General features: G+C 55.2%; 83 protein-coding genes. 39 read left to right on the plus strand and 44 right to left on the minus strand.

The window, feature by feature from the left end:
- Window positions 1-546: CoA transferase (locus Poly41_RS03265; RefSeq protein WP_231615359.1), on the plus strand; the 546-nt coding region annotated here is incomplete at its 5' end.
- Between the two features lie 225 nt (window positions 547-771).
- Here Poly41_RS03265 and Poly41_RS03275 read toward each other — a convergent pair.
- The 3 genes from Poly41_RS03275 to eda form a co-directional block, all read right to left on the minus strand.
- Window positions 772-3,153 carry a hypothetical protein gene (locus Poly41_RS03275; RefSeq protein WP_146524461.1) on the minus strand — a complete coding sequence of 794 codons (2,382 nt, stop codon included), beginning with the start codon at window positions 3,151-3,153 and terminating at the stop codon, window positions 772-774.
- 48 nt (window positions 3,154-3,201) lie between these two features.
- Window positions 3,202-4,620 carry a LamG-like jellyroll fold domain-containing protein gene (locus tag Poly41_RS03280; protein WP_146524462.1) on the minus strand — a complete coding sequence of 473 codons (1,419 nt, stop codon included), beginning with the start codon at window positions 4,618-4,620 and terminating at the stop codon, window positions 3,202-3,204.
- A gap of 302 nt (window positions 4,621-4,922) precedes the next feature.
- On the minus strand, window positions 4,923-5,558 hold the full coding sequence (gene eda, locus Poly41_RS03285; protein WP_146524463.1) for a bifunctional 4-hydroxy-2-oxoglutarate aldolase/2-dehydro-3-deoxy-phosphogluconate aldolase: 636 nt from the start codon (window positions 5,556-5,558) through the stop codon (window positions 4,923-4,925).
- 2,005 nt (window positions 5,559-7,563) lie between these two features.
- On the opposite strand from eda, the gene Poly41_RS03290 reads away from it, so the two are divergent.
- The 3 genes from Poly41_RS03290 to Poly41_RS03300 all read left to right on the plus strand — a co-directional run bounded on the left by Poly41_RS03290 (window position 7,564) and on the right by Poly41_RS03300 (window position 10,987).
- A complete protein-coding gene (locus tag Poly41_RS03290) occupies window positions 7,564-7,992 on the plus strand; it encodes a hypothetical protein (RefSeq protein ID WP_146524464.1) in 429 nt (142 codons plus the stop codon).
- Window positions 7,993-8,407: 415 nt separating this feature from the next.
- Entirely contained in the window at window positions 8,408-10,549 is a 2,142-nt protein-coding gene (locus Poly41_RS03295; RefSeq protein WP_146524465.1) for an alpha-amylase family protein, read from the plus strand.
- 3 nt (window positions 10,550-10,552) lie between these two features.
- Complete coding sequence (locus Poly41_RS03300; RefSeq protein WP_197231035.1) at window positions 10,553-10,987, plus strand: hypothetical protein; 435 nt, start codon at window positions 10,553-10,555, stop codon at window positions 10,985-10,987.
- On the opposite strand, the gene xylA is transcribed toward Poly41_RS03300, so the two are convergent.
- The 5 genes from xylA to Poly41_RS03325 all read right to left on the minus strand — a co-directional run bounded on the left by xylA (window position 10,988) and on the right by Poly41_RS03325 (window position 17,107).
- Window positions 10,988-12,304, minus strand: a complete 1,317-nt coding sequence (gene xylA, locus Poly41_RS03305) for a xylose isomerase (protein ID WP_146524467.1) — start codon at window positions 12,302-12,304, stop codon at window positions 10,988-10,990.
- Between the two features lie 133 nt (window positions 12,305-12,437).
- Window positions 12,438-13,721, minus strand: a complete 1,284-nt coding sequence (locus Poly41_RS03310) for a protein kinase domain-containing protein (protein WP_146524468.1) — start codon at window positions 13,719-13,721, stop codon at window positions 12,438-12,440.
- A 45-nt stretch (window positions 13,722-13,766) separates the two neighbouring features.
- Window positions 13,767-15,944, minus strand: a complete 2,178-nt coding sequence (locus tag Poly41_RS03315; RefSeq protein ID WP_231615435.1) for a response regulator — start codon at window positions 15,942-15,944, stop codon at window positions 13,767-13,769.
- 12 nt (window positions 15,945-15,956) lie between these two features.
- A complete protein-coding gene (locus tag Poly41_RS03320; RefSeq protein ID WP_146524470.1) occupies window positions 15,957-16,451 on the minus strand; it encodes a hypothetical protein in 495 nt (164 codons plus the stop codon).
- 68 nt (window positions 16,452-16,519) lie between these two features.
- Window positions 16,520-17,107: a glycosyltransferase family 2 protein gene (locus Poly41_RS03325; protein ID WP_146524471.1), complete on the minus strand. Its 588-nt coding sequence runs from the start codon at window positions 17,105-17,107 to the stop codon at window positions 16,520-16,522.
- A gap of 210 nt (window positions 17,108-17,317) precedes the next feature.
- On the opposite strand from Poly41_RS03325, the gene Poly41_RS03330 reads away from it, so the two are divergent.
- On the plus strand, window positions 17,318-17,785 hold the full coding sequence (locus tag Poly41_RS03330; protein WP_146524472.1) for a RidA family protein: 468 nt from the start codon (window positions 17,318-17,320) through the stop codon (window positions 17,783-17,785).
- On the opposite strand, the gene Poly41_RS03335 is transcribed toward Poly41_RS03330, so the two are convergent.
- The 3 genes from Poly41_RS03335 to Poly41_RS03345 form a co-directional block, all read right to left on the minus strand.
- Window positions 17,782-18,423: a class I SAM-dependent methyltransferase gene (locus Poly41_RS03335; protein WP_146524473.1), complete on the minus strand. Its 642-nt coding sequence runs from the start codon at window positions 18,421-18,423 to the stop codon at window positions 17,782-17,784. The genes Poly41_RS03330 and Poly41_RS03335 overlap by 4 nt on opposite strands.
- Window positions 18,424-18,426: 3 nt before the next feature.
- Entirely contained in the window at window positions 18,427-18,789 is a 363-nt protein-coding gene (locus Poly41_RS03340) for a hypothetical protein (RefSeq protein WP_146524474.1), read from the minus strand.
- 168 nt (window positions 18,790-18,957) lie between these two features.
- Window positions 18,958-19,824 (minus strand): hypothetical protein, encoded by an 867-nt coding sequence (locus Poly41_RS03345; protein ID WP_231615360.1) that lies wholly within the window; start codon window positions 19,822-19,824, stop codon window positions 18,958-18,960.
- Window positions 19,825-20,029: 205 nt separating this feature from the next.
- On the opposite strand from Poly41_RS03345, the gene Poly41_RS03350 reads away from it, so the two are divergent.
- On the plus strand, window positions 20,030-20,344 hold the full coding sequence (locus tag Poly41_RS03350; protein WP_146524475.1) for a hypothetical protein: 315 nt from the start codon (window positions 20,030-20,032) through the stop codon (window positions 20,342-20,344).
- Window positions 20,345-20,353: 9 nt separating this feature from the next.
- Here Poly41_RS03350 and Poly41_RS03355 read toward each other — a convergent pair whose 3' ends face one another.
- Complete coding sequence (locus Poly41_RS03355; RefSeq protein WP_146524476.1) at window positions 20,354-21,418, minus strand: M42 family metallopeptidase; 1,065 nt, start codon at window positions 21,416-21,418, stop codon at window positions 20,354-20,356.
- A gap of 1,097 nt (window positions 21,419-22,515) precedes the next feature.
- Between Poly41_RS03355 and Poly41_RS03360 the strand changes: the two genes are divergently transcribed.
- The 6 genes from Poly41_RS03360 (at window position 22,516) to Poly41_RS03390 (ending at window position 27,899) form a co-directional block, all read left to right on the plus strand.
- Window positions 22,516-23,088 (plus strand): helix-turn-helix domain-containing protein, encoded by a 573-nt coding sequence (locus Poly41_RS03360; RefSeq protein WP_040770725.1) that lies wholly within the window; start codon window positions 22,516-22,518, stop codon window positions 23,086-23,088.
- A gap of 361 nt (window positions 23,089-23,449) precedes the next feature.
- Window positions 23,450-23,944, plus strand: a complete 495-nt coding sequence (gene moaC, locus Poly41_RS03370; RefSeq protein WP_146524478.1) for a cyclic pyranopterin monophosphate synthase MoaC — start codon at window positions 23,450-23,452, stop codon at window positions 23,942-23,944.
- A gap of 184 nt (window positions 23,945-24,128) precedes the next feature.
- Window positions 24,129-25,214, plus strand: a complete 1,086-nt coding sequence (locus tag Poly41_RS03375) for a polyprenyl synthetase family protein (protein WP_231615361.1) — start codon at window positions 24,129-24,131, stop codon at window positions 25,212-25,214.
- Window positions 25,215-25,227: 13 nt separating this feature from the next.
- The gene (locus Poly41_RS03380) at window positions 25,228-26,655 is read left to right on the plus strand and encodes a sensor histidine kinase (protein ID WP_146524479.1); all 1,428 of its coding nucleotides are present in this window, start codon (window positions 25,228-25,230) and stop codon (window positions 26,653-26,655) included.
- A gap of 164 nt (window positions 26,656-26,819) precedes the next feature.
- Complete coding sequence (locus Poly41_RS03385; RefSeq protein ID WP_146524480.1) at window positions 26,820-27,506, plus strand: response regulator transcription factor; 687 nt, start codon at window positions 26,820-26,822, stop codon at window positions 27,504-27,506.
- Between the two features lie 147 nt (window positions 27,507-27,653).
- On the plus strand, window positions 27,654-27,899 hold the full coding sequence (locus Poly41_RS03390) for a WYL domain-containing protein (RefSeq protein ID WP_231615362.1): 246 nt from the start codon (window positions 27,654-27,656) through the stop codon (window positions 27,897-27,899).
- Window positions 27,900-27,928: 29 nt separating this feature from the next.
- Here the strand turns inward: Poly41_RS03390 and Poly41_RS03395 are convergent, their stop codons facing one another.
- Window positions 27,929-29,887 carry a hypothetical protein gene (locus tag Poly41_RS03395; RefSeq protein ID WP_146524481.1) on the minus strand — a complete coding sequence of 653 codons (1,959 nt, stop codon included), beginning with the start codon at window positions 29,885-29,887 and terminating at the stop codon, window positions 27,929-27,931.
- Window positions 29,888-30,280: 393 nt separating this feature from the next.
- On the opposite strand from Poly41_RS03395, the gene Poly41_RS03400 reads away from it, so the two are divergent.
- A complete protein-coding gene (locus Poly41_RS03400) occupies window positions 30,281-33,295 on the plus strand; it encodes a dockerin type I domain-containing protein (RefSeq protein ID WP_146524482.1) in 3,015 nt (1,004 codons plus the stop codon).
- A gap of 14 nt (window positions 33,296-33,309) precedes the next feature.
- Here the strand turns inward: Poly41_RS03400 and Poly41_RS03405 are convergent, their stop codons facing one another.
- Complete coding sequence (locus Poly41_RS03405; protein WP_146524959.1) at window positions 33,310-34,062, minus strand: TerC family protein; 753 nt, start codon at window positions 34,060-34,062, stop codon at window positions 33,310-33,312.
- 333 nt (window positions 34,063-34,395) lie between these two features.
- Between Poly41_RS03405 and Poly41_RS03410 the strand changes: the two genes are divergently transcribed.
- Both Poly41_RS03410 and mutS read left to right on the plus strand, forming a co-directional pair.
- Window positions 34,396-35,139, plus strand: a complete 744-nt coding sequence (locus tag Poly41_RS03410) for an NIPSNAP family protein (RefSeq protein ID WP_231615364.1) — start codon at window positions 34,396-34,398, stop codon at window positions 35,137-35,139.
- Between the two features lie 165 nt (window positions 35,140-35,304).
- Window positions 35,305-37,932 (plus strand): DNA mismatch repair protein MutS, encoded by a 2,628-nt coding sequence (gene mutS / locus Poly41_RS03415; RefSeq protein WP_146524483.1) that lies wholly within the window; start codon window positions 35,305-35,307, stop codon window positions 37,930-37,932.
- A 21-nt stretch (window positions 37,933-37,953) separates the two neighbouring features.
- Here the strand turns inward: mutS and Poly41_RS03420 are convergent, their stop codons facing one another.
- Window positions 37,954-38,904 (minus strand): sugar ABC transporter substrate-binding protein, encoded by a 951-nt coding sequence (locus Poly41_RS03420; RefSeq protein WP_231615365.1) that lies wholly within the window; start codon window positions 38,902-38,904, stop codon window positions 37,954-37,956.
- 387 nt (window positions 38,905-39,291) lie between these two features.
- Between Poly41_RS03420 and Poly41_RS03425 the strand changes: the two genes are divergently transcribed.
- From Poly41_RS03425 to Poly41_RS03435, 3 genes are all read left to right on the plus strand, one after another.
- A complete protein-coding gene (locus tag Poly41_RS03425; protein ID WP_146524485.1) occupies window positions 39,292-40,770 on the plus strand; it encodes a sulfatase in 1,479 nt (492 codons plus the stop codon).
- Between the two features lie 121 nt (window positions 40,771-40,891).
- Entirely contained in the window at window positions 40,892-41,485 is a 594-nt protein-coding gene (locus Poly41_RS03430) for a peroxiredoxin (protein ID WP_146524486.1), read from the plus strand.
- A gap of 60 nt (window positions 41,486-41,545) precedes the next feature.
- Window positions 41,546-42,214 (plus strand): hypothetical protein, encoded by a 669-nt coding sequence (locus Poly41_RS03435; protein ID WP_146524487.1) that lies wholly within the window; start codon window positions 41,546-41,548, stop codon window positions 42,212-42,214.
- Window positions 42,215-42,255: 41 nt separating this feature from the next.
- Here the strand turns inward: Poly41_RS03435 and Poly41_RS03440 are convergent, their stop codons facing one another.
- The 7 genes from Poly41_RS03440 to Poly41_RS03470 form a co-directional block, all read right to left on the minus strand.
- Window positions 42,256-43,860, minus strand: coding sequence for an FAD-dependent oxidoreductase (locus Poly41_RS03440; RefSeq protein ID WP_146524488.1), 1,605 nt, complete (start codon window positions 43,858-43,860; stop codon window positions 42,256-42,258).
- A 3-nt stretch (window positions 43,861-43,863) separates the two neighbouring features.
- Window positions 43,864-46,212: an NAD(P)H-dependent oxidoreductase subunit E gene (locus tag Poly41_RS03445; RefSeq protein WP_146524489.1), complete on the minus strand. Its 2,349-nt coding sequence runs from the start codon at window positions 46,210-46,212 to the stop codon at window positions 43,864-43,866.
- The gene (locus tag Poly41_RS03450; protein WP_146524490.1) at window positions 46,209-48,017 is read right to left on the minus strand and encodes an outer membrane protein assembly factor BamB family protein; all 1,809 of its coding nucleotides are present in this window, start codon (window positions 48,015-48,017) and stop codon (window positions 46,209-46,211) included. Before Poly41_RS03450 ends, Poly41_RS03445 begins: the two co-directional genes overlap by 4 nt.
- The gene (locus Poly41_RS03455; RefSeq protein WP_197231036.1) at window positions 48,014-49,435 is read right to left on the minus strand and encodes a 4Fe-4S binding protein; all 1,422 of its coding nucleotides are present in this window, start codon (window positions 49,433-49,435) and stop codon (window positions 48,014-48,016) included. Before Poly41_RS03455 ends, Poly41_RS03450 begins: the two co-directional genes overlap by 4 nt.
- Window positions 49,428-50,162 carry a 4Fe-4S binding protein gene (locus tag Poly41_RS03460; protein ID WP_146524492.1) on the minus strand — a complete coding sequence of 245 codons (735 nt, stop codon included), beginning with the start codon at window positions 50,160-50,162 and terminating at the stop codon, window positions 49,428-49,430. The genes Poly41_RS03455 and Poly41_RS03460 overlap by 8 nt, the downstream gene beginning before the upstream one ends.
- 216 nt (window positions 50,163-50,378) lie before the next feature.
- The gene (locus tag Poly41_RS03465; RefSeq protein ID WP_146524493.1) at window positions 50,379-51,479 is read right to left on the minus strand and encodes an NHL repeat-containing protein; all 1,101 of its coding nucleotides are present in this window, start codon (window positions 51,477-51,479) and stop codon (window positions 50,379-50,381) included.
- Window positions 51,480-51,583: 104 nt separating this feature from the next.
- Window positions 51,584-53,017, minus strand: coding sequence for an outer membrane protein assembly factor BamB family protein (locus Poly41_RS03470; RefSeq protein WP_146524494.1), 1,434 nt, complete (start codon window positions 53,015-53,017; stop codon window positions 51,584-51,586).
- A 237-nt stretch (window positions 53,018-53,254) separates the two neighbouring features.
- Here Poly41_RS03470 and Poly41_RS03475 point away from each other — a divergent pair, with 237 nt between their 5' ends.
- The 4 genes from Poly41_RS03475 (at window position 53,255) to Poly41_RS03490 (ending at window position 58,747) form a co-directional block, all read left to right on the plus strand.
- Window positions 53,255-54,700, plus strand: coding sequence for a DUF3108 domain-containing protein (locus Poly41_RS03475; protein ID WP_146524495.1), 1,446 nt, complete (start codon window positions 53,255-53,257; stop codon window positions 54,698-54,700).
- A gap of 14 nt (window positions 54,701-54,714) precedes the next feature.
- The gene (locus Poly41_RS03480) at window positions 54,715-56,649 is read left to right on the plus strand and encodes a sensor histidine kinase (protein ID WP_146524496.1); all 1,935 of its coding nucleotides are present in this window, start codon (window positions 54,715-54,717) and stop codon (window positions 56,647-56,649) included.
- Window positions 56,646-57,350, plus strand: coding sequence for a response regulator transcription factor (locus Poly41_RS03485; RefSeq protein WP_146524497.1), 705 nt, complete (start codon window positions 56,646-56,648; stop codon window positions 57,348-57,350). Before Poly41_RS03480 ends, Poly41_RS03485 begins: the two co-directional genes overlap by 4 nt.
- A 188-nt stretch (window positions 57,351-57,538) precedes the next feature.
- A complete protein-coding gene (locus Poly41_RS03490; RefSeq protein ID WP_146524498.1) occupies window positions 57,539-58,747 on the plus strand; it encodes a vWA domain-containing protein in 1,209 nt (402 codons plus the stop codon).
- On the opposite strand, the gene Poly41_RS03495 is transcribed toward Poly41_RS03490, so the two are convergent.
- The 3 genes from Poly41_RS03495 to Poly41_RS03505 all read right to left on the minus strand — a co-directional run bounded on the left by Poly41_RS03495 (window position 58,734) and on the right by Poly41_RS03505 (window position 62,503).
- Complete coding sequence (locus Poly41_RS03495; protein ID WP_146524499.1) at window positions 58,734-60,122, minus strand: alpha-L-fucosidase; 1,389 nt, start codon at window positions 60,120-60,122, stop codon at window positions 58,734-58,736. The two genes, Poly41_RS03490 and Poly41_RS03495, sit on opposite strands and share 14 nt — an antisense overlap.
- A gap of 188 nt (window positions 60,123-60,310) precedes the next feature.
- The gene (locus Poly41_RS03500) at window positions 60,311-61,765 is read right to left on the minus strand and encodes a DUF1080 domain-containing protein (protein ID WP_146524500.1); all 1,455 of its coding nucleotides are present in this window, start codon (window positions 61,763-61,765) and stop codon (window positions 60,311-60,313) included.
- Window positions 61,766-61,822: 57 nt separating this feature from the next.
- Window positions 61,823-62,503, minus strand: a complete 681-nt coding sequence (locus tag Poly41_RS03505; protein ID WP_146524501.1) for a 3-keto-disaccharide hydrolase — start codon at window positions 62,501-62,503, stop codon at window positions 61,823-61,825.
- A 438-nt stretch (window positions 62,504-62,941) separates the two neighbouring features.
- Here Poly41_RS03505 and Poly41_RS03510 point away from each other — a divergent pair, with 438 nt between their 5' ends.
- The 7 genes from Poly41_RS03510 (at window position 62,942) to Poly41_RS03540 (ending at window position 72,066) form a co-directional block, all read left to right on the plus strand.
- On the plus strand, window positions 62,942-64,105 hold the full coding sequence (locus Poly41_RS03510) for a transposase (protein WP_146524502.1): 1,164 nt from the start codon (window positions 62,942-62,944) through the stop codon (window positions 64,103-64,105).
- A 341-nt stretch (window positions 64,106-64,446) separates the two neighbouring features.
- Window positions 64,447-65,160, plus strand: a complete 714-nt coding sequence (locus Poly41_RS03515) for a HEAT repeat domain-containing protein (protein WP_146524503.1) — start codon at window positions 64,447-64,449, stop codon at window positions 65,158-65,160.
- Window positions 65,161-65,200: 40 nt separating this feature from the next.
- Window positions 65,201-66,769 carry an SHD1 domain-containing protein gene (locus Poly41_RS03520; RefSeq protein WP_146524504.1) on the plus strand — a complete coding sequence of 523 codons (1,569 nt, stop codon included), beginning with the start codon at window positions 65,201-65,203 and terminating at the stop codon, window positions 66,767-66,769.
- A gap of 141 nt (window positions 66,770-66,910) precedes the next feature.
- On the plus strand, window positions 66,911-67,786 hold the full coding sequence (locus Poly41_RS03525; protein ID WP_146524505.1) for a kinase/pyrophosphorylase: 876 nt from the start codon (window positions 66,911-66,913) through the stop codon (window positions 67,784-67,786).
- The gene (locus Poly41_RS03530; protein ID WP_231615366.1) at window positions 67,783-69,696 is read left to right on the plus strand and encodes a sulfatase-like hydrolase/transferase; all 1,914 of its coding nucleotides are present in this window, start codon (window positions 67,783-67,785) and stop codon (window positions 69,694-69,696) included. The genes Poly41_RS03525 and Poly41_RS03530 overlap by 4 nt, the downstream gene beginning before the upstream one ends.
- 52 nt (window positions 69,697-69,748) lie before the next feature.
- Entirely contained in the window at window positions 69,749-70,867 is a 1,119-nt protein-coding gene (locus Poly41_RS03535; protein ID WP_146524506.1) for a GTP-binding protein, read from the plus strand.
- A 14-nt stretch (window positions 70,868-70,881) separates the two neighbouring features.
- Window positions 70,882-72,066 carry a cytochrome-c peroxidase gene (locus Poly41_RS03540; protein ID WP_146524507.1) on the plus strand — a complete coding sequence of 395 codons (1,185 nt, stop codon included), beginning with the start codon at window positions 70,882-70,884 and terminating at the stop codon, window positions 72,064-72,066.
- A gap of 611 nt (window positions 72,067-72,677) precedes the next feature.
- Here Poly41_RS03540 and Poly41_RS03545 read toward each other — a convergent pair.
- From Poly41_RS03545 to Poly41_RS03570, 6 genes are all read right to left on the minus strand, one after another.
- Window positions 72,678-74,048 (minus strand): MFS transporter, encoded by a 1,371-nt coding sequence (locus Poly41_RS03545; protein WP_197231039.1) that lies wholly within the window; start codon window positions 74,046-74,048, stop codon window positions 72,678-72,680.
- The gene (locus Poly41_RS03550) at window positions 74,035-74,835 is read right to left on the minus strand and encodes a class I SAM-dependent methyltransferase (RefSeq protein WP_231615367.1); all 801 of its coding nucleotides are present in this window, start codon (window positions 74,833-74,835) and stop codon (window positions 74,035-74,037) included. The genes Poly41_RS03545 and Poly41_RS03550 overlap by 14 nt, the downstream gene beginning before the upstream one ends.
- 28 nt (window positions 74,836-74,863) lie before the next feature.
- A complete protein-coding gene (locus Poly41_RS03555; RefSeq protein WP_146524509.1) occupies window positions 74,864-75,295 on the minus strand; it encodes a Minf_1886 family protein in 432 nt (143 codons plus the stop codon).
- Between the two features lie 436 nt (window positions 75,296-75,731).
- Window positions 75,732-77,588 carry a heavy metal translocating P-type ATPase gene (locus Poly41_RS03560; protein ID WP_146524510.1) on the minus strand — a complete coding sequence of 619 codons (1,857 nt, stop codon included), beginning with the start codon at window positions 77,586-77,588 and terminating at the stop codon, window positions 75,732-75,734.
- Window positions 77,589-77,591: 3 nt separating this feature from the next.
- Window positions 77,592-78,236, minus strand: coding sequence for a response regulator transcription factor (locus tag Poly41_RS03565; protein ID WP_146524511.1), 645 nt, complete (start codon window positions 78,234-78,236; stop codon window positions 77,592-77,594).
- On the minus strand, window positions 78,229-80,013 hold the full coding sequence (locus Poly41_RS03570) for a PAS domain-containing sensor histidine kinase (protein ID WP_146524512.1): 1,785 nt from the start codon (window positions 80,011-80,013) through the stop codon (window positions 78,229-78,231). The genes Poly41_RS03565 and Poly41_RS03570 overlap by 8 nt, the downstream gene beginning before the upstream one ends.
- Before the next feature lie 251 nt (window positions 80,014-80,264).
- On the opposite strand from Poly41_RS03570, the gene Poly41_RS03575 reads away from it, so the two are divergent.
- Window positions 80,265-81,047: a sensor histidine kinase gene (locus Poly41_RS03575; RefSeq protein ID WP_197231040.1), complete on the plus strand. Its 783-nt coding sequence runs from the start codon at window positions 80,265-80,267 to the stop codon at window positions 81,045-81,047.
- 153 nt (window positions 81,048-81,200) lie between these two features.
- Here the strand turns inward: Poly41_RS03575 and Poly41_RS03580 are convergent, their stop codons facing one another.
- Window positions 81,201-85,475, minus strand: a complete 4,275-nt coding sequence (locus tag Poly41_RS03580) for a serine/threonine-protein kinase (RefSeq protein ID WP_146524514.1) — start codon at window positions 85,473-85,475, stop codon at window positions 81,201-81,203.
- A gap of 910 nt (window positions 85,476-86,385) precedes the next feature.
- Here Poly41_RS03580 and Poly41_RS03585 point away from each other — a divergent pair.
- Entirely contained in the window at window positions 86,386-87,699 is a 1,314-nt protein-coding gene (locus Poly41_RS03585; protein ID WP_146524515.1) for a tetratricopeptide repeat protein, read from the plus strand.
- Between the two features lie 468 nt (window positions 87,700-88,167).
- Here the strand turns inward: Poly41_RS03585 and Poly41_RS03590 are convergent, their stop codons facing one another.
- The 6 genes from Poly41_RS03590 to Poly41_RS03615 all read right to left on the minus strand — a co-directional run bounded on the left by Poly41_RS03590 (window position 88,168) and on the right by Poly41_RS03615 (window position 97,722).
- The gene (locus Poly41_RS03590) at window positions 88,168-88,860 is read right to left on the minus strand and encodes an orotidine 5'-phosphate decarboxylase / HUMPS family protein (RefSeq protein ID WP_146524516.1); all 693 of its coding nucleotides are present in this window, start codon (window positions 88,858-88,860) and stop codon (window positions 88,168-88,170) included.
- A gap of 84 nt (window positions 88,861-88,944) precedes the next feature.
- Window positions 88,945-91,398: a YfbK domain-containing protein gene (locus tag Poly41_RS03595; RefSeq protein WP_146524517.1), complete on the minus strand. Its 2,454-nt coding sequence runs from the start codon at window positions 91,396-91,398 to the stop codon at window positions 88,945-88,947.
- 68 nt (window positions 91,399-91,466) lie between these two features.
- Complete coding sequence (locus Poly41_RS03600; RefSeq protein ID WP_146524518.1) at window positions 91,467-91,982, minus strand: RNA polymerase sigma factor; 516 nt, start codon at window positions 91,980-91,982, stop codon at window positions 91,467-91,469.
- Between the two features lie 95 nt (window positions 91,983-92,077).
- The gene (locus tag Poly41_RS03605; RefSeq protein ID WP_231615368.1) at window positions 92,078-95,449 is read right to left on the minus strand and encodes a hypothetical protein; all 3,372 of its coding nucleotides are present in this window, start codon (window positions 95,447-95,449) and stop codon (window positions 92,078-92,080) included.
- 156 nt (window positions 95,450-95,605) lie between these two features.
- Complete coding sequence (locus Poly41_RS03610; RefSeq protein ID WP_146524520.1) at window positions 95,606-97,327, minus strand: M56 family metallopeptidase; 1,722 nt, start codon at window positions 97,325-97,327, stop codon at window positions 95,606-95,608.
- On the minus strand, window positions 97,324-97,722 hold the full coding sequence (locus Poly41_RS03615; protein ID WP_146524521.1) for a BlaI/MecI/CopY family transcriptional regulator: 399 nt from the start codon (window positions 97,720-97,722) through the stop codon (window positions 97,324-97,326). The genes Poly41_RS03610 and Poly41_RS03615 overlap by 4 nt, the downstream gene beginning before the upstream one ends.
- A gap of 457 nt (window positions 97,723-98,179) precedes the next feature.
- Here Poly41_RS03615 and Poly41_RS03620 point away from each other — a divergent pair, with 457 nt between their 5' ends.
- Window positions 98,180-98,902 carry a DNA alkylation repair protein gene (locus Poly41_RS03620; RefSeq protein WP_231615369.1) on the plus strand — a complete coding sequence of 241 codons (723 nt, stop codon included), beginning with the start codon at window positions 98,180-98,182 and terminating at the stop codon, window positions 98,900-98,902.
- Window positions 98,903-98,947: 45 nt separating this feature from the next.
- Here the strand turns inward: Poly41_RS03620 and rsgA are convergent, their stop codons facing one another.
- A complete protein-coding gene (gene rsgA / locus Poly41_RS03625) occupies window positions 98,948-99,988 on the minus strand; it encodes a ribosome small subunit-dependent GTPase A (RefSeq protein ID WP_146524522.1) in 1,041 nt (346 codons plus the stop codon).
- A 295-nt stretch (window positions 99,989-100,283) separates the two neighbouring features.
- On the opposite strand from rsgA, the gene Poly41_RS03630 reads away from it, so the two are divergent.
- From Poly41_RS03630 to Poly41_RS03645, 4 genes are read left to right on the plus strand one after another with little or no spacing between them, the layout of a single operon-like run.
- The gene (locus Poly41_RS03630; protein WP_146524523.1) at window positions 100,284-101,309 is read left to right on the plus strand and encodes a zinc-binding dehydrogenase; all 1,026 of its coding nucleotides are present in this window, start codon (window positions 100,284-100,286) and stop codon (window positions 101,307-101,309) included.
- Between the two features lie 27 nt (window positions 101,310-101,336).
- Window positions 101,337-102,221: a sugar phosphate isomerase/epimerase family protein gene (locus Poly41_RS03635; RefSeq protein WP_146524524.1), complete on the plus strand. Its 885-nt coding sequence runs from the start codon at window positions 101,337-101,339 to the stop codon at window positions 102,219-102,221.
- Between the two features lie 36 nt (window positions 102,222-102,257).
- Window positions 102,258-103,067: a lysophospholipid acyltransferase family protein gene (locus tag Poly41_RS03640; protein ID WP_231615370.1), complete on the plus strand. Its 810-nt coding sequence runs from the start codon at window positions 102,258-102,260 to the stop codon at window positions 103,065-103,067.
- Window positions 103,064-104,203: a glycosyltransferase family 2 protein gene (locus Poly41_RS03645; protein WP_231615371.1), complete on the plus strand. Its 1,140-nt coding sequence runs from the start codon at window positions 103,064-103,066 to the stop codon at window positions 104,201-104,203. Before Poly41_RS03640 ends, Poly41_RS03645 begins: the two co-directional genes overlap by 4 nt.
- A 547-nt stretch (window positions 104,204-104,750) precedes the next feature.
- Here the strand turns inward: Poly41_RS03645 and Poly41_RS03650 are convergent.
- The 4 genes from Poly41_RS03650 to Poly41_RS03665 all read right to left on the minus strand — a co-directional run bounded on the left by Poly41_RS03650 (window position 104,751) and on the right by Poly41_RS03665 (window position 109,633).
- On the minus strand, window positions 104,751-104,954 hold the full coding sequence (locus Poly41_RS03650; RefSeq protein WP_146524525.1) for a hypothetical protein: 204 nt from the start codon (window positions 104,952-104,954) through the stop codon (window positions 104,751-104,753).
- Window positions 104,951-105,928: a sugar phosphate isomerase/epimerase family protein gene (locus Poly41_RS03655; RefSeq protein WP_197231042.1), complete on the minus strand. Its 978-nt coding sequence runs from the start codon at window positions 105,926-105,928 to the stop codon at window positions 104,951-104,953. Before Poly41_RS03655 ends, Poly41_RS03650 begins: the two co-directional genes overlap by 4 nt.
- Window positions 105,921-108,554, minus strand: coding sequence for a hypothetical protein (locus Poly41_RS03660; protein ID WP_146524526.1), 2,634 nt, complete (start codon window positions 108,552-108,554; stop codon window positions 105,921-105,923). The genes Poly41_RS03655 and Poly41_RS03660 overlap by 8 nt, the downstream gene beginning before the upstream one ends.
- A gap of 164 nt (window positions 108,555-108,718) precedes the next feature.
- Complete coding sequence (locus Poly41_RS03665; RefSeq protein ID WP_146524527.1) at window positions 108,719-109,633, minus strand: SHD1 domain-containing protein; 915 nt, start codon at window positions 109,631-109,633, stop codon at window positions 108,719-108,721.
- Between the two features lie 388 nt (window positions 109,634-110,021).
- On the opposite strand from Poly41_RS03665, the gene Poly41_RS03670 reads away from it, so the two are divergent.
- From Poly41_RS03670 to Poly41_RS03680, 3 genes are read left to right on the plus strand one after another with little or no spacing between them, the layout of a single operon-like run.
- Window positions 110,022-110,660 (plus strand): TetR/AcrR family transcriptional regulator, encoded by a 639-nt coding sequence (locus tag Poly41_RS03670; RefSeq protein ID WP_197231043.1) that lies wholly within the window; start codon window positions 110,022-110,024, stop codon window positions 110,658-110,660.
- Window positions 110,661-110,664: 4 nt separating this feature from the next.
- Entirely contained in the window at window positions 110,665-111,924 is a 1,260-nt protein-coding gene (locus Poly41_RS03675; RefSeq protein ID WP_146524529.1) for an efflux RND transporter periplasmic adaptor subunit, read from the plus strand.
- A complete protein-coding gene (locus Poly41_RS03680) occupies window positions 111,921-115,022 on the plus strand; it encodes an efflux RND transporter permease subunit (protein WP_146524530.1) in 3,102 nt (1,033 codons plus the stop codon). The genes Poly41_RS03675 and Poly41_RS03680 overlap by 4 nt, the downstream gene beginning before the upstream one ends.
- Here the strand turns inward: Poly41_RS03680 and Poly41_RS03685 are convergent.
- The gene (locus Poly41_RS03685) at window positions 114,969-115,313 is read right to left on the minus strand and encodes a hypothetical protein (RefSeq protein WP_146524531.1); all 345 of its coding nucleotides are present in this window, start codon (window positions 115,311-115,313) and stop codon (window positions 114,969-114,971) included. The genes Poly41_RS03680 and Poly41_RS03685 overlap by 54 nt on opposite strands.
- Window positions 115,314-115,343 lie beyond the last annotated feature (30 nt).

Consider the following 115,343-nt stretch of genomic DNA (forward strand, 5'->3'; position numbering starts at 1 on the left):
TCGTGGCGGCCTCCTTGCCTTTGTGAAACGGATAGTGAGATACCCGAATCATGGCAGGTTGGCCGCTTTTTGTTTACATCAATCCCATCTGCCGCTCGAACGAACCGGCGGACCGCCGGTTACGCCCAGGGCAAAGCCTTAATCCTCAAATTGGTCGAGAAGGCAGATATCCTTGTCCAAAACTTTCGCAAAGGAGTCATGGACAAGCTTGGCTTTGGCTACGACGAGTTGAAGGCGATCAACCCAGCTCTCATCTATGCGACATCAAGCGGATGGGGCGATACAGGACCGTATGCGGATCGCGGACGCGCCGGACATGACATGATGGCCCGAGCCGAAGCGATCGAAGGAATCGACTCGTACGTGGTCTTTGAAGACGACACCGGTTTCGTCGAAGACTTCGCGGAACGATTGCAACAATACGCCGACGAGCTGCCAGCCGACTGGGGACTGGCTTACCTCGGTGGCCAACACCTGTTCCTGCCACCGCTTGGTCGAGTCGCTGTGCAAACACATCGCCGAGCCCAACATCGTCGTCGTCGATGATGGACAGCCCGAACGCCGATTCCTTCCCGCGTATCCACATACAACCTCGAATCTGGTGGTCGGCAACTCTTGGAGATCGCTCCCTACGCTGAGGTCAAGGGCGACAGGGCAACCGCGAATTGGCTGATGGACGAGGAGTTTGCAAAAGTATGGCAGGCGTATGCTCGCACGGATTATCTTCAAAAGAGGTGAGCTCGCAGGGTGCAGAGCAAGGTCCAACTAGATTCAATTGAGCAGACTTTCAATATTGGATGCAGTTTTACTACCCAAAGTTTCGTACCCCTCGGGAGTGAAGTGTACATTGGCCGGCTGTTGACGTTCGGGATTGTTTTTTGATTCTGTATAGAGATCGTTTACCGCAATCGCTGGATAGTCTTGAAGCACCTCCAGCGCACCGTGATTGAAGATTATTTCATCACCTGGAACTCTTCCTTTTGCACCTTTGGGAATGATGGTTGTATTGGTCCACAACAGTTTGGCACCTGATTTCACCAAGAGTTCGATTTCCTTCTTTAGATTCGCTTTGTATTCTGTTACAGACCTTACCTGCGTGCCACTGTTGTCTATTTTTCCATCGAGAGTGTATTTAAGATCGTGCAAACCGCTGTTAAACGAAATGACATCCCATGAATGCCCGGCCAGCCACTTATGCATTCTGTTTAACGCCTTCAGAGTATCACCCCCGTTTTCTGGAATTCTGTATACATTTGCAATGCCCTGTAGATTTCTCCGGACAGCGTTCGTGTAGCCAACTGAAATCGAATCTCCGATTATGAGGACATCAGGTAACGAGGGATCTCTCGCTACAAAATCATACGTCTTTTTACCAGTAGCCTCTATCCAAGTGGCCTTATCGAAATACATCTTTGATGCATCGACATCCACAATTTGATATGAAGCAGAGGCGTTCGCAATGGCACCTTGCGCATCAGTTACGATCGCTTCAAAGACGTATTGCCCAGGGCCAGCATCTGTAAAGACCGCCCAATTACCATGAGATGTGATGGTTCCCTTGCCCTCAATCATCTTAAATTGAACTTCGTAATTTTCATCTTGGGGAATATCGACTTCAAGAACTATTTGCTCAACGCCCGCTTCGCCTTGCATTCTCTCCTCAACGACAAACGACTTAATGGTACGGGTATTGGAGTAAGCCAATTTTCCTCGAATGGCTTTGCGAACGTCTTCCATGATCGCCATGCAGTCCGGATTAAAAATCGGGTGGTCAGCGACAACGTCGGCGGTGATGGCCAGGTTGATCGTCACTGGAATTTTTGCCGTCTCCATTTGTTTGAAATAACTCACATAGTCCTTCGCAGTAAACCTGGGGCCCTTGCCGATTTTCCCGTTCATCGGCCCTTCGACAATCCAACTGTCCATTGCACACCACCACGCGGGTGTCACATCGCCTAACTGCCGACCGGGGCCAATGGCCGTCGGTTCGGGTTGCGAGAGTTGGCGACCTCCGTCGGTCACGGCGAGTTCACTAAACGGGCTGACCGTTGGGCCACGGTTGGAACTGATTCCCACGACCGCATCAGGGTTGCCAGCCTTGATGGCGCGCGCCCATCGTTCCCACGGCGGGTCGAGCGGGTAGATTTTCTTCATCCCGCCATCAATGTAACCGACACCAGCGAGCTTCTTCCCGTAGCGCAGACTGGCATCGCGCAGAACGGCTTCGACGTCGTCGCCATATTGAGTCGTGTCACCGACCGCGATGATCCCTGATTTCGCCGGATCTGGTTTCCTGGCAAATTCGGCGTTCATATAGAGAAGGGTGCGAATGCCACGCTGCTCCAGCTCCGTAATGATTTCGCCGATGAGATCGCGTTTCGTGGTGCTTCCCGGTCGAATCTTTTCCAAAGCCTCGTTGGGTCCCGCCCAATCCGTCCCAGCGTGGATTGCGGTGAAGACCACCCACGCCGCCCCCGTTCGCTCCACAGCATCGGCAAACACCTTCACGTCGAACAGATTGACCGCTTTTTCGTGCCATTTGCTGCGCGGTTGATTTCCGTTCAAGGCATAGCCCGCCGACGACCAATGCACAAAAAGTCCGTATTTCCCTGCGATCATCCACGAGGCGTCACCGCGAATCTCTTTCGCCCGTTCAAGTTGCGCTAAGCGGGCGGCGGGCGTGCCCAGTTCGATGGACCAGAGGACAAATCCCTCAGCCGGTTTGTCTGACTCAAGCTCCGGCAGTCGGAACTGGATTTGATTCTCTCCCTTTCTCAGGTGCAGCACTCCCGGCAGTTCCTGCCGCATGAACAACGGCTTCTCCGGCCACGTCCGAACCAGAGCAGGAGCCGTGACAGTCGACGACCCGCAACGAACTTCAACCATCTGCTTCGGTGGATCCATATAAATCACGCTGACGGCATAGTCGTCCGCCTGCGGTGCACCTACGGTCCAAGTGACAGTGTCTGACGACGACGTAAACCTTGTCGCCTTGCCTGAGCTTCCTAGATTGCGAGTGGCCCGCCCGGCGACCATCGTCGTCACATCATTGGGACGCAAGGGGATGACTTCGGCTCCCAGTGCGGAAACTGCCATAGCCAACAACAGCAACAGCGGAGATGAAGTTGAGATCGTGTGTTTCGTCATTTTCATATTCATTTCCCTGGATTGAGTGCCTGAATTTCTCTATAGCCCAAGTCATCAGCGAATACGAAGATAACATTGGGCTTGGGCTGCTTGCTCAAGTTGGCCGTCAACGTAGAGCAAGATCGTTGGAGCATCCTCCCCGGCCATCGCAACCGCAGCGACGTGATGCCATCTTCCGTCTCGCAGATTGGTTGTCCCCATCGTCCGATTGCCTGCGACCAATCGCAAGCGACTGTAGTGTCCTGGATGCTCAGGTCGAGACTGTGCCGACTCAAGAAAACACGCTTTTTCTAGGCCCCGATTTCTTTTCCCCATGCCCCACCCAATCATGGTTGAAACCGTCGTATGACTTTCGTCGGGCAGTTTGACCCAACAGGCAATGGTTCGGTCTTGATCTCCGGAAATACCAGGATGACGCGTGTTGACCCAACCGCTTTTTCCATCGAAAGCAAGGGCTTGCCCCACAACTCCGGAAATCCACGTTGGTTTGCCCCCGTCCCCAGCCGCGGACATCAGGGTGCCCGTCGCAAGCTCAAGATTCGGATCACGCCCCGTAGCTTTCACCGTGTCCCCTGTCCCTTCATCGAACGACCAATAAATCAGCGGCTGTTTTTTTAGCTCTGATCGAGGGACCCGCGGAACGAATCGCGACGAGTCCGCGGACAAACGAGAAAGGACTCCGGATTCCCCAACGGCAAGGCCCTGACCTTCGGTTAGTCGTGTTATGTCGGTGCCATCGGAAACCTCGACAGTGCCGTCAAAGACATGAACCTCCATGTCTTTGGAGGATGAAACTTCGACTGCGAATTTCGTCCCAAGATCAAACACATCTCGCGAAGGCGTTTCAATCCGCAAACCGGACATTCCCTTCTTCAATTCTGCAAAGCAGCGTCCTTCATCCAAGCGAACATGAAGCCGCGAAACGACGGTGAACGACGCGGGCGCTTCGATCACAACGCGCGCCTTGTCGTCCAAAACGATTTCTAGAATACCGCGGCGCAACTGAACCGGCTTGCCTTGCTGGAGTGCTTCTGTATCGAGTGTCCCTACACCTTCGGCCGCGATGACGCGAATCCCGGGGCGTTGGTTGTTGCGGTTGCGAATGCTGGAATCGAAAACCGAGAACATCGAGAAAGCCAACATGGCGGCTGTCGCCAATCCCACGCTGCCCCAAACAAGACGCCGTTGCTTTCGTCGCGCCACTTGCAAGTTGGAGATCACAGCGCTGGTAAAAGTCTCGGATGAATCGGCGCGAAGTGATTCAAGGACCTCCTCAGTGAATCCGCCGGACGGTATCTGCTTCTGGCCCAAAAAGCGTCGCACAAGCAATCCCCGGGAGGCTGACCTCCGGAACTCGGGATCGTTTTTCAAGTCACTCAGAAACTCAGCGCACTCCGGCTCCGAAGGCCCGTCCCCCGCAAAACTGCCTTCCAGCCAATCGGCGAGAAACTGATCGCGCCGCAATTTATCCATGGCTTGCCTCCTTTCCCAATTGACTTTCGATGCAGGTTCGCAACTGTTCGCGCAGACGATGCAATTTCATCGTGATGGCCGAGTGTTTTCCGCCGAGTACAGATCGAATTTCCACCAAGTCCATTCCCTCTTCGTACCGCAACCTCAGTAACTCACGAGCGCGATCTCCCAATCTGGTGAGGCACCGATCGAGCGCCTCGAAGACGGCTCCATCGTCCCAGTCGGAGTTACCAGACTCAATTTCCGCCTCCATTAAGTTGCCCGTCTGTACTATAGGCGATCGCCGTACGCTTTGTTCTGTCTCAGACCGCCAATTCCGGCAGGCAATCGATGTCGCCCGGCTTCAGTTGACTGGCCGCGGTAAGTCCACGATCGGGACATCCAACGGCTCCGCAAGCAATCACCGAGGGAAGGTCCAAGTAGGTTTTTAAATTTGCCGCGCTGATCCCACCCGTCGGGATAAAGCGGATGTTGCCATAGGGCCCTTGCAATGCCTGGATCATCTTGACGCCGCCGAGCTGTTCTGCGGGAAAAAACTTTACGACTTCAAGCCCGAATTCCAGTGCCGTTTCCAGGTCGGTCGGGAAAGAGACTCCCGGGTAGATCGGCATCTGATGGTCCAAGCACCACTGAACGGTTCTTGGATTGAATCCGGGAGAGACCACAAACTTAGCGCCGGCATCGGCGACCATTTTCGCTTGCTCGACACTGTGAATGGTTCCTGCACCGACGACGAACTCATTGCGCGTCGATAATTTTGCGATTGCTTCGAGTCCCGCATCGGTACGAAGGGTGATCTCGGCGATCGGGAGACCGCCCCTATCGAGTGCGTCGGCAAGCGGCGAAACATCATCGACACGCTCAATCGCGATGACAGGAAGAATTCTGAGCCTTTGAATGGTGGCTTGCGTGGCGAGTGCAATTTCCGAGTGATTCATGATGAAAGGACGCCAAATTCAGATGTAAAACTTCAAGTAAGGTTGGTCATTTGCAAGCCGGTCAACAAGCAATACAGCTTCCCTCGCGTGATAGTCGCCCCACATGCTTGATTCTCCGCTGGGGATTCGCTGCCCGCTGTCAGTCGCGAGTGACCGAGCGAAGCAGCTGTAGGTCGACTGAGTCGCCCTAAAACTGGAATACAATCCAGCAGGATCTGCGGCACCGACGCTTGGTGGAGTCTGGGAAGGAAATGCGTCGACCGTACGTTAACAGCACGCGTAATTGGGGCGGCACGCTCGGATGGGTGGCCGGTACTCGCGCGAACGGCCAATTGTTGGGCAGTGACGCGATCGCCGACCTATTTGCTCTCTCTCGTCACGCTGATCACCATAAAAGTTCAGATTCACTTTGTCGGTTAGCCGCGTTCGTCCAAACAGCCCATTCGTCGAGCGACTTCCGAATGTGGCAACCGCTACTTTACTCGCAAGGATCTTGGCCAATGAACATGACAATCAACGATTCCGCGTTTTCGGCCTACCTGGACTGCCCGTATAGAGCGTTTCTTACGCTACAACGGCAGGTGGGCACACAGCGGCATTTTGAAACACTGCGGTCAAGACTCCACAAGAAACTCATACCGCGTGTCGAAGCAGCGATCCTTCGCGCAGTCTCGCCACAAACACACTCGAGAAAATGCCGCACCACCGTTTCGGATCTCAGACGAGGATCGCCCCTCATTCTCAACACCGTGCTAGCTAGTCCTCGCTATTCTTGTCGAGTTGCCGCGCTCCAGCGCGTAGATGGTCCATCGTCACTCGGCGATTTCTATTACACGCCAATCGTTTTCCACGAAGACGCCGCAACTTCGTCCTCCCAAAAACTACTTCTTGCTTTTGCTGCGAAAGTACTGGGCCGCGTCCAGGGAAACGAACCAACGGTGGGACATGTTATCGTCGGAACGGCTTGTACACTAAAGAGAGTTCTCCTGAAGCCGTTTTTCCAGCAGGCTGAGGACATTATCTCCGAACGGAAACGCTATTCATCCGAGATTTCACGACCTCGTCAGCTTCTGAACTCGCATTGTCGTGTCTGCCCCTACCATGACGGTTGCGAGTCCGAGGCAACAAGTGTCGATCACCTGAGCAGACTCGAGAGCATCAGTGCGACGGAGATCGACAAGTTGAACGCCAGAGGAATTTTCACTGTTCACCAGCTCTCGTACACGTTTCGGCCGCGGAAGCGTCCGAAACGGCAAGGCGAGCGAGAGTACATACCTTACCACCACTCGCTATGGACCACCCAATGATCGGTGGATCATCTGGGAGAGACGCTGAGCAATCTTCGGATCACAGCCCAAGGCGTTGCCAAACTTCAAAAAGCCCTTCCCGAATGCAAGATTGAATGGCATGGAGAGGCCACTGACGAACCGGCACAGAAGGAATGGCACGACCTAGGATGCCGCCTGATCCGTTTGCCGAAGGGAATGACCATCACTGAGATTGCAGAAGAGTATGGGGAAACCTGGCAAACCACATTAGTCCGACCCCAACGAACCAGCCTAATTTTGACGAGCGATGGAAGGTATTGTTGGGAGTGTCATGGCGGTTCCTTGAAATGATTGATTGGTCATTCAAAGGAACCGGTCAGTGGAGCGGAGGGTGAACCCTGGTAAGCTCATTCGGGCACGATTAGAATCAGGATCTAGACGAAACAGGCCGGGGCAATTTTGCGGCAATTCCTGCTGCAATTTGGAAATGGCCTTGGGTCGCAAATGTCGATATTTGCTAGAAAAAACGAGATTTTTTGGCTGTGAGATGAGAATCCCACCCCATCCGCTTCTCTCTGCGATTTCTGACGCAAATTTCGGCATGCATGCCTGCAAGCCCCCCCGTTGCCGTCCACTACCGTTGTGCTGCATCGATGAGGAGCTTCGAGAGCTGAGACCGATGAATTGAAGTTCGCAGAGTTGTTCCCGGCGCTCGCCAAAGAATCAGGAGACGGAAAGTGAACCGATCTGAACGTGCCATCGTGATCACGATGCGTCTCATCGCCGGCTGCGGTCTGTTCGCGATCCCCGCCATTTTTTTTCCGTACTCTTGGATGAACGCCATCCATGAATTCATGGGACTCGGTGTGTTGCCGGATGTTCCCATCGTCAGCTATCTGGCTCGTTCCCTGTCCGCCTTTTATGCCATCGTTTCGACGATCACGCTGTTCATCTCATCGGACATACGACGATACCGCTCCTTGGTGAAGCTGATGGCGATCATCGTCATCGCGATGGGCTGTGTGTTGCTCGGGATTGATCTGATCGCTGGAATGCCGACGAGCTGGACCCTCAGCGAAGGCCCACCAACGATTGCCATCGGACTTGTGGTGCTGTGGTTGCAGAGAAACATTAGCGCGGAGTCCCACGGCGACCACTCATCGTAGATGAACTTCCCGACTGGTCGCTCCGTTCGAAAAGAATACCCCCAGCCGGGTAATGCTTATTCACCCTCGCCGTTGGCGGAACCTTCAGTAGCGGCTTCGGCTTCTTTCCTTAACTGCTGTTGTTCTTTCTCCAACGACTCGATTTTCTGTTGGGCCTCGGTGACCAACTTGTCTTTGTCCGCAACCAGCTTTTTGATCGAGGTGGTTTATCACACGCATGTAAACATCCACAGGAATTGGGTGCAGCAATCAACACGACTTGAAAACGAGAGTGCGTCAATGGACATGACGTTCGATTGGTGCAGCGTCTTTGCAAACGGAGTAGAATGTGCCGTGAGTTTGTTGAGACACGACTCCCCCACCCACATCCGTGTACGTACCATTCCAACAAAAAAGTTCCCCAGGAGCGTTTCCGATGCCATCTGAGCCCGACCGTCGTGAGTTCATCAAAGCAGGCCTTGCCATTGGCGGTACCGCGGCGCTGCACGGCTCGCTGCTTTCCTCATCGGCCGCTGCCCAATCCGATTGGGCAGCCGAGGCGTTTGAGCAACCGTTCCGTCAAGTTCACCTCGATTTCCATACCAGCCGGTTCATCGAAGGGGTGGGCAACCAGTTTGATGCCGACCAATTTGCCGACACGCTTGTCAAGGCTCATGTCAACTCCATCAACTGCTTCGGCCGCTGCCATCACGGATTCATCTATTGGGATACGAAGGCCTTCCAAGAACGAAAACACCCTCATCTGAGCCGCCCGATCCTCAACGAGCAGATCGAAGCGTGTCACCTGCGCGGCATCCGTGTGCCGATCTATTTCACCGTTCAATGGGATTACTACACGACGCGAAATCATCCTGAGTGGCTGGCCCGAAATGCCGATGGATCGGTTTCGGGAATGCCGGTGGAAGGGACCGGTTTTTACCAGAACCTTTGCGTGAACACGCCGTATCGAGATTTCTTGATGGAGATGGTGACCGATTTGTTCGACACCACTCCGGTCGATGGGCTCTGGCCCGACATCGTCAAGACACTTGATTGTTCTTGTGAGTCGTGCAAGAAAGAGATGACCGACAAGGGATTCGACGTGGGGAGCCAACAGGACCGGATGAAGTTTGCTGCTGAAATGATGAAGGACTTTAAGCAACAAATGACTCAGCACATTCGCTCCAAGAGCGAAAAGGCGACGGTGTTTTACAATGCGGGGCACATTGGTCCCGACATCCGTCCGTTTCTTGATACGTACAGCCATTTGGAAATGGAATCGCTTCCGAGCGGCAGCTGGGGATACCTGCACTTGCCGTTGACGGCCCGTTTCGTTCGCACGCTTGGTAAGGACTACCTCGGGATGACCGGAAAGTTCCATACCTCTTGGGGCGATTTCCATTCCTTCAAGAATCAAGCTGCATTGGAGTTTGAGTGCTTTACGATGCTTTCCCTTGGAGCGAAATGCTGCGTCGGCGACCAATTGCACCCCAATGGCCAAATTGACCCTGTCACATACGACTTGATCGGATCGGTTTACGAGCGAGTGGAAAAAAAAGAACCGTGGTGTTCGAAGGTCAAGCCGATCACAGACATTGGTGTGTTGACGCCTGAAGCGTTTGTAGAGGGGCGGACGCCACCACCCGCGATGGGCGTCGTGCGAATGCTGCAGGAAGGACGCCATTTGTTCAACATGGTCGATTCACAAAGCGATTGGAGCGGCTACAAGGTGATGATCTTGCCGGATGTGATCACGGTCGATGACTCACTCAAGCAGAAGCTCCAACAGTTCTTGGCGGATGGAGGATCGATCCTTGCCACGTTCGAATCGGGACTGGATCCCGACAAGAAATTCTTTGCCCTCGATGCATTGGGGGTCACCAAGACAGGCGAGGGACCGCGTGAAGAAAACGGGTGGGCGGTTCGTGGGCGCAGTTTTGACCGTAACCAGTATGCGGAATATGTGGTTCTGAGCGGCGATCTTGGCAAGGGATTACCGGAAACCGAACACGTGATGTATCGCAGCGGGCTGCCCGTGAAAGCAATCGGCGGCGCGACCGTGTTGGCGGAGTGCACCAAGAGCTACTTTGACCGCCAAGGTGATCATTTCAGTTCACATCGCCAAACGCCCTCTTCCGGAAGCACCGACGGAGCAGCCGTCGTCAAGCAGGGCCATTGTATCTATTTCAGTCATCCGCTCTTCACTCAGTATCAAACCAATGCACCAAAATGGTGCAAGGTGATGTTCCTCAATGCGCTGAAGATGCTGCTCCCCTCTGCGGCGATCGAGGTCGAGGGGCCGAGTGCGTTGACGTGCACCCTGAACGAACAAACCGCGATGAGTCGGCAAATTGTTCACCTGTTGCACTATGTTCCAGAGCGTCGCGGAAACGATTTTGATACAATCGAAGACATCGTGCCCTTGTTTGACCTGGCGGTTTCGGTCCGTGCGGATCGGCCGATCACGCAGGCGCGGTTGGTGCCAGAGGAAACGGTCATCGATCTCCGTTTTGAAAACGGTCGCTACCACTTTGTCGTTCCGAAGGTCCAGGGACACCAAATGATCGAGCTTTGCTAAATCATGTTTACGCTTGATGTTTTATCACGGATTGTCCATGTTGGAACTGCGATCACTTTGGTCGGCGGTTCGGCATTCATGTTGTTTGTGTTGATGCCCGCTGCCAAGCAGATCAACGATGGAGAGCATCAGCGATTGTCGAGGCTTGTGATCGGCCGCTGGAAGCGATTTGTTCATGTTGGGATTTTGTTGTTTCTGCTGAGCGGCATCTACAACTACTGCCGCGCGTTTTCCAAGCACGAGGGTGACGGGATCTATCATGGATTGATCGGAGTCAAGATTCTGGTCGCGTTGGCAATTTTCTTTCTCGCCTCCGCGCTGGTGGGCAGCAGCACGAAGCTGGAGGGGATACGAAAAAACCGAGCCAAGTGGCTCGGTTTGATGGTGTTGTTGGCCGCAATCGTGGTTGCGATTTCCGGATTCCTGAAAGTCCGTTGATTAGACGCGGTCGAGATACCGGTTGATCACGTTTTCAAGCATTTCCTGGCGACCACTGCTGTTGGCGGCTGCTTCGCCCTTGTCCAACATGTAGGTTTCAAGGTCCTTGAAGTTGACCGTTCCCTTTTCGATTTTCTCGCCGATTCCTGAGTCGAAGCTGCTGTAACGATCTGCGACAAAGCGATCGAGAGCCTTGTCTGCTCGGATCAAGGCGGCGATCTTCAACCCCTTGGCGAACGTATCCATGCCACCAATGTGCGCGTGGAACAAATCGATCGGTTCAAAACTCTCGCGACGTAATTTTGCGTCGAAATTCACACCGCCCGGAGCCAACCCGTACTTCAAAATCACTAACATGATTTGAGTGGTTAAATAGTAGTCGGTAGGGAACTGGTCGGTGTCCCATCCGAGCAGCAGGTCGCCGGTGTTTGCGTCGATTGACCCCAAGGCGTCTTGCATGCCAGCATATTCCAGTTCATGCATCATCGTATGACCTGCCAAAGTGGCGTGGTTCGTTTCGATGTTGAGCTTGAAGTGGTCCATCAAGTCATAAGCACGCAAAAAGTTGATGCAAGCTGCTGCGTCGGAATCGTATTGATGCTTGGTGGGTTCCTTGGGCTTGGGCTCGATCAGGAACTGTCCCTTGAAGCCGATTTCCTTTGCATAATCGACCGCCATGTGGAAGAACTTGGCCAAATGATCCAGTTCTCGTTTCATGTCGGTGTTGTAGAGGTTTTGGTAGCCTTCGCGTCCCCCCCAAAAAACGTAGTTCTCACCACCGAGTCGGTGTGTGACTTCGAGCGCCTTTTTGACTTGGGCTGCCGCGTATGCAAACACGTCGGCGTTACAGGTGGTCGCTGCACCGTGCATGAAGCGAGGGTTGCTGAACATGTTCGCGGTGCCCCAAAGCAATTTCACGCCTGTCCGCTTTTGCTCCGCTTCGAACACATCCGCGACTTGATCTAAGTTAGCGTTGGATTCCGAAAGGGTCGCGCCCTCGGGGGCGATGTCGCGATCGTGAAACGCGTAGTAGGGAACCCCAAGTTTTTCAAAGAACTCGAATGCCACCGAGGCGCGTTTGCACGCGTTATCAACCGATTCGCTTCCGTCGTCCCAAGGCCGCTGCATCGTCGCACCACCGAACGGGTCGCTGCCGGCGCCACGAAAACTGTGCCAGTAGCACACCGTAAAACGAAGCAAGTCCTTCATCGTCTGGCCTTCGACGACTTCATCGGGGTTGTACCAACGAAACGCCAGTGGGTTGTCCGATTGAGGGCCTTCGTAGCTGATTTTCTTGATGTCAGGGAATCCGGTCATGGATGTCGATGCCTTAGCAGGAAAGTGGCAGGAATATGGGGAGATCTAAGACCACCTATGGTAGAGATTTTGTGGGGTTTCAAAAGACGGCGCAGCGAGGAAATCGTTGAGAAAGAGCGAGAAAACTTGACGATTAGGTCGGTTTTCCGGAATCCCTGCTCTCGCCATTGGCCGGCTTCCCCCCCCGTTTTGTCCTGCGCTGAATAAAATCGTACAAATCCGTGGCAAATGCGTCGGCTCGTTGGTACCGATGCTCGAGCGACGGGTGCAAGGCCTTCAGCACGATCTTTTCTAGCTCGGGGTTGAAATTCTGTTTGACCTCGCTCGGCGGACAGACCGGCCCGGATGCAATCGCATGAATCGTCTGCTGGCGGTCTTGAGGCGAGATGTCATGAGGGTGTTTTTTGAGCAGCAGCAGGTACAAAATGATCGCGGTTGAATAAATGTCACTGCGCTGGTCAATCCGATGGACCTCGCCTCGAGCTTGTTCGGGGGACATGAACAGCGGTGTGCCGATCACGGACCCGTCGAGCGTTTGGTTGGGATCCTCTTGCGGCGCGACAAACATCGACTTGCCCAAACCAAAATCGACCACCTTCGGCACCCCCTCTTCGGTGACCATCACGTTGGACAACTTCATGTCTCGATGAACGATGCCGCGGTCGTGAGCGTGCTGCAGTCCTTCACAGACCTGTGCGACCATGCGGATGATCTCGACGGCCGATGATTGGTGTTCGCGAATGTACTGGTATAGCGTTCCACCGCGAATCAGATCCATCGAGTAATAACCGATGGTGTTGTCGATGCGGCTATCGTAGATTTTTGCGAGGTAGGGATGATCAAGCTCCTTCATCACCTCGATCTCTCGAGCAAACCTCTCAAACACCTTCTCCGTTGCGAGGTCGACTCGCAAAATCTTCAAGGCTCGGGGCAGCCCCGAGGCAACGTGCACCGCTTCCCAGACGGTCGCAAACGCGCCTCGGCCGAGTACCTGTTTGACCTCGTACCCATCGACTCGCGGACGCGACCATCCCTTCGGAGGAATCGCCTCGACGATCCGGCGTGCTGCGTTCAGCCGCAGTTTCAAGACGTCCAAATCAACGGGTTTGGTCAAGTAGTCGTCCGCTCCCGCATCCAAGCCCGCGACGATGTCTTCCTTGGAATCACGACACGTTAACAGCACCACGTAGGTGTAAGGTCGATCCGCATCCCCTTTAATCCGCCGACAAACCTCAACACCATCGGTCTCTGGCATCTGCCAATCGAGCACGGCGATCCGCGGTGCGTCCTGACTTCCCATTTCTTCAATCGCCTCTTGCCCATCGGTCGCCAGCACTGGCTGGAAACCCCAGGCAGTGGTGTTGGTTTCCAAAACCTTCAACCACATCGGATTGTCTTCGGCAAGCAGAATTTTCATGATGTCATTGTACCGAAATTGGGGATTCACCGTGGCGGCTGTAAATCATTGGAAACCGCAGAGTGCCTCTCGTAGCTGCTCCGTCAAGCTTTGCACGGAATGCCAGGCGGGTTCGATTTCGGTTAAGTCACCTTGCTTACTGATTCCCTCCAGCTTCCGTACCGCATCCATACAGGGGTCCGCACCAAAAATGGCGACGGATCCCTTCAACGTGTGTGCAGCGGACTGGATCGCTGCTGCATCTCGCTGCTCGACTGCCGATTGAATCTCCTGCAACTGGAGGATCGATTCCGTCTGAAACATTTCAATCAACTGTTTTGCAAATGCGACATCGCCACCGGTATTGCGCAACATCGCCTCAGGATCGAAAACATCGTGATTCGTAGTGGTTGCCGGTACGAGCCCCTCGGTTTCTTTAGTGATGGAGGGATCGCGATCGGAAGCGTTTGGATCCGATCGAGCGTGGTGTTCTACCACGCGAAAAAGCTCCTCGGGACAAAACGGTTTTGCAACGTACCCATCCATCCCCGCGTCCAAACAACGTTCCTTGTCGCCTTTCATTGCATGGGCGGTCATTGCAATGATGGGGGTGCGGTGCCGGGCGTCGCGATTCTGTTCGCGTTCCAAGTCGCGGATGGCTGCGGTTGCCGCAAGCCCGTCCATGAGTGGCATCTGCACGTCCATCAAGACCACGTCAAAACCACCGTCTCGAAACCGTTCGACAGCCTCCTGTCCGTTGCAGACCAGCGTGACATGATGTCCCCGTTTTTTAAGCATGGTAACGGCCACCTTCTGATTGACGATTGCATCTTCGGCCAGCAGGATTTGTCGTGGGGTATCGACCCTTTCAAAAGGCATCCTCGGAGAAAGCGAAGGTCGCGGAGCACCCACCAAGCTTTCGAGCACGTCGCGAAGATCTCGGCGGGCAACCGGTTTCAGCAGGAAATGCTGAATGACCGCATAGGCAGGGTCACTTCGCCGCGCGCCTGCATCCATCGACGACAGCATGACCACAGGGATACGACGAAGGAGTTCGTCTTGTGTCATCTGGCGTGCAACCTCAAATCCGTCCATCTGTGGCATCATGCCGTCAAGCAAGACAACGTCATACGGTTTGTTTGTGTCACAGGCCTGACGCATCTTTACCAATGCCTCCTCCCCGCTGCTTGCGTCGGTCGCGGACGCTTGCCAAGACTTTAACATTTCACAGCACAGCATTCGATTGGTGGCGTTGTCGTCCACCACGAGCCCACGCAATCCTCGCAGCGAAATCGGTGAGGAAGGAGGCGAAGCGGCATGCTTGGCATCATGCACTTCGAGCGGGATCGTGAAGTGGAACTGGCTGCCAACTCCCAACTCGCTATCGACCCTCATCTCTCCTCCCATCATCTGAACGAGCGAAGCGCAGATCGTCAGCCCCAATCCCGTCCCCCCGTACTGCCGCGTGGTGGACGCATCGGCTTGGCTGAAGGATTCAAAGATCTTCACTCGATGGTCCGTCGCGATTCCAATGCCGGTGTCACTCACGGTGAAACGAATCGGCTTGATGACTTGTGATGCGGTCTCGGTTTGGAAAGGCGGGGCCGGATCACGTGAGTCAACTTGGACACGAAGCTCAACCTCGCCGATTTGCGTGAACTTCAGCGCATTGCCGACCAAGTTGACGATCACTTGCCTTAAGCGTGTCGGATCGCCCCAAACGTGATCGGGGACGGGATCGTCGATGCGCAGGATCAGCTCCAACCCTTTCTCGTCGGCACGATGCCCCATCAGGTGCATGGTTTGAGTCAGCAGCTCGCGGAGCGCAATCGGGACTCGATCCAAATCCAACTTCCCGGCTTCGATTTTGGAAAGGTCAAGGATGTCGTTCAGCAGGTCGAGCAGGGTCTGCGCCGACGAGAGTACCAAGGATTGGTATTGGCGCTGCTCGTCCGTGAGTGCCGTCTGGAGCAGCAGTTCGGTCATTCCGATCACGCCATTGAGCGGCGTGCGAATTTCATGGCTCATGTTTGCAAGAAATTGGCTTTTCGATTCCGCTGCCTGTCGAGCTTCCTGCGTCGCTTGATGGGCGGCTTGACGAGCGAGGTCCAATTCGCGAGCGAGCTGCTTTCGCTCGCCTATCGTCGTTCGCAAAATCGCGATCCCTGCGACACCGATCACGACAGCCAAACCGATCAACGAAAACAGAAGGCCATCAAGTTTCGGGACTGGGATCGCGAGCATTTCCACGGAGATCTACTCCTCGTTATGATTCGCTTGATCAGCATACAGCCGCAGCTGCTGGATCATGACCGCAAGCTCTCGAGCCGCTTGCGGAAGAATCGTTTCGCAATGTTCACGCACATCCGAAAGTGGCCCAAGCAAATCATCGCAGGCCTTTGAGACTTCGACTGCCACCGATTTCAGCACACGCCTCTTTTCCTCGCAGAACCGCATCCGAAGTTCCGCTTTTTTGACGCGTGCCACGGCTTCGGTCGCTGCGGGCCGATCTCCTGGGCGAATCGCCGCCCGTTTTTGAGCGAGGTTGTCTTTCGCTTCGGTTAATTCACGCTCAGCCAATTGGCTTTGGTGTCGCCAATATCCAGGTTGAACCGTCGAGAAGTATTCCTGAGCACGAAAAACGAAGGTGCGAATCTCTTGCACCGTCTGATCGGCGTCGGATGAAAACCGAAGCAATGCGGCGTGAAACGCGGCGAGTGAATCGATGCTCCGAACGTTGCTGCTCGACACGATGGACTGCTGTAGGGAGGAGGTGCGATGGGTGGATGCTTCCAACACACCACTTTACCATGCGTCGCTCAAGAAATCGACGTTGACCGCATCGTTTCGCTTTCCAAGCGTATTTTCTTACCCGCGTTTCCGGTCAGACGTTGCAGATGGGGGCGGCGCACCATTTGCAAACAGGAGGGTGCGGTCGTTGGTTGCTCTGGCTGCGGGTTCGGCTCGCTCGCAGTCGCTCCCCATGCTCGCAATCGCCGCAGCAATTGGGGCGACAACGGCTGGGGACGGCTCTCGGCTCGAGCCGCAACGACGCTTCGGTCTTCGCTCATCTTCAACAGCCGCTGCAGGTCCTCGATACGAACATCGCTATCGGATTCTTGGATGAAAACCAATTCACCCGTCGCGCGTTCGAGTCCCGTTTGCCCAGCCGCTTCCATGCCCCGTGGTCGAGAATGGCGTGCCACACGAACTTGTGGGTATCGCGAGCGGATTTCTTCCATTACCTCAGGCGTCGCGTCGCGACTTCCGTCATCGACCACGACCACTTCGGCAATCTCGCGAGTCAAGCCTGCAATCGCTTCAAGAACGTGTTGAACGCGTGCTGTGATCCGGTTTTCACCGTCCCGCACCGGCAGCACAACCGATATCTTTGTCGAGCGTTTCATCAGAGCTCACGACCCTTTCCTTGTTGTGGAACCAGGTGCATCGATTAGGTAAACCGAAACACCTCGGTAGTCTTTTCGGCATTCGGTTCGTTTTGAAAACACGCGCCGGCATTATGTTCCCAATTTGACCATCGTTCCGCTCGTGACGAATCCTCCTATAATCCCCTTTTCCCTCTCCCCGCCTCCGTTCACGCCCCATCGAGACCCAAGATGAATGCCGAATCCAAACTCAACGAACTCGGGATCAAACTGCAACCAGCTCCCAAACCGCTTGGGCTCTACAAACCGATCATCGTGGTCGGTCCCTTGGCCTATCTGTCGGGACATGGCCCCCTGAAAGCGAACAACCAATGGGTCACCGGACGACTCGGCTTGGACATGGATGTGTCCGCAGGGTACGACGCGTCGCGATTGACCGGTTTGGCAATGCTGTCAACGCTTCGCGCCCACCTTGGGACCTTGGATCGAGTCAAGCGGGTCGTCAAATTAGTCGGCTTGGTTCGTTGCACCAATGGGTTTGACAAGCAAGCGGCCGTGATCAACGGGTGCAGTGAGTTGTTTCGAGATGTCTTCGGAGACGACGCAGGGGTAGGAGCACGCAGCGCCATCGGTGCCAAGTCGCTGCCGGGAAACATGGCCGTCGAGATTGAGGCGATTTTTGAAGTGGAGACAGACTAACCCAGTGGCCGTCGTCGGGGAGGAGATGCGGATTTGCGAAAAACTCGGACGTCGTTTGGGCCGCAGAATTGCATCAGCAAGGCTCCTGTGGCGGCAAAGGACTCGAAGACACGCTCGTGAAAATCATCTTCACCCGGCCACGGATACGAGTAGACGATCGCAAAGTCGTCAAGGTCCAGCCCAATCGTCGGATAAACGGATTCGACTTCGTGACCGAGACTTGGCAGCGTCGGGTCGTCGGCAAGACGCTCGGCGCCGGGGGGCAAAAAGTTACCGTGAACCAATTCGACCTTCGCATTCCAGTCGGCAATCACGCGTCTCGCTTGCTCAAGCAGCACCGATTCGGCTTCGACGCCGATCACGTCCAAATCCAACGTGGACGCTAATGCACTGACCACCGCGAACCCGCACCCCCATTCTAAGAACCGGCGGCCGATCAGCATTTGGGATTCCAGCGTCCAACAAATCGATTGATAGACCAATTCGTAATCCGCGGCGACAAATTGCTCCATTTGGGGGCGGTCCCAGCGGTCTTGAAACGCTTCGATACGGTTTCTCGCGTCATTGATCCAAAGCCGTATCGGGCCGGAGAGCTGAATGCGGTCCACCGTCGATGGAATTGCAATGCGTTCAAGCACGATTTAGACAATGCCTTCGTCGGGGGAGGAGTCCAGATCGAGGAACGATTCGGTTTGGACATCCAAGTCGTGATTGACGAAGCGGGACCACGCGAGCAGTTCAAGATCATCCGCGTCGGCCCAGCGACTTTGAGCACCCCATAACGGCTCGTTACAAATTGGACATCGCGCATCGCAAGCGTCAGGATATTGGTGTGGCGCGGAGACATCCGGTTCCAGCCAAATCGCTTCGCATTCGTCACAGACGATCAATCCATGGCCGCCCGACGCCATTTGATTGTCTTGGCGGCGAAGTCCGCAAATGCGGACTCCACATAGCCCACCGCCGCAAATCGGACAGAAGTCAATGGAATGTTTCGGACTCACGGCAAACCACTCTCGGGTGAAAGGATGGGACTCGCAAAGACGATTGCGGGGCGTTTAGGATAGTTGGGGAACCAAGGAATGTTGTTTTTTTGTCTTGGGGCGATTCGGTTTGATGTCCTAGCAGCCAGCCAGTTCTCAAAGAGCCCAGCCAGATCCCGAAGACCAACGCTACATCGGATAGGCCGTGATCACACGGTTGCCTTCAAGCACCAAACGAACCCGCCGCGCCATCGGTTTTCGTTTGCGGTTTCCATCGCGACCGCCAACATAGCCAACACGGCTCCCCATATCGACCGTATAGATTGTACGGCCTTGATCCGTCGTCTTGGTCGTGCGCTGGCCGCTTTTCGCTCGCTGGTACGCTTTTTCGATCGTCTTAAGTGCACCCTCCATCTCACCATCGAACACGCCATGGCTACCCTGCCGCGACGGGTCGTCCTCGGTATGTCTTCGCAAATGTTCAAGCCGATGCCCTTCGGCGCTGCCGGGAGTGTATTGCAAACCGGAGGGTGACAGGTAGTTCCGGGGCGATACTTCCCGCAGCAGTCCGTAGAGCAGCTCGTCTACGCTCGCATCAGGTTCACTTTTTGCTGTCGATACCGTTGACGAGCTTTTCGTGGGGCTCATCCGGTCGGCAAGCGGTCCCAGGGCACGTTCGGATTCACCGGGTTTCGCCGACTCGTCTTTCGACGAATCCTTCTTAATCGCGGTCGGCTGCGAGGGTTTTGGTGAGCTAGACTTTTCCGTGGAGATGCTGGTCGTCGACGGTCTTGATTGATTCTGCGGCGCCGTGTCGATGTCCGTGGTCGAATTCACCGAGACGCGCGCGGAATCGTTCGTCCGTAACTCTGGCAAATCCCAACCGAATCGTTCATTCAGTCTTGGCTGAGCAAAGGAATAAAACCCGAGAAGCACGACCATTGCGATCGCGCCGGCAGAAGACTTTCCGGCGATCGACCGTTTTGCCGCTGAGCTTTTCCGCGATCCAATTCGCGACAGATCCGCGTCGGTCCGGGCGCTGTCGGATTTCTTCATTTCAGATTCCTGTAGGGAACTTGCAATTGGGGACGGTTTCAGACATCGTATCGTGCGGTCGACGAGGATCGCATGGGTGGATCGTTTAGCGAATGCTGCGAACTTGACTCGGCCAGAGCACCTTGAACTGCACAATTGTATTCTATCGAATTAGCCGGTTTTACCCGGTCAACAACATTCTAGCGGAACGTTAGGGAGAAATAGAGTGAGGAATTACCTTTTGACGGCGTTGACGATCACGCTTTTTTCGATCACGTGTTACGACTCGTCGCAAGCGGCTGAACCTGGTTGGTCACCCGTCGTCGTCGCAACGGGTTCGTACCGTCAACAAATCCAATCAACGCCAATTGAGTACCGCCCCTATCGGCCCTTGCATTTTTATGGGAACGCCGTTCGCCGACGCTATTATCGCGGAACGGTAATGCCCCGCCCCGCTGAATTCGCCACTCCGATCACGATCCTTCCCAATGCGATGGGGGCTCGTGCGGTGGGAACCAATGGAGCGTGGCGAGGTTATTGAGGAACGAAGTCAGGGAATGAAGTCGTCGTCCAGTGTCAAGGACTCCGCGAATCGAGCTAACAACTCGGCGATGTGGTCGATGTCCGCAAGGGAGATGACTTCGACCGCCGAATGCATGTAGCGGTTCGGGATCGCCACCAAACCGGTTGCAACTCCCTGCCCGTGAACTTGAAGCACATTGGCATCATTGGGAGTCGCCCGGCCCACGGCGGCCAATTGGTAGGGAATCGAGTTCGACTCGGCCAATTGAATCAAACGCCCCGCGACCTTGGGGTTGATATTGGGGCCACGAAAGATCACCGGGCCGCCCCCCAGGCGAATATCGCCTTGTTGTTTCTTGTCGATGGTGGGGCAATCGGACGCGTGGGTGACATCGACGGCGATCGCGACATCCGGATGGATGCTGCCGGCGGCCGTCTTGGCGCCGCGCAATCCGATCTCTTCTTGGACCGTCGCGACGCTGTGCAAATGACATCGGAGCGGAGGGGTCGCGGAGGACGCGCGGCGAAGTGCTTCCATGACCGTCCACATCCCCGCCTTGTTGTCCATTCCCGGTCCACTGACCAAATCGCCAAGAAGGGGGCGATAACAAAGTTGGAGTGTGACGGGATCGCCAATTCGCACCCTCGACTCGGCGGCAGCCTGGTCCGTCGCACCGATGTCGAGCCACAGGTCTCGCAACTGCACCACTTCTTCACGTTCCTTGTTCGACAGCAGATGAATGGGTTTGCGGCTGATCACCGCAGCGAGAGGTCCGGACGCGGTCCAAATGGTCATCGCCTGACCAATCAATTGCTGCGGGTCCCATCCGCCAATCGTTTGGGCGTAGAGGAATCCCTGTTCGTCAATGTGGGAGATCAGCATTCCAATTTGGTCGCAGTGCCCCGCGTACATGAGCCGAGGGCCAGCCACGTCCCCCGTGCTGGCAATCACGTTGCCGTGGACATCCGTCCGAATGTCGTCGGCAAAGGGTTTGATGTAGCCACGAAGGAGTGCTTGGATGGGTTCTTCGTAGCCCGATGGACTCGGGGTCTCGATGGCGATGCGAAAGAACTCGAGCGCAGCGTCTTGCATGGTAGGTGGGTCCCTCATCAGTGTCGGAAAACAGATCCCACGAATCGCTGGTATCGATTCGGCGAGAAAAAAACGATGCCCGGTATTCGAGCGTTGTCGTTAGAATGTAGCCGATGGTTGCGCCGACTCACAGAAACTTGAGGAAAGCTTGTCTCTGTCACGCATTTTATCCGTCTTGATTGCCGGGGATTTGCGGAAATCATCCGTGATTCGCGGTACGGCATCTTCGATTCCAGAAAAACTTTCTCCGATTTTGGCCACGTTTCGTGGCGACGTTCGATCACTTTGGCGCGTCAAAATATGAAGAATTGCGAGAGAATTCGGGAACCGTCGGTAGGAGTGGACGTTGTCGTCAAAACGCTCTTGACACGAGAAACCGTTGATACTGCTTCTTCGCGATCAAACGCACTAAAGAGTTACCCCGGTTTTGCTCGACATTAAACCTTGGATCGAGGTGTTTTCGCCCACACCAGTTTTCTGTCGCGTTTGTTTGGCTTGTCACGCAAATGCGAGAAACCAGAAGAGCCCGTGTGAGCGATGACACACAAAAAACTCGATTCACCCCAGGGGGGAATCTGGGAAACGCTTCGGCTGAGGGCCGTCTCGTGCGAGGGTGACGTTTCACGCTCGTCTCGTTGATGACAATCAGTTAGCAGCACATTTTTGCAACAGGAATCGAGCGTCACAGGAATTCGGGTTTCGGAAAAGCGTCAAAGCGTGCGTGTGAACTTCGGCACAATCGCAAACATTCGCTTCGAGAAACGTTGGTTCGACGCCGCCGAACGATTGCATTAAATCTGCACGCAGCTTCTGCCCCCTGGAAAACGGACACACCTCGGTGTGGTCGCGCTAACTTTTACAACCAAACCGCGAGGAATCCCGTTCGGTAAGTGTCGCAGGACGCGAGCCGGCTGGCCGGACCCAGCGTTAGAAAATCACTGTTACGGTGTTTGCGTTTACCCACATTCGCAAGCACGACGACCGATTCAGGACCGGGCGATGCAGAGATTGGAACGACGAACAAGGCCGCTAGATCAATGGTTACCGACGCACCATTGATCGAGGGAAAATTAACGAGGCGTTATGGAGAACCTAGTATGAAGGTCTTCACAACTGGACAGGTCGCCAAGATCTGTAAAGTAGCTCCACGAACTGTGTCAAAATGGTTCGATTCGGGGCGTTTAAAGGGCTATCGCATTCCTGGATCTCAGGACCGACGCATTCCGCGGGAGTACCTGATCAAATTCCTAAAGGAACACGGCATGCCCCTGGGAGACTTGGAAGACGAAGCGATGGCGAAATGCCTGATCGTCGCCCAAGACCAGGTGCTGATCGAGAACCTCAAGCGAGAATTGCCGCCCGAGAAAGCGTTCAAAGTGGCTGTGGCCGCGAGCGGTTTCGAGGCTGGCATTCAAGCCGAAAGCTTCAATCCCGACTGTATCATCGTCGACTTCTCGATCGGTAAGATCGAGGCAGTGCAGATTTGTCAAAACCTGCGAAAGAACATCGACTTTACCGATATCGTCCTGATTGCGTTGCTCCCCGACGACGGGCAACCGATGAGCTTCGACCGAAGCAGCATCAACGAGACGTTCAAAAAGCCGTTCGACGCGCACCTGCTCGCCGAACGCCTGCGAACGCTTGTCGGAAGCAAGAAAGAATTGGTCTAGCGTCCGTCGCTCGTGGGCAAAGCGAAAGCCAAGCCAACCGGCGGATCGAGATTCCAGAATGCCTCGTCAAATAAAGACGTCGTACGCCATCCCGCGGTGTACGGCGTTTTTTTTGATTCATCCTCAGAATCTGTGAGGTCTCGGCACTCGAACATCGAATGACTTACCCGCAAAGGTTGTGGATGCGGCTTTTTTTTGACGCCAGCACAAACCAATGTCAGACCCCAGATCAGCGATGCACCTCGAATGACTTGACGAGTCGCTCAAACCCACGATACTGCCCGGCTGACATCTGACATCTGACATCTGACATCTGACATCTGACATCTGACATCTGACATCTGACATCTGACATCTCCCCTTGTCTCACTTTACACCTTCGGGCGACGCCCAAATGGTCGATGTGTCGACCAAAGCGATTACGGTTCGCCAAGCGGTAGCTACCGCGGAAATCGTGATGAATTCCGCTACCGCCGGCGTGATCCGTCATCAATCTGCGGCCAAAGGAGATGTGCTTGGTGTCGCTCGCTTGGCGGGCATCCAGGCGACAAAGCTGACGGCGCAGCTCATTCCATTGTGCCATTCCATCCCGATCGAATCGGTTACCATCGATTTTCAATGGGTGGTCGAAGGTCCCGAGCAACGACCGGAGGGCGAGAAACAAACGCTGCTCTGCGTCGCCACCGTTCGCACCTCAGCAAAAACGGGCGTCGAAATGGAAGCGATGACCGCCGCGTCGATCGCAGCCTTGACCGTTTATGACATGGTCAAATCGATCGACAAGGCGATTTCCATCGGTCCGATCGTGTTGCAGCATAAATCGGGTGGCAAGTCGGGCGATTTTCATCGCAATTAGCCTCGGTCTGCCCTCTCCCCAAAGTGCTGCCAATCCGTAATGCTTACGCCACCCCAGCATGGGGATGCCCACGAGAATCCTGAGAATCCGCAGTGACGCCTTGGCGGTTAACCCTCTTCGCTGATTGCGGTTTCTCCCTCAGCGGCACTCACCCCATGGCTCTCATATAATCGGTTTCGCCGAAATGGACTCGACCTCAACCCTTCGCAGCGTTCCTTTGTCGCACTCTTTTAACTGTGAAAATGCCGACGTTTCGGATCTCGAGCCCACATCGGCTTCGGAGCTGACCGACGCGTCGAAACAACAAATCGCTAGGATGTACAGTGCGATTTCTGACGAAATGGAGCAGATTGAGCAGCGGTTTCAGCTCGAATTGCAAACCCCTTACGAATCGTTGGTCCCAATCCTACGCCACGGAACCCAATTGGGGGGGAAGCGACTGCGGCCCGCAATGTTGCTGCTTTCGGCTGCTGCCTGCGGGAAACTTAGCGCGGATCATGTCGCTTTAGGGACGGTGATCGAGATGGTTCACACCGCGACCTTGATTCATGACGACGTCTTGGACGCAGCCGACACACGGCGGCATGTGCCAACGGTCAATGCGATGTGGAATAACCACACCAGCATCTTGTTGGGCGATTACCTGTTTGCTCAGGCGTTTCGTTTGGCTGCGACGTTAGGTTCGATCGAGGTATGCCAGTGGCTTGGCGAAGCTTCGAGATTGATCTGCGAAGGGGAGATGCGACAGGTTCTAACGCGTGATGTGATTGATTTGGATGAGCCGACCTACTTGGAGATGATTCAAGGCAAGACGGCGGAGCTTTGCCGTGTCGGTTGCAGATTGGGCGCCAGATTCGCAGGTGGATCGCCTGCGGCAATTGAGGCGCTTTCGAGCTACGGAAACTCGCTCGGCATCGCCTTTCAAATCGCGGATGACTACCTCGATCTTTGGGGCAGCGACCAACGCGCCGGCAAGACCTTGGGAACCGATTTAGAACAAGGCAAAATGACGTTGCCACTGATTCGCTTGCTGTGCACGGCATCGGAGGGAGATCGAAAACAGATTCGTCGCTTGCTGTCAGGGCCGAGCCATGATCGAGCCGAGCGGCTAGCTCCTTGGATCGATCAAAGCGACGCGAAGCTTTACACGCAGCAAGTGGCGGACAACTATCGGCAATCGGCGATCGATTCGCTGGAATTGCTCGATCAGAGTGAAGCGAAGGAATCGCTGATCGCGATCGCCAACTTCGCCGTGCATCGACGTTTCTGACACAGTCAATCCTATGAGCACTCGAACGGACGACGAAGCCGAAGCCCATCCGCTTCGAGATCGACGCCCCCCCTTTGACGATAGGACTTGGACCTCGGTCGCCGGGATTGCGATCGTTGCACTGTCATCGCTCTTGCTCATCATCAGCGATGTTTCGCCAGCGGTGACGTTCGCCATCATCCTGGCCATCGCGGTTGCCGTGGGGTTTGCGCACCTGCGGATCGAACGCTCGCGGGATCGGGCGGTGAGCAAGCAATTGCGGCGATCCGCTGCAAGGGCGCAGCAATCGGACCGTGAGCTTCAGACGTTGAAAATGTCGGCGGAACAAGCGACTTTGGCGCTGACGAAGATGCGTGACGGAGTGATCATGTTGTCACCACTTCACGAAATCTTGGTCATCAATCCGTGGGCTCGACGTTTGTTGGTCTTGTCATCCGAAGGAGATTTACGTGGCCGGCGGTTCCGCGAAGTCGTGCGGATTCCCGAACTGGTCCAGGCCGTTGATGCAGCGTTCGGAGGAACGACCCCCCAGAAACTAATGCTGGAGATCGTCGACGGGGTGGACACGCGGCCGGTGAAAGTTCGTGTTGACCGCGTCACGCCCGACGACGAGACCAACTTGCTGATGACGCTACGCGACGAGACCGAGTCCCAACAAATCGAGAGTATCCGACGCGAGTTTATCGCCAATTTGTCGCACGAGATCAAAACACCTCTTTCGGCAATCAAAGGCTATGCCGAAACCGTTGAGTTGGCGATTGCCGATGATCCCGAAGCGGCCATTCATTTTATGAGTCAGATCCGCGGCCAATGTGTCCGATTGGAGCGTCTGGTTGCCGACATGATGCAGTTGGCACGAGCCCAATCGGGACGCAGCAATCTCAATCTGACCACGGTCTCACTCGCAAACGTGGTTGCCGAGTCACTTCGATCGTACCGCCCCGTGGCCGAAGCCCATTCGATCGAGATTTGCGTTGATGAACATTTGGGTAGACCAGCTGATGGCGATCCTGTCGAAAAGGAAATGGGTTCAGATAGGCATCCCTTCCAATCGATGGACGATGTCCATGTGATGGCAGACCACGAAGCGGTGTTGACGATCGTCAACAACTTGGTTGGCAACGCGGTGCGCTACACACCTCAGGGTGGGCGGGTCCGTTTGAGCTGTCGACGAGCGGAGGATCGTTGGATCCTGAGCGTTTCCGATACGGGAGTGGGGATTGCCGCAGACGAACAAAAGCGGATCTTTGAAAGGTTCTATCGTGGCGAGAGGGGCCGAGAATCGTCCACCCAAGGCACCGGCATTGGTCTGTCGATCGTCAAGAACCTGACGGCCGCCTTGGGGGGAGAGGTGCGGTTGGAAAGCTCCCCAGGCAAGGGGGCGACCTTTGACGTTTCGCTTCCTGCAGCCACCGTGGAGCCGCCGCACGCCAAATCTTAACGAAAGTTTTACCTGATGTTGGCCAATGCGAGGGTGCCCAGGATCGACACAATGGTTCACCATATTGGCATCGTGAGCGAGATCGTCGTCGCACCCTAAACCCGTGTTCTCCTCGAGTGATTATGTTGCTCCAGCAAACCGAATCCACTGCGAAGCCCCTAAGCATGTCCACAATCAAGGTACTCGTTGTCGAAGATTACCGCCCGCTCGCCGAGACGTTGGAGTACCAACTTCGCCGGGCGGGATACGAGGTGTTCCGGGCGGCCGACGGACGCGACGCAGTGAATCAAGCGAAATTGATCCTGCCAGATGTGGTTTTCTTGGACGTTGATTTGCCGGTGCTAAATGGAGTCGAAGTCTGCAAGCAATTGAGAGCGGACCCAGCGACCAAGGAAACCATGATTCTCATGCTCAGCGCCCTCGGTGAAGAATCGGATCAAGTCGTCGGGTTTGCGGTCGGGGCTGACGATTATGTGGTCAAACCGGTCGAAAGCTACAAGGTGCTGTTGCAACGCCTCAAGGCACTGCTTCGCCGCCGTGAACAAACCTTCGACGAAGCGGACTCCGTTTCGCGTCACGGCGTCACGGTCGACCGTCGCCGATTCGTCGTCACCGTCGATAGCCAACGGCTGAAATTGACGAAAAGCGAATTCCGGCTTCTCGAAACACTGATCCGCCAACCCGGTCGGGCGTTTGGTCGAAACGAGCTCGTCGATGCAGCTCTGGGTGAAGACACCATGGTGCTTGACCGAACGATCGACGTGCATGTTCGCGCCCTCAGGAAGAAGATGGGCGAAGCCGCGGACTTGATTGAAACCGTGCGTGGGATTGGATACCGGTTTCGCGAATAGGCGAAATCGAGAGTCCGTCAAGAAAACCAGAAAAAAAATCTGCCTGTGACCAGACTTGTCACACCACCGCCGGATACTTCTTGTGTGCTGACAACGAGTCGGCCCTTTTGGTTTTGAGTTTGTACCTTTCCGCCGGGGGATTTTATCGTGAACACTGCACTTCGCCGCGCCATGCAAGATTGTGACAACTACGTCATCGAAATGGATTACGCAGACGCTAAGGGGAATCGAACTCACCGAGTCGTGAGTCCGATACGTTTCATGGGCAGCTATCGATTCTTGGGGCTGTGCCTTTGCCGTGAAGCGCCGCGACAGTTCCAATTGTCACGGTGCAAAAACGTCCGCCTCGTGCCCGCTTCCGATGTGTTGATGCCCGTTGCCATTTCGGGCTAGTGGACCGTCAGCATTTAATTCTAGGGTCGCTAAGGAATCGGATTCAAGCCATCGGTAACCCACTGATGAACCGTTTCCACTTTTTCGTCATCGGTGGCATGCAGCATTTTCATTGCATCGACGCCACCGACAATGAAGAACGCTTTCTCGGCATCCGCATCGCTCAATAGTTGGTTGAGCTGGTAGAAGCGAATTTCGGCGAGCGTACGGAGCCGTCGCGAACTGCTTCCGGCAAGTAGCGAAGCAACGCGTCGCTTCGCCACCTCGGCGCTTAAGGGCGGCATGTCCGAAAGGGTCAATTGCCGATCGATGATGGCAAACAAGCTTGACAATTGGTCCAAGATGTAATCCTTCGGCGGCAAGCTCTGGCGTTCCACTTCAAAACTGTCAGCCGGTTTTGAAATCGCCATGGTTTTCCCGTCCGCCACCCGGAACAACCGGCAGCGCGAAATGTTCTGGGTTCGGCCGGGTGCCTTCGGGTTTCGAGGATTCCTGACGTCCTTCAGAATCACATCAAAATGCAGCAGGAAATCGATCCCGCTTTGCTTCGCATCCACGAGAGATTCTTCGGAACTGATCTCGCCCAGATAGACAAGGCCAGGCTGCCACATTGGAAAGGGCTCTAGACCCGAACCGAGGCTGAAAACAGGCACTCGTGGTGCGGCCGGCGGTTTGGCGGGACCACCAGGGCCGCTGCCGTAGCCGCCACCACCGTAGTCGCTTCCGTAATCGCTGTCGTAACCCCCTCCATAATCGCTGCCGTAATCATCGTCGTATTCGCCGCCGTAGCCGCCACCCGATTGATCGGATTCCATTCCGGATCCGCCGCCGCTTTGTTCGTAGGCCATTTGTGCTTGACGCGCCTGCTCGGCTTGGCTGCTACCACCAGGTCTTGGCCGTCCGCGTGGATCCATCGCGCCGCCCCTGCCTGGTGCACCTGTGGGGGGCGCTTCCTCGACCTCAGGCTGAGGAAGGATATTTGCCATCGCAACGCCGAATTTCCCATCCTGAAACCGCTTTAGAAACTCCTCGCCCGTCACCTGAGCCATCAGCCCCAACGAGGCGTTCAAGTCCTCATCGGCTTTCTCATTCAGCATCTTCGCTTCTTCTTGAACCGGTGCGTTGCCAGCGGCCGGTCCATTACCATACGGTCCGCTACCGTAACCCCCGCCTCCGTAGGACCCATCTTGCATGGAGGAATCGTCGCCATACGAGTCGCTTGACCCGTAATCGCCTCCGTAGTCGCCGCCATAATCGCCGCCGTTTCCATAATCACTTCCGTAGTCACTTCCGCCCCCGTATCCGGACGAACCTCCACGAGGGGTGCCCGTTCTTGATTTTTCAGTGATCGGCGCCGGACTCGGGACGTCGTCGCCTCGAACCGCCATGGATACGCCCCAGCGAAGTTGCCAAACCGGACGTTTTAACGCCGCACTGTACCGCACCTCTTGGATGTCTTCGGCTGCCTTTTCATAATCGACGACGAGGTGCCCGAAATAGAGCCCCATGGCCGTGCCGATGCGTCCCGCGTTGAAGGCCTTCTCGACCTGCCGCTCCAGCAGAGGCCGCGGGTCTTGAAGCTCGGGATCGGGCGGCGCTAGCAAAGGCCCAATATCGAGTGAGCCAAATAGCAGATTTGCCGGTGTGACAGGACCGTTGCGTTGGCCGTAAACGCCACCACTGCCGTAGGGCGATCCACCTGGCCCATACGGGCTGCCACCACTGCCATAGGGATCGCCGCCGCTGCCGTACGGGTCGCCACCGCTTCCGTAGGGATTACCTCCGCTTCCGTAGGGATTATCACCCGGCCCATAATAGGGGGTTCCGCCAGCAGAGGAACCGACCGGGATCTGGGCATAGGAAACCGAGCAAAAGGCGATCAAGGCACAAGCGAACAGGCTTGCCGCGCCCCAAACGCCACTCAAAAAAAAGTGCGATTCTCGCCACTTTCGTGTGTCAGGAACGTCTCGGTCCACTTTCATCAACATAAAACACCCTCCGCCTCAAAAGGCGGCAGAAAAAAGGAAACTGAAAGTTCAATGCAATCCGACGGGCAGAAAGAAGCCGAACAACCGCTAAAATCGCCAAAAAACGATCTTTTGGCGCATCCCGCGAGCCGGACGGGCCCTATTTTTCGCGCACGTCGAACCATCTATGCTTATGATAAACACTCCGGCTCGCTTCGTGGTGAGTTGTGCGCCAGTCCGCGGGTTTTGTGGGGATATATCCTTACCGGGTCCTGCTAGCTTATTTTATCCCTGCGGCAGCGTGATTTGATGGAACTATTGGGCGGCAACCGGCTTCCAATCGAAGCGGGTGTGTACGTACACGACTCGCTCGGTCGGCCAGTTTTAGCCAGTCATTTTTAGAGTCTTATCAAGATGAACCCACGTCGAAACTTCAAGCTGAAATCGCGTCGTCAGGGGCTCCGTCGTCTTGGCCGTGCCGACGTCAAACGGCGATTGAGCGTGGAGCACTTGGATCAGCGGCGCGTGTTGGCCGCGATCACGGGAGCCGTTTTTCATGACGCGGATCATTCGTTTCGGCAAGAGGCCGGCGAAATGTCTCTGCCGAATCGGGTCGTTTACATCGATGTGAACGACAATGGGGCAATCGATCGCGGTGAGCAATATGCGATTGCCGACGAGTCAGGGCAGTTTTTATTTGAAAACGTGGGGGATGGCAACTACCCGATTCGCTTGTTCAATGGCACCCAGACCCAGCGTCAAATCTTTCCCGTGGAGGCAACGATCCCTGCGGCTTCGATTGACATCGCCAACGCCATCGACTTTGCGTTTGGAAGCGATTCAACGTCAGTGGTGCTAACCGCCGACGCCGTGGAGGTGGTGAATTTCGAATCGGCCTCGACGCAGTCCGTTTCGGTCGGCAGCCCATTGACGAAGATGCAATCGCTGCCGGATGGCACGGTTTTGGTGATCGGTGGCGATTCGGCATGGGTCGTCGATCCGACGACGCAAACCGTGACCTCGGTCGACCTTTCGCAATCCACGACACCCGTCGTGTGGTCGGACGTCGCGATCGATGCGAATGGCCGAGGCATTTTGGTCGAAGCGAATGACGAATCGGCCGAACTCCGATCGATTGACTCCTATGACGCGACTGCTGGTTTTGTGGTCTCGACGACGTCGACAAGTGTCCCATCCGACACCGTGGTGTTGGCATCCGCTACGGGGCCTCGATCGGTGTTGGCATGGGCGGGCAACGACGGTTTGAAACTGTCGCTGTGGAGCAACGAAACCGCCTCGATGATCACCGCAGCACCGATTGAAATCAGCGGAGCCAGTGATCTGTTGGACTTTGATGATGCGTCAGGATTGTTGCTGCTGCGTGAAGATAGCGGCGGGGTAAGCGTTTTGGACGTGAACGCCGATTTCGCTTCCTTGCATTCGTTCCCTGATGCAACCGGTCCTGTGGCGCTCGATGGCGCTCGTGACCTGTTGCTGACCGTATCCCCAGTGGGTGAAGTGCTTCGATTGATCGATTTGCGCAACGGAGAGCTGATCGCGGACTTGGCGGTTGACCTGTCTTCGATTGGCCAGGTCTCTTCGCTCGCAACGCGTGACAAACCAGACTCCGTCACGTTGCTCGGTTCGGCGGGCATCATTGAAATTTCGCTGAAACGGCCTGATGCCCATCGCGTGAAAGTCGAACAGAACCAAGACGTCCAATCGATCTTATTTGCAGTGGCCATCGATGGTAGCGAAAACACGACTCCGACATACGACTCGATGCCGGTGCTGACCGTATTGGAAGATGCGACTCTGACGCGATCGGCACCAGGCGCCCTCGATGGCGTGGTCGATGCCGACGGTGACCAAGTGATCTTGCTCCAGCAGAGTGAAGCGGCAAACGGAGACGCGGAGATTGCCGTTGATGGCAGCGTCATCTACACGCCGGATCCCGATTTCAACGGTGACGAGCCGATTACCGTGATCCTGACCGATGGTGTGAACATCTCCGACCCGATCGACATCGATATCTGGGTGACTCCTGTTCCCGATCCCCCATCCGAGATTGTTCCTGATGTCGAAGCGGTTCCCGAAAACATCGATGTGGGTCAAGTGATCGGCGACATCTTTGTCATTGATGTCGATGGCTTGGATCAACATGAGATTCAAATCGAGGACCCGCGTTTCATCGTCCAGGATGGAGTGATCATTTTTATCGGCAGCAGCGGTGGTCAAGGTCTTGATTTTGAATCGGAACCTGTCATCCAGTTGACGATCACGGCAACGGATACCGAAACGGGCGACATCATCGAAGAACACGTGACGTTGACGGTTCAAGATGTCAACGAACCGATTACCGCGATCACCCCCACCGATGCTTGGGTCCACGAAAACTCCGCTGGCGAATCGATTACCCAATTGGTGGTGCATGACGAGGACACCCAGCAAGCTCATCGTCTCGAAGTCGATGACGATCGTTTCGTCGTCGATGGGGATGAATTGCGTTTGGCCGACGGTGTTTCACTGGATTTTGAAGAAGAGGCCGAGATCGATCTGAACGTCACCGCCACCGAGGTTGATACCGGAAACAGTTACACCGAGAAGATTAAGGTCCACGTGATTGACGTGCCTGAACAACCGACGACCCTTGAGCTGTCAGGCAACAGCGTGATGGAACTCGAAGCTGGCGCGATTGTTGGCGATGTTACGGTCGATGGAAAATCGGTGTCTGGACGCTACGACCTATCCGTCGACGATTCCCGATTTGAAATCGCTGGCAGCACACTGAAGCTACTCGATGATCAACTGGTCAAACGATCGACGCAAAGTGAAATCGAAGTGACGATCACGGCCGAGGATAGCGAAGGCGTTTTCACTGCGTTGTCGGAAACCTTCATTCTCACGGTTTTGGAGAACGAGACGCCGTTCCACAACGACGACAATCCGTTTGACGTCAACAACATCGGTGGAGTCACCGCAGCGGATGCGTTGATGATCATCAATTACTTGAATGAATTCGGCCCAGGGCCCGTGGGTCATGGCGATCCCTTGTACGGCTACGATGTCAACGGGGATGGCTACATCACTGCAATCGACGCACTGCTGATTCTCAATGAATTGAATCGACAATCGATCGGTACCGTTGCGGGTGAAAAGGAAGACACGCGTGCGGACGGTGAGCAGATTGTCGAAAATCAACCTTCGGATCAGATGACGGACCGTAACCGCGATCAACTCACAGACCCCACGCCTGATCCCGATCCGATTCCCCCTTCACCTAACAAATCGAAGGGGACCTTTGCTGCGGTCCCGCAAATGGGAACGCAAAATCGTTCCGTTGCAACGGAGTCGCTTGGTGAGCGTGTGGGGAGTGATTCTGCAGCGGAGATCGACGAAGCTATCCGCTTGCTCACCCATCGCGTTTAGTACCGCTTGTTCGCTTAGACCGCCTTCTGTTGCGCCGCCGCCTGTTCGGCCATTAACCTCTTCTGAAATCGGCTCTGCACGACGTCGACGACAATCAGCACTGCAAGCACGAAGTAGAACGTACTCTTGGCCATCGGCAAGACTTCGTGCCCGAACAAGTGCAAATGTGCCAAGTGGCCGCCTTCGCTGGTCAACATGACGCCAACAATGAACAGGATGAAAAGCCCTAGAACCTCGTACATCCGGTTCTTTTTCAAGAACTCGGCAACTCGATCGGCTAGCCAAATCATCAGCACTCCACTGATGATGATTGCGGTGGCCATGATCGCAAAGTTCTTGGTGAGGGCCATCGCACTCAGAATGGAGTCGAAAGAAAAGACAAGGTTCATCAAGACGATCAGCCCAACGGTCTTGCCAACGGTTTGTTTGGCCTTCTTCTCAGAACCCTCTCCGACTTCGTGAATCGCGAGCAAGTGATAGATTTCTTTGATCGCGGTCCAAAGAATGAAGGCACCACCGAATAGCACGATCAAACTGTGGCCTGATATTTCTGCGGTCACGAAGTGACTGGTCACCTCATAAAAGGGGCTCTCCAGTAGTGTAACCAAGTGAAGAACAACAAAGAGCAGCACGATTCGAAAGACAATCGCCAGCCCAATGCCCAGCTTGCGAACTTTGGATTGTTGGCTTTCCTCGACACGTTTGCTTTCGATCGAAATGTACAGCAGGTTGTCGAATCCCAGAACGACCTGAAGTAGCACGAGCATCCCGAGTGTGAAGAGACCCTGCAGCGAAAAGAAGGTTTCTTCCGCGACTTCGGAGGCCGATCCCACTTCACTCGCGACCGCGTTTGCCACCGCAAGCAGGCCGAAAACACCATCCGCCGAGTTGAGCAAGTCCATCATTCCGAGCTTCCGAAAAAAAAGAGTGAAGGCAGGCTCGCCAGGGTAAGCGGCGCCGCCAATAATCGTTTAGATTGTGGTTGAAACGAAGATCATATCGTGTCCCCCCCCGCTCTCCAACCAATCTGTCGAGATTCACGAATGAAAAACCACTCGCCCCGACGTGCAATGGTCCCTCTAACCCTCGTTGCAGTCGCCATGACCGCTCTTTCGTCCATCAGCCACGCTGCGGATTCCAGCCCGCAAATCTATGAAGTCCGTTCCTACTTGCTCGCCGAAAACAGCGATGTGGGGGCGATCGATGCCTACCTCCGCGACGCGCTGATTCCCGCACTCCAACGTCAAGGGATCGGGCCGATCGGCGCGTTTACGAATGCCGCCAACGACGAATCCGGAAGTCGCCGCATCGTTGTGGTCATCCCCTATGCAGACGCAAACGCAGTCGTGTCGTCAGCCCAAACTCTGAGAAAGGACGCGCAGTACGCTGCCGATGCGAAAGAATATCTCGGTCGAGCCCCCGACAATCCACCGTACCTGCGGATCACCAGCGAATTGTTGACGGCAATGGATTGCATGCCAAAGTTGGCAGTTGCCAAGGAGTCGCTGCTCAACGGTGATCGTGTCTACGAATTGCGACTGTACGAAAGCCCAAGCGAACAAATCGGCGATTTGAAGGTCGATATGTTCAATTCAGGCGAAGTCCCAATTTTTCTCGACAGCGGAGTTCAGCCGATCTTTATTGGCCAGTGCGTCATCGGCCCGCAAACCCCAAGCCTGACCTACTTGACGGTCTATCCGAATGAAGAGGCTCGTATCGAAGCGTGGAAGGCGTTTCGTATCCACCCCGATTGGAAGGTTTTAAGCAAGGTTCCAAAGTACAAGGGAACCGTAAGCCACATCGACAAGTACCTCTTGCTGCCAAAGCCGTACTCCCAGATGTAGTCGTTGTCAGTATCGCCCAAGCTGAAATTTGCCAGGGAACGGCAACGATTCTGCGGCTGGCAAACTTTGCGCCATCGGACGTTTTAGCGGTGCAAACGCGAATCGCCAACAATCCGAAGGTCGGATGACTTTTCGGTATGATCGCGTCGCGTTACGATTTGCTTCATGACACCGATGATGAAGCAATACCATGAAGCGAAGGCGGCGTGCGGGGACGCACTGCTGTTTTTCCGGATGGGCGACTTTTACGAGCTGTTTCTTGATGACGCCAAAGTCGCCGCCAAGATCCTCGGGCTGACGCTCACCAGCCGTGACAAAGATAGTGACAATCCGACCGCCATGGCCGGTTTCCCCTACCATCAACTCGATTCCTACCTGAATAAGCTGATTCGGGCCGGTTATCGAGCAGCGGTATGCGAGCAGGTCGAGGACCCGAAGCAGGCCAAAGGGCTGGTGCGTCGTGAAATCACCCGATTGGTCAGCGCCGGAACGCTGACAGACGACGGCCTGCTCGATCCGCGCGAAGCGAACTATTTGGCGGCCGTCTATTTGGCGAGCCCGAAAACCAAGAGCAGGGAGGAAACCGAGCCGACCGCCGGAATCGCGTGGGCCGAGCTGTCGAGTGGTCGCTTCGAAGCCGGCATCTTCCCGAAATCGCGGATCGAAGATGAACTGGCGCGGATCGGCCCTGCGGAAGTCATTTATCGTGAAGATGACGTGCGACTCAGCCCGGACACCACAGCCCCTTGGTCCTGGACCTCGCGGCCGGCGTGGTCGTTTGCCGAAGACGCGTCGCGTGACGCCCTGTGTAAACAGTTTGCGGTTCACAACCTTGAAGGTTTTGGCTTCGTTGACGCCGATGGCCCCGCGATCCGGGCGGCTGGGGCAGCGTTGACGTACCTCCAGGAAACGCAACGAGGAGGGCTCGACCACTTTCGCTCGATCACGGCTCATCACCGTTCGGGCGTCTTGCAGATTGATGCGTCGACTCGCGCCAGCCTCGAAATCACACGGACGATTCGCAGTGGTTCTCGCGAGGGTTCGCTGTTGGGGGTGATCGATCGAACGTGTACGCCGATGGGAGCACGATTGTTGGCCGACTGGATTGCCGCGCCGTTGATTGATCGTGCCCGAATCGAATGCCGTCTCGATGCGGTTTCCGAACTGGTCGGCGATGCGCGGCTTCGCGGCGATATCCGCGAAACCTTGAAGCGAACGTTTGATTTGACTCGGCTGCTGGCGAGAATTGCCACCGGACGTACGGGACCGCGGGACCTGCAACAAGTCGCTCGGACGCTCGCCAGTCTTCCCGATCTGAAAGCACGGCTGACGAATCGCAAATCCGAGCGACTTCAGTTTGTGGAGGCCCATTTACACCTGTGTCCTGAGCTACGGGCTCAACTGGAATCTTCGCTCGCCGATGAATGCCCCTTGGCCGCATCGGACGGTAACTTCATTCGTCAAGGCTTCGACAAAGAACTCGATGCACTGCGTTTGCTGGCCCGCGGCGGCAAGGAATGGATCGCCGCGTACCAGAGAGAACAGATGGAAGCGACGGGCATTCAAAACTTGAAGGTCGGTTACAACAAGGTCTTCGGGTACTTCCTCGAAGCCAACAATTCACAACGGGACAAGATTCCGGATCATTTCATTCGAAAACAGACTCTTAAGAATTGCGAACGGTTCATCACACCCGAGCTGAAAGAGTACGAGGAAAAGGTCCTGGCGGCGGATGATCAGGCATCGGCGCGCGAGCAGTTGTTGTTTCAAAACCTGCGTTTGCAGACCCACCAGCATCTTTCAATACTGCAGGAAGTCGCAACCGCGATCGCCGAATTGGACGTCCTCGCGGCGCTTGCGGAGATCGCCAGTGGACGGAAATGGGTACGTCCCGAATTGACCGACGATTCCATTTTACAGATCGAAGCCGGGCGTCATCCTGTGCTGGACGTGACGCTGCCACAGGGAGAATTTGTTCCGAACGACTGCGTTCATTCGCCCGAGGCCGGAATGATTCTGCTGATCACCGGCCCCAACATGGCTGGTAAAAGCACTTACATTCGCCAGGTCGCTCTGATCACGCTGCTTGCCCAGGCCGGTTCGTTCGTGCCAGCGGAAACCGCCACGATCGGGATTGCCGACCGGATCTTTGCGAGAGTCGGGGCGAGTGATGAATTGAGCCGAGGTCAAAGTACCTTTATGGTTGAGATGGTCGAAACCGCCCGGATTTTGAATACCGCCTCACCGCGAAGTCTCGTGATCCTCGACGAGATTGGACGTGGAACCAGCACGTACGATGGTTTGTCTTTGGCCTGGGCAATCACCGAATACTTGCACGAGCAGATCGGTTGTCGCACGCTGTTCGCGACGCATTATCATGAATTGACACAGCTTGAAGAAACGTTGCCTCGCGTTGCGAACTTGAATGTCGCCGTGAAGGAATGGAACGATGAAGTGGTCTTCTTGCACCGCATCGTTTCCGGCGGCGCCGACAAAAGCTATGGGATTCATGTCGCACGACTTGCCGGTATCCCCAAAGCGGTCAACGAACGAGCGAAGGATGTCCTGGCACAACTCGAAGTCGACCACCGTGATTCACTCGACCGCCCCACCTTGTCCCCGCCAGGTGACGCTGCAAAACAAAATCACTACCAATTGACGTTGTTCGGTTTCGCGGACCATCCCTTGTTGGATGAGCTTCAGAAGTTGGATGTCAATGCGATGACGCCCATGGACGCGTTGCAGTTTTTGCAAGCGGCGAAGAACCAATTGCAAACACCTGCCAAGTCGTAAGGATGCCACCTTGATCTCGGATCATTTCGCCAGCGACTCGCTGGTGATCAAATCAACCGGCGTTTCAATGTCTTCGCTCTCGACAAGCGGATCGGCAAGCATTTTCAAAGCAGCCTCAATGCCAAAGACCGCCAGTTGATCACCATGCTGATCGGCGGTCGCCAAAATCTTGTCTTCGCGAATCGCTTGTTGAACCGCAGAGATGTTATCGAATCCGACCACGATCACTTCGCCGCTTCGGCCAGCACTGCGCACTGCCGCGAGTGCCCCGAGCGCCATGCTGTCGTTGGACGCAAGAATTGCCTTGATCTCAGGATGTTCACTTAAAATCGATGCTGCGATCGTGTTGGCCTTTACCGTTTCCCATTCGGCCGATTGGCTGTCGACGATTTCAATCCCGGCCTCCGTCATCGCTTCTTCAAAACCGAGCTGACGCTGCTGGCCGTTGAAGGACGTTCGAATGCCTTCGAGCACAGCCACTTTATCGCCTTTCGAAAGACGCGTCGCCAAATACTCGCCCACTTTCTTTGCTCCCGCTTTGTTGTCAGGACCGACGAACGGGATTGCAATCTGCTCTTGTCGAAGTACCTCCGCGTCAAGCCGATTGTCAATATTGACAACCACGACGCCTTTTTTCTTCGCCTTGCGAAGTGCCGGGACCAATGCCTTGGAATCCGCTGGCGCAATTACGATTGCATCCACACCGCTGGCGACCATTTCGTCCACCATTGCCGCTTGCCGAGCCAGGTCACGTTCGTCCTTGATCCCGTTGGACAACAATTCGTACTGGTCATCATGTGCACGTTGATGGTCCTTCGCACCATTTTCCATGGTCGAAAAAAATTCATTGGCGAGCGACTTCATGATCAAGGCGACGCGAGGCTTGTCGCTGGTGTCCGAAGAGGGGGAATGGCAACCAGCGATGGTGGCCACCAGCAAGACCAAAGCAACCGTAAGGATTTTGTTGGGCATAGGAGTCGGCATGAGAGTCGGCATGAGAGTCGGCATGGGAGTCGTAATCATTGGCGAGGGGGGGAGGGAGTTCCATCGAAAGCCGTCTCAATCAACGTACCCACTTCGGTTCGTGTTGATCGAACCATCCACAACGATGGGTGACCTTCGTGGATCCGTTTCGGTCGGAAAAAAACAGCATTCGACTTCGATTCTCGCTCAACGGTCATGTTACAATTGAGGCCTCCGGTTCACAACCTGCATCGGTTATCATGCGACGGCTGGATCACGTGCGACAAGTTTGTCGCCAAGCGACTGCTCACTGACTACGGGCACGCCCCCCGCGATCCTCTTCCCATGATTGCTGAAGTCAGGGTTTCGTCCGTTTTCACCAACCCTCTTTGATTCATGTTCCACCGATTGATTTCGTGCTTGGTTGTTGTTCTTCTCACCTCCGCCGTGTTTGCCGATCGCCCCAATGTTTTGATGATCGCCATCGATGACCTGAACGATTGGGTTGAACCCCTCGGAGGTCACCCCGATGTAAAAACACCTGCAATGGCTGCTTTGGCCGCGCGTGGCTTGACGTTCACCAATGCTCATTGCCAAGCTCCGCTGTGTAACCCCAGCCGCACGTCGTTGATGACGGGGCTACGGCCAACCGATACTGGCGTATACGGCTTGTCACCCTGGTTTCGCGCACTGCCGGAATTCAAGGACCGCGTAACGCTACCACAATATTTTCAGAGCCATGGTTACCGCACGCTGATCGGAGGAAAAATCTATCATGGCGGAAATGGACGTGGCCGGGACGCTGAAAAAGAGTGCGATGTCTGGGGGCCCAATGCGTCGGTTGGCGCGAAGCCTGAAAAGAAACTCATTCCGCCGACACCGGGCGGCAATCACCCCTTGATGGACTGGGGCACCTTTCCTCATCGCGACGAGGACAAGGGCGATTGGCAAGTTGCGTCGTGGGCCGTCGACCAGCTTGAATCGATGCCCGATGAACAACCTTTTTTTCTCTCGGTCGGTTTCTTTTTGCCTCATGTACCCTGTTACGCCACACAGAAATGGTTCGACCTGTATCCTGATCAAACCATGACGATGCCGCCCCTGTTGCCGGGCGATCGGGATGACACCCCCGAATCGTCGTGGTACATCCATTGGGATTTACCCGAGCCGAGGTTGAGTTGGCTTGAAGCGAACCATCAAACGCGACCGCTCGTCAGATCGTACTTAGCATGCGTCAGTTTCGTCGACAGCCAAGTCGGCCGCGTCCTCGACGCGCTCGAAGCATCCCCGTATGCCGGCAATACAATCGTTGTCTTGTGGAGCGATCATGGGTACCACTTGGGCGAGAAAGCCATCTCTGGAAAGAATTCGCTGTGGGCACGGTCAACTCACGTTCCGTTGATCTTTGCGGGTCCCGGCGTACCGAAGGATTCAAAATGCAATCAGCCGGCTGAGTTGCTTGACATTTATCCCACGTTGGCGGCGTTGGCGGCGCTCGACGAGCCGCAAGGAATGGAGGGAATCAGCCTGTTGCCGCAAATCGAGGATCCGCAGCGACCGCGCGAGCGACCGGCGATTTGTTCTCACAATGCGGGGAACCATAGCGTCTGTGATACGCGTTGGCGTTACATTCGCTATGCCGATGGAGCCGAAGAGTTGTACGATCGGAACGCGGATCCCGACGAGTACGACAATCTGGTCGCCCCTGGCCGTGACCGATTGCCGTTCGCGGACGTGATCGCGAAGTTGAGTCAATGGTTGCCCACCGACGAACGTCCGCTTGCCGCTGGCAGCGCCCATCGAATTCTCGAGCGACGCGCAGACGGTTTCTACTGGGAAGAGAAAAAAATTGTTCCCTCCGAGAGGGTCCGGTAAACTCCTTCCGAGCGCGAGCGAAAACGTTTAGATTAAGCCGTCAAGGGGTCCGCGCTGTCGGATCACCGACTAAAAAGAAACGAACCCAACTTTTTTCTATCCACTCGAAAGTAGTCTCACCATGAGCGTACTTGTTCAACAGCAAGCCCCCGATTTTACTGCCCAAGCTGTCATGCCCGATGGGCAGTTCAAAGAGGTCTCTTTGTCCGATTATCGCGGGCAGTACGTGATGCTGTTCTTTTGGCCCTTGGACTTCACCTTCGTCTGCCCCACCGAGATTATCGCGTTTAGTGACCGAGCGTCCGATTTCGAAAAACTGGGGGTGCAGATTCTGGGTGTGTCGATTGATAGTCACTACACCCATTTTGCCTGGACCAGTACGCCGCGCAATCAAGGCGGCATTGGCAAAACGGAATACCCACTGATCGCCGATTTGAACAAGCAAATCTCTCGCGATTACGACGTCTTGCTCGATGCCGGCATCGCTCTGCGAGGTCTATTCTTGATCGACAAAGACGGCATCGTGCGTCACCAAGTGGTCAATGACTTGCCGCTTGGTCGTAACGTCGACGAAGCGCTGCGGATTGTCAAAGCGCTTCAGCATTTCGAAAAGCATGGCGAAGTGTGCCCCGCGAATTGGCAAGAAGGCAGCCGCACGATCAAACCGGGCGTCGAAGAAAGCAAAGCGTTTTTCAGCGCCGAATACAAGGGTTAAGCTTTGCCGGAGGTCGACGTGACTTCCCGATCGAGAACCTCGATTATCGAAAGATCAACCATGTGGAAAACAAACGAACTCGGTCATGCCGCGTGGCAAGATCACGGTACCACATGGTGGTTTGACGCGAGAGGCGGTGAACACGGGATCGCGATCGGAATGGCCCCCGATCCTCAATTCGCGGCCCGGTTTCGTGCCGTCGAGCATGACACGATGCCGAGTGCAGCCGAGCAATTTGTCCGTGGTGATCAGTGGCACGTGGTGCTTCCTCAGCAAACGGAATCGTACTCGCTTCGGTTGGCGTTTCAACCGATCCGCGGCAATAGCGACCGGATGCTGTTTGAAGTGACGGTTTCGTTGGAAACCTCGCTGCTTGATACCCAACCCATGCTCGAGTTGTTGGCTTCTGGCAAAGCGTTGGATTCAATCGGCGTTCCGGAGTCCTTGGGTGCACCGGCGGATCAGGGATGCCCACCGATTTCGATCGCAACGGGACCGACGGGATCTATAGCAGTGTTGCTGGGGCCGCACGATTATCCGTTCACAACGGATGAAACGACCGACGCGGGTTTGAGGTTGCGTTTGTTTGGTCAGTTTTTGGAAAAAGGCGTCATCCGAAAAGCTCGTCCGTGGATCTTGATCACTCGATCCGGTGATCAGCCGAGCCACGATGAACTGCGACAAATCTACCGCGAACTGGCAGACAGCCCGCTACCACTTACATCGTGAAGTGGCGGGACGCCGGTCACGCTTGCGATTGCGAGCAACCACTAGGCATTGGAATCGCACGCCTGGCAACCTGGTTGCACTTGATGCTTTACGGAGAAATACAGCGCTCCGGTAGGACAGGCTCCGATGCATTTTGAAGCGACCGAACCGAGCGCTTCCTCCATGGTGCCATGGAAGGGAACCCCAATGCGAACGTCGAATCCACGTCCGACGAAACTTAGCCCGAGTGCGTCTTGAGCCTGATTGGCGATTTGCACACACAACTCACAATTAATGCATTTACCAGGCTCGTAGATCACCGAGCCACTCCGGTTGACTTGAACGTACGCTCGTCGCCCGCTTTGGTATCTCGCCTGATCGGCACCATACTGGGCCGCATAGTGTTCGAGCGAGCAGTTTCCGTGTGCAATGCAACCGCATGCCAAGCAACGATTCGCCTGCTCCGAGGCAACGGGAAGATCCAACGGATTATCCGTAGGTTTCGAGGCGGGGAGCCGGGCCCCAGGGGTACCGTTGGCCAAGAATTCCGGCAACTCATCGCCAGGAATCTTACCGATTCGCGAAGAAAACGGTCGAGCTACGGGCGTGATCGTCTCTCCCCGCACATATTGGTCGATGGCAGCTGCCGCTTCCTTGCCATCGGCGACACTGCGAACGACCAAGCCTTTGCCACGAATGGCGTTGCCGGCCGCGAAGACGCCGGGCGTTCCCGTCTCGAACGTTCCTGCGTTGACATCAACGCCCCGACGGCTGATCTTTAGCCCCCAATCCTTTGCTTCCTCCTTTGCATCACCACCGCAACACAGCAAGACCGCATCGAACGATTGCTGCAGTTCCGAGAGTGCAATATCGGTCCCCAACCGTGTGTTGCTTGCGAAATCAATCTCCATTCGCAGAATCACTGCGACTTCGCCAGCCAGGACCTCTTCTGGCAAATCCTTGGGAAACTCGTGCCACAAGCGGCCGCCTGCACGATCCTCGGCGTCGATCAGTTTGACGTGGTGCCCTTCTCGGCGAAGATGAAACGCGGCGGCCAAACCTGTTGGACCGGCGCCGACCACCGCAACACGCTTGCCAGAATCCGCGGCACACTCAGGGATGTACGGATCGCCCGATTCCAAATCACGGTCCGCAACGGTGCGTTTCAAGTCACAAACTTCCACCGGTCCATCGGCACCACTGCGGCGGCACCCCTTTTCGCAAGGCTTTGGACAGACTCGGCCCAAAATCGCGGGTAATGCGATGTCTTCTTTGATTGTGGCGATCGCATGGACCAGATCTTGGTCGCCGATCTCACGCAACATCTTTGGAATGTCCATGTGAGCGGGACAGGCGAAATAGCAGGGTGCCAAACAGTCGCCGACATGATCACTAAGAATCAGCTCCAAAGCAGTGCGCCGGAGCGAATGGACCTCGGGGGTCTCACTCTCAATCCGCATTCCTTCGGCTGCGGGCATCCCACACGATGGAACCACTCGTCCGCTATCGGCCATCTTGACGATACAAACTTGGCACGACGTTGACGCTTTGTAGCCTTTTAAAAAGCATAGCGTCGGCACATCGATTCCCAATTTGCGTGCGGCATCGAGAACCGTTTCGCCCGGTTCCACTTCGACTTCGCGGTTATCAATGGTAAGTTTTGGCATGAGCTATTCAATATAGACCGCGTCTTCGGGACATACTTGGGCGCACGTGTCGCATCGTGTGCATTTATCAGAGTCGATCGTGTGGATTCGATAGGGAGTCATTGGGATCGCATCCACCGGACACTCCTGAGCACAGAGCGTGCATCCAATGCACTTGTCATTGATCTTGTACTCGATCATTGCAATGCACTTGCCAGCCGGACAACGCCCTTCAAGATGAGCTTCAAATTCGTGGCGAAAGTACTTCAGCATCGAGAGGACCGGATTCGGCGCCGTTTTACCAAGACCGCATAGACTGCCTTGCGAGACATCATGTGAAAGCCGCTCGAGGGTATCCAAGTCGCCTTTTTTGCCTTTCCCCTCACAGATCCGGTCCAAGATATCCAACAAACGCCGCGTGCCGACTCGGCAAAACGTACACTTGCCGCACGATTGGTCTTGAGTGAATCGCAAGAAATAGCGGGCAATATCGACCATGCAATCGTCTTCGTCCAACACCACCAATCCACCGCTGCCCATGATCGCACCGACTTCCGCCAGCGATTCATAGTCGATCGACGTTTCGGCCAATTCAGCGGGAAGACAGCCACCCGATGGACCGCCCACTTGGACGGCTTTTAGTTTTTTTCCGTTCGCGACCCCGCCGCCGACGTCATCAATGACTTGCCGCATCGTGATTCCCATCGGCACCTCGATCAATCCACCACGAGCAACCTTGCCCGCCAAGGCAAAAACCTTGGTCCCCTTGCTCTTCTCGGTCCCGAGTGCCGCAAACGCGTCACTGCCATTGCGAATGATCCATGGAACCAATGCATAAGTCTCGACGTTATTGATCAACGTCGGCTGCTTCCAAAGACCCAACTCCGCGGGATACGGCGGTCGCAGGTGTGGCATGCCCCGCTCGCCTTGCATGGATGCCAACAACGCCGTCTCTTCACCACAAACGAATGCACCAGCGCCCTCCATGATGCCCAGCTTCAACGAAAAGTCGCTGCCTAACACATGGTCGCCTAAGATCCCTTGGTCCTCACAGATTTTGATCGCTTCCCGAATGCGTTTGACCGCCAACGGGTATTCTGCTCGTACATAGAAGTAGCCCTCACGCGACCCGACGGACAACGCCGCGATCGCCATCCCTTCGATGATGCGGTATGGGAACGATTCAAGCAGCATCCGGTCCATGAAGGCGCCGGGGTCGCCTTCGTCACCGTTGCAGATAATGTATTTCTTATCGCCTTGAACTTCACGGACTTTTTGCCACTTGATTCCCGTGGGGAAACCCGCACCACCGCGTCCTCGTAGCCCGCTCTTTTGCACTTCGTCAATCAGCTTGCCGGGATCGGCTATCTCGATAGCCTTCTTCAAAGCTACAAAGCCGTCGTGCCGTCGATACTCGTCCAGATTCATCGGGTCGATCTGACCACAGTACTCGGTCGCCAGGTGTTTTTGCGGTCCCAGGAATGCGCAGACGGCTCCTTCGCGAGGGCTGATCGCTTTTTGGATCGTCGGTTCGTCATCGTCGTCGCTCATGAAGCGGTCGAGCCAACGTTCCGCCCCATACGTCAACCGCTTCATCATTCCCTTGGGCTTGAAGTGCTTCAACACCAACGATTCAGCATCTTCGGGTTGAACCCGCGCATAAAGGCTGGCGTCTCCGGATTTGGGAACAATTTCTACAAGCGGCGTTTGATGACACATGCCGACACATCCGACCCGTTTCACGTCCGCGCAGGCACCCGATTCCGACAACACTCGTTCCACTGCGTCGCGTACCTTGGCGCTCCCTTGTGCAACGCAACACGAACCCATTCCAATTCGAATTTCACCTATCGATTCGCCCACGTTGTGATGCCGAACCGACGGCGCGGCCTTCACTCCGGAATGGTTCACACGGAAATCGTGAAGCATTTCAGGAATCTTCTTTGGAGTCAGCCCGCCGTAGGTGACTTCATCGATCTGAACGACCGGCGCCAACGTACAGCATCCCAAACACGCGACCGATTGAAGCGTGAACTTGCCATCTCGATCGGTGTCTTCCCCCTTAGCGATCTTCAATTCGGTGCGGAGTGAGTCCATCACCAATTGAGCACCCTTGACGTGACACGCTGTTCCCAAGCAAACGTGGATTAAGTGATTGCCAACCGGTTCATGCCGAAATTGAGTGTAGAAGGTCGAGACCCCTTCGATCGATGCAGGGGTGATTTGAGTGTGCGCACAAACATGGCGCAACGCGGTCTCTGGCAGGTAGCGATAATGCTGCTGGATCTGCTGCAAGATCGGGATCACCGCCTCGGGCCCACGCCCGGTCCGCTCAATTGCATCGTCGACAAAGGTTAAATCGATTTCACTCATTTCGTCTCTTTTTGCCGCCCAATACAAAACAAATGGGTCTCGCCTCGAATATACATCTTTCCGTCTTTGATCGCCGGGCTGGTCACGCATGCTTCGCCCAGCTCGTTCTCGGCAACCTCGCGACATGCTTCCGCCGTCGGCTCAACGATGAACACCTTACCATCGATGTCAATTAAAAACACCAAGTTCCCAATCATCGTCGGGGACGAAGAGAACGACGCATCCATCTCGTGTTCCCAGAGAGGATCGAGCCCCTCCTTGATGTCATAGCAGGTAAGCAAACCGTCCGACGTTACCAACAACACAAACTGTTCGGTCGCCAGCGGGCTGCAGAGATCGGGGACGCCGATGTAGCCGTCCCACAAAAGGTGCGTTTCCGTGACATCGCCTTGCCCGTCCGCTTTGATGGCCGTGACTCCGGGAACCTCGTTGGCGGTGATCACGATCCCGTCGACATAGGTTGGAGACGGTCCTACATCACCATACAAACAATCGGCTCGCCAAATTTCTTTTCCCTCGCGAGGCGAATAGGCGATCGCAAACGGTGAACCACACGTCAGCAGTTGGGGTGCATCGCCAATTTGCACGACAATCGGGGTTGGCCAAGAATTTGGGATTTCGTCACGGGGCGTTTCCCAGACGGTTTCGCCCGTTTCGGTGCTTAAGGCTAGCAGCCGCGACAACTTTTCACTTTCGCTGCCCTGGTCGAATTGCACAATCAGCAAGTCTTCAAACGTTGTTAGCGAGGAGGCATGCCCGTACGTGTTCTTCGGGATCCCCAAACTGCGCGACCATCGAAGTACGCCTTCGAAGTCAAACGCTCCGACATCGCCATTGGCAAAAATCGCGTAGACTCGTCGGCCATCGGTCGCCGTGGTTGGTGCCGCCAACCCGGTTGCCTGCATCACCTTCGGCACCTCCGCGGTGCTTTCCGCCGTGCCTGGTAATTCACTTTGCCACAACAACTCACCCGACGACGCGTTAAAACACATCACTTCGCGTTTGTCTTCCGTGGCCCCCGACATAAAAACATGGTCACCCCAAAGGGTCGGCGAATTGTTTCCAGCCAGCGGCACTTCGGTTTTCCAGAGAATGCCTTCTCCCGTCTCAACGTCCCATTGCGTCAAGACCTCCGAGTCCGAAGCGATCCCGAGTCCATGAGGTCCGCGAAAACGGGGCCAGTTAGCTTGAAGCTCTTCTTCGGTGGGGAACCCAGCCGGCAACTTGGCAAGCGTCGGTTCGTCCGGCAATTCCTCATCGATCTTGGGTTGGTCCGCCGAATCGGCGGATACAACTTCGGTCACTTCGATGACGTCTGGCGCTAAGTCGCTGCGAATCCCAACGAAGAATCCAATGGCCACAAGGAACCCGGCCGCCCCAAACGCGGCGACGGCATATCGTCCAATTCGATGGTCAACCTCTTCACTGTGTGTGCGAACCTCATTGGCAACCAGTTTCGGGTTCGGCAGACGGCGTCGAAGTGCGGCAGCCCCTTTACCAAGCCCAATTGCCAACGACGCACTTGCCAGCAACAACCAACTTCCCCAAGCTGCGAAACGACGACTGTTGAAATAGCTCTCACGAAGTTCCAGATCGAGTTGGCGAAACGATTGCTGCAAGGACTCGTTTGTGGGATCGAGTCGCAACTGCTGACGCATCTCCGCGTATTGAGTGGTCGTCAAGGGATCATCGGCCGTTCGTCGGCTGTAGTCCGCCAACAACATCACCGCGACAACCGCAGCAAACAAACCGCAGACGACGGCGCCACGAAACGCCAAATGGTATCGATCTCGAGCTGTGATCATGGTGTTGTCTCCAACGCGGTCGGCTTCTCTACGTTCAACTCCACCAACTCCGACACATCACCAATAATGCCCAATCGAACCTGTTCACCGGGACAATACCAGTAACATCGCGCGCACGACACACATCGCGAAGGATCGGGTTGGTAGTCGGTTCGCTTGCGTTTGAGCGACAGCGAGATCAATTTGACCGCGATGACGAAGCCGAACCAACCGCCAATCAACATTCCCAACGTCTTGAATCGCTGCTGAATCGAAAGGGCGGATGCGAATAGCTCTGCCTTGGGTTGCCCCGTGTTGCGGAAGGCATCACTGGCGTCGGTCGTGTCTTCGACATCGCCAGAGTCTTCCAGAATAATCCGCTCGGCAAGCCGCACGTCAGGATCCAATTTCGACAAGGGCGTCGCTAGCAGCCGACCGACGAACAAGCCGAGCAGGATCAGAACGGGAGCTAGAACGATCATTTGGGCTAATTGACGCCGTGCCGCAGCACGTTCGGACTTGGGCGGTGGAGACGACGGTGCCGAGATCGCACCGTAGGGACAGCTGTTTTCACATAAATGGCATGTGATGCATTTCTCAGGTGCGATCTTCGCATGCCACTTCGACCCTTTCGACAAGACTCCCAAAATGGCACCATAAGGACACAAGTACCGGCAGTAGGGGCGGCCGACAAAAACACCCAGCACCAACAAGGCGCCGCCAAAGACCAACATGTTCACATTGCCGCTAAGCCGAAACATCGAAACAAAGGGATCATAGCGGCAAATGATGAATGCCGTTCCTGTCGCGGCGTATAGGACAGCGAGGCCAAGGTAGAGGTAAGGAACCAGCCCAAGTGTGTGGTCAACCCACGACGGAACTCGGACCGGACGAACCGCAACGATCTCTTGAATCGCACCCAACGGACAGACCGAAGAGCAAAAGGTTCTGCCGAAAAACAAGGTGTAGACCAACGGCAAGACAAAGATGGCGACGACCGTCCAGGGGATAGCGTAGGTACCATCAAAGATCGCCAGCGTTACGTTCTGTGTCGCACCAATCGGGCAAATGCAACCACCACGAATGAATCCAAACCATGCTAACGAGGCGACCGCAAGCAAAAACAAGCCACGCCGAGATCGGTTGACGAGAGCGAAATAGGACGCCAGCGATAACGCAACGACGAGCAACCCGACATTCAGCCATTCCCAGCCCGAATGGTCGCCAGCCGCCGGCATTGAAATGGGAACTTCGTGATCCGTGAACTCAGGAACGGGAATCACGTCGGCGGCGTTTGCCATCGTGGCAAACGCCAAGCACGCAAAAGGGATCAGCAGCACCGAGAAGGATCGTGGTGCGGCGGCAAATGCCTGGCCACCGCTGCGCACGCGATGCCAGCCACTTACGATCGCCCCAACCGAGCATCGAGCACTAACCATCCGATGGCCTCCGGTTGGCGTCTTCCAAAGCTTGCTTTTCACGCCAATCGCGTTGTTTCGCGGTACGTGCCAACAGTGCGTCCGCTTCACGACGTTTCGATTCGTCATCACCTGCGACTCGTTCCATTTGCTTGCCTCGAGCATTCAGGACAGTCGCAGCACGCCGTTTCAAAATCTCAGCTTGGCTGGCCGGTACCCGATAGAAGGCTTCCGTCGGACAAGCGGTTGCGATCGCACATTCATTGCAATCAAGACATCGGTCGTGTTCAACCTGCAAGTAGAGCGACCCATTCATCAACGCGCACCCTTCCACACACTTGCCACAACCGATGCACAAGGGTTCGTCAATCGTGTATTCGTAATACCGTTGACCCGATTTCTCTTCAACGAACTCGCGAAGGATCGCACCCGTTGGACAGGCTTGGTTCTCGGCCGCGGTATCGAGCGACTTGTAGTCCATCTCAAAATACCCCGTGCAGATATCACAGAAACCGCACATGTCAAAGGCGTTGAAACACTTGACCGCGGAAACATCGAGCACACAGTAGGTTGCGCAATTGCCGCAGGCAGTACACTTGTCGGGATCAAGCTGCCACACCATCGGCTCGCCTTCTGTTCGGCGACCCGCCAAAAATCCTCCGCTGCCAACGACGGCAACCACACCCGTGGTGCGGACGGCATCGGTGATGAACTCGCGTCGATCTTGTTGTTTTTCTTCCAACGGCATCAGGATCTCCTCGGCTTCATTTCAATCGCTCGGCGCCGCGGCAAATCGCATCGCGGGGCCAATCCGCAACTTTGACAAGGCAACGTTCTTGCACAATCCGATGCGTTAGACGAACGCCACGCCAAGAGGGCGGACCCAACGGCTAAAACGGTCATCGCAGCCCAGCGGTACAGGCTGACCAGCCATTGCCGCCGAGAGGAGTGTTGTGGCAATTCTTTATTCATGGTTCGCGTCCGATGCAGTCGTTCGTTCAAAAATCCGAATCTCTCGTCGGTTTGGATCCAAGATCAAAATGCGATCCTCTCGATCGGTTGCAACATCCAAGACTTGCAAACTGTGGTCGTCGCGTATTTCAATCGTATTGGTCATGCCCTTGGAAAACATCTGGGGCGTTGCGACTACTGAGTCAAGGACTCCCTCCGCATCATAGACCTTCACTCGCGGGATTCCTTTCTCAGCCGTCACAAAACGACCATCCGCCAGCATCGCGATGGCGGCCGGATTACAACAGCCAAAAAAGCCTTCGATGCTGGCCGACGCGGTTCCCCAATGTCCCAGCAAATCCCCGTTGGCGGTATACGTTTCGACTCGTCGCGCCCCGGGATTGGCCACTCGCAGCAAACCATCGTCCGAGGCCACAATGTCAAAATGGGCACTCGGAACGACGAATCCGATGATGCCTCGATCGGGCGCAGGTGTACCAATCACACCGATCTGTTTTCCCTCGGCGTCCCAATGCAGCACCACGCGATTTCCCGCATCGGCAGCAAACACACTATTCTCGAATACTGCGATCGACGTCAACGCCGTCTTTTCGTCTAGACCGTCGGTCAGGCTACCGACCGAGTCGCCATTGTCGTCAAAAAGTTCGATCCGATTGCCCGTGCCCACGAAGATCCGTCCTTCATACGGGTGGTCCTCGGCGGCAACGGCAATGCAAGTCGGTTCGCTCGCCAACGGAATCGACTTGACGAGCTCTCCCTCCGCACTAAGCACTTGAACAACGGAGTCGCCAGCCACCAATAGTCGGTTGTCCCGATCGGTGGCGATGGCGTGGACAACATCCATTTGTAGTGGGATCGATTGGGTTTCGACATAGGCGATCAAGGCCGGATCCACCTCTGTCAACTTGGCCGTATCGATTCCGAATCGCGGTGACAAGCCGTTGCCGTTGTTGCCCCAATTGTCGACTTGGAGCACCGCAACCAAAGCGCCAAATGCAACGGCAATCGCAAGCGTCCAAACGATAATCGACCCCATCCCTGTGGGGCGTTGCACCGGCGATTCGTCGTGAGGGGCTTGTGTTTTGTCTGTCATACGGTGAATTGCTTTATTGCGGCATCAGTGATCAGGCGAATTATAGTTGATGTGCGACGATCTTTTCAGCGTGAAGAAGGATCGCCATTTGTGGTGAGGCCGCCCTACGGAGGGTCGCGACGCAAATCCAAACATGCCATCTTCGTCAAATCGCGAACGATGAGTCGGCCAGATGCAATCGCCATCGGTCCCCATGCTTCGTTGCCATGATCGAAAACTTCCATCTCCCAAAGCGGCTTGTACGCTTCGGCGGTTGCCTCGGCAGCAACCAAACGACCTTCGTCGGAGAGCATCAAAATCAACTCGTCTGCGATCATATACGGACCATTGCCGAATTTGTCTTGACCGCTATTCCAAACTTCGTTTCCATCCAAGTCCATACAAACAAATTGGCCTCCGCGATGTTTACGAATGCCAAACAAATGACCTTCGTAAAGCATTGGAGTTTGTTGCTCGGAGTTGAATTGTTTTCGATCGAGCTCCGGTCCTGGTTTGGCAACCATCGTATCGCCAGACTTTTCTAAATGCAGGTACATCGCACCAATGGAATCGTAACCACTGCATAAGAAGATCTTGTTCTTGGGAAGTCCCAGCGGTGAGGGGCTGGTGGCGAAATGCTCGTCCCAAGATGTCTCGTCCCAGAGCAACTTGCCTTCGTTCGCCGAAACACCCACGGTACCGCCCGTGCCACAGTAGACATACATTCGTTCCGAAGACGCTTCGTCTTCCGCGGTGAACTCAATCGGCATGATCGAACAATGCGACATTCGCCAAGCCCTGGGGTTGGGAGATCGCCAGATCTCGTCACCCGTTTGCAGATCAAGAGCGACCATCAGCGCCTCTTTGCCACAAGGAGCCAAAATCACACGACCTTGATCGATCAACGGGCATTGTCCCGTGTACCATTGGCGTTCCTCACTGCCGTACCTCTGTACCATGCTGAACAACCATCGACACGCTCCCGTGTCGGCATCCCAGCATGCGACATGGCACCGCGGTCCAATCGTGACGACCGAGTCGCCTTCGATCGCAGGGACGGTCCGTGTCATACCATGATTTGGAGCAATCTGTGCCGGGTAGCTATTGCGCCATATCTCACGCCCATCCGAAAGCGACAAGCAGCGTAAGACATCAAGTTCGTTTTCGGCATCGTAATCGAGCAAATAAACGCGCCCATCACGAATCGCTGGCGCCGCATAGCCTTCTTCGACGTCGATCTGCCACAAAACGGGAGGTCCCTCGGGGGCGTGGCGACGCGCTAAAGGTGTTTTGTCGGTCGCAATCGCGTCGCGATTGGGTCCACGAAACCCTGACCACGCACCCTCGATCGGTGCAGGTTGCCCAGGACCCATCGTCGGCTCACCCGCAACAAGGTCGCGGTTGTCCGTGTTCGCTGCCGTTTCAGGCGTACCGTCCAATCCAGGTTTCCGTCGAGCGAACTGGCTTGTGGGGGCCAGTGCCGTCCAAAGCACCAGAAGAACGATGCCAATGACCGCGAGTGAGGCAGGGAAGATCACGGTCAGGTGAGTTTGTTTCATCTTGGCCGTTATTGTAGCCACCCGCTGTAGGTACGCCAACGGCAACCCATGACGCCGCGACGTTAGGACGCAGGTCGGCGCTGCGTCAATCCTGAGCAGGGGAATGTGGGTCGCGCGTGCATTTTATCAAACAATTTTTGACGAACGGTCCATCCGTAACATGCCCGTAACATGGCGTCCGTAGAATAACCCTGTTGTCAACTTTCCAAACGCGTCCTCTTGAACGGGATCACTCCAATGAAACGACACACGATTCGACTTGCTGCAGCTGTTTTCACGGCTCTGACTGTGAACTTTACTGCTGGCCCACCCACCCATGCACAAACCGCTTCGGAGAGACTTGAAAAGGGGATCTATACCGAAGAAACCGTGGGTAACCTGGATGAAGCCATCAAGATCTATCGCTCGATTGTCGCCGATGCCAAAGAGACCGAGGCATTGGGGGCAAAGGCTCAATACCGACTGGCAAGCTGCCTGTCAAAAAAGGGAGATCAGGCAGGAGCGGTTGCCGCCTATGAAGCTCTGATTAAGAACTACCCCAATCAAAAGGAACTGGTTTCCAAGGCACGAGAACAGTTACCTGCGAAATTGGAGCTTGGAGAAGCGCCGTGGAACGATGGCGAGCAATTGACGTTGACCATGAAACTCGCAGGCGGCCAACCCATCGGATTAGTGGGGTTGAGCGTGAAATCCGAGAATCTGGATGGAAAGCCAGTTTGGGGAATGTCGATCCGACGTTTGATTGCCGGTGGTCAAAACCAAGGCATCAGTCATGTCGTTGTTGACCAAGTCACGAATCGACCGCTGACCAGTGTTTGGCAGCATACGTTGCTCGGCTCGTTTGAAGGGAAGTACAGCGATGACCAACTGACGATCACCAACCTCGACAGCGAAGATCCCGCAAAGGTCGTTGAACTTGACCAAGTCGCGTATGACAATGACCAGTGGTTTTACGCGATGCGGCAATTGCCGCTGGCGGTTGGCTACAAAGGAACGTTATCGACGCGAGTGGTGATGTCGGGTGGTGCTCAGGTGGACATTGGAATCACCGTGCCAAGCAAAGAAACCGTGGAAACACCCGTCGGAAGCTTCGAGTGCTTCAAGTTGGAAATGAGCATTGGCCAAACATTTTGGTTTGCGGATGTGCCTGAAAAGTATTTGGTCAAATTTGAGGCTGGCGGTGTGGAAGCGGTCCTTAGCAACATCGGCGACTCGGAGCCGACAACGGTCAAGAACACTGCTCTTGGTTTCTCTTTTGCCGTGCCGGTCGATTGGTTTGGGATGGACTTGCCATCCGACGTTCCAACTGCATCGACTGCGGTGGTTTTGGCTGGCCCCGGATTATCCAATGGGATGTTGAGAGTGTTGGTGAAATCCAAGTTGACGGACGAAGAGCAAGCGTCACCACGTGCGTGGATGGAAAGTAAGCTGAAGGAGAGTAAAACGACTTTTAAGAATCTAGAACCAGACGACACGGGGATCACCGAGACCACGCTCGGCCAAATGCCTGCTGCGACGCTCGGATTGAGCTACCTCAATGGAAAACGAAAAGTCTTGAGTCAAAACGTGGTCACATTCCAGGACGAAAAAGGAGTCGCGTTGTACATCGAGATGCCTGAAGACGACGCGGATGACTTGAAGGCAACGTTGATGAGTATCGCCGATTCGATCCAAGTGAAGTAGTGTGATTCGTGTCGATGTTTGCCAAACCTTCGAGCAGCGATCGCGGCTCCGTCGTGCGTCTTGCGTTGTTGCTGATTATCCTTCTCGCGGTTCCTTCCATCGGCGTTCTTTGGTTCGTCAGCGTGGCAATGAACAACGAGCAATTGGCTTCACGTCAGCGGATGGCGGACGCCTATCGTTTGCATCTGCGCGGCGCGACCCGGATCCTGACGGATCATTGGCAAGCCAAGACGCGAGAAATTCAGCAGAGACGCCAGGAATTGACGCCAGCCGCCCTATTTGCCGAGGTGGCGTCCGGTGGATTCGCAGATGCTTTGCTGGCATACAATCCCGAGGGACGATTGCTCTACCCCAACGAATTGACTCGCGATGAAGGAGTCGACAAGAGTGACGCACGTTGGAGCGAGGCAGAGTCGCTCGAGTTCCAAACGCTTGATCTGCCAGCAGCGATCGCGATCTATCGCGACTTGGCCTCCGAAAATGAATCGGAAGCCGCCAAGAGACAAGCCTCCCTTGCATTGGCTCGGTGCTTGTTTCGCAACGGAGAGCACGCGGAAGCATGCGAAATCATACTTGGGGTGCCGCAAGATACGGCCGTTGCACGCGACCTCGCCAACCACGAGATGTTGGCGTTGGAATTTCTTGGCGATACGAAAAGCAACGCTGGCGAGAAGATTTTGCTGCGTTTGGAGCAGCGGCTACGCAACTACAACGACTTGACGCTCTCGTCGGCTCAGCGCGTGTTCCTGATGAACCGACTGACTGAATTACTTGGGAAGGAAACGCAATTCCCAACCTTTGCGACTGAGCGAACGGCAGCGTCCTTCGTTGCTGCGCAGCCTGTGCCAACCATCGTTCCGTTGTTTCTTCGCACACCGCTCGCCGACATCTGGCAACTGGGTACACCGGACGGAAAGACGCTACTCTTGTTCGGTAGGGATCGAATTGTCAGTGAATCGGAAACGCTCTTGAGCTCCACCGCCTCGCTTGATGCCGCAACCATTCGACTGCTTGCCCCCGACCAGAATGCGGATCCGGATGAATACCTGGCCGTTACCGCCGGCGACGTTTTTCCCGGATGGCGGTTGTCACTTTCGCTCAATGACAAGAGTGAAATCGAACGTGCAGCGACGAGACGCAATACCATCACCCTCTGGACGGGATTGATGGTCATCTTGGCGACCTGTGCCCTGATGCTGCTGATTGCGAGGACGGTTCAACATCAGATGCAGCTTGCCAGACTAAAAAACGACTTGGTGGGGACCGTTTCGCATGAACTGAAAACGCCACTCGCTTCGATGCGTCTGCTGGTCGACACGCTGCTCGATGCAGAGTCGTTTGACGAGAACCTGACTCGGGAATACTTGCAGTTGATTGGAAAAGAAAACGAAAGACTGTGCCGTGTGATGGACAACTTCCTGGCGTTTTCACGCATGGATCGTCGGATGCATACCTTCACGTTCGTCCCTTGCGATGTGCGGAAGCTGATCCTGCGAAGTGTCGAGGCAGCAGGAGATCGGTTTCATGCGGCGGATTGTCAGTTGGACGTCCGTGTTGATGACGACTTGCCAACGCTCAATGCCGATACGGATGCAATCGTGACCGCGATTTTGAACCTGCTCGAGAACGCCTACAAGTATTCGGATCCCGTGCGGCAGATTCAGATTCATGCGTCTGAGCAAGCAGGAAGAATCCGCATCGCCGTCGCCGACAATGGGATTGGCCTCTCACGGCGCACCGCGGCGAAGGTTTGCCAGCGATTTTATCAAGTGGATCGAAGCTTGGCACGCAAGGGGCAGGGTTGTGGTTTAGGGTTGAGCATCGTTCAGTTTATTGTGTCGGCTCATCACGGTCGACTTCAAATCGACAGTTTGCCGGGTAGCGGAAGTACGTTTACCATCCTGTTACCAGTAGCTGAGGCAAGCCAAGGAAGGGAGATTGCCCCATGACGACTTCCAAAGTTTTGATCATCGAAGACGACGCGACGCTGCTACGAGGGCTCAGCGACAACCTTCGCTGCCAGGGCTACGACGTTTGTACGGCGACCGAGGGAAAACAGGGACTGGAAGCCGCCTTGTCCCTCAACCCGGATTTGATCTTGCTTGACATTATGTTGCCAGGGATCAATGGCTATCAGATCTGTGATGAATTGCGAAGACGCAAACTCACTTGCACCATCATCATGCTGACGGCGAAAGGACAAGAGGAAGACATTGTGCGCGGTCTGGAGCTTGGGGCAGATGACTATGTGACCAAGCCGTTCAGCATTCGGGAATTGTTGGCGCGAGTGAAAGCATTCTTACGTCGACAAAATGCAGAAGCCATTAGCGAATACCACTTCGGTGATCTCCATCTCGACCTCCTCTCGCATAAGCTGAGTCGAAGGGGACAAGAAGTGAAGTTAACGGCAAAGGAATACCGTCTATTGGAGTTTTTTGTGCAACGGCGATCCCGAGCCCTGACTCGCAACGAGATCCTCAACCATGTTTGGGGACGGTCTGTGATCGTGACCGGTCGCAGTGTGGACCGCTGTGTCACGACACTGCGTCAAAAGATCGAAGACGATGTTCGGAATCCAACGTTCATTCGGACGATTCGCGACGTCGGCTATCGGTTTGAAAAACCACAAGACGCCACGAATCATCCCTAACCTTTTCGGCAAGCTGGCAACCCTGACGGACCCCATTTGGCATTTCTCGGCCGTTTTCCGCTCGAAAGGTGCCGAGAGCCACTGAGTTTAGGCCGTTGCGTGGAACCTTCATCGGGTAGAATCGAGGTAGCAAACTTGCTTGTCGGCGACAATCCGCTCGCCCTATCCTCTTTTCCCGGAGCTCTTCGATGAAACGCCCATTTAACCTGTTTCTGGTCCTTGCGGTCATGATCGGATTTGGACAACAAACGACCAGCATCAATCATGCTCAGGATGTAACGATTACCATCGAGAAGGGAAAGAAAGAGTCGAAGGCCAAGTCGAAAGCCCCTTTCACTGGCAAGCGACCCGCCGTTGATGTGGCGATCTTGCTTGACACCTCCAATTCCATGGACGGCTTGATCGATCAAGCCAAAAGCCAGCTATGGAATATCGTCCAGGAGTTTGCAAAAGCAAAAAAGAATGGCAGAACGCCTGAACTTCGTGTCTCCGTATTCGAATATGGCAATTCGGGCTTGCCCGCTCGGGAAGGCTACATCCGCCAAGTCATCCAATTGACCGATGATTTGGACAAAGTGTCGGAAGCCCTGTTTGCGTTACGCACCGGCGGCGGTGACGAGTATTGTGGCGCAGTCATCAACGAGGCGATCAAACGGCTTGATTGGAGTGGACAGGCCAATGCATACAAAGCGATCTTCATCGCGGGCAATGAGCCGTTTACGCAAGGCTCCGTCGATTACAAATCCGCTTGCCGTAACGCGATCGAATCCGGCATCGTCGTCAACACCATTCACTGTGGTGATTATCAGCGAGGTGTCCAGGGGAAATGGAAAGATGGCGCCGACATGGCGGAAGGCGAGTACATGAATATCAACCAAGATGAAAAGGTGGTTCATATCCAATGCCCCCAAGACAAGATCATCATTGAACTCAATAGCCAACTCAATGAAACCTACTTGTGGTATGGCTCAAAAAATGAACGCACTCGTTACGCTGAAAACCAGGTCGCTCAGGACCTGAATGCGAGCAGCCTTGGCGGACTCAGTAGTCGGGCTGCGACCAAGGCAGGATCGTTGTATCGAAATGTCGGACGCGATTTGGTGGATACCTTTGAAGAGGACGAGGAGGCAATCTTGCAATTGAAGGCAGACGATCTGCCCGAGGAATTGCGCAAGCTCACACCAACGGAGCGACTCAAGAAAGTCGCGGCGATCTCGAAGCTTCGGGCGGAGATCAAGGCAAAATTGGCGACTGTGAGTAAGGAACGGCAAGCCTATCTCGCCGCAGAACGGGCGAAGATGACAGAAACCCCCGCAGCCGCAACGCTCGGGGATGCGTTTGCCGAGGCCGTGGAGGAACAACTGGTTGAGTCCGGCTTTGACCTCAGCGACGAGTGAGGGCTAGCTCTGGCATCCCTTGGACGTCAATCGTGATCACCGTTGCAATCGGATCGATTGCTGATTCGGGGACGTCGATCACCCATTGCTCGTTCCCTTGGTTGACCGAGAGTGTGGTTTCAGGAGTCGCCAGCAGCGACGCGCGTCGAATGGGATTGCGCAATGCTGGGAGGGTCAACTTGCCATGGGCGGGCCATTCAAACACGTGCAAATACAGTGTTCCCCCTCTGCGCGTGACTCGTCCCCATTCGGGACGAAACAAGGCGGCTTCGCTGCCATACAGCGATTCACCGTTGACCGACATCCAGTCGCCGATGGCGCGAAGTCGGTCCACGCTCGCTTGCGGAAACGTTCCGTCTGCTTTAGGACCTACGTTCAACAAGTAGTTCCCACCCTTACTGGCAATATCAATGAGGTTGCGGATCAGTGTTTCGGAACTTTTCCAATTCTCGTCCGAGGCTTTGAATCCCCAAGTGTCATTCATTGTCATGCATGATTCCCAGTCGCTATCGACCCCGGTCGCAGGAATCTCTTGCTCTGGCGTGCCAAAGTCACCTGCAAACGAATCTTCCTTCGAGAACCCGCCCATCCCCTTGCGACCGGCACCCACTCGATTGTTGACGATCAGGTTTGGATTCAACGCTAACAACCACTGGTAGAGCGATTTCCCGTCTGCGTCGGTCCACCACGAGGGCCACTCGCCATCAAACCAGAGCACATGCGTGTTGTAATCGACGATCAATTTCCGCAAGTGTTCCTTCATGTAGTCCGTGTAAGCCTGTTTTTGTCCTTCGACCATCCGAGTCGGATTCCACTTCGGCTTGCCATCGTTTTCGCTGCTGGGCAATTGCGAATCATGATGCCAATCCATGATGGAATAGTAGGTGCAGAATTTCAATCCATGACGCTCGCACGCTTCGCTGAGTGGTTTGAGAAGGTCTTTCTTGTAGGGTGTTGCGTCGACGATGTCGTAATCCGTTTGCGAATCGAATAAGCAAAATCCGTCGTGATGCTTCGATGTGATCACGATGTACTTCATCCCGGCATACTTGGCGATCCGCACCCACTCGTCGGCATCAAAGGACTGCGGGTCAAACTGCGAAGCATATTTCTCGTATTCCTCACGTGGGATGTTGGCCTTATCCATGATCCATTCGCCAATTCCTTTGACGTCATTGCCTTGGTATTCTCCGGCGGGAACCGCATACAAGCCCCAGTGAATGAACATGCCAAAGCGGTCATTTCGCCACCAATCCATGCGATCGCCTTGCTGCGACTCCGAGCGGACTTGGGCAAAGCCATTCGGAGTACTTTGAGCCAGCAAGAGAGTGGCGAGAAGCAAGCCAAGGAGCCGACTAAATTTTCGAGTCATCATCTTTTTGTTTCCTTGACGGAAAGAGGGGAGTGCGAAATGGGGGTAGCGGAATCCTTGGAACCTATCCGAAACGGGTCTGACCCACTCTTTGCTTAGCGTGTCGGCAGCGGATCCATTTAAAAACAACGAGTTTTTGAGCAATCGAAACGTCGGTCGACAAAGGGTCAGACCCCTTTTCGGATAGATTCCTAATCTGCCCCGGGAACATACATGTCCTTCTTGGTCAACCCGTACTTCGTGATCGCTTCAAGGCATCGAGTCATGTCGTGTGGGACATCGTCAAAATTGTTCGATCCGAAACTGAACTTTGCGCCCATCGATTTTGCCATGCGGATGAAGCGTTCGTGCGGGTAACCGCTTCCCGCATTGATCTCAAGTGCAACGTGGTTCGCGTTTGCCGCCTCAATGATCGTTCGCATCCGTTGGTCGGTCCACAATTCGTCGTATTGGTCAGCGACAGCGTCTGGAAGCCAGGTCGGATTGGCCAGGATCGTTGCGGGTTCGCTTAGAACCCGCAGGTTGTGCTTCACGTAACGCAGCATCCACGCTTCGGGATCCTCGATGGTGAACTGGTCCGGTTGGAATAACTTGACCGGGGGACTGTCGTCGGTTGGCATGGGCATGATCATGGTGTCCGCCAACACGAAATCGAGCCGTTCGAGCAGCTGTGGCGAGTGCTTCTTGTGCCAACCCCGATCGTTGACTTGGACGCCGACAAACACGGGCCGGTCGTCAACGCTGTCGATAAATTCCTGCAACTGCTGATCGGTTTCGATCGGCCACCCCTCGCCTAGATTCTTCAGCACACCGACATTCATGCCCGTCACCGCTTGCCGATCCATGGCCTTTTCGACGGTCATGCCACCCCGTAAATGCACATGACAATCGATGACGGGAATGTAGGCTCCGGCAAATTGATCCATCGTTTTTACATCGGTTCCGTAGCCGTCGCTGGATACTCGGGGCTCGTCCTCGGAGTTCGCGTCGTCAGCCAAAATACGGATCGAGACGCTGCGATAGGCAACGCGACTTCCCGGGTCATGCCCTTGCAACGCAATGGTTCCACTCGACAACACCCGATTGGATCGCGTGTCTTTACGAATCGGATCGGCCGGCTGTAAATAGTCGACGGTGGGATAACCGTTGACCCAAACCCGAATTCGATTTCCCGTTACCTTGACTTTCACTGGGAACCAGATGCCGTCTTGAACGCAGGGCTGATAGATGTTGCGAACCGCATACAAGCTGCCCGTTCGTTTCAGCTCGCGATAGTTTCCGCTACCGCGATGCGTGTTGTTCACTTGGACCTCGTAACCCGCCTCGGGAAATCCCGACTCTTGGTAGCGTGTGTGAAAGAAAATCCCGCTGTTGGCCGCGGCTTCCGTTTTGCATTCGGCGATCAATTCGAAATTGCGGAAGTCGTGGTTGGCGACATCACCGTCGTAGAACAGATGGCTCCGTTTACCACTGGCAACCAAACATCCCTCGTTGACGGACCAGGTGTCGGGATGTTCGGCCGCACGCCACCCCGCAAGCGACTTGCCGTCAAACAACGAGATCCACTCGCCAGGGTCAGCCCCTGCGCAGACGAGTGACATCAGGGTCGCGAGAAGAACGGCAGCGAAGGATCGGTGTGGAAGCATGCTGGATGGGGTGGCGTGGAGGTGGGGAGGTGAAGGTGGGAGAGCAGAGGTGGGGAATCAATCGGGCAACTTTGTGAGTTCCACATTGCGGAAATGGATTTCGGCACCTTCGGATTGCAGCCCGACGAACCCGGGGACGACTTCACAATCGGTCGCTTCGTTCGCCAACTCGCCATTGATCACGATTGTCAACTTGCCCTGGTTGAAAGTGATCTCATATGTATTCCATTGGCCAATGGTTTTTTCTGGATGCTTGATCGCAGAAACCCCAATAAAGTTGCCAAGGACCTTGTGGTTTTCGACTTTTTTAGCTCTGGCGGCGTCCCCCTTCAACTGGAAGCCGTAGAAACCCCAAATGTCGCCAGCGCTACCGCTCTGCAGCTGCGCTTCGACACATCTCGTTAGAATGGACGGTGGTTCGCCCGTCATCCGCATCAACACGCCGCTGTTGCCACCTTCGGATCCCTCGGGCCAACGCCAATCGACCCTTAGCTTGAAGTTCGTGAATTTTTCTTTCGTGTGTAAGTAGCCCATGGGGTTGCCCTGGCAAACCAAGATCCCATCCGCAACGCTCCAAATGTCTTCCGTTGTGGCGTCAGGCCCCACATCGTGGCCTACCCACCCGTCGAGGCTCTTGCCATCAAAAAGACGGATTGCTTTGGCGTCGTCTGCCAAAGTGATGGAACCGAGAAAGCTGGTGAATGCCAGCAATGCGATGAGTCGAGCGGTTGCGTTCACAGTCGAGGATCCTTGGAATGGGGGTTAGGAAGTTACAAAGATGGGGGAAACCCTGATTTTGTCAGCAATCAAGTCGTTCAAGTCTAGCAAGACCAGCAGCATCTTTCATCGTGCGACATTCCGACGCACTTTTGCAGAGGGCTCTTCCACGGAATGGGTCGTGCAGTTTTTAAGTCTTTTGGTGGCGGTACGTTAGCGCATAAAAAATGACCTTCGGTGATATTGGGATTTCGCACAGAATGTGCGTCGCTATCAATTCCAAGAGCCACACGGAGGTCGTCATGAGTATAAGCGGTTCGGAGACAATAAAAAGAAAAGATAGATGAAAGGTGCCACCCACCGATCCTTCATGATGAAAGGTGCCACCCACCGATCGTTGACTTGCTTCTCGCCAATTGGTAGACTTGCGGACACTCATACTGATAGGAGCTTCAGGCTATGCCTCGTCCACAGCGTTGTGAACAATTTGAGTCGAGCGAAATCTGTATCGTCCATGTCGTCCAGAGGTGCGTGCGCCGCGCGTTTCTTGCTGGGGTGGATCATGCCACCGGTAATGACTATTCCTTCCGTAAAGAATGGATCCGAAGGAGAATGGAGGCTCTCGCCTCGGTGTTCGCCGTGGATGTTCTTTCTTATGCGGTGATGAGCAATCATATGCACCAAATCCTCCGTAATCGTCCAGACGTTTGCGCACAGTGGTCTGACCAGGATGTAGCTATCCGATGGCTGCGTGTCTTTCCCGGTCGACGACTGGAAGAACATCTGGCCGAACCGACTGAGAACGATGTCAAAACGCTTGTGGCAGACAAAGTTCTCTTGGCCGAAGTGCGAAAGCGATTGTCGGATATCTCTTGGTTCATGCGTGCGTTGGCCGAGCCGATCGCTCGGATGGCGAACCATCAAGACGAATGCACCGGACGGTTTTGGGAAGGCCGCTTCAAGGCTCAACGAATCGTCGATGAGGCCGGTTTACTCGCTTGCAGCATGTACGTGGACCTCAATCCAGTCCGCGCGGCGATGGCCGAAAGCCCCGAAGAAGCCGAGCATACCAGTGCTTATGACCGGGCCAATGCGAGGCGTGGTGCAGTTTTGCCTTCGGCAGCGTTTGATTTGAAGCCGATTCCAACAAACGAGGCAGGACGCAAGATCCGCGAAACACCAGTCGATCAGCTTCGTGACGACCGCAAGGAGAAACGCAAGAACCCTACTGGGCGTCGTATCCGGCGCGATGATTGGCTCAGTCCCTTGACACTTGATTCGGACACCCTCTCGAGTGAACCGCAAGTTCACACCGATGGCGTTCGTAGCAGCGATAAGGGATTTCTCAACGTCGCCTGGAAGGAGTATTGGGAGCTTTTGCGCTGGACCGCGAAGCAGTCAACCAAGTGCGTGGAATCGGTGTTACCGCAGTCGCTTGCCAAGACACTGGCGGCTTTAGGAATCGATGCGTCGATGTGGCGAGACTTGATTTGGGAGTGGCAACGTTACTTTGGCAAGAGTGCGTGCGTTGGTCGCCCTGTGTCGATCAAGCAACATGCCGAACAAACCGGTCGCCACCATCACCGGGGTCAAGCCAGCGTGGCCTGCTGTTTCAGTTCGTAAGTATTCGCCCTTGCTGGATTGTTTTTGCTAGATCACGCAGCAATGTCTGCTGCGCAAACCGCCCCTGTCGAAGCAAAATTCGCTAGCTCTTCCCGTTCTGCGGTCCCAGAACGGTCGGTCGGGGCCTATTTGCCGCACTTTTTCCTAATCGTATGGAGATCGAGAATTAACTACGGAATCCAGATTGTTGGCTGGCACCAACTGTGTGCAACTGTGTTGCAAAAGCTGACATGCACCCCCCGATCCTGGGCTGGCCAAACTGGGGTTGGTTCCGAGCGGTTTGCTTTGTTACATCGTAAGGCTCAATCCGCATCGTTCGCAAGAATACTCCGAGATTATATATGACGCTTTGTCACCAACGCAAAACGATTGGACTGGGGCTTTCGATTCTGTTTGCCGCGGGATGCTGTTCGCTTGGTGGATGCCAAGACGGGCCGTTGTACGCGTTGAAGGCAGCCAATCCCTGGTTCGCGATGAAAGAATGGCGAGAAGACGAGGCGTTTGGCGTCACGGATCACCAGCGGCGTGAACAACTCACGCAATTGGCCAACTCCATCGACGAGCTGTCGGCCGAGCGTCAGCAATTCTGGGCTGGTCAGCTCCGCCAAATCATGGAAAACGACCAAAGCCCCGAGATGCGGCGACTGGCAATCTTGGCGAGCGGAAAGATGAGTTCCGCCACCGAGGCGGTACCGCTAATCGAAATGGGATTGGATGATGACAGCATGAAGGTGCGAATGGAAGCGTGCCGTGCACTCGGACGGATCGATGATGCTCAATCTTCGCAGATGCTAGCGGCGACCTATGGAAGCGAAACCAACCAAGATGTCCGTCATGCGGCCATTGAGTCGCTGTCGCAGCACAAGAATCCGACGTCGGTGAACTCGCTTCGTTTGGCACTTGATGATCGCAATCCTGCGACTCGCGATTTGACCATGCAGTCACTTCGCGATGTCACCGGAAAGGACCTTGGTGGCGACGCCGAGGCCTGGATTGCGGAACTCGAAAAAGGCAGCACGGATACGCTCGGCGTTACCGATTCCTTAATGCGCTAGTGCGATCTGCTGGTTCCAAACCCTCCGAACAAGATGCAATATGGACCATCCCACCTTGTTGGCTTCGCTGCTGATCCACTGTGTATTGCTCGCAACGTCCGCATCCACCACCGCATCAGAACCCTCCCGAATTTGGGTCGATGATTCGGGTTTGCACTCGGTTGAAGCAAGCTTGCAGACCATTGAAGAGGAGATGGCCGTGCTGATTCGACCCGATGGCTCTACCGTGCGCATTCCGCTCTCACGGCTAAGTGTGGAAGACACGGACTATGTAACCGCGTGGCGAAATCGACCTGCAAGTCAGCCGAACGTCTTGCGTTTTGCGCCGCCGACATTGCCTGAATTGACGCCACTCCCCCTCTTGGTTCTTCCTCGCGCTGCCACGACGTTGCAAGACGGGTTCCCCCTGTCACCGATAGCGTCGATTCGCCAGAACAAGCAAGTCGGCAAGACGGAACTTCCTGGTCCGTTGCAAGCCGATCCCGTTCCGATCAAGCAACACGTTCCGACAGGATCGAAGCCGATTGGGCCCATTCATTCCTACGACGTCTGCTCGGCGCCGCTGGTCATCGCATCCGGTGAGGGCACATTCGTCGCCTTTTCCATTTGTGCTGGCTTGAGTTCGACTCGAGGCGCCAATGCAAATCGGATCGTTCGATTCGATCCTGAAACAAAACAAGTGTCCATCGTATGGAGCTCCGACGTCCCGATCACCTTGCTGGATCATCACCTTCCCAGTGGTCGTACGTTGGTGCTCGAGGGGCATCAGGTGTTTGGGCAGGGTGGACAATTCGCCGTGGCAGGCGACTGGGACGCGGCTTCGATAACGCTACATGAACATCGGTCGCTCCCTGCGTCGACGAATGCAGCGTCAAATCGGTTGACAAACGCACCGACCGTTCGTTGGGCACGTTGGGTCGATGAGGAACATATTGTCGCCTCCGTTGATTCGAGCATGGCCGTTTGGAACTTGGTCTCGGGAGAACTCAAGCACTGGATTTGCAATGTCCACGCAGAGTCGCTGCCCGCGATCTCCGCAGGACGCCGCTACGTGGCGGTCCCTGATCCAGGTGGTGTCGCGATCTATCGAACCTCCGATGGCAAGGCATTGGGTCGAATCCCTGTTGAACCGGGGCGGATCGCGAGTGTCGGTTTTTCGCCTCGTGGCGACTCGTTGGCGATCGTCACTCCATCACAACTTCGGGTTTGGGAGCTGTCGACCGCGTCGCTGCGCGGTGAAGCGAAATCGAGAAGAAGTCTAGGGAAAGGATCACCTGTTTGGGTCGACAACGATTTAGTCCTATCGTCCAACGGAGTCCTGTTAAGTATTTTCCGTGGCGTGCCCGTATGGCGTTATGAACTGATGGGGGCTGCTGCCGCTTCCGTGGGGCAGAACGTCGGTATCATTCATCGGGCAAACGATGGCGGCTTCGTCGTGGCGACCCTTCCCCACTCGACGGCCAGCAAGGCGATCGATTGGGTTGACCAACGATTGGCTCTTCAAGGAACGGACGATTGGCAGCTTCCGGGACGAAGTAGCTGGAGCGAATCGGGATGGGACGACCATGATCTTCGCTTCACATCCGTTCGGTCCAGCGACCGTCGCTAGTCCTGCGTTCTTTGGGGCGACGACGACGCATCCCAAGCTATTTATTGCGCTCGGCGAAGCTGCCCGATACAAAACCGCTTCTACCTGTTATGATTTTGGGCAAGGTGTACTTGAAAGCCTACCTGAATGAAGTAGCACAGTATGAAGAAGAAAAGCCAAGGCAAACGGGGGCCGATGAAGAAAGAGGCCCCCATTACGTTGCACTTGCTGTCCGCTGCGAGCGGAAGCCTCGCAAATCAAGTGATCGAGTCCGCGATCGCTCAGTTTCCCGATTTAGAGGTCAAGGTCGTCACTCACACCTTTGTCGATTCGATTCAGCAGATCGAGGCGATTCTCAAAAAGGCCAAGGGCGAAAATTTGTGGGTCTTCCATGCTTTGCTCGATCCTGAGATGACGGCTATTGTCGAAGCACTTTGTGAGCAGCGTAAGATTCCCCAATACAGTTTGACCAATCATGTGATTCGGTTTGTTGCACAGCATTCGAAAATGGATCCGGTCTACGAACCTGCGGATCGAATTGACGAGGAGTACTTTCGCCGGCTCGACACGCTTGAGTTCACCTTGCAACATGACGACTCGCGGCGACTCGAAACGGTGGGTGAAGCCGATATTATATTGATTGGCTTAAGCCGAGTTAGCAAAACGCCAACCTCGATCGCACTAGGCGAACTGGGGTTCAAGGTCGCGAACGTATCGATCACGATTGAAGGCGGCATTCCCAAGGAAGTTAAAAAGAGTTACCGCACCAAAACCGTGGCATTGACGATTCAACCCAAACGACTTCATGAAATTCGTTCGCGACGGATGGCGATCAATCGATTTGACACGGCGATCGACAAGTCAAGTCCAGAGGAGTTTAAGTACACCGATCTGAAGAGCATTATCCGCGAAGTGATGTTGGCCGAGAAGCTCTATCGCGAACGCAATTTTAAGATTGTCGATATCACGGACCAGCCTGTCGAATCCACGGTGGTCCGCATTCTCGAATCGCTCAAACTCGCTCGGCCAGGCTCATGAAACGCTTGAAAATGTGTCGTGTTGCTGCTTGCTTGGGCCTCGCAGTGACTTCAATGATGTTGCTGACATCCTCGGCATCCGCCTCTGCACCGCGTCCGAACATTCTGCTGTTGTTGGCTGATGATCTTGGTTTTAGTGACCTTGGTTGTTTTGGTGGTGAGGTTGAAACGCCATCGATCGACCGACTGGCTGCCGAAGGACTGCGCTTCAGTCATTTTCGTGCAACGCCGATGTGTGTCACTTCGCGTATCGCCTTGCTTGCCGGAATGCCGATGCATCGAGCAGGCGCGCATCAATATTCGCATGCTCTACCGCTTCCAATCTTGATGAAACACGCTGGCTATCGGACGATGATGACCGGTAAATGGCACGCTGGCTCGCCCGATCCGCGATCGCGTCACCTGTTCGATCGTTCGTTTGGCTTTCTCAGCGGCATGACCGACTCGTTTGTTGGAGCCGACGACTGGTTCCTCGATGATAAGCCCTTTTGCGACTTTGACGCCGATTTCTATTCCACTCATGCGTTCGCGGACAAGAGTATCGAATTCATGAAGGAAGCGCAGGGGATCGGGCAACCCTTTTTCATGTACGTCGCCTTCAACGCCCCACACCATCCCTGCCAAGCCCCCGAGGCAACGGTCCGCAAATACACGCGTCGCTATCTCGACGGATATCAAGCGATTCGTGAACAACGCCACCAGCGTCAAATCGAATCGGGATTGGTTGATCCCGATTGGCCGGTCGCGTCGTTGGGAAATGAGGTTCGCGATTGGTCTCAACTGACGACGCATCGTCGAGAGGTCGAAGCAGGCCGAATGGCTGCCTACGCGGCGGCGGTCGATGAAGTCGACGCGTCGGTTGGAAAGATCTTAGACTTTCTGCGGGATTCGGAACTCGACCAGAATACGCTTGTTCTTTTTCTGTCGGATAACGGTGGCGATTACAGCAATGGAGCCATCGATCGGGATGAGGATCAAGTGCCATGGAAAGCGGGGCACAACCCCAGTTCCAGCAACGGTTGGGCCGCAGCCAAGGCGACACCGTTTCGGTTTTACAAACATGCTTGTCACGAAGGCGGCATTGCCGTACCGATGGTCGTTCGCTGGCCCGACGGAATCAAGCGACCGGCTGGGGAAACGGTGGATCAAGCCGCCAGCATTACCGATCTGTACCCCACCTTCCTTGACCTCGCGGGCATCGATTATCCCTCTGATTTTGCCGGCCATTCCAATCGATTATTGACTGGATCAACGCTTGCGCCGCTGTTCCACCCCGATGGCTGGCGCTCTCCACTTCCCTTGTTTGAACACTACAGTTTCTCACGGTGTTGGATCGAAGAGGAGTGGAAAGTCGTCAGCCTGTACGGCGGCCCTTGGCGCTTGTATGACCTGTCTCAGGATCGTGGTGAAACCCGTGATTTGTCGGACGAGCATCCAGAGCGTTTGACCGCGATGGTGAACGCGTGGAGCCAGTTCGCATTCGAATCGGATGTTCCCGATGCAGGGGCTATCGCATCGAATCGCCAACCGGGCTGGGGCTGGCATCGACTCAAAATGAGTTGTCCGAGCCTTGTCTCTGTGACACCGGATAATGGCTCCGTGACCGAATCAACCACCGTCACAATGCGGATGGTCTTTGATCTCCCGATTGATTTCCTAAATACCGAGTCCAAAACGATCGAGGTCTTTTCGGTCTCCGATGAATCGACGCCTGTGTGGCAGGCCGATCCCGACGAGAACCATCCCTCGCAAGGATCTCGGGTGCTGGACCTCGGGCCCCTCCCGAAACTCGAGGCCAATCAGCAGTACTACGTTCGCTGCTCCGCCGGGTGGATCAAGGTAGGAGGGCGGCCGATGGGGACCCTCAATGACGGAGCCTATTGGTGGCGATTTCGAACGCCGCCGAAGTAAGGTCGTTTTGAGCCCCCCTTCCATGAACCGCCCTAACCAAAAAACCAAAACGATGAAAAAGACGCTTTTTGTACTCATTGGTGGATTCCTTGGTGCCGGCAAGACGACGCTGATTGCCCAATTGGCAAAACGGTATGCGGCCGCCGGAAAACGCGTGGGGATCATTACCAACGATCAAGCGGCAGACCTGGTCGACACAAACAACCTGAGGTCGCAAGGATTTGACGTGGGAGAAGTGGCCGGAGCGTGCTTTTGTTGCAGTTTCGATAGTTTGGTGGAAACCGCGAAGCACCTCAGCGAACAACAGATCCCAGATGTCTTGATCGCCGAGCCCGTTGGAAGTTGTACGGATTTGGTTGCGACGGTGTTGCTGCCGCTGCAGCAGCTCCTTGGCGATCGATTTGAGTTGGCACCCTTTGGCGTGCTGCTCAAACCTTCGCATGGCGAGCGGATCTTGGCTGCCGAGGATTCGAAATTGCGAAGCGGGTTCTCGCCACAAGCCGAATACATTTTCCGCAAGCAACTCGAAGAAGCCGACTACTTGATGATTGGCCGCCAAGACCAATTGAACGAGTCGCAAACGGAGTCACTTCGCAAGGCACTGGCGAGTGTTGCGCCGAACGTACCGGTGATCTGCATCAGCCCCAAAACGGGAGCCGGCGTTGACGAAGTGATGGGCTATGTCGAATCACCGCTTGCAGCCGGTACAAGGCGACTGGACATCGACTACGACACCTATGCCGACGGCGAGGCGGACTTAGGATGGGTGAATCTCACTGCGACCTTGACGACGAAATCCCCGGTCGACTTGGACAGGCTTGCAACCTCATTGGTTGCATCGATAGCGAGCCGTCTTGTCGACGACACCACGGCACAGATTGCTCACTTGAAGGTTTCGGTCCTCGGCGACGGTGCCCAAGCGGTTGCAAACAAGGTCAGTAACCTCGCACCGGTGGAGAGCGGCTTGGAAGCAAATCGATCCGCCGTTGGTGTGGTTCAAATCATTGTCAACGCGCGAGTTGCGATGGATCCGGGAATCCTTGAAGTTGCCTGCCGCGATTGCGTGACGACCATCGCATCGGATGAGCAGGCGTCGCTCGATTCCATGATCGCCCATTCGCTTCGCCCTGGTCGCCCAACTCCAACACATCGAGTCACCTCGCCTCGTTAGGGCTTCGACAAATCATGCCGTCATTTTTCCATCCCACCGCTGTTCTTCCGGTCGTGTTGTCGTTTGCCGCTGCTGTCCAGGGCATCGTAGAGTCGCCGAGGACATTGAACTTGCCGGAGACGCCGTACAACTACACCCTTATTGATTGGCCGAAGCACTTCTTGGAACCGATACCTCGGTTCGATAACACCCCTTCGGAAAACCAGCTGACCGACGAAGGAGCAACGCTGGGGCGAGTGCTGTTTTACGACAAGACGCTATCGAAGAGCGGGACGGTTTCCTGCGCCTCCTGTCATAAACAGTCGCTGGCGTTTACCGACGATGCCAAGTTAAGCGTGGGGCATACCGGTGATCTGGTGGCGCGGAATTCGATGAGCCTTGTGAATTCGAGGTTTTACCAGCGTGGCCGGTTCTTTTGGGACGAGCGAGCCAGAACGCTGGAACAACAGGTGCTGATGCCCATTGAGGATCCGATCGAAATGGGTCATACGATGGAGGGCTTGGTGAAACAGTTGAACAACGACCCGCTTTATCCGCCCTTGGTTGAAGCAGCTTTTGAGGATTCAAAAATCTCGCAGGAACGCATCGCCAGCGCGCTTGCTCAATTCGTCCGCTCCATCGTCTCGTACCGTTCCAAGTACGATTGGGGACGTGCTCAAGTCCAAGGCGTCGAGGATCCGTTCCCAAATTTCACCGATCAGGAAAACGAAGGGAAGGCAATCTTTCTCGGCCGTGGACGTTGTGCAAGTTGCCACATGAGTAACGGTATACCCCCAGATCGCGTCAAGGGAGTGTTGCCGCAGAGGCAGTCGGCATTTTTCTATATGGTCACACCGGTCGCCAATGGGATCGATAGCGACGTTCCGCAAGCAGACCCGGGCGTCGGTGGCGTCAACGGTGTTGACTTGGATCAAGGCCGTTTCAAATCACCATCCCTTCGTAACATCGAAGTCACGGGGCCTTACATGCATGATGGACGGTTCAAAACGTTGTACCAAGTCATCGAGCATTACAACTGGTCGGTTCGCCCCCACCCGAATTTAGGCGGTCAGCTCGAAGACGTTGCGGCCAACGGCATGGGATTACCAACGCCACAAAAAGACGCACTCGAGGCCTTTCTGATGACGCTCACCGACCAACACCTGCTGCGGGATCCAAAGTACGCCGACCCCTTTGTATCACCTGCAAGTAGCAAGTGACTCCCACCGTTTGCTCGGCTGTTCCCCGCTTCTTCACCGTAGCTTGGCTTTGGGGCATACCAGGATGTAGCACGGTAGGTGATTGATCTTGAGGGACGTGCGATTTATAAGTTGCGGAACTCGATTAATCGCGACGCGGTTAGATTCCAGGTCCCAAGGGTCGACGCGCAGCGGCGCACCCTGGGGCGGCCCTCTCCCTGTGGCGTGGCGTGATGCGAGCCCTGCCTGTGCGGCAAGTTGGAGTGAATTTGTAAATTCCGTTTCACTCAAGACTCTGGCCCCCCTCTCCCCGCGAGCACGCGGGGAGAGGGGGGCCAGAATCCATCAGCGCGACTTGTGTCGATCGCTATCATCTCTGTGGATGGGGAACGCTAAACTGCACAACCGCTTTTGCTGGCAGAGATTCGTTCATACCGGCCCTCCCCCTCGCTGGGCTCGGTCCCCATTGCTAGCAACCCGTGATCGCTCAGTAATACAATCGACGTCCCTTCAGGATCAAAACAGGCGAGCATCTGTCGCTTAGACACACAACGGTCCAGTGCGACGTGGCCACGTTAAAAGCAAAAGCAGGCTCTAAACTGAAAAAGTGGGTGCGAGAGAAAACGAGTACCTTAGGACGCCGGAGCGTCCGCGAGCTCTCCCTCACCAACTTCGATGTCCACCGTCGGAGCCTTGTCCCAAAACAACAGGATGAAGCCAAACATGACGAAGGCTGCGAAAATCGCGGGATACATCCAAAAACCCTGCCAATCGAGAACTCCATCGGTCGTTTGAAAAACTTCCAAACCGCCAAAAACTTGGGCGCCGACAAACATTCCCAATCCCTGCGTGACGAGCACCAAGAAACCCTGAGCCTGGCTGCGAATCGCGGCGGGCGTTTTCTTGTTCACGTAAATCATCCCGGTGACAAAGAAGAAGTCGTAACAGATGCCGTGCAACAAAATGCCGCCAATGATCATCCACCCAATCTGATGGTTCGCTGCCATCGCAAACAATCCGTAACGTAACACCCAAGCTCCCATCCCGACCGCCAACATCCACTTGACTCCCAGACGAGCAAAACAAAGTGGCATCACCAACATGAAGAAGATCTCGCTGACTTGCCCAAACGACATGGTGAACGTCGCAGAACCATTGCCGACGTAGTCGAAAATCTTGTAGGGCAAATTAAAGACGACGCCCGAGGCATCCACATAGGAACGTGCGTACGCAAAGTAGCCTGCCAAGGGGATGCAAATCAAGAAAGAAGCGATGATAAAGACGGTGTACGAGGGACTGCGAAATAACCGCAGCGAATCCAACCCAATGATTTCAGCAAACGTCACTCGTTTGCCCTTCATCGGTGGCGGCGTATGCGGCAGCGTCAAACAGTAAATGCCGAGCCCAAGGGCGCAACCCCCAGCCAAGTAGAACTGCGTTGCGGACTCGTCCTTGCCCGGCAGCATGCTGATGACCACGTTCCCGCAAATCCAACCAATCGTCCCCAGCACGCGGACAACCGGAAACTCCTTCTCGGGATTTTTCAAGTGTTTGAACGACAAACTCGCCGTCAATGCAATCGTTGGCATGAAGCATAACATGTGGCCAAGTAGCGTCAGTACAAAAGGCTGGTGCAACGACTGCCACAGCGTACTGAACCGGCCGAGTAACCAGTGCTGGTGGGAAACATCCCGCACAGCGAACGGGGCCGCCATCGAGGGTGCGATTGCGATCAGAAGACCTCCAATCACCAACAGGATCGCCAAAGTCACTTGAGTGGGCATGTAGCGATCGGCGATCAAGCCCAAAAAGAACGGCGAGAAGATCGCCGCCAGCGGTCCGACCGAGTAAACCGCGAAAACCAGTCCATCCATGCTGATGTCTTCGCGGAGCATGAAACCCGTCGCAGAAACATACCAAGCCCCCCACGTGAAGAACTGAAAAAACATCATGATCGAAAGCCGAAGCATGACTGAGGGGTCGGTTCGATCAGTTGCGTTCATGGAGCTCTTTCAGTACTGCGGAGGTGGGTTGAGGAGAGATTTCGGCAAGCGGGCTATCATCACGCGCAAAAAACATCAGATGCTGCCAAGGCAGCTTATTGTACTCGCGAACCAGCTTGAAGTGGTTCTGCTTGTACTCCTTGATGATTTGAGTCTTTGACATCTTATGCAGCGGTTTGATCGGTACATTCCGATCTTCTTCGCGGTATTCTAGCAGCGCAATGACCCCTTCGGGTTTCAAGGCGCGGCGAATGTGCCAGAGCATCGATTCGGGGTGCGAAAACTCGTGGTAAACATCCACCATCAAGAGGAGGTCCAGCTCGTTGACCCCAAGATTCGGGTCGTTGATCTTCCCACGAACTGGCGTGACATTCCGAAGGTGTTCGCGTCCAGCGCGGGCGCGAAGCATCTGTAGCATCTCGGGCTGAATGTCGACGGCAAAAACCTGCCCCGTTTCGGCCACTGCCTTCGCCATCGGGATCGTCCAATAGCCGTTGCCACAACCAAGGTCGCAAACCGTCATGCCCTCGATGAGCCGCAACTGATCCAACGATTCCGTCGCGTTTTCTTCTAGATCCCGATTCGGCCGGACGAGCCAAGAGGCGCCACGATGGGACATCGGTTGGGCAACGATTCGGTCGAGATAAGTCCGCCTCGCTTCTTCCAAAGGCGGCATCTCGTCCGCTGGCCTGTTTTCAGCAGCGGTGTCGGGATCACTGGCGGCTGAGGCGACCGCCTCCGAATTGTCGGCAGACTGCTGAGCCCATCCGCTCTCAGGAAAGGGCACCCCGAAGAAAAGAACCAGAAAAAAGAGTCTATGCCTGATCCGCTTCACGCGGTACCAATTCAAACTGGGGCTCAAAGGCATCGCCGAAGTCAAAGACATCATTAAAATCCTCGCGGCGATCGGAGTCGCTTTTTCGCATTTGTTCGATACGAATCAGATTGTACACCAATTCCCCAAGGTCGCTGGTCGATCGGATGCCCCAGTTGGATAAAACCATCTTGGCAAGATACCCATACTGGTCGATCGCATACCGACGACACGCTTCGCATAGTTGTTGTCCGGTCACATGCTTTGGCCCCGTCGCCGACCGCCGCAAACGATCTTCCTTCTCGGCCTCCTCCTCAATGCTGAAGTTCTCATGCGCGTAATGCAGCGATTCACGAATAAATTGATAGGCCTCGATTCGATATCGAGGGTCTTCGACCAACAGATCGCGGATCGCTTGGAGTGGAGTGGTCATAACACGCTCGTGATTGAAAAATCGTGACAGAAAAGCTTCGGCAGATACAAGCCGCGGGAGTCGTTGATTTGGACGAGGACGACACGAATACCCAGCCCCGAAAGTTCACATCTCCCTACTGACTGGCATAACGCATTGTGAACAAGATCAGGGAAAAGTTCAATTCACCAAAAGGTGCAAAACCGCGGTGCCTTGTCGCAACCGTGGTAAAAAAGGCTAGCGGACGACTCAAGAAACCATGGGGCAGATGGCATCAAGCGCCGCCCAGCTAGCTGAGCTTAGTAAACACAAATACTGAACCAATGACAATGCCAGCGAACACAGAAGTTCATGACTTCAGCCGGTTTTTCATCACACTCAAAACCCTGTTTCACGCCGATGTGACGCATTGGCACGGTTTTGTTGGGTGCCAATGTTCGCCTCGATGGCCCAATGCCTAATAGTCCGAAAGTGACTCTGGCGGTATCGCAACGCGCAAGGCGTTGACCACGGCCAGCACGTCGATCACTTCTTGCGTGATGGCACCGGCGACAGGCGGCAAGTAGCCGGCCGCGGCGATAAACATGGCGATCACACTGATCGCCATGCCTCCGACGGCGCTCTGCAGCGCAATCTTGCGCATTCGACGGCTAATGTGCATCAACTCGTCGACTTTCTGGAGCGAAGAATCGAGGACCACCGCGCCAGCGGCTTCCGTTGTGACATCACTGTTTTGTCCAAACGCGATCCCTACGGTCGCGGCCATCAAGGCGGGCGCGTCGTTGATGCCATCACCGACGAACAGCGTGTCCGCCACCGCCGTTTCGCTCCGCACAATCTCAAGCTTCTCCTCGGGAGTCTTTTCTGCGTAGATTTGGCTGACGCCTACTCGATCGGCAAGGTAGCGAACCTCCGCTTCACGGTCGCCCGAGAGCAACATGACACGATCGATCCTGTGCCGTGGACCGAGGTGCTGAACAAACGATGCGCCTTCTTTGCGAGGTTCGTCTCGGAAACCGTAGGTTGCGGCATAGCGGTTATCGATCAACACAACGCACTCGAGCCCATCGCTTGGTGGCGGCAACTGCGACGCAACGGCGGGCTGTTCGGCAATCAGCGATTTTCGATTCGTGATCTGAACGCTCCTTCCTGCAACCATGCCGCGTAGCCCTTGACCAGGCTTCTCGCTGATCTCCGACGTTTCACGTGTAGCGACCTTGCGATCTTTTCCCGCTTGCATGATCGCTTCGCTTAAGGGGTGCTTCGAATAGCGTTCCACGCTGGTGACCAGCGATAAGACTTCGTTGGGGTCAAAGTCAGCCGCGCTGGAAATTTGAGTCAGCTTCGGTTGGCCATAAGTGAGCGTGCCCGTTTTATCGAGGATAACGGTTCGACATTGATCAAGCTTCTCCAACACAGACGGATCACGAATCACGATGGCGCGTTTCGCAGCAAGGGAAATCGAACCAATGATCGCAACAGGAATCGCGATCAGCAACGGGCAAGGGGTCGCGACGACCAAGACTGCCAGGAAACGAATCGGATCAGCACTGAATACCCAAGCGGCGATTGCGATCGAAACGGCGATTGGTGTGTAGTAGGCACCCAGTTGATCGCCAAGACGCCGAATTCGAGGACGCTGCTGCTGTGACGACTGCATGACCTTCATGATTTGCGCGTATCGCGAATCGATCGCCAGCTTCTCTGCGCAAATGGTCAATGCCGATTCGCCATTGATTGCACCCGAGAGCACTGCCGCCCCCGGGGTCTTCGACATCATGTAGGGCTCGCCTGTCAAATAAGACTCGTCCATCACACCGTGACCATCGACCACGGTCCCGTCGATGGGGCATACCTCGTGCGGGAAGACAATCACGACATCGCCGACCTGAAGCTCGTCAAGCGGCACGTCATCGACCTGAGAATCCGTCTTGCGATGAGCCACCGAGGGCATGCGTTTGGAGAGCGCTTGCAGAACCGACGACGCACTCTGCACCGCGTAACCTTCGAGAGCCTCGCCACCAGAGAGCATCAACACCACCAAGGTCCCGGCCAGGTATTCGCCTAGGATGACCGCGGTGACAATGGAAATCCCGGCCAACAAGTCGGAACCAAATTCACCACGAAACAGCTTCACAAGCAGTTCGCCGACGAGCGGGATGCCGCCAAAGAGCAGGGCGATGTAAAGAGGAGCATTGACCCCATGCTGCGACTCAAGACCTGAAAACCAAAGAGCCAAGTGGGCAACGATGGCAATCACGGCTAAGACGGCAATAATCAATTGGGACCGGTTCTGACTCGGCTCAGGCGACATGTTCTATCCATTTTCAATGACCCACTGGACGGCTTCTCGCGCCAAGGCAGCGAGATCATCAAGTTCTAGCTTCTCTTTGATCCGAGCACGATAGGTCTCCACCGTCTTCACGCTCAATCCCATCTCTTCGGCAATGTCCGCCGTCTTCATCCCATGGCCGATCAACGAAAAGGTTTGCAGCTCTCGATCCGACAGCGCATCGGACGGCGAACTTCCCGAGGCTTCCTTACCCATCACCACTCGATTGAGCATTCGGGACGACATTTCGGCGCTTAGAAACACGTCCCCTTTGAGCACTTTGCGGATCGCATCGATAATCACTCCCGTGACGTTCTCTTTGTTGATGTAGCCCATCGCGCCCGCGCGTAATGCCCGCTCGGCATAGAGCGAATCCTCGTACATGGACCAAACCAACATGCGAGTGGTCAATTTTGCTGACTTGACTAACTTAATCAACTCAATGCCATTGCTGGTTTTCAGCGACACATCGATGATGGCGATGTCAGGAGCCAGTCGCTGGATCAATTGAAACGCCTCGTCGACGTCCGCGGCCTCGCCGCAAACCTCCAAATCGTTTTCAAGTTCGATCCTTGTCATCAACCCATCGCGAGTGGACGGGTGGTCATCGACAATCACAATTCTAGCCATCGAAGTTTCCTTTAGACGTGAAGCGACTACTCCGTGGCGAAAGCAAGCACGTGACCTCGGTGCCGCCGTGGGATGCGGGTTGAATTCGAAGTTCCCCGCCAGCAATTCCCGCTCGATATTGCATGATTTTCAGCCCCATGCCGCTGCACTTGCCGCCGTCGTCGCTGATGCCAACACCGTCATCCACCACACGCAAGACCGCGTTGTCCTGACCGCCAGAAAGCGAAACGGAAATTCGCTTTGCATTGCCATGTTTCACCGCATTAGTGGTTGCTTCCTGTGCGATCCGATACATCTGTGTTGCAACTTGATTGTCTCGCAACCGCACGGGCTGTACACATTCAAAGGAGCACTGGACCGCGTAGAGTTCTTGCAAGCGATTGCACATCTCCGACAACGCCGACATCAACCCTTCGGCATCCACATCAACCGGGTTCATGCCTCGCGCCAACCGACGCACTTGGCCCAAGGTTCGTTTGATTCCAGCCTCAATTTTCTCAGCAATCTTCAGTTCGTTCGCCGCGCTGCGTGTCATCGCAGTCACCAACGTGTCAGCGATCATCGACAGTCCTGTCAACTCTTGGCCAATCTCATCATGTAGATCATTGCCAATCCGTCGCCCCTCCTCGGCTGCAATGTCAAGCACCTGCTTCTCGAGCTCACGCCGTTCCGTGATATCACTCATCAATGTGAAAACCCCGTTGACGGTCTGCCCCGTTTCGATGTCAGGGATAAAGACTGCGGTGATCCAGTGATCCACACCATCGGCTAATCGCAGTTGGTCCTCAAAAGCAACACGTTGCCCCGCCAATGCTCTTTCAAGCCTCGACGCGATCGTTCGATCATACGCCTCCTCACCGAGGACCTGAGCGACGGGAATTCCAATGATCTCGTAGCGTGCTTTGTGAAAGGCCTCTTCGTAACGCCGATTCGCAAACCGAAAACGTCTGTGGGTGTTGATGTAAGCGAATAGTTCAGGAACGTTATCCGCAAGCATCCGAAATTCACGCTCTTGCTTGACGAGCCTTTCTTGCGCAATGGCTTGATAACGCTTCCGCTGTTCCGCTTCAAAGCGTTCTCGCTCGATTCGGCGGTGATGAGACAACTCTTGTTCCACTCGGTCTTGATAAGACGACAACCAATTCGCGAGCGAGGGAAAACGAACGAGCATCTGCTCTGCGTCGTCTTCTAACTTTATCCCTTCGTGCGTTTCCGTCCAAAAGTGCGCTGTCCGCACGAACGATAGAAACAAGACCAAACGCTCGAACCAATGGGGACGGAGCCATCCACGCAGCGCCGCTTGACATGCGGTCGAGGTTTCGTCACCACGGAAGACTGAAACGGCACATGCAAAAACACTCTCCTCGACCTCGGATTGAGCTTCCGGCCACCTATCCGTTGATTCGATCGATGAGACTGGCTGAAGGCGATCGAGATGTATCTGCATCTGTTCGCGGTTGAGTGCGGCTCGGTCTAACATGTCTACCAACCTCTCAGCACTCCGCAGCAACTGTGCGTCGTCCTCTGACGCTGCATGGCTCGCCATCAACCAAGCTGCGTGGCGAGCAACACAATAGGGACGTCCGCAGTACCGTGAAAGGTATAGGAACAGTCTTTCCTTAAAGGCTCCCGGAATCGGATTGTCCAAGTACGCAAGCTGAGTCTGTGTCCAAAGGTTTTGGACGATATCGGGATCTTGATGCCCAACCAAAAAGAAGGAGGGGTAGATACCCAGCCGATCTACGACCTCACATTGGAGTTCAACAAGGTTTGCCATCGTTTCGCGAACCTTTCCGGTTTGATTTTGATCTCGTCGACGAACCCGATTGTAGTGTTTTCTAGCGCAGCACGCGTGTCAGGTCGTCTCCTACAAAATCGATCGGCAAAACACTACATGACGAATTCGATTTGTGCGACTATGCCACACCTTTTTAGTGCGTATGATTTGAGTGTCCCATTTTTGTCTCATTCTTATACCCGCCGAGGGGTACAATGAGAGGTTGGCCTGTGGAAAAGGCACCGAGAGGAATGCGCACGATTGAAAACACTGAAGCTGATCCACAGGGGGGGATCAAAGCCCAACAACGGGCGGCCCAGGCGGAGCGTTTAGCTGCGATTGGACAGGTTGTCGCATCCGTGGCGCACGAAAGCCGCAATGCGTTGCAGCGAATCCTTGCACATGTAGAGTTGATCGAAGAGCACGTCGGAGGCGATTCGGAGATCATGGTAGATTTGCATGCGATTCGATCGGCTGCGGGTAGTTTAACACAAATGTGCGAAGAGCTCCGAGAGTTCAGTGGCGAGCTGCACCTAGATCTGCAATTGTGCTCGCTGGAGGAGTTGATTGCGGCTTGCTGGGATTCGTTGCAGCAGCATCCTCGTCAACGAGAGTCCAGGTTGCGCGTGGACGTCGCGAACATTTCTTTATGGATCGATCCATTGCGAATGGATCAAGTGCTTCGAAATTTACTTGAAAATTCGCTTACGGCACTCGACCGTCCCGTTTCGATCAGGGCTCATGCGGTTGAGTGTCGATCGCAAGGTGTCGACGTCGTGCAACTGACCTTGTCCGATAATGGCCCTGGGTTTTTGCCGCAAAATCTCGACAAGGTGTTTGAACCGTTCTTCACAACCAAGCAGAGGGGAACAGGCCTCGGGCTAGCAATCTGCAAACGCATTGTCGAATCGCACGGTGGCAGCATTGCGATTGGCGACGCCGACTCCTCGGGCGCAACCGTCATCATCACCCTGCCAGCGATGGCCACGGAAGATCCCCTCTCATCGCAACGAACGGCGTCAGCCCATTGGTGACGGTTTAGGGACTGGGTGACCTGCAGGTGCTCGGTCGGAAGTTGGGTGTCGACGGACCGAGTCGCTCCTCCAAATTCCTGGCGGGGCAAACACGCCAGCGATCCTAGGGTGAACGTGCCATCGGAAAACGTCAGCATGATGGGTAACCACCTGCTAGAACCGCTCCAGCGCCTTCAGATAAAACTCTTGACGCTCGCGAATCTCAGGACGTGGATCTTGTATCTTAAGGAGTACGTTTCGGAGTTCCCGATGGAGATTCTGATTCGAATCACGATCGCCCGCCCCCAGCGTCTCGCTCTTTAGGATCACGTACTCAAGTGAAATGATGTGCCGAATCGAGTCTTTCGCAGAGAGCGATTTCGTTGCCGCGCGAAAGCCTGCTTCACTATGACGTAGCGCCGTCTTCTTGTCATCGATGATGGCGTAAATCCTTGCTGCACGGCTGTGCCACAGACATTGCAATCTCACCGAGTCTGCCTGGATCGTGAGCGTTGCCAACCGACCCTGCTGCTCCGCTTCGATTCGGTCACTGATTTCGCTCATCCATTGCAGGGTGGTGGCCTGAGTCTGCCGCATGCGGGGCGTTCCTGGATTGAGCAGCATGTCAATCCAGAGGCCGTTGAGTTTCTTAAGCGCCAGAGGAGTGTAGGAGATCGAATCGCGGCGGCGATTCCGAATGGCTTGATCGATTGCCCCATTGGCCTCGTCGAGCAATTGGTTCCTTTCGCTGTCCGTCAGAGACTTCGATAGGCTTGCGATCTGCCAGCAAACATCCGCTTGGGTCTCGAGTCGGTCGTCATCGTCGTCATACCAACACTTGTTGAAACCGAGCGATTCCCTCGCATCCTCCAGTGCTTTGAGTAGCAGTGCGTCTCGTTGTAGCGGGTTGAGTTGATTGGCATGACGTAGTTGGACACTCGCCCGGCATCGCAACGCAATGCCGCGGAGGCTGTCGTCGGCCTTTGACTCCGCAAGGATCACTTGATCGTAGAGCTCGGTAGCCTCTTGATAGAGGGCCCGGGATTGATCGGCGTCGCTTGAGGCAAAGCCTTGTTGGTCGGTGATTCTCGCCCGTAAGAAGTCTGTGCGAATCGTTTTGCCCAAGGCGGTCGCATCACGGTAATACTGCTCCATGCGATCGATGATTTTATCGCGGTCCATATCATCTTGTTGTTCATAGCGTGATTGCATGAATGCCTCACAAGCCATACAGATCAAGTCAGCGTGAACCTCTCGGTCGGTCGCGGCTGCGCCAGCGATCGCTGCAGCGACTTCGACCTGGTCGAGCCACTCGAGGAGGTTACCGTAGAGGGATCGTTGCTCGGGTTGTGCGGCAAGCGAGATGAAATGCTCGCAAAAATCGACGAATAGCTGGTGGTCGACCTCTTCGGGCACCGTCGGCTCCGCTACGGGGGATGCTCGCAGTCGCGGCTTCAGGTTTTGCATCAGCGGGCGGTAGCAACGATCAAGCAACGCATCTCGAGTCACTCTCGATGCCTCCTTTTGTTGCATCAGATCAACCGTTGTTTGAGCAATGCAGGCTGCGCAGGCGAGTGACGTCCATTCGGCATCGGCATCGGCATGGCTGTCACGCAGATTGATGTGGTTCGAACCCACCTCAAAGACCGCACGGCCCAGTTGTGGTGTGAACGCAAGTTCCAATCGCTGCGTGACCGTGCGTCGATATTCCGACAACGCCACTTCCGCAGTGTCAAAGTCTCCGGCAGCGACACTGCACAAGATTCGCTCAGACGCAAGCGACTGCTGTAGGGTATCGCTTCCCACAGCAAGCCTGTCCACCGCGTCTAAGACCCGCCCAGCGCTGCGGTGTAGTCGTGCGTAGCGAATGGAGTCTATCTGTGTGTCGGACGTTCCTGAAGAATTGATGAGCCAATCGAGCAGGTAGCGTGCTGCTTGTTGCCGATCCTCGGCAGCCGTGTTGGATACCAAGTCCACATCGGAAGCCACACGTTGCCAGGCATCAAACGCAGATCGTGATTCGTTTTGGTTCCAATCCGCCCATCCAGCGGCCATTCGATACTGCGTCTCAAGCTTCGGTGGCACAACGGCTGGGAGGCTGGCGGGCATCAACGGACGCTCTTCGGACAACAAGCAGACATCGTCCCGCTCCGCAAGTGGATCGATCAGCCAGAACGCCATCGAAGCGAGTGCCGACCACGTGGAATCACCGACGAGAAAGTGGGCCGCACGCAAGGTCGCTTTGCTCAATGACGGATCGTCACGGTATTGAGGGCGTTGCAAAAGCAAGGCGATTAGGTATTGCCCATGCAGCGAAACCAACGCGGATTGGTAGCCCGAGTCCTTCTTGCAGAGCGTTACGCATCGCTGCAAATCGGTTTCCACGAGCTGGCGATCCCAGGTGGCCACTTCCCGTCGCATCATTCCGCTGTAGGCAACGGCAAAGGATGCGTCGCAGCTCGAACTTGGATGCGTGTACTGCCCCTTCGGATTGAACCCAAGACGAACCTCATCGGCGTGAACCCAAATCGATTCGGTGTGGTCTACGGCTGCGATGTCCCCGTGCAATCTCGCGAGCATGAGTCTGGCGAGCTGGGGTGTGCGATCGCTTGCCAACGGTTGCTGCAATATCCGTAGCAGACATTCGCACATTCGGTCAGCATCTTCGAGCACGTCGGAATCGATTCGCGACGGATTTTCGACGGCTTGGAACTGTGCAAGCATCGCTTCGCAGACATCCGTGATCAAGGCATCAAGAAGCTCTGGGGCGAGCTGCTGTTGTTCGCTGAACGAGGCGTTCTGAAGCAAATCGTATTGGCTCGCCATACGCTGACTCGGCGACTCAGCAGAAATGCCCGCTGCCCGCAAGAGCGAAGGGAGATCCGTCGGCAGGACGGCCATCTCACTCTGCTCAACCTCACGTGGCTCGACCTCACTTGGATCGACCTCACTTGGATCGACCTCACTTGGATCGACCTCACTTGGATCGACCTCACTTGGATCGACCTCACTTGGATCGACTTCGCTCGCTTCGACTTCGCTCGCTTCCATTTCGACGTTGCTTGGTTGTCCGTCAACGTCGCTTGGTTGCGATTTGAGTTCGCTTAGTTCCTTTTCACCCTCGATGTCGTTGGTCGATTCGTTGACGACCTCGGGTGTGGGGTTTCGTGTGACCACAGGGGCCTCAGAGGTTGCTTGCGCTGAAGGTTCGGCGGTTGGGACGTCATCGATCACTGCTACCGATGCGACGTCGCGATTGGCAATCCGATCGGGTGCGCTGGTTGGAAGGAGGTACCACGCCGCGACCGCCATGGCTGCTAAGACGACAAAGGCCAAAGCGGAAACCCGTGGCGCCGTCCAGGCGGGGTGAGTTACCGCAGGACGATCAACGGCTTGGTTCAACGCGGCGACAAAGCTCTGGCAGTCCTCGTATCGTTTGTCGGGGGCGAGCCGCGTCGCCCTGGCAATCACTTTTCGCTCCTCGGCAGGGACAAGAGAAAGGTCGAGATCCCCACTCGCTTTCGCTTTCAAGAGCGCCGACTGCGTGTCTCGGTCAAACGGCAACTTCCCGGTACGCAGTTCGTAGTAGGTGATCGCGAGCGAGTACTGGTCAATGGTTTTGCTGTAGGTGCGTTCGAACAGCATCTCGGGGGCACCGTAGGCAGGCGTCGCAAACGCCATTTGGGTTTGACGGCTTTTGGCAACATGGCGCGCGAGTCCAAAGTCGCAAACCTGAGCTTGGCCTCCCACAACGAGGATGTTTTGCGGTTTGATGTCACAGTGATAAATGTTGAATCGCTTGTTAAGTTCATCAATGGCCGAGGCAGCCGAGCCCAGATAGCGAAGCAACTCTTTGACTTCGATTCCGCCCATCTCCTCGAGATCCTTGGGGTCGAGTTTCTCGCTGGTGAGTCTTGACGCCTGAACCTCTCTCAATCGATCGAAAAGGGTCTTCTCTCCCAGTCCCATGGCGACGACCATTCGCACCGGGACAGGTTGCGAAAACTGCTGTTTGAAGTTCGTGGATTCCGACGAAGGTTTTGGGACAGGTGCCGAGGCGCCGATCGGTTGGGTCGAGACGATGCTCTGGTCGTCAGCTTCCGTTTCGCTTTCCCTGGTCGCATCGAGCACCATCGTGTCCACCATCTGCGAATCATGGTAGAAGGCGGCTTCGGTTTGCGTGGCATCGAGTCGATTCCCTCGAGCATCAAAGAACCAGACGCCAAAAAGCGGGCAGAGGTTAGGATGTTTGACTTCGCGGACGACCCGCAACGCCCCAAGTTCTCGTTGGCTGCCGAGCAGTTCAAGATCTTGAATGATCTTTACCGCAACTTGAACGCCTCCCGAAGCACGTGCAATCCAAACCTCGCCCGCCATTCCTGAACCCAGTCGTCGAACGAGCGTGAATCCAGGGACAATTTCGTCACCAGGTTTGGCAGTTGTCGACATTTTAGAAGGATGTCCCGGGTGGTGATGTGCCTAGTTGTGAAGCGTGGCGAAGCATGCCTGATCGAGAAGGGTTGATCCACCGAAAACCGTCGGCACGAACCTATGAACCTCAGTTGAACCTCATTTCTATTGTAGTGGATCGTATGCCACCCCCCCTAGCCCCGACGGTCGTGCAGTTTAGCTTCACGCACACGGAGGGTGGCCTGACGAACCGATGTTGAGACGTATCGAAAGGTTGGCCGCGCGTTCTGGGCCCTCCCCCTCGCTGCGCTCGACCCCTCCCGCTGCGCGGGCAGGGGTGGATGGATACCTAAACACTTCAGCAGTCACAACTTAAAAACTGCACGACCTCCTCGCGGGAGGGGTGGTTTGCTTCTCCCTCTGGGAGAGATCGAGCGCAGCGAGGGAGAGGGTTCCTTGGCACCCAAATGGACGTTCCCTACGACCACTTTCGAATCGTTGATACTTTCCATCGGTCTCCAAACCCCCGCCGATTCGTCACGCCACCCGGAGGGCATTGGTATCGATGCCAGTCGCGCTGATGGATTCTGGCTCCCCTCGCCCCGCGCGCTCGCGGGGAGAAGGGCTGGGGATGAGGGGCGAGACTGGTGTAGATACCCATGAACAGGAGATACCCATGAACAATGGGTGGGCGAAACGAATCTTCGCGCGCTCCTGCAATGGGATTCTTGGTCGCAGACGCCTCGATTAGGAACGGGAACCGGACAACTTTTCCCGGTAATTGCCAAGAAAGGGAACAACTCGGCAGCGTTTTGACTGACAACCGTAGGGTGGCGAGGCCGCGTCGAGCGAGCTAGCACTCGAAAACAAGAACGCGAGACGTCAGCGAGCATACGCTGATGCAGTGCCAGAAAAACGCCGTCAAAACCAACCCCGGGGGGGACGATTGATGAATGTCCAGGAATCAGCAAACGCGTGTTTGAAGGCGAATGACCTCGCCACCGCAAGACATCACTGTACCGAATGGATACGTGTCGACCCGGCCAACGCCAAGCCCTGGCATCTGCTTGGTGTCTGCCATGCGCGTGACGGCGAATTGGACGATGCAATCGATTGCTTTCAAAAGGCGACGGACCTGGACCACGAAAAATCGCTTTATCCCTACAACCTCGCGGTCGCCTACAAGGCACTTCACAAGCTTGATCAAGCGATCCAATTCTATCGGCAAGCGCTTGAGCGTCGAGGTGATTTTTTCGAAGCGAGGAACAATCTAGGCGCCTCACTGGTGGAAGCAGGACGATCCAAGGAAGCTCTCGAATGCTTCGAGCGTTTGGTCAAGCTTTTCCCAGAATCCGCTGACGCAAACTTCAATCTTGCAAACACGCTCAACGAGGCCGGACGGATCGACGAAGCCGCCACCCATTATCGCCAAGCGGTCGAATTGGATCCAGAGCATTCGGCGGCGCGAGAAAACCTTGGCCGAGCCTTTCTGGATGCCGAGCGATTTGATGAGGCGAGGCAGGTGTGGACGAACTGGCTTTCCCATGACCCGACAAACGCCACCGCTCGACACATGCTCGCGTCACTCTCGGACGATACTCCACCATCGCGATGTGACGATCAATGCATTCGCGAGACGTTTGACGAGAAGTTTGCGACCAATTTTGATCAACAACTGACACGCTTGGAGTACTGCAGTCCTGAACTGATCGCGGACACTCTGCAGCAATTCGATCCGCCTATTGCGGATGCCGAGATTCTTGATGCCGGGTGTGGCACGGGACTCTGTGCTCCACGGGTTCGTTCCTTGGCCAGAAATCTCATCGGCGTGGACCTTTCTGGCCCGATGTTAGCCGAAGCACGCGAGCGAGGGCTTTACGATCAATTGAAAGAAAACGAGATCACACAATACATGTCTTCTCAAACCAGCTGTTTCGATGTGGTGATCTCGGCCGACACGCTTTGCTACTTCGGAGACCTTCAAGAGGTTCTTGGTGCCGTCAGCCATTGTTTGAAACCGAATGGCGTGGTCGTGTTTACGGTCGAGTCCCTCGAATCAACGATGCCTATGCCACTCGACGTGGGAAACCGGTATCGATTGCGACCTCATGGGCGGTACGCCCACAGCGAGAGCTACCTGCGACAAGTGGTACCCGACGCCGGCCTGAGCTTGACGAAGATCCGGGACGTGGTGCCACGAAAGGAGCGTGGGCGGCCGGTCCAGGGTTGGCTCGTTACGGCGCAAAAAAAGAACCTGCGTTGAACTTGTGGATTGATCGATCTGCGATTTGCTGAAACAAGCCCAGGTGAAGAGATACGCACACGCTCGCAAGCGATGGTCCATGGGTCTTCCGAATGACCTTCTAGTTGCAAATTGGAGGCGGGGGGCGAGGGTGGACTGTCAAAAATCAATGCGACTTGGGAATTTGGGATACTTTCTTGAGTGTCATCTTGACCGAGATTCTGGCTCCCTTCTCCCCCGCCTTTTGCGGGGGAGAAGGGTTGGGGATGAGGGGGCATGCGTCACACGAAGACCGAGAAATATCAGGGTCAATGTTGGTGTTCCGAACCCCTCACCCCCGGCCCCTCTCCCCTAAAAGAGGGGCGAGGGGAGCCAGGATTCTTCCAGGATTGCCAGGATTGAAGGTCAACAATATTTTTGACAGGCCAGGGCGAGGGTGTGACGATTGTGTTCGCGAGCGACAGCTCGCTTCGCTGCCGCTGTGCCGCCCTACGATGCATCGTGCGAGTGGATCGCATCGCAAATCATTCGCAACGAAGATTCGAGGTCGCCATCCGCCGTTTTGAACGAATCGGCATCGATCGTCAGCGGTGCCCCCAGGACCACCAGCGGTGCGCCGTAGGCGGGACATGCAATGGCTTGTTCGAGCGACAGTCCGCCTACCGCTTGGACGGGCACCTTCACCGCTTGGCAGACTTCTCTTAATTCATCGAGTGGACTGGGCATCCGCTCGCCGCGTGCCGCGATCCCTCGTCGTTCGTCATAACCGATGTGGTGGATCACATAATCGCATCCGAGATCTTCGAGCCATCTCGCTCCGGCGATCCGATCCGGACAAACCATGTTGTCACCCATCACCTTGACGCCATAGTCTTGACCGGCTTTCACGACACAGCGAATCGTTTCCTCATGAGCCCGCGCCATGACGACGACGTGGGTGGCTCCGGCACCGGCCATCATCTCGGCTTCCAAATAGCCACCGTCCATCGTCTTGAGGTCGGCGACGATCGGTGTTTGGGGGAATTCCTGGCGAAGTGCCCGAACGCCGTGGAGGCCTTCGGCAAGGATCAAGGGTGTACCCGCTTCGAGCCAATCCACCCCTGCTCGAATCGCCATGTGTGCCGTTTCGATCGCTTCGGTGATGTTGGTTAGGTCGAGTGAAATCTGAACAATCGGTTTCATCGGTTTGGTCCGAGGAACAAGGTCGAACAGCCGCACCAAGCGAGGCTTCGGACCACCAGTCTAACCCGATTCGCATCAGCGCAGCTACTCTTGGCCCATCAATTCACTCGCCTTGCGAGCGAGTTCGACAAATTCGGCCCGCAGCTCGAAACGATCGTCGCCTTTCGCCTGGTTCGCAACGCGTACCACATCGCTGAGCGTCCAATTCCCACGGTACTCGCTGCGACGAAGCTGCATGCCAAATCCTGCGACCGCCGTAGCAAAACGGGTGTCGGCGTCCGCTTCGGCGAAGGGCATTGCTTCATCAAACACCAAGAAATCAACTTTCGTGCTCTCGTCAGCGTCGGGCTGCTTGTAGCGTAGTTTCACTGTCATGGTTTCCCCACTTTCGGCCGCCTCGGTTGGCTCCCGCTCCGTTTGGTACTTCAACTCGTCCACCTTGGGTGCCGCCGAATCGTTTTCGGCTCCTGCCGGTACGATCTCGTAGAGTGCCGTGACGCTGTGTCCCGCTCCGATCTCTCCTGCGTCTTTGGTGTCGTCGTTGAAGTCTTCCTTCGCCAGCATTCGATTTTCGTAGCCGATCAACCGGTACGAATCGACCTTGGAAACGTTAAACTCGACCTGGATCTTGACATCCTTGGCGATCGTCATCAGCGTTCCGTTGGTTTGTTCGACCAAGACTTTGCGAGCCTCTTTCTCGTTGTCGATGAACGCATAGTTGCCGTTTCCCTTGCCGCTGATCTGTTCCAACATCGCGTCGTTGTGGTTCCCCATCCCGAATCCGAGGACGGACAAGAAAACGCCTGCTTTGGACTCCTTCTCCACCATCCGAACCAATTGGTCCGTTCCTGTGGTGCCGACGTTGAAGTCTCCATCGGTGCAAAGGATGACCCGATTGACTCCGTCGTCGATAAAGTGATCACGAGCCGTTTGGTACGCCAACGCGATGCCTTGGCCTCCGTTGGTGCTGCCACCGGCGGACAGTTGCGTCAGGGATTTTCGAATTTTGCTGCCGTTTTTGACCTTGGTCGAGTCGAGAACCAACCCAGCCGAGCCAGCATACACGACGATCGCCACTCGGTCGGTTTCGTTCAATTGCTTCACCAACATCTTCATCCCTTGCACCACCAACGGCAACTTGTTCGGGGCATTCATCGACCCGCTGGTGTCGAGTAGAAAGACCAAATTGCATTTAGGCCGTTCGGATTGCTCGACGACTTGACCCTTCAATGCAATCCGAGCCAAGCGATGACCTTCGTTCCAAGGGCACTCGGTTACGACGGTGCGAGCCGCAAACGGGTGGGGGGCGTCGCTGCGAGGTGGTTCGTAAGCGTAGTCGAAATAATTCACCATTTCTTCAATCCTCACCGCATCGGGCCGCGGCAATGCGTTCGCTCGCATCAAGAAGTCTCGTACTTTGCTGTAGCTCGCCGTGTCGACATCGACCGAGAAGGTACTGAGCGGATGCTCGGAAACTCGCTTGAATGGATTTTCGACAATCGGGTCAAAGCGATCGCCGGCAATCCCCGGACCGCGGCCTTCGTCGAAGGGAGCGGCAAATGGGTCCCAGGCAGAATCGTCAACCATCGACATCCGCAAACGTTCCGCCTTGATCGAGCGATCGCTCGACTCCGTTGCCTGAATCGGTTGCCCAGCCTGACGGATAAATGGTGGCTTGCTGAGCATCGGAGCGGAGGTCGATGGAAGCCCCGCCGTTCCATCGAAGCCCAAAGTGACATTGGCGGCGCCGCTGCCATACGAGTCAGCGAATTCGAATTCGACATTCGGCGCGGGTGCCGCAGCAGCCGAAAGACCCCTGGTGGACTGTGCCGACAAACTCAGACTCTTCTCCGCCGCGTTCGCAATTTCTTCCTGACGCAGGACGGTTTTGCCTTTGCTTGACGATTCGGGTCGTGAGGTTTGCAGCGTTTTGTTGAGAACGAGACCCGTTTCCCGTTTTGACTCCTCGCTCGCAATCGGACCGGAGTATTCGATGCCCGACTCGGGCTTGGAAGTCCCCGGTGCCACAGCAAACAAACTTTCCGCATCCTCGCCGAGTCCCTCGTCTGATAACGCAAGCTCCGAAAGCGGAACCGAATCCCCATTGGCCATCAAATCGTCTTCCACGTCTTGGCGGAGTGGCCCCGCGGTAGAGGAGGATTCGCGAGCCATTTCCACTGGCGTCCACGACTTTATGATCACGGGGATACAGAGACCCAGCAGCACAAACGCAGCGCAAACGGCCGTGGCCCACTTCAAGAACGTGGGGGAATACCACAATCCCGAATCTGCGGAGACCGTTGCCGCAGCGTTCTTGGGTGCCAAGATTTGCTGGCGGCGATCGGTGTCGAGCGGCGGAGTGGATTCGGCTGCGTAGAGCGTTCCCAGCTTACCCGTCAACTCGCGAGCCTCGGCGATGGCATCCGCCAAGGCTGGGGTGCTTTCGACCTCTTGTTCGAAGGAGGTTCGCTCGGCTTCGTCGAGTTCGCCAAGCACATAGGCCGTGATCCGTGGATCGTTCCAGATGGATTCAGACATGATAGTTTCTCGTCAGAGAAGGATGTGTAGGGGTTCAGTGGATTCGTTGTTGGCGGGTGTCAGAAGGGTTAGCTGACGGCCATCGAATCACGTAGGCTGCGGACCGCTTCATGCAGATGGAAACCGACATTGCTGACGGTCAATCCCGTCACCTTCGCGATTTCGCGGTAGCTTAGCCCTGCTTGCATTCGCAGTCGCAAGACTTCTTGTTGGCGAGGCGACAGCGTGTCGACCATCGCGGCGAGTTTGTCCTTCTGTTCAGCGTCGCTAGCTACGACGGACGCATCCGGCGCAGGGTCGGCCAGCGAAACGTTCGACGCGTCAATCGGCGTCGTGTGCGTGGTGCGTTTCATATCAATCACTCGGCTTCGGCAGACGGTAAAGAGCCAAGCTGCGACGCGCGATTCGATCTTCTCACGATTCTCGCGGCACAGTCGCAGGAACGTCTCCTGCACCGCGTCTTGTGCTGCTTGCCAGTCGCCACCGAGCATCCGGTTGGCGTACGCCAATAACGGCCGCTCGTAGCGGTCCACAATCTGCGAGACCGCTTCGGCGGAGAATTCGTCAGCAGGTGGATCGGGCATGGTGTGCGATCAAGCGGCAAGAAGCAAAACGCGGTTTCAGAAGGCTAACGACAAAGCCTGATCGATATTAGGGAAAAACTCTAAAAAACACTCCATCACTTCGTTTCGGTTTGGAAGTCGCCCGATCGAGACATGCTCGAACCGAACAGAACGGGGTTGCTCAACAGTGAAGCGATGTTGCTGATTCCTGTCGGATCGATAATCGGACGATCCACGGTGCCGGAGATCGGCAAATAAACGAATTTGCTATCCTCGCCACTTCCAATTCGCCCCAATTGTACCGCTTCTCGCGGCACCTTCGCGATCATATTCAAGTGGCCATCCAGCCGGATGCCGCCGCGAGTGATTACCTGCGTCTGATCAAATTCGATGGTCATGCCCTGGTTATGAACCGTGCCATAGTCGAGATCGAACTCGACCGTTTGCGGTGGCATCGTGACCTGTGTGTTTCTTAGCCCCTTGAGCGAGAAAGGTTGCTTTCGAGACAAGGATTGCACGCCTTTCGCAACAGCGATGATCTGTTTTGCCATCGGATTGAGCGACATCTGAGCGTGATGCACGTTCACTCGGCCAACAACGCGGCTCCTCTCCGGTGCATCAAGATTGATGTTTCCTTCGTCAATCTCCAAACCAAAGTGCCCGTCTACGCTCCTCACTTCGGAGGTGGTGGGGGCAATGAAACGAAACCAACCGGCTGTCATCGGCCGTGTGAGTTTGATGGAATCGGTGACCATCCCCGGTTTCAACCGAACGATTCTCGGGGAATAGCGATAATCAACTTCACCTCCGAGTTGAATACGGCAATCACCGATCGGCATCACCACTTTATCAACTTTGGCAGTCGTCTCATTCCATTGCACAGGAAACGACGTTGGGCCAATGTCGATCCCGGCAAAGCTTGCCTGATCCCATCCCAACTGAGTTTCAACATCAAAGCGAACTGCCCCTAGGTTAGGCGATCGCCACTGAAGGGTCAGGGGTGCTTCATGAACGCCCTCCATCTTGATCGGCGTTTCGGATACCTTCGTCAATCGCACTCCCACACGCTGCATGTCCATTCGCAGCAGTCCGCTTAGCGATCCGCTTTGCTCCTTGTCGCCGACAACGGCTTTTCCAGAAAGCACCGTCGAGAACCATTGACCCGCGATCTGTACTTCGTTTGCAACGATTTGTTGATGGCACTTGTCGTATTGGACTTGAGCATCAATTTGCATCACCGGCTCGGCCCATACGATTCGATGGGGCTCATCGGGAGAGGCGGCCCTTGCAATCACGCGGAGGGTCCGAGAACCATCAATCGATGTGTTTGCGAGGGGAGCTGGCTTTTCGACGCTCCATTTTTCCACAAACGCAATGTCTCGACCGATTGTCGTCAAATTCAAGTCGATCCATTGCTCGTTCCCAACAATGGTTCCGCTGCCACAAAACCGCCCCTCCAAGCGACGTTGATACCGCGGCGAGGGTTCACAGGATCCATCCATGATCGATGAGGTTACAAGCCGTTGCGCCGAATGGATTGGCGTTGCAATCGTTTTGTTCAATGGAAGGTTGAGCGGGGGTTTTTGCAGTGCATTCAGATTCGCTTGCCACTCCAGTTGTAGGTCGATGTCGTTCGGATTCGCTTTGCCTTGAAGCGATGCTGTGAGCGCGGGCGAGTCGATGGCCAAGCGTTCGGCATCGAGTGCTCCAGTCGGCCAGGTCCAATCGCCGGCAAACTCAATGTTGGCTCGCGGTTGGCTGAATGACCGGTTTGCATACGCTAGGCTCGGTTGAACGAACTCGATCTTTGCCTTGGACAAGCGTGCAGATTGATATGAAAAATCACCTTCCAACTCCGCTGCGAAATCGCCCTTTGCGTCACTCATTTGACTCGGCAGCAACCCCTTCCATTGCTCAAACAATCTCTCCACCTGGCCGCTGGCTGCGAGCCTCAAGGGAAAGGGCGTGGTCCGTTTTGGGAAGGGAACGGGCTTCAATAGCTCGGCATGCAAGGTTGTCTTGTCTTCGCAAAATGCGAAGGTCGCTTCGCTTATCTCTCGCACGACTTTCCCATCCCAGCGACCGCAGACATCGAGTTCCAGTGCGATTTGACGAGGTTGTTCGTCCTCCCCCTTGTGGGACGGACGCAGTAAATCGGATGCGGTTGCAGATCCCTCGACTCGCCACTGGTCTTTTACGACCTGGTCCCAATCAAAGCGGGCCTGGATCAATCCTTCGAGTGCAGGGTCGACCATTTCAAGAATCGGAGCCACCGTGCTGGTCAGTCGCGCGACGTCGATTTCAAATTCCGTCGTTCCCTGGTGCGAATTTCCTTGGCCCGTGATCGAGGCGACCTCGCTGGTCAGGTGAAACTCCTCTGCACGCCATTGATCGCGTTGGTGCGCAATCACCAGCAACAAATCGATCGGATCGATCGAGACATCGCATCGATCTCCGTGCTGGATCGCCGTTGCATGGAGTGGTGACGTTTGTAGCGAGATGCGAGTTTTTCGTAAGGCCTCCGTCCCGATGGATTCCAACTTTGCTACGACTTGGCTCGAGACGATTTCGACGTCATCTCGCAGTGGAAGCAAACCTGGCATTGCGGCGTGTAGCCGTTCCAGATCAACCGTTGCCGAAGCGTTCCCGTCAAAGGATCCCATGCTCTGCAGTGGATCTTTCCAAAAATCGGACAACGAGATCGAGCGAGCGACCGACGCATTGATGGTTGCCTGCGCAAAATCGGTCTTCGCTATGACGTGATGTCCCATGATTCGGTCCTTGGTGATCGTCAATTTGCCATCGATCACTGCGACTCGTTTGTTGGTTGCCCCGGATTCCCTATTGTTGGAAGCGACCGATCGATCAAGGCTTCCTGAGAAGGTGGCGGCGATGTCTTCGTGGGACAGCAAAATGTCAGCACGCGACATCGTGGCACGCCACTGCTTGCCGGATTCGTGATCCGCCATGCTGAATCTTAGACGCTGGATCTGCACGCGCCCGATTGGCTTTCGCTGATGGGCACCCGCCGGAGCAAGCAGTGTCGGGAAGTCCTCTTCGAGACTGCATCGACCGTCCCGAATCGAGCAGCTGACGTCGACGCTGTGGATGACGACTTGCCCGAGCGAGTGATTGCGCAGCCCAAGGAGTTGGGCAAGCGTCACCTCACTGTCAATCTGTCCGATAAGGTAATGGTTCTTGTTCGAGGTGCCGTGGATTTCGACTCCCGTCAGCCGCAGCGGGGTAAACCACCCGATTCGCATGTATTTTGCGTCGAGAGAAAAGCCGTGCCCTGCGATCGCTCGAGAGAGCAGACTTCGCCCGAGGGATGAACGGCTGATAACCGCTGGCGTCAACACGATGACGGTAGCGATCAAGACCATGACGACACACGCCATCGCTCCTACGATACACGTGAGTTTGACCCGACCACCGGGGGATCGTAGCGTGCAGAGTCGTGTCGCAGCCACGGTCACATCCTTGTGCATGGTCAAATCAGAGCGAGCTTTTTGCCGAGTCTACTGATTTTGGGCAGTTCTCCCAAGATCGACTTGCCAACGCTCCTCCAAAAACGCTAGCAAATTCAACCATCGGCGATACGACAGGTGCGAACATTGAGAGAACGTTATCTTGCTTCTCAATTGCTACTTGGTTCGAAATTCGTAAACGACGGGCTCCAACGCGATTCCAGACTCACTTTGGAAATTGTGAAACGAGGGACTGTTCAGCCCGAGGCGATACTTGTGGCCGGCGATCAGTTTGACCGGAAGGGTGCAAGTTCGTTTGTCTTCGCTCCAAGTCGCCGATTTCCCTTTGAGCAGGGTGGGGAAATCGGTTCCGCCACCTGTCCACGACATCCCGCCCGACATGGGCATGTTAAAGGTTACGCTCAGCGACGGAGTGTCGGGGTCGACGGAGTCGGCACCGTTGGCAGGCGCGAGTTTGATAATCTCGGGCTTCTGTGCTTTGGCAATGACTTCCTTCGAGGCGCCCTCGGTCACGAAGTAGAGAGTGGTCGGTACGACAGGCACGCCATCGACCGATCGAAAATTCTTAAACGATGTTGAGTTGATTCCGATCCGGTAGAACTTACCCCGTTCCAATTTGACTGGCAAAACACAAGTGCGCGTGTTGGCCCATTTCGGCTTGCGCGTGCGGTCCAGCGGAACTTCGCCTGTCCAACTCATCCCGGCTCCCATCTCACGATCGAAAGTAACACTGATCTGATTGAGTGATGCCTTGACGTTCAATTGGCCAACTTTTGGCTCGGACTTCACGCATTGAGGTGCGCTGTTCTGATGCGGCGTTTTCGCGACCGTTCTTTCTTGTCCTTGGACGGTGTCGGCAACCCGTGGTGCCATGGGCAGCAGCACCAATGCCGCTGTCAGTAGAATGGCTTTCGATCTCCATCCAAAATTTCGGTTCGTCAATTCGTAATTCATCATTTGCTCCAATCGATTTTGCAGGTTCGATCCTCGTTCAAAAACTCCTATAAAACTGGCACCGGCCAGTGATTTCGCTTTTGCAGATGTCAAGACTCGTAGCATGGTTTCACCATATTGCGTCGGCGCAACGCCTCCGTCACGCAAAACGGTTTCATCACAGGCCTCTTCGCGGGTATCTCGCAACTGACGGTTCGCCCACCACACCAAGGGATGAAACCAAAACAATCCTTGTGCGATCACTTGCAAGAAACCAATCCAGATATCACGGCGTTTCAAATGAGACAATTCGTGAATGAGGGTGACGTTGAGTTCTGATTCGGTTGCATTCGCGACAAGCGGTTCCGGTAGCACCATTCGCGGGCGCAGAAGTCCAAACACCAGTGGGCTGGTGATCGTATCGGTCAGATGGAGGTCAGGCGTTTGTGTGACGCCTAATTGAATTGCCGCTTTTTCCAGAGCGACTTTCAGCGGGCCTTCATCGACGCAAGGATTGCTGAGGACTTGCCGAATGAGTAATCGACAACGGACAATCACCAGACTCCAAAAAACGACAACGCCCACGGCCCAAAGTGCGAGCCATTTTGTCGACGGTTTCGGTTCGGATCGCGTGTCGTTAAAAGTCGTCAGTGGCGCAGTCTCGATCGCGTCCCTGTGGTGAACATGCCAGTTTGTCATGACGGATGTCGAGTTGACTTGTGAGGCGACTCGCGGAATTCCCCATTGGCCGATGCCGGTGATCAGAGAAAGGCTCGGCGGCAAGAAGACTTTGACGAGAACGAGAATCCACAGCCCGTGCCGTAACCGGGGAGAGCTTCTCTTTAGCAGAAATACCAGCCCGGCGACCAGCAGGATGAACAACGCAAGTTGCCAACTTGCTGCAACAATCCAATCACGCCATGCGTTTGAAAGTTGCTCGATCATGACTGGCCTCGTTTGTCACGTCGTTTTTGATCCAATTGACGTTTGAGTTTGCGAATCTCATCGTCACTCAAGTCCGCCTCTTCGATGAAATGGGCGATCAACGGCGAGGAAGCTTCGGTCACCAACCGATCCATCACCCCTCGGACCTCTTGACGGGTCGCCGCATCACGCGCGATGGCTGCTCGATAGAGGTACGAATTGCCCACCTGATCGTAGTGGACTGCGTCCTTCGCGACCAATCGAGACAACAACGTCTTGACGGTCTTATAAGCCCACTGACGCTCATTAGGAAGCAATGCAAACACATCCCGCGCCGCCAAGGGGCCGGAATCCCAAAGCACTTTCATGACTTCCCACTCAGCAGGCGACAAACCTGCAGGTTCCAGATTGCTCATCAGCTACGCCTAACACGCAAGAATATCCACCCACACAGGTAAGCAATAGACTACACGTGTAGTCGTGTGGCAATAGAAGAGAGCGAAAAAACCGGAAAAATTTCTACAAAAAAGGGGATGTCTACAGAAAAGGGGACGGGGGTCGTTTTTGAAAACGACCCCCGTCCCCTTTTCTGAGTTCGGAATATTCCCAACGCAATCGGGAGCATGGAGATCATCATTAGGAACGAGTTTTTTACCGAACTGGTGATCACAGAGCAATCCACCGCACATGCCTTGCCTACCGGGGGAAAAAAGGGGACGGGGGTCATTTCGAAAACGACCCCCGTCCCTTTTATTGAATTTGAGACAATTAGCGAGCCACCCTTCTCACTTCTTGCTGCCGAGGGAGAATTGACAGCGTTGGGAACACCTCGCTAAGTTGCTGTAGGATTCCATAGTCGATAGAAGTCCATTGATGGGCATGATTCACAATACCGATCGATTGATTCACATGAACAAGGCAACCGTCGTCGCGTTTCTGAAGAAGAACCAGGACTCGCGGGGCATCGAGCACTGGCAGAAACTCAACAAAGGCGAGCTCAAGAGCTATGGTATCGGCCTGACCATCCTGCGAAAGTACGCCAAGACGATCGGCCGCGATGCGAAGCTGGCCAAGTCGTTGTGGAATTCCAATTGTTATGAGATGAAAATCATCTCGATCCTTATCGACGATCCGAAAACGATGACCGTCGAGCAGGCGGAGACGCAGGTCGAACAACTCGAGGGTGGATACCTCGTGCACGTATTCTCCTCCTGCAACGCGCCCTTGGCGAAAACACCCTTCGTGGTCGAACTCGCCGACGAATGGATCAAGAGCGACGACACCGTTCGCCGTCAATGCGGGTACGGACTACTCTACGAAATCTCTAAAAGCAAAAAGAAGAACGCGCCGGACGAAGCCTATTTTCTGGCGCATGTCGCGGAGATCGACAAAAAACGCAAGCAGGCGTCGACTCCGATCTTGATGTCGATGGCTGGCTCGCTAATGGGGATTGGAATGCGGACGAAGAAACTCAACAAGGAAGCATTGAAAGTCGCCAGAGCGATTGGCCCCATCACGCACAGTGAATCGTGCGATCCGTTTGATGTCGCCAAACATCTCACCAGCGACTACGCGAAGCAGAAACTCGGTCTGTGATTTGCGGCACTCAGCGGTGTTTGCCTTCACAGGAAAGAAAACGATTCAATACTTTCGTTTTTGATTGGCCGAAAGTGTAGCCTTGTAGAAATGCCCGAGTTTCCTGTCTTGCTCTCGACGTTCATGAAGCGACTGAGCGTTTCGAGCCTGTTCCGCTTGAAGTTTCTGATAGTTCTTAAGTCGTCGCGTATCAAGTTCGCCACACTGGATCGCTGCCGCGATGGCACAACCGGGTTCGCCTTGATGGCTACAGTCGCGGAACTGACATTCTTCGGCCAAAGCAACGATCTCATCGAAGACCTTGGCGACTCCTTCTTCACAGTCAGCCAACTGAAGTTCACGCATGCCCGGGGTGTCAATCAAAACGCCGCCGGCACTGAGGCAATGAATTGAACGGACCGTGGTTGTGTGCCGGCCTTTCGAATCGTCTTCACGAATGCCTTGCGTTAAAAGCGGCCCCGCCCCCAGCGACATCGCCAGTGTTGATTTGCCGGCTCCCGAGGATCCTACTAACGCCACGGTTTGGCCGCTGCGACACCAATAGGCAAGCGGCTCCATGTCACCCGTGTCTCTCGCGTCAACGGTTTCCACGATCAAGCCACTCTGCAACTGTAACGCTTGCTGACGAAACACATCACGATCTTCGCACAGATCGGCTTTGGTGAGTACAACGATGGGAGTAACACGCGACTCGGAAGCCACTGCCAAATACCGTTCCAGTCGAGACAGGTTGAAGTCGTGATTGCAGGAACAAACGATGAACAGTGTGTCGACGTTGGCGGCAATCAACTGCGTCTTCGATTTCACTCCCGCCGCCTTTCTTGAAATCAGCGACTCTCGCGGAAGTCTGCTCACCCCACGCCTCGTCTCATTGTCCAAAAGCAACCAATCGCCAACCGCCAATTCGCCGCAGTCATGTAGTTGTTCAATGGGCAGCACAATCTCCTCGCTACCGGTGAGGCAAAGGACTCGGCTGCCGAAGTGCGCAGCAACGCGAACAGGAAAGGAGTTACGCTCTTCTTCCTCAGTCAATTGTCCCCCAAAACAGGATTTCCAACCAAGTTTACCAAGCTGCTGATAATCCATCGTTCACTTTATCTCACTATTTCTACTACCCTAAGCGATCGACACTCAATACTCAGAATAGGTTCGCAGGCATTGATACATTCTCTGAGATGCAAGGCATCAGCGATAGTCGCTCCTCGATCGGCGGCGTGGTGATGGCGAGGGGATCGCTGCGGAAGCTTGGTCGGTGGGGTTCGCCGCCGCCAAGCGAAAGGGTTGTGGTTGCGACGGCAAGGATGCAATCGGACGGGTCAAGAGCTTTCCGGCGGCTTGCAAAAATCGTATAACAGCTTTGAAAAAGGAACGAGGAAACGTTATGAAAACCGCGGCCGTCGTCAATTTCGCTCCCCAGAAGCACTGCGTGGAACTCCGAGACGTTGAGTGCCCTGAGTTCGGCACCGATGACGTGCTGTTGGAAGTCGCCAATGTTGGGGTTTGTGGCAGCGATCTGCATCAATGGACAGCCGATCATTCTTGGCCGGTCAACTATCCCGTTGTCTTGGGGCATGAATTCGGCGGTACGATTGCCGCGATGGGCGAGAACGTCGTCGGTTGGAGCACCGGGGATCGCGTGGTCAGCGAGACGGCCGCAATCATTGATGCAAACAATCCGATGTCGCGGCGCGGCTTGTACAACCTCGACCCCACACGCAAAGGATTCGGTTACGGCGTCAATGGAGCGATGACCAAGTTCGTTCGCGTCCCGGCTCGTATTCTACACCGTGTTCCTGATGGGATTGCTTTTGAACAGGCCTGCTTGACTGAACCGTGCTGCGTTGCCTACAGCGCTGTCGTCAAGAATGCACGGATTGAACCTGGTGATCGCATTGTCGTGCTGGGACCAGGAACGATCGGAATTTTGTGCGCCGCGATGGCCCGTTTGTGTGGCGCCCAAGTCGCGTTGGTGGGATTGCCGAACGACACGTCTCGGATGAAGATTGCCCAGCAATACGGATGCGAAACCATCATCGGCGACGCCAAGGACTGGGCAATGGCACGAGACGGTCTCGGGTGCGACGGCGTCATCGACGCGGCCGGCGCAAGCATCACGCTCAAGATCGCATTGGATTTGGTTCGGCCGGCCGGTTGGATCAGCAAAGTCGGATGGGGCCCGCAACCGCTTGGGTTCAACCTCGACCCATTGGTGCAGAAGAACGTTACACTGCAAGGCAGCTTCAGTCACAATTGGCCCATTTGGGAACGAGTGCTCGCGCTGATGAGTGCCGGGCAACTGGATGTCCGTCCGATCGTTGGTGGCGTGTGGCCACTTTCCAAGTGGCATGAGGCGTTTGAAAAAATGCACAAGGGCGAGGTGGTGAAGTCCATCCTCCGTCCCGAGTGAGCGATCCTTCTCTTTAAGAGACATCTCATGCCGAAACTTGCTGTATTCCCCAAAGCCTACATGAACGCCCTTTGCAAAGACGGCACGATGTCGGTTTCCGAGTGGATTGCCCTGGCGTCAACCCTTGAAGTGGACGGATTAGAGTGGTACGCGGGTTTTATCGAGATGGCGGATCGGTCCAATTGGTCACGGTTTCGAAAAGAGGTCGAGGATACGGGGAAAGTCATCCCGATGATGTGCTGTTCACCGGACTTCACGCATCCCGATGCTCTGTTCCGGGAACAGGAGATCGCGAAGCAGAAGCACTGGATCGACATGACGTCCGAACTCGGAGGTCGTTATTGCCGTGTCCTTAGCGGTCAGCGGCGACCGGAGCTAACGATCGACCAAGGCGTCCAATTCGCCGCAGATTCGATTCAAGCTTGTTTGCCCCACGCCGAGGAGCGTGACATCACGCTGATCCTCGAAAACCATTACAAGGACGACTTTTGGGAATACCCCGAATTCGCTCAAGGGATGGACGTATTTTGCAAGCTGGTCGGTGCAGTGGATCATCCAAATTTCGGCGTCAATTATGACCCCAGCAACACTTACATCGCCGGTGAAGATCCACTGGAACTCCTCAAACGCGTTTCGCGCCGTGTTGTCACCATGCACGCCAGCGACCGGTATTTAGCGGAGGGAACGATCGAGGATTTGCGACGTGAAGAAGGAGGTAGTGTGGGTTACGCCCAACGGCTGAAGCACGGTCAAATTGGTCAAGGACTGAACGACTACGACGCGATTTTCGCGGAACTCACTCGCGTCGGTTTCGATGGCTGGATCAGTATCGAAGACGGGGTCGATGGCATGGATCAACTTCAACGCAGCGTCGCGTTTTTGCAGGACAAGATCGCACAGCATTGGGGATGATCGTTACTTTGGTAAACCATCAGGGATAGGAACCCCGTGTCTCAGACACCACCTCCGCATACACAACCGCCGCACGTTTCCGCTTGGCTTCAGCGAGGTTTTTTGCGGCACGTTCGGCGCATGCTGCGAAGCCAATTTCATTCGATCGCGATTGCGCGAGAAGAACGGTTTGACAAGCAAATCCCCAGCTCCGAGCCGCTGATCGTTTACGGAAATCATCCTTCGTGGTGGGACCCGCTGCTAGCACATTTTCTAAATCACGAGTTGTTTCCCGCTCGGCAGTTTTATGCGCCCATCGATGCGTCGGCTCTCGCCCAATACCGTGTCTTTGGAAAACTCGGATTCTTTGCGGTCTCGCTGGATTCAGCCAGTGGTGCAAGTGCGTTCTTGAAGCAGAGTCGTGCGATCGTGATGAGCGAGAATTCATCACTCTGGTTGACACCGGAAGGGCGTTTTGTCGATGTCCGAGATTCCCAGGTACCGTTGCGGCCTGGCTTAGCCCATTTGTGCAGCCGGCTTGACCGTGGATGGGTCATGCCGATGTGCATGGAGTATGTCTTTTGGGAGGAACGTTTGCCGGAGTGTTTGTGCAAAATGGGTGAGCCGTTTCGGATTCCCCTTCGTGAGCCGTTCACAAAGGACCAATGGAACGATCGGCTTCATGGCCGTCTCCGTGAAACCCAACAAGCATTGGCAGCGTTGGTCATCGCCCGTCAGGCCGAGCAGTTTGAGTGCTTGTTGGCAGGGCGAAAAGGAGGTGGGGCCATGTACGACCTCTTCCGTCGCGTTCGATCCCTTACCTCGGGACAACGCTATAGGCCCTCACACGGGACCAAATTCGAATGATGGTTCTCGCTTGGACGCTAGCCTTGGTCGGCGTGTTCGCCGCAGGGATTCCTACGCTCATGTTCCTCGCCAATTTGCCACTCTTTTGTGTGGGTATCGACCAAACCAGCGTTAGAAAGTCTGTTGAAAATCGAGATGTTTCGGTGCTGATTCCGGCTCGAAACGAGGCTGCTTCGATTGCTCGATGCATCGAGTCGGTACTTCAGAATCGCGGTGTGAATGTGGAGGTGATCGTGCTGGAAGACAACAGCAGCGACGCAACTGCGGAGATCGTTCGTGGGATTGCCGAAGTGGAACAAAGCGTGAGATGTCTCGCTGGAAACGCCTTGCCCGATGGATGGAACGGAAAACAATACGCGTGTTGGCAGTTAGCACTCGAAGCAAGCTACACCCAACTTCTGTTCCTCGATGCGGATGTACGGCTTTCGCCTGATGCGATCGAGCGGCTCCTGACCTACCAGGAACATACGGGGGTCTCGCTGTTGAGTGCCTTCCCGCATCAAGCAACGGGCACGATTTTAGAGAAATTGCTGATCCCCTTGATGCACTACATGTTACTTTGCTTTTTACCCTTTTCGTTGATGCGGACGAAGGCCGACCCAATGTTTGCGGCCGGTTGTGGTCAATTATTCCTGACGACTCGTGATGACTACACGACGGCGGGGACTCACTCTGCCATTCGGGAATCAAGGCACGACGGATTGAAGTTGCCTCGGATCTATCGTCAAGCAGGGCTGAGGACGGATGTCATCGATGGAACAAATCTGGCCGAGTGCCGGATGTATCACAGCGGACCAGAGGTGATGCTCGGGCTGTTGAAGAATGCGACCGAAGGAATCGCGAATCGGCATTTGATCGCTCCATTCAGTTTCGTGTTGATCGCCGCCAACGTATTCCCCATTCTCTCGCTTGTGATCGCGGTTTGGGCGGGAGCAACCTGGTGCGCCGTGGTTGCGTTGATCGCGATTGGCTTGGCTCACATTCCACGAACGCTCGCGATGCTGCGGTTTCGCCAACCGTTGGTCGGGGTCCTCGGGCACTCGATCGCGACGCTCCTGTTCGTGGTCCTTCAGTGGGTTGCCTTCGCGATGGCAGGGATGGGATTGCGAACAAATTGGCGAGGACGCAGTCGTTAGCGGCGCATCGCCGCTTTTTGAGCGACAAGACGCTAGCCTGGGTAATGCGCGGCGCAAGTTGGTGTGCCGCGGTTAGAGAAAACCCAACATAGGGAGTGCCCGGTTTCTGCGACCACGACGTGGTCGACGGTTCGATCGATGAACAGGGGTCCGGGGGTGTTCGCTTCGCTCTCACCCCCGGCTACCATCTTTGACCACTCCGTGGTCGCTATCCTAGGTATAACCCTTTTCCTAAGGGAGCCGTTCCTTTGAGGCGGCATCGGTTGAGAAAGGCCTTCCAGTGCTAGTGCATCAACGCGCGCAGACTGTTTCTCGACTCATTGCCGTAAACCAAACAAGGGAAGGTGCCTACGACGCGTTTTTTTTGTGAATTCATGAATCATACGGACTAGCGCATATTATTGAAATGTATCAACGCACGAGCCGCCGGTTTGATGTGAGAAGGCCCTGGCGTCATTCACCGGTTGCCATCGAATGTCGAGCACCACTGCACGGATCGCGGGATAGCTGAAATGGCGGTAGAAAAAAATGGATGTGCACGCGAAGATCAAAACAGAAGTTTCTTGGTTTCCTTGAGCTTTGCTTTGTACTCGGCTTCGATCTGGCTGATTTCGAATTCGTATTCTCTGCGCTGTGATTCATCGGGGCATTCCGTCAGCTTTGATCGCAGGTCACGCAGCAATGCACGATATTGGGCGTGAACACCCGATTTATAGGCGTCCGATCCACCCGTCCAGAAGGAATGGGTCATGATCTTGATCTTCCGACGTTAGCTTTTGCAAAGGCCTTCTTCATTGCCGCGGCCGTCGTCTTGACCGCCGCGTCGTTATCCATTGCATTGAGCGTCTTGTTGAATGGTTCGGCGCGAACCGGGCCGTCGTAACCGATTGCGACGAGCGCTCGCAAGAATGCAGCAATATCGATCACACCTGTGGCTGCAGGTAGTTCTCGAGAAGCGTCTTGCTGCTCATCAATCCCTAAACCCGAGGGCGCATCATTCAAATCACAAGCGACCACATCGTCGTTGGAGAGTGTCATCAGGTCGTCGATCGTCTCTTCGGCCGTGTACCAGTGCCAACTGTCAAGCACCACGCCCATGTTTGGAACGTCGATTGCCGCAATCAACTCTTGGGTCTCGGCGAGAGTGTGAATGAACGAATAGCGTGTCTTCATGCGCGACGTGCGTGGACCAACGTATTCGAGCCCAAATCGAACGCCATGATCTTGTAATACGGTTGCGACCCGACGCAGTCGCTCGGCGTGTTGCCCAAAATTTTTGTTGTAGGTCAGTTGGTCGCTGCTTGGGGTTAGCCAGGTGCTGACGCGAGTAACACCAGCGGACTGGAGCGCCTTGGCGTGGGCGGGAAGCGATTTCAAGTCGGCTTCAAACTTTTCGCGACTGCGACGGAAATCCACTGCCAGCCCGGACGCTCCCCAAACCAATCCCGCCTGTTGGCGTTTTTCCTTCAGTTGTGCGATTTCGTCCTCGGAAAGCTTGGCGAGCGTCCCAGAGGAAATACCGACTGACTCAAATCCGTATTTCGATGCTAATGCGATCGATTCTTCGACTCCCACATTCACTCCGATGCCGCCACCATTCAGGTCCATCGTGTACTTTCGGGTCCCGCTTGAGGCATCCTTGGCAAACGCTTGCGAACTTGCTGCGGCAACTCCACCAAGGGCCATCACGTGCTGAAAAAAACGACGTCGATCGTGTCTATTCATTGTTCGTTCCTCGATTGACTACCAATTCGTACCACAACGTTTTGTCGGTCGGCGTGACAGGGACAATGACAAGGTCATCCGAACGATCGGTTGCCACTTCCTGCATTCGTTTTCCCGTCGCATCCAACGCAAAAACTCGCATCTGAGCCGCTTTGGAATGGGGGATTGCGACCGTCGCTTCAAGGGTCGTCACCATCGTTGGGCCGTGCCCCCAATCGGTTCCAACACTGGTTTTGTCCTTGTTCCATCCCATGTTTTGGTTTTCCGCGTGTGACACCACGGTCAAGACACTTCGTTCTGCGATTTCAATCGGCTGGCCATCGGCAGAAGAAACGAACACAAAACCATAGTTCGGCTCGCTGGGCTCCGTTTCGATCTTCATGTCACCCAGGACAAACGTCTGGTCGGCGATCGTTCCCCAAACGCCTCGCGTCGCGGGTGTGTTAAGGGTCAAATACCCGTGTTTCTTTCCGTCACTCTGCCAAACCACTTGGCCATCACCACTATCAAGATGCGTTTCATCCGGAAGCTCGCCAAGGTTGGGGACGCCACCGCCACTGCGCACTCCCAGCCGCGTCGCCAATCCGTAGCGTCCATCGATCGGTTGGTCCAACTGGCTGAACGCTTCCTTTTGCAGTGGTTTCAAGTCACCGCGGAGGAAGACGTTTGCCATCTGAGAAAGGAGTGCTAACTTGACGGGTGCCCCGTTGAACGAGAAAAAGTTGACCGTCTGATCACGGAACCACGGATCGGGATTGCTTTCGTTTTTTCCGACCGCGTCATAATCAAAGAAAAACACGCCGTCCCAATCCTGCAGCCCTGCGATCACTGCCGCCATTGGCACGCATCCTCCGGCGTAAACGCTTGGTTCCGGATAATTCCATTCCGTCATCGTCATCGGCAGATCCGCAAATCGCCATCCCGTTCGCATTAGGAGCGAATTCGCCGGCCATCCCGAGTGTGTCGGTGCGGCTTCCATCGGATCGTTCCCAATCGTCCAACTCGCGGGACTCCACTCTTGGCCACTCGGAAACATCGGGTGGTGCCAATAATTGTGCAGATCCACAAAGTCCAATTGGTTTTCGACTAACTCCGCCGGATGATAATTGATCTGGCTGGCGGTGATCGGTACCTTGACACCCAGATCGTTTCGGAGGTAGCGCTTCAGTTCGGCGACCCAAGCCTTTTCCGTGTCCACCATAAACTGTTTCATGTCGATGTGAGCGGCAACCGGAGACCCGGCGTCAGGAATGGCGAGGGTGCCTTTGGCCAAGTCTTGATCGGTCGGCAAGGAAACGGGAGCGATCCCCGGTCGTAGTTCGATCCCTGAAAACTCGATCGGTGTCGTATCATTCCCAATGGTCATGACCAAGCTTGCTTCGTTCTCAATGGTTTCCTTGGGCATGATGATGCGCGAGTGACGAGTCCATTCGGGGGTCGCTTCGATGTCCTCAAAGATCCCCAGATCACGCCATTCGCCGCCGCGGCTTGTTGACAATTCCGCTCGAAACGTTCGCGGCTTGTCGGCTCGAACCCAGAACGACAAGGTCATCGGTATTTCCGACGACACCGACAACTCGCGGTACTGCAGTTGTTGGAAGTGAGTCTGTTCGAGCACCTTCTTGGGTGCCAATCGAACCGCCGCCCGTCGCGTCGCGGGGGGGCCATCAACGCCGAAGGTTCGTTTCAGCTCAGCATCCGACAAACTGATCGTCCAATGATCGCCAGAGCTTGCAAAGGACGACACCGGAAAGATCGGTTCGCCAAGCTTGACTTGGTTCGATTCCCAAGCCGCCACCATGGCCGCTTGGGTCTTGTAGCGATCGGTCAGCCAGCGGTTCCATGCCGCAATGAAGCTGATTTGAAATCGCTCGGGCATCTTTCGGTACAAGTCGTAACCTTGCACCGAAAAGTAATTCTCATTCATCATCTCGACCAGGCCGATGCCGGGATCATCCACGCGAGCCAAGCCGTCGCGGTATGGGTTGCGATGGGTAAGCAAGTCGTGACAGTACTGCTTGACTTCTCGCTGCACATCCTCGTCGTAATACATGACCCACTTGTTTGCACCCGCCCACCAAGGTGGGTCTTGGATTTGTGGATAACCTTCTTGTTCCGTCAAGGTTCGCGAGACGTGCAAATTCAAGTCCGCGTAGATCCCGCATTCGTGTAGCTTTGCAAGGAAGTAATCGAGTCGGTCGACCATTTCGGTATCGAACGTTCGTTCGCCGTTCTCGATTTTGGGACTCCAGATTCCGCTGGGGGCCGCCTGCATGTCCATGTGGTGAAAACGAACGGCGTTGATACCGAGCTTCGCCAAATGTGGGGCGACTCGGTCGGCTTCGTCGTGTGTGGGAAAGTTCGCTGGAAAGCACATGTTGACGCCCCAGAAACGAATCCGCTTGCCCGCAACCACGAACTGATTTTTCCGTTGCTGGACAAACCCGTTCCCACCTGCTGGTCGATCAAGCAATCCGCTGCGGTCGGTCACCGTCTCCGCAGCATCATCCCCCGCAATCACAAACGGAAACGATTGGGCTTGCAGAGCGTTTGGCAAAAACGTGATCCAAGCAAGCCCTATCCAAAGCACCGAGGTGCGCGACCGACAGGCGACGAAACGAATCATGGCGAAAATCCAAAGAAAAAGGGGTGGGCAGAACACGAATCACCAAACCGAAAAGCAGGATTTTCGTGCGCCTTGAGTATATTCGCCCGTGACGTCCAGTCGAGCCGGGGATACGGACACACCATCGCATGCCCGCAGCTTGTCGCGATCGCACCGGCTTGTCGCTATCGTACCTTGCGGATTCCGTAGACGCTGAAACCGGGGTGCTGCTGCATCGCCATTTGCGCCGCGATGTCGCTGTTGGCGGCCGGAACGACGACACTGGTCATGCGGCCGTAAACACCTTGGTTCGGTTGCAACCCCACTTCCCAGATCGAAATCAGTCCGGTGGCATTCGCCATCATGGTCAGCTTCAGCAGTTCGACCTGTTGCCTTTGTTGGCGATCTTGCTGGTAATGCATCGCCTGCGATTGAACCAGCAGGCTTTCTCGATCGGCAGCCTCGGCGTCGTTTTCGCTGTTTTTCCATGCGTTCCAACCGGGTTCCAAGATCGCAAGTTCTTCGCTAGCGAACAAGAAGAAGGGCACCGCGATCTGGTCGCCACTTTCCAGTTCCATCAACACGCCATCAAGTGGATAGGTTTTCACATTCGCGCCGAGCCCTCTCGCCCACGCTTCGAGTTGACGTTGATCTTTGATCTCTTGGTTCTCGAGATGACCCACAATTTTCAGAATCAGCCTTTGATGGAGTTCATCCAACTCCGTGAATGCGACGTCATTGATGAGTACTTTTCCCAATTTCCGCTGCACCGTCATTTCTTTATGGCCATAGGCCAAAACGCGTCCGCGAACCTTCATGCCGTCTTTGGAAGTCCACGTTTGCATCTCTTCGGCCGACTTGGCCGTCGCTTGCTGAGCTTCTTCGGATTGAACAAACTTCCGATCCGCATCGGACAATTCCGCTAACTGAACCGCCACCAGCTTGCCACTGGTTCGTTTCAGCACGACCGTCTTGTCATTGAAAGAGATGACGTCACCTTCCAATTTGTAATTCCCATCGAGGCTGGACCACTCACGGGCCTCCGCTGTGCCGACCAACAGCAACAGGGCAATGCAACAGCTTGGCTTGAAGAAACGCATCGTCATGGCTCCAGACGAACAAAGTTGGAACGAGGAAAATTTCTATTCTGGCTACTGTAGCAGGGCCAATTTGTGAATCAATGGCGCCGTGATTCTGCGTGGATCCAACGATGGCGGTTTCCGTTCAATTCTTGGAAATGCAGTCCAAAACGTAGCTTTCCTGTTGACAAAAGACCAATAATTCTCCATATAGAACCATACAGTTCTCTTCTGATGCGCATCGGTTTTCTACGCATCGGTTTTATCGGTTCGCCCCCAGGTGAATTTGCCGCGAGCGGTTGCGCCCGACCCGATGCGTCAACCACTCGATCCGCCGGCGACGGTGTCAGCCAAATCTGCCCTGCCGTTGCCCCGACAAGCACCTCCATTTTTCCGTGAAAGGCATTCAATGACTCGACTCGAAGACCGCCGCAAAGCGATGGTCAGTTCGGTGATGCGTGAGGGGATCTACGAAGCCGCCGTTGACGTGCTGACGGAGCATGGCTTTGACGGCTTGACGATGGAACGGGTTGCCGCCACGGCCGGCGTCGGCAAAGCCAGTTTGTACAAGTACTTTGCCAACAAGCAGGGCATGTTGCAGTTCGTTCATGCTAAGGCCATCGAGCCTGTCATGACGGCCGTTCAAGCACACCGTGACAGTGCTTTACCGGCTGACCAGAAGCTCGAGGCCATGTTACGGACGTGGTTTGAATACCTTGGCGAGCATCAGGTGCTGTTCAACTTGTTCTCCAATGATTTCGCTGTTGAAGGCATGTTGAAGTCCGAAGAGGTCTCGGCAAGAGACACGGCGTTGCAAGATATCGTCAAGGTCTTGCAGGAAGGGATCCGCTTGAAGATTTTTCGTCAGGTCGATGCACATCGCACCGGTCAATTGATTCTCGGTGCGGTAAGGCAACTGGTGGAACAACAATTAGCGACGGAGCAGACGTGGCCCGCCAGGGCGCTGACTCGTGAGGTGATGGATTTCTTTCTACGTGGTTTGCAAGCAGATCGCGAGACGCAAGGTCAAGAACAGGAACAGGTTTGATTGCATGAAGATTCGAAAAATGAAAACGTATCAGATCGAGTTTTTTACGGCGGCAATTGTCATCGTGTTGGTCGTTGGTGGATTGGCCTACAGTTTTGCATCGATGCCACCGTCCGACGATTCCTCCGACGACATCGAGTTGCTTCTGGACCGTGCCGGCAGTGCGGATTCAACGCCCAAGGCAATGCAGCGCAGCACCCCGGTTGTTTTAGCGGAAGCAAGGGCGATGTCGTTTGAGCGGAGCATTACGGTCTCGGGCAGCATTCAGGCGAAACGCTTTGCATTGGTTTCAGCCAGGGTTCCTGGGACGCTTGACGCTGTCTTTGTCGACGAAGGCGACGTGATCGAAGCGAACAAAACCGAGCTGTTTCAAACCGATTCGGTCAAGCTGAGTAAGGCGGTCGCGATCGCTCGGCAAGAGTTGACGGTTTCCCAGTGTGCGGTTCAAGAGAAACAGGCAATGTTCGAGAAGAGTGCCGCGGTGAAGCAACAAGCTGAAAACGACTTGCGCCGATCACAAGAATTATTAGGCAAGAACGCGATGGCGATCCAAGAAGTTGAGAAAGTCGAATCGCAATACAAGCAATGCGAAGCGGACGTGAAGCATGTGCGTGCGCTAATTGACTTGGCGACGGCACAGTGGGAACAAGCAAAGTTGAACGTCACGATCGCCGAGAAGGATATGGCGGATTCGTTGGTGGTTAGCCCCATTTGCGGGCGTGTTTCGGAGCGGCTGTGTGAACCGGGCGAGATGGCGGGTGCAGGGACAGCCGTGCTCAGGATTGAGGACCTGTCGCTGCTGGAAGTTTCCGTCTACTTGCCGGCCGAGTATTACGCCGAAGTGATTCCCAATCAAACCGCAATGCGGGTCCGCGTGGGCGACACCGACCTGGAGACTCGGATGGTCAGCTACAAGAGCCCGACGGTCACCCATCAACTGCGCACCTTCAAGGTCGAGGGGCTGATTGAATCGCCGCCCCCTTGTGTGGTGCCTGGCTGTTTGGCCGAAGTAACGATCGTGACCGACCGTCGAGAGGGTATCGGGGTGCCTGCCGAAGCGGTTCAAAACCGAGCTGGACACTCGGTTGTCTTTGCGGTTCAAGGCGAACGCGCGGTAGAGATCGAAGTCGAGACGGGGCGTCATGCCGAGGGACAGCTGGAAATCGTCCGAGGTCTTGACGTCGGAACGGCTGTCGTGGCCATGGGACAAACACTCATCGAAAACGGTTCGCCCGTTTCGATCGTCCAGGAGCAGTCGCTGTGAACCTATCTGACTTCTCGGTCCGCCGCCCCATCGCAATGGGCTGTCTGATCATTGGGCTGACGCTACTCGGGTTGAACGCCTACCGCAAGATGGGCCTCGAATTGATGCCCAAGATGGACGCGCCTTTCGTCACGATTGTCACCGTTTATCCAGGCGCTGCACCGGGAGAGCTCGAGACCGACGTGGCGAAGCGAATCGAGGATGCCGTCGTGTCGCTTGACGGTTTAAAACACGTCAGTTCGACCTGCATGGAAAACGTTTGTCAGACGCTGTTGGAATTCCAAATGGACGTGGACGTCGACGTTGCCGCGACCGACGTACGCGAGAAACTGGATGGGATTCGCGCGGAACTGCCTGCCGATGTGGAAGATCCGAAAATCCAGAAGTTCGATATCAATGCAAAGCCAATCGTCAACTTGGCGTTGGCTGGTGACGTCCCGCTGACGGACTTGTACGATTTTGCCGACAACACGTTGAGCGATAAATTGACGGTCATTCCGGGTGTCGCCGAAGTTCAATTGATTGGCGGCGCAGAGCGAGAGGTTCACGTTGAATTAGATCGCAGCAAATTGGCTGCTCGTGGATTATCCAGCATGGATGTGGTTCAGGCGATTCAAAACGCCGTTCGCACGATCCCCTCTGGACGCGTACGAGATGGGGGAACCGAGTATGCGGTCAAGTTTGACGCAGACTATCACCGAGTGGTCGATTTGGAGGATCTCGAGGTCGCGAACGACAACGGTCGTCGCTGCTACCTTCGAGACGTTGGCGGAGTCAAGATGGCGACCGAAGAGCTTCGCCAAACCGCAACGATCGACGGTCGCGACTGTATCGCGATTAAGGTCGTCAAGAAGGCCGACGCCAACGCGGTGAGGGTTGCCAACGCGGTCCGAGACGCAATGCAGGAATTGAATGCGCAGCTCCCTGGTGGCATGGATTTGGTTTGGGTGGATGATGACGGCCGTTTCATCGAGGCGAATAACGCGAGTGCCTGGGTCAATGTGGTGCAGGGTATTTTGCTGACTGCCGCGATCCTGTTTTTGTTCCTCTACAATGTACGAACTTTGTTCGTGGTGGCGATCACGATGCCGCTGACGATTGTGATTGGTTTGTTCTTCATGAGCGTGGTGAGTTACACGCTGAATACATCGACGCTGATTGCCATCGGAATGTCGGTTGGTATTTTGGTGACCAACTCGATCGTCGTACTCGAAGCGATTGACAAACGCCTGGGAACGACCGGCGATCCAAAGGAAGCATCGCGGTTGGGTTCGAGTGAGGCGTTCATCGCGGTGTTGGCCAGTGCCGGGACCAATGTCGTGGTTTTGTTTCCCTTAGCTGTGATGAAAAGCAAGATCGGCATGTTCATCGGGCCCTTGGCGATGACCATGTTCATCATGACGGTCGTTTCGTTGTTCATCTCGTTTACGCTGACGCCGATGCTCTGCTCGTTGGTTTTGAAGCCGCGTGAACAGGAATCACGTTCATTGCTGCGGCGTATCGAGCGTGTCTGGAACTGGATGTTCGACCGAATCGTTTCCGCATATCGTTGGTCGTTGACGTTTGCCGAACAACACCGTTGGGCTGCGGCATTGCTGCTACTGGCGGTCGCGGGCATGTTCGTACACTCGATCAAGACAGCGGGGACACTGGGAAGCAGTGCATTTTCACAGTCGGACATGGGGCGTTTGTACTTACGTTTGGAATTTCCGACGCGTTACAGCTTGGAGGAAACCGTCCGTCGAGTGAAACAGGCGGAGGCAAGAGTCCAGGACCTTCCCGAGTTGAAGCACGTGCTAACGACCGTGGGAAAGGTGGAAGCGATGTTGGGGCAATCGAGTGAAGGAGTGTACCTCGCCCAATTGTTGCTCAAGTTCAGTGAGCGTGACGAGCGATCCATGACAATCGCGGACTTGATGGATAGCGTACGATCCAGAATCACAGGTTTTCCCGATGCGATCGTCGCGGTCAGTCAGCCTTCGATTATCGGCGGACAATCGAACCCCGTGGAGTTAGAGATTGCCGGCAGCGAGCTGGCGATGCTTGACAAGTTGGCGACCAAGAGCCTCGACCTTGCACGGCAACTTGACGGTTTTGTCGAATCCGACACAACGGTTCGGCAGGGCAAGCCAGAGATCCGCATTGAGCCACGCCGCGCTGTGTTGAGCGACGTCGGTGCACCAGCGGTTGGACTTGGTTTAACGCTGCGGGCAAATTTGGAAGGGATCGAAGCGGGCACCTACAAGCAGGATGCGCGCAACTATGACATCGTTGTCAAATTGGATGAAGTGCAAGGGAAACGCCAGATTGAGGAGTTTCAGTTTCCGGGAACGGACCGCCATCCCGTCTTGTTGACCAGCTTCAGTCACATCCGTGAAACCGAAATCCCGATTCAAATCACGCGTAAGAACAAACGACGAATTACCAAACTGACCTCCCAATTGGCTTCGTCTTTACCGCTGGGGACTGCGGTTTCTCAGTTGAGCCAGGCGATCGATCAGAGCAAGGTGCTGCCGCCGGGATACGACTACCGCTTTGCGGGCGAGTATGAAATGATGAACGAGGCTCAAGGTGGCTTGGCCGAAGCCGGAATCACGGCGATGATTTTGGTGGTGTTGACCTTGGCCGCGATCATGGAGTCGTTTCGTCAACCCACCTTGATTCTGATCACCGTCCCGTTGGCATTGATCGGAGTTTTTTGGGCGCTCGCGATCGCCGGCGAGAGCATCAGCATCTTTGTCATTATGGGGATCGTGATGATGATTGGCATCGTCGTCAACAACGCCATCTTGATCATGGACCAATTCAACGTGCATGTTGCAGAAGGCTTTCCCCGTCACGAAGCGATGATTGAAGCGGCATGCGAACGGTTTCGCCCAATTGTGATGATTACGTTGGCCGCCGTGTTGGGGATGCTGCCGCTGGCGCTCGGCCAAGGGATTGGTGCGGAAATGCGAAATGGAGTGGGCATCGCATCCGCTGGAGGGATTCTGGTCTCCGGTGTTCTGACCTTACTGGTGTTACCGATTCTCTATTGTTCGTTCTCACATGGTTTGGCTAAAGCAAAGCATGAACAGCATCAAGTGAATGGCAAGTAGCGCCGCTGCGGTTTTGCGGCGATGAGAGTAGAGGCCGGCAATCGACAACATGCATCCCAATCCTGCGATCATCGCACCGCCGGTTGGGAACCACCATGCTGCAGCAGCAGCGAAAAAGAGGACCATCGCAGACGCCGCGACCGCACCCATGGCGGTGTATCGCAGTGGCGTTGCCTGAAAGTAGACGTCTTCGGGATTGATCACTGCGGCCGACGCCATCATTGGTGGGTCGGTGGCGAAGGGAGATCCTCGGCGAATCGGTTCGCTGGTTTCGGCAGTGTCGTTCGTCATTTGGGCTTCATTCGCGTAAACTCGTGACAA

This window comes from Novipirellula artificiosorum, from assembly GCF_007860135.1.
Lineage (GTDB): Bacteria > Planctomycetota > Planctomycetia > Pirellulales > Pirellulaceae > Novipirellula_A > Novipirellula_A artificiosorum.

Excerpts from the sequence above, each read along its gene's own strand:
- Poly41_RS03490 (WP_146524498.1), top strand. The coding sequence starts at position 57,539 with ATGAAACGCCCATTTAACCTGTTTCTGGTCCTTGCGGTCATGATCGGA.
- Poly41_RS03555 (WP_146524509.1), bottom strand. The coding sequence starts at position 75,295 with ATGACCACTCCACTCCAAGCGATCCGCGATCTGTTGGTCGAAGACCCT.
- Poly41_RS03315 (WP_231615435.1), bottom strand. The coding sequence starts at position 15,944 with ATGCTCGCGATCCCAGTCCCGAAACTTGATGGCCTTCTGTTTTCGTTG.
- Poly41_RS03530 (WP_231615366.1), top strand. The coding sequence starts at position 67,783 with ATGAAACGCTTGAAAATGTGTCGTGTTGCTGCTTGCTTGGGCCTCGCA.
- Poly41_RS03685 (WP_146524531.1), bottom strand. The coding sequence starts at position 115,313 with ATGACGAACGACACTGCCGAAACCAGCGAACCGATTCGCCGAGGATCT.
- Poly41_RS03565 (WP_146524511.1), bottom strand. The coding sequence starts at position 78,236 with ATGGCTAGAATTGTGATTGTCGATGACCACCCGTCCACTCGCGATGGG.
- Poly41_RS03380 (WP_146524479.1), top strand. The coding sequence starts at position 25,228 with ATGAGCACTCGAACGGACGACGAAGCCGAAGCCCATCCGCTTCGAGAT.
- Poly41_RS03275 (WP_146524461.1), bottom strand. The coding sequence starts at position 3,153 with ATGAAAATGACGAAACACACGATCTCAACTTCATCTCCGCTGTTGCTG.
- Poly41_RS03485 (WP_146524497.1), top strand. The coding sequence starts at position 56,646 with ATGACGACTTCCAAAGTTTTGATCATCGAAGACGACGCGACGCTGCTA.
- Poly41_RS03460 (WP_146524492.1), bottom strand. The coding sequence starts at position 50,162 with ATGCCGTTGGAAGAAAAACAACAAGATCGACGCGAGTTCATCACCGAT.
- Poly41_RS03405 (WP_146524959.1), bottom strand. The coding sequence starts at position 34,062 with ATGCTCGTGCTACTTCAGGTCGTTCTGGGATTCGACAACCTGCTGTAC.
- Poly41_RS03675 (WP_146524529.1), top strand. The coding sequence starts at position 110,665 with ATGAAGATTCGAAAAATGAAAACGTATCAGATCGAGTTTTTTACGGCG.
- Poly41_RS03600 (WP_146524518.1), bottom strand. The coding sequence starts at position 91,982 with ATGCCCGATCCACCTGCTGACGAATTCTCCGCCGAAGCGGTCTCGCAG.
- Poly41_RS03495 (WP_146524499.1), bottom strand. The coding sequence starts at position 60,122 with ATGATGACTCGAAAATTTAGTCGGCTCCTTGGCTTGCTTCTCGCCACT.
- Poly41_RS03635 (WP_146524524.1), top strand. The coding sequence starts at position 101,337 with ATGCCGAAACTTGCTGTATTCCCCAAAGCCTACATGAACGCCCTTTGC.
- Poly41_RS03655 (WP_197231042.1), bottom strand. The coding sequence starts at position 105,928 with ATGAATAGACACGATCGACGTCGTTTTTTTCAGCACGTGATGGCCCTT.
- Poly41_RS03395 (WP_146524481.1), bottom strand. The coding sequence starts at position 29,887 with ATGTTGATGAAAGTGGACCGAGACGTTCCTGACACACGAAAGTGGCGA.
- Poly41_RS03375 (WP_231615361.1), top strand. The coding sequence starts at position 24,129 with ATGGACTCGACCTCAACCCTTCGCAGCGTTCCTTTGTCGCACTCTTTT.
- Poly41_RS03535 (WP_146524506.1), top strand. The coding sequence starts at position 69,749 with ATGAAAAAGACGCTTTTTGTACTCATTGGTGGATTCCTTGGTGCCGGC.
- Poly41_RS03440 (WP_146524488.1), bottom strand. The coding sequence starts at position 43,860 with ATGCCAAAACTTACCATTGATAACCGCGAAGTCGAAGTGGAACCGGGC.
- rsgA (WP_146524522.1), bottom strand. The coding sequence starts at position 99,988 with ATGGATTATCAGCAGCTTGGTAAACTTGGTTGGAAATCCTGTTTTGGG.
- Poly41_RS03480 (WP_146524496.1), top strand. The coding sequence starts at position 54,715 with ATGTTTGCCAAACCTTCGAGCAGCGATCGCGGCTCCGTCGTGCGTCTT.
- Poly41_RS03660 (WP_146524526.1), bottom strand. The coding sequence starts at position 108,554 with ATGATTCGTTTCGTCGCCTGTCGGTCGCGCACCTCGGTGCTTTGGATA.
- Poly41_RS03420 (WP_231615365.1), bottom strand. The coding sequence starts at position 38,904 with ATGCCCAACAAAATCCTTACGGTTGCTTTGGTCTTGCTGGTGGCCACC.
- Poly41_RS03430 (WP_146524486.1), top strand. The coding sequence starts at position 40,892 with ATGAGCGTACTTGTTCAACAGCAAGCCCCCGATTTTACTGCCCAAGCT.
- Poly41_RS03410 (WP_231615364.1), top strand. The coding sequence starts at position 34,396 with ATGACCGCTCTTTCGTCCATCAGCCACGCTGCGGATTCCAGCCCGCAA.
- Poly41_RS03610 (WP_146524520.1), bottom strand. The coding sequence starts at position 97,327 with ATGATCGAGCAACTTTCAAACGCATGGCGTGATTGGATTGTTGCAGCA.
- Poly41_RS03605 (WP_231615368.1), bottom strand. The coding sequence starts at position 95,449 with ATGCACAAGGATGTGACCGTGGCTGCGACACGACTCTGCACGCTACGA.
- Poly41_RS03300 (WP_197231035.1), top strand. The coding sequence starts at position 10,553 with ATGTTTACGCTTGATGTTTTATCACGGATTGTCCATGTTGGAACTGCG.
- mutS (WP_146524483.1), top strand. The coding sequence starts at position 35,305 with ATGACACCGATGATGAAGCAATACCATGAAGCGAAGGCGGCGTGCGGG.
- xylA (WP_146524467.1), bottom strand. The coding sequence starts at position 12,304 with ATGACCGGATTCCCTGACATCAAGAAAATCAGCTACGAAGGCCCTCAA.
- Poly41_RS03450 (WP_146524490.1), bottom strand. The coding sequence starts at position 48,017 with ATGATCACAGCTCGAGATCGATACCATTTGGCGTTTCGTGGCGCCGTC.
- Poly41_RS03455 (WP_197231036.1), bottom strand. The coding sequence starts at position 49,435 with ATGGTTAGTGCTCGATGCTCGGTTGGGGCGATCGTAAGTGGCTGGCAT.
- Poly41_RS03650 (WP_146524525.1), bottom strand. The coding sequence starts at position 104,954 with ATGACCCATTCCTTCTGGACGGGTGGATCGGACGCCTATAAATCGGGT.
- Poly41_RS03500 (WP_146524500.1), bottom strand. The coding sequence starts at position 61,765 with ATGCTTCCACACCGATCCTTCGCTGCCGTTCTTCTCGCGACCCTGATG.
- Poly41_RS03540 (WP_146524507.1), top strand. The coding sequence starts at position 70,882 with ATGCCGTCATTTTTCCATCCCACCGCTGTTCTTCCGGTCGTGTTGTCG.
- Poly41_RS03400 (WP_146524482.1), top strand. The coding sequence starts at position 30,281 with ATGAACCCACGTCGAAACTTCAAGCTGAAATCGCGTCGTCAGGGGCTC.
- Poly41_RS03445 (WP_146524489.1), bottom strand. The coding sequence starts at position 46,212 with ATGAGTGAAATCGATTTAACCTTTGTCGACGATGCAATTGAGCGGACC.
- Poly41_RS03360 (WP_040770725.1), top strand. The coding sequence starts at position 22,516 with ATGAAGGTCTTCACAACTGGACAGGTCGCCAAGATCTGTAAAGTAGCT.
- Poly41_RS03355 (WP_146524476.1), bottom strand. The coding sequence starts at position 21,418 with ATGCAAGACGCTGCGCTCGAGTTCTTTCGCATCGCCATCGAGACCCCG.
- Poly41_RS03525 (WP_146524505.1), top strand. The coding sequence starts at position 66,911 with ATGAAGAAGAAAAGCCAAGGCAAACGGGGGCCGATGAAGAAAGAGGCC.
- Poly41_RS03325 (WP_146524471.1), bottom strand. The coding sequence starts at position 17,107 with ATGAAACGCTCGACAAAGATATCGGTTGTGCTGCCGGTGCGGGACGGT.
- Poly41_RS03560 (WP_146524510.1), bottom strand. The coding sequence starts at position 77,588 with ATGTCGCCTGAGCCGAGTCAGAACCGGTCCCAATTGATTATTGCCGTC.
- Poly41_RS03470 (WP_146524494.1), bottom strand. The coding sequence starts at position 53,017 with ATGAAACAAACTCACCTGACCGTGATCTTCCCTGCCTCACTCGCGGTC.
- Poly41_RS03310 (WP_146524468.1), bottom strand. The coding sequence starts at position 13,721 with ATGAAAATTCTGCTTGCCGAAGACAATCCGATGTGGTTGAAGGTTTTG.
- Poly41_RS03595 (WP_146524517.1), bottom strand. The coding sequence starts at position 91,398 with ATGTCTGAATCCATCTGGAACGATCCACGGATCACGGCCTATGTGCTT.
- Poly41_RS03645 (WP_231615371.1), top strand. The coding sequence starts at position 103,064 with ATGATGGTTCTCGCTTGGACGCTAGCCTTGGTCGGCGTGTTCGCCGCA.
- Poly41_RS03345 (WP_231615360.1), bottom strand. The coding sequence starts at position 19,824 with ATGAAGAAATCCGACAGCGCCCGGACCGACGCGGATCTGTCGCGAATT.
- Poly41_RS03630 (WP_146524523.1), top strand. The coding sequence starts at position 100,284 with ATGAAAACCGCGGCCGTCGTCAATTTCGCTCCCCAGAAGCACTGCGTG.
- Poly41_RS03670 (WP_197231043.1), top strand. The coding sequence starts at position 110,022 with ATGACTCGACTCGAAGACCGCCGCAAAGCGATGGTCAGTTCGGTGATG.
- Poly41_RS03385 (WP_146524480.1), top strand. The coding sequence starts at position 26,820 with ATGTCCACAATCAAGGTACTCGTTGTCGAAGATTACCGCCCGCTCGCC.
- Poly41_RS03330 (WP_146524472.1), top strand. The coding sequence starts at position 17,318 with ATGAATGCCGAATCCAAACTCAACGAACTCGGGATCAAACTGCAACCA.
- Poly41_RS03545 (WP_197231039.1), bottom strand. The coding sequence starts at position 74,048 with ATGAACGCAACTGATCGAACCGACCCCTCAGTCATGCTTCGGCTTTCG.
- Poly41_RS03515 (WP_146524503.1), top strand. The coding sequence starts at position 64,447 with ATGACGCTTTGTCACCAACGCAAAACGATTGGACTGGGGCTTTCGATT.
- Poly41_RS03620 (WP_231615369.1), top strand. The coding sequence starts at position 98,180 with ATGGGCATGATTCACAATACCGATCGATTGATTCACATGAACAAGGCA.
- Poly41_RS03575 (WP_197231040.1), top strand. The coding sequence starts at position 80,265 with ATGCGCACGATTGAAAACACTGAAGCTGATCCACAGGGGGGGATCAAA.
- Poly41_RS03435 (WP_146524487.1), top strand. The coding sequence starts at position 41,546 with ATGTGGAAAACAAACGAACTCGGTCATGCCGCGTGGCAAGATCACGGT.
- Poly41_RS03665 (WP_146524527.1), bottom strand. The coding sequence starts at position 109,633 with ATGCGTTTCTTCAAGCCAAGCTGTTGCATTGCCCTGTTGCTGTTGGTC.
- eda (WP_146524463.1), bottom strand. The coding sequence starts at position 5,558 with ATGAATCACTCGGAAATTGCACTCGCCACGCAAGCCACCATTCAAAGG.
- Poly41_RS03585 (WP_146524515.1), top strand. The coding sequence starts at position 86,386 with ATGAATGTCCAGGAATCAGCAAACGCGTGTTTGAAGGCGAATGACCTC.
- Poly41_RS03295 (WP_146524465.1), top strand. The coding sequence starts at position 8,408 with ATGCCATCTGAGCCCGACCGTCGTGAGTTCATCAAAGCAGGCCTTGCC.
- Poly41_RS03465 (WP_146524493.1), bottom strand. The coding sequence starts at position 51,479 with ATGACAGACAAAACACAAGCCCCTCACGACGAATCGCCGGTGCAACGC.
- Poly41_RS03590 (WP_146524516.1), bottom strand. The coding sequence starts at position 88,860 with ATGAAACCGATTGTTCAGATTTCACTCGACCTAACCAACATCACCGAA.
- Poly41_RS03475 (WP_146524495.1), top strand. The coding sequence starts at position 53,255 with ATGAAACGACACACGATTCGACTTGCTGCAGCTGTTTTCACGGCTCTG.
- Poly41_RS03510 (WP_146524502.1), top strand. The coding sequence starts at position 62,942 with ATGCCTCGTCCACAGCGTTGTGAACAATTTGAGTCGAGCGAAATCTGT.
- Poly41_RS03520 (WP_146524504.1), top strand. The coding sequence starts at position 65,201 with ATGGACCATCCCACCTTGTTGGCTTCGCTGCTGATCCACTGTGTATTG.
- Poly41_RS03425 (WP_146524485.1), top strand. The coding sequence starts at position 39,292 with ATGTTCCACCGATTGATTTCGTGCTTGGTTGTTGTTCTTCTCACCTCC.
- Poly41_RS03280 (WP_146524462.1), bottom strand. The coding sequence starts at position 4,620 with ATGGATAAATTGCGGCGCGATCAGTTTCTCGCCGATTGGCTGGAAGGC.
- Poly41_RS03580 (WP_146524514.1), bottom strand. The coding sequence starts at position 85,475 with ATGTCGACAACTGCCAAACCTGGTGACGAAATTGTCCCTGGATTCACG.
- Poly41_RS03570 (WP_146524512.1), bottom strand. The coding sequence starts at position 80,013 with ATGGCAAACCTTGTTGAACTCCAATGTGAGGTCGTAGATCGGCTGGGT.
- Poly41_RS03615 (WP_146524521.1), bottom strand. The coding sequence starts at position 97,722 with ATGAGCAATCTGGAACCTGCAGGTTTGTCGCCTGCTGAGTGGGAAGTC.